This window comes from Streptomyces sp. NPDC012510, assembly GCF_042955065.1.
Lineage (GTDB): Bacteria > Actinomycetota > Actinomycetes > Streptomycetales > Streptomycetaceae > Streptomyces.
Genome location: NZ_JBIBEN010000015.1, coordinates 1 through 115,343, shown reverse-complemented (window position 1 = coordinate 115,343; position 115,343 = coordinate 1). Strand labels below are relative to the sequence as shown.

Below are 115,343 nucleotides of genomic sequence, written 5' to 3'. Positions count from 1 at the left end.
TGTAGAACAGGGTCTGCCACTGGCGGACCATGCCGAGGGCGCCGTTGTTGATGACCGCGACCTTGATCGGGATGCCGTTCAGGGCGCAGGTGGTGAGCTCCTGGTTGGTCATCTGGAAGCAGCCGTCGCCGTCGATCGCCCAGACGGTCCGGTCCGGGGCTCCGGCCTTGGCGCCCATGGCGGCGGGGACCGCGTAGCCCATGGTTCCGGCGCCGCCGGAGTTCAGCCAGGTGGCGGGCTTGTCGTACTGGATGAAGTGGGCGGCCCACATCTGATGCTGGCCGACGCCCGCCGTGAAGATCGTGCCCTCGGGGGCGAGCTGTCCGACGCGCTCGATGACCTGCTGCGGGGAGAGCGAGCCGTCGGCGGGCTGGTCGTAGCCGAGCGGGTAGGTCTCGCGCCAGCGGTTGAGGTCCTTCCACCAGGCGCTGTAGTCGCCCGGACCGCCCTCGCCGTGCTCCTTCTGCACAGCCTGGATCAGGTCGGCGATGACCTCACGGGCGTCACCGACGATCGGCACGTCGGCGGCGCGGTTCTTGCCGATCTCCGCCGGGTCGATGTCCGCGTGCACGATCTTGGCGTACGGGGCGAAGCTGTCCAGCTTGCCGGTGACGCGGTCGTCGAAGCGGGCTCCGAGGGCGACGATCAGGTCGGCCTTCTGCAGTCCGGTGACGGCGGCCACGGAGCCGTGCATGCCGGGCATGCCCAGGTGCTGGGGGTGGCTGTCGGGGAACGCGCCGAGCGCCATCAGGGTGGTGGTGACGGGCGCCCCGGTCAGCTCGGCCAGCACCTTCAGCTCGGCGGTCGCCTGCGCCTTGAGGACACCGCCACCGACGTACAGGACGGGTCGCTTGGCGGCGGTGATCAGCTTGGCGGCCTCACGGATCTGCTTGGCGTGCGGCTTGGTGACGGGCCGGTAGCCGGGCAGGTCCATGGTCGGCGGCCAGCTGAAGGTGGTCTTCGCCTGGAGGATGTCCTTGGGGATGTCGACCAGGACCGGTCCCGGGCGACCGGTGGAGGCGATGTGGAACGCCTGCGCGATCGCCCGGGGGATGTCCTCCGCCTTGGTGACGAGGAAGCTGTGCTTGGTGATCGGCATGGTGATGCCGACGATGTCCGCCTCCTGGAAGGCGTCCGTACCGATCGCCTTGGACACGACCTGTCCGGTGATCGCGACCAGCGGCACGGAGTCCATGTGGGCGTCCGCGATGGGGGTGACCAGGTTGGTGGCGCCCGGCCCGGACGTCGCCATGCACACCCCGACCTTGCCGGTGGCCTGCGCGTAACCGGTGGCCGCGTGGCCGGCGCCCTGCTCGTGGCGGACCAGCACATGCCGCACCCGCTTGGAGTCCATCATCGGGTCGTACGCCGGCAGGATGGTGCCGCCCGGAATGCCGAATACCGTCTCTGCCCCGACCTCCTCGAGAGAGCGGATGAGGGACTGCGCACCCGTGACGTGCTCGACGGGGGTGGACTGTCCTCCGGATCGGGGCCGCGGCTGCGGATGGTGGGCCCCGGTGGCCTGCTCGGTCATCGGCATTCTCTTCTCGATGCTGAGGGTGTTTTGCGAGGTTCGTGCGGTGTATGGCTGGCGCCTGACTGGTGCCCGTGCAACAAAAAACCCCTCCTTGCCACAAGGCAAGCGAGGGGAGCGCGCCGGGTACGGTCGCTGGGGATTCCGGAACGGTGTCCGGTGGGTCCCAGCTTCAGCCGACGCGCTTTCCAAGTACGAGAATTCGGGTGCGCATGGCACAGACCCTCTCCCCGGCGCGCACCGCATGTCAAGTAGGTGGGACGGGAGTCTCATTATGTGAGCGAAGGGCACTGCCGCCTCCGTAGACAGCGGGTACACCACTTGTGTACACCCCTGCCCCACCGCCCGCGAACGCGGGTTCCGCCGGTCCCGAGGGCACCGGATAGCGCCCCAGAGACAGGGCCCGGCGAAGGCGGTATTCCTCCAGCGGCCCGGAGAAGGCGGCGCCCTGGCCATGGGTGCAGCCCATCGCCCTCAGGGCGACGACCTGCTCGGGCAGGTCCACCCCGTCGGCCACGGACTGCAGGCCCAGATCACCCGCGATACGAAGCAAGCCACTGGTGATCTTGTAGAGCCGTGTGGACTCCACGACCCCCTCCACGAGGCTCCGGTCCAGCTTCAGGATGTCGACGGGGAGCCGCCGCAGTGCCGTGATGGCGCCGTGGCCGCTGCCGAAGCCGTCCAGTGCGATCCGGACGCCGAGGCGCTGGAGGTGGTTCAGCCGACGCTCCAGGTCGTCCGGCGGGCCCTTCAGGTGGGTGTCGGACAGCTCGACGATCAGGGAGCCGGAGGGCAGACCGTGGCGGGTCAGGAGCGTCTCCAGGGATCCGGGAGGCAGTGAGCGGTCCAGCAGGCGCCGGGCGCTCATCCGGACGGACACCGGCACGTTCAGGCCGTTCGTCATCCGGTCGGCGGCCTGCTCGACGGCCTGTTCCAGCATCCACCGGCCCAGCTCGGCGGTCTTCTCGCTGTCCTCGGAGACCCTCAGGAACTCGGCGGGTGTGAACAGCACCCCCTGCGACGAACGCCACCGCGCCGCCGTCGCCACCGACGAGATCCGGCCGGTCTCCAGCTCCACCACGGGCTGGTTCAGCAGCATGAACTCGCCGTCGTGCAGCGCGGCCCGCAGCCGGGTGGCCAGCTCGGCCTTGCGGACGACGTCCTGCTGCATCTGTGGCTTGTACAGCTCGACGCGGCCCTTGCCGGAGGCCTTGGCGCGGTACATGGCGAGGTCGGCGTTGCGCAGCAGCTCGCCCGCGCCGAGGCCCGGCTCGGCGAAGGAGACGCCGATGGAGGCGGCCACCCGGACGTCGTTGCCGTCGATGGTGTAGGGCTGCGAGAGGGTGATCCGGAGCCGGTCGGCGAGCTCGAAGATGTGCCGCTCGCGGGCGGCGCGGTCGCGGGAGCCGTCACCCACGATGAGCGCCGCGAACTCGTCGCCGCCGAGGCGGGAGGCGGTGTCCCCCTGCCGGACGGCGTCCTGGAGTCTGCGGGCGGCCTGGACGAGCAGTTCGTCCCCGGCCTGGTGTCCGATGGTGTCGTTGACGGCCTTGAAGCCGTCCAGGTCGATGAAGAGGACCGCCGTGTTGCGCAGGGCGACACCGCGGTCGGAGGAGCGGCGGCCGGAGAGCGCCTGTTGGACGCGCTTGGTGAACAGGGCGCGGTTGGGCAGGTCGGTGAGCGGGTCGTGCTCGGCGTTGTGCTGCAGCTGGGCCTGCAGGCGCACTCTCTCGGTGACGTCCCTGCTGTTGAAGATGAGGCCACCGTGGTGGCGGTTGACCGTGGACTCCACGTTCAGCCAGCCTCCCCCACCGCCGGACTTGAAGCGGCACTCGATGCGGGTGGTGGGTTCCTCGGCGGGGTCGGCGGCGAGGAAGCGGCGCACCTCGTGGACGACGCAGCCGAGGTCCTCGGGATGGATGATCGAGGCAAGCTCCTTGCCGACGAGGTCCTCCGCGGGGCGTCCGTAGACCCCGGCGGCGGCCGGGCTGACGTAGCGGAGGATGCCGTTCGGCGCGGCGATCATGATGACGTCGCTGGAGCCCTGGACCAGGGAGCGGAAGTGGTTCTCCTTGTGGGCCAGTTCCTGGGTGAGCGTGATGTTGTCCAGGAGCATGATGCCCTGGCGCACGACGAGGGCGAGCACGACGGTGCAGGCGGTGATCAGCACCACGCGGTCGACGCTGCGGCCGTTGAGGACGTTGTAGAGGATGCCCAGGGTGCAGACGGCGGCGGCCAGGTACGGAGTGAGTGCGGCCAGGGATCCGGCGATGGGGCGGTTGGCCGGATAACGACCGTGGTCTCCCCCCTGGAGGAGCACATGAACGTCTCCTCCCGGTGGGCCGTCGTGCCGGTGGTCCGGCTGGACGTCGTGGCGCGGCCGGACGTCGTGGCGGTGTCCGGGGTGTGCTTCGTGCAGGTGCCCGGGGTGTGCCTCGTGGCGCTGGCCCGGGATGTGTTCGTGCACCACGCGCGCGTGCCCGCCGTCGTCCGCGTGTCCTTGCCGCTGGCCGGCCCAGGGGGCGTAGGCGAGGAGCAGGGAGCCCGCGAACCAGCCGGCGTCAAGGAGCTGGCCGGACTGGTAGCTGGTGTGCAGCAGGGGTGAGGTGAACAGGGCGTCGCACATCACGGTGAGCGCGAGGGCGCCGATCGCGGTGTTGACCGCTGAGCGGTGCATCGAGGAGCGTCGGAAGTGCAGCGCGAGCACCATGCTGACCAGGGCGATGTCCAGCAGAGGGTAGGCCAGCGAGAGCGCGGTGTGCGCGGTGTTGGAGTGTTCGAGCTGGGCGGTCTGGGCGAGCGCGAGACTCCAGGAGAGGGTGGCCAGGGAGCCGCCGATGAGCCAGGCGTCCAGCGCCAGGCAGACCCAGCCGGCCTTGGTCACGGGCCTCTTGGCCAGTACCAGCAGGCCGACGATGGCGGGGGGCGCGAAGCAGAGGAAGAACAGGTCCGCGTAGCTCGGCTCGGGCACGGGCCGCTCCAGGACGACCTCGTACCACCCCCAGACGCCGTTGCCCAGCGCCGCCATGGCGGATGACAGGGCGAACAGCAGCCAGGCGGGTCGAAAGCGGCTGCGGCGGCCGCGCGCGTAGCGGAAGCAGGAGACGGCCGCCGCAGCCGCGGCGGCGCTGAGGCCGAAGTCGCCCATGACGAGGGCGACTCGCTCATTGCCCCAGCCGAACGCGGCACCGACGGCGTAGGCCGCGCAGAGCAGGGCGAGGACGAGCTGGGCCCGGAGGCTCGCGCCGGTGCGGGGGGACGTCGAACCGCCGGGCGGCGGCTCGGAAAGCGGCTTGGCCGACCGGGGCGCGGGGCTCAGAGTCGAGGCGGACGACTGGCGGGGGCTCACCGGGGCTCCCGGGTGAGCGCCGCTCCCGTGTCCCACTGGTCCCGGGGCATCGGAGGGATGTGCTGTCTGCGGCTGCCGTGCCTGCGGTGCCGACCGTGACAGCTGCGGTCGCCGTGGCTCCCGTGCGGGTGCCTCCGCGTCGCAGCTCGCCAGGGCCGCCGTCGGCGACTCCGCCGCGTCGGATCGTTCGTCCATAGGCCGTGCATCGCCCGTCGCCCCCCTCGCTGTCTCAAGTCCGTCCCCGGCGCCGAACGGTGCGCGGCGCAGCCCCTGTCGGGACGATACACCAGTCTCGTCACTCAGGGACATAGCTTCTCTACGCTCCGTGACCATGTGCGGCAACACGAGCACGTTCCGCTTCCGAAGGAATGCGGAGGGTGCCCGAAGTGGATTAAGCGTCGTCCGTCTCGCCTGTCGTAAGGACCACGTTGCGCAGTGGCTCCCGGTTCACGAAACGCTCCAACTGGTCCACCAACAGCCTTTTGGCACGCGGCAGGAAGGCCGTTGTGGGCCCTCCGACATGGGGGCTGATGAGCACCCCGGGCGCGTGCCACAGGGGGTGCCCCGGCGGCAGCGGCTCGGGGTCGGTGACGTCGAGTGCCGCCGTGATGCGCCCGTCGTCCAGTTCCGCGAGCAGCGCCTTGGTGTCGACGACGCTTCCGCGGGCAACATTCACCAGGAGGGCCCCGTTCTTCATCCGGGCCAGGAAGTCGGCGTTGACCAGGCCTTTCGTCTGTTCCGTGAGCGGAGTGGACAGGATCACGACATCCGCGTGAGGGAGAAGTGAGGGCAGTTCGGTGAACGAATGCACCGGTCCGCGCGCCGTGGTGCGCTCAGAGCGCGCGACGCGCGCCACCCGCGCCACCTCGAAGGGCACGAGCCGGTCCTCGATCGCGGCGCCGATCGCGCCGTAACCGACGATCAGGACGGACCTGTCGGCGAGCGCCGGCCTGAAGTCGCCCTGCCAGCTCTCCTGTTGCTGGGCCCGTACGAAGTCGGGGACGCCGCGCAGCGAGGCCAGGGTCAGGGTCAGCGCGAGCTCCGCCGTGCTGGCCTCGTGCACTCCGCGCGCGTTGCAGAGCTGGACGCCGGGCGAGACGACCGAGAGCCGGGCGAGGACGTCGTCGACGCCCGCCGTGAGCGTCTGGATGACCCTGAGGTTCCGCATCCGCTCCAGCGGACTCATCCGCACCGGCCAGCGCTTCATGTACGGCACCACGTAGAGCACGCAGTCGGCGGGGTCGCCCGGAAAGGGCTGTGTGCCGTCGTCACCTCCGTCCCAGAAGAGATAGGTGGGGCCGTGAGGGAGGCCCTCGATCTCGTCCGGCCGGATGGGGAGCCAGATGTCGGCGGTCACGTCGGGAGTCGCGTCAGCGGTCATGCCCCGGAGGCTATGTCAGGTGCCTGGTACGGCAGAGGTTAGGTTGGGCACCGGGAGAGGGAGGGTCACGATCAGGTGGAGCGCAGGACGATCGGCGCGGCGACGCTCGAGGTGGGAGCCGTCGGCCTGGGGTGCATGCCGATGAACTGGGCGTACACCGGGTCGAGGCAACGGGGCGACGAGTCGGTGCGGACAGTGCACCGGGCGCTCGACTGCGGCGTCACGCTGCTGGACACGGCCGACATGTACGGCCCCTTCACCAACGAGCTGCTGGTGGGCCGGGCGTTGCGGCAGCGCCGCGCGGAGGCCTTCGTCTCCACCAAGGTGGGCCTGCTGGTGGGCGAGCAGCACATCGTGGCCAACGGCCGCCCCGGCTATGTGAAACGTGCCTGCGACGCCTCGCTGCGCCGGCTCCAGACCGATGTCATCGACCTCTACCAGCTTCACCGGGCGGACCCCGAGGTTCCCGTGGAGGAGACGTGGGGCGCGATGGCGGAACTCGTACAGGCCGGGAAGGTGAGGGCGTTGGGCCTGTGCGCGGTCGGCGCTCGGGCGGCCCGCCGGCCGGGGGCGGGCATGTACGACACCACGCTCCGCCAGCTCCAGCGGGTCCAGCAGATCTTCCCGGTGAGCGCGGTGCAGGCGGAGCTGTCGGTCTGGTCGCGGGAGGCCCTGGACTCCCTCCTGCCCTGGTGTTCGGCCCGAGGCATCGGCTTCCTCGCCGCCATGCCCCTCGGCAACGGCTTCCTCACCGGCACCCTGACCCCCGGCGGCGGCTTCGAACCCGACGACATCCGCGCCCGCCACCCCCGCTTCACCGCCGAGATGATGGCCGCGAACCAGCCCCTCGTGGTCGGTCTGCGCCGCGTCGCGGCCCGCCACGGTGCCGACGTGACCCCGGCCCAGGTCGCCCTGGCCTGGGTACTCTCCCTGGGCCCCCACGTCGTGCCGGTACCCGGCACCAAGCAGGCCCGGTGGGTGACGGAGAACGCGGCGGCGCACACGCTGCGCCTCACTGTCGAAGAGCTGTCAGAGGTGGCACGCCTTCCTCCGGCGCGGGGATCATGGGACTGAGGGACGCCGCTCGCGGGAGGCGGCCCGGGAGAATCCTCTTGATCGGGCAGAGGTGGAACCTGTGGGGCACACGCGGTGTACGACAGGTAGAAGCTCCACGCCGAAGGGATCGTGATGGTGCAACGTCGAGTGGTGACGGCCGCGTTGGCCGCAGCCGTGCTCCTGGTGACGACCGGCTGCTCCTCGGACGACGGTGAGCGGCCGGAGGCGGCCGGCAGTTCGCCCCCGAGCAGCAGCAGCGCCGAGGCGCCGCCGTCCGAGGAGGCGGCCGGGGCGCCCCCGGACAAGGGCTCGGTGAAGGTAGTCCGTACCGTCACCGAAGACCTCGACAGCCCCTGGGGCCTTGCCGCACTTCCCGAGGGCGGCCTCCTGGTGTCCTCCCGCGACGAGGCCACGATCAGCAGAATCGACGAGAAGACCGGGAAGAAGACCCGGCTCGGCGAGGTCCCCGGCGTCGCCCCGGCGGGCGAGGGCGGCCTCATGGGCATCACCGTCTCCCCGGAGTACGCCTCCGACCACATGATCTACGCGTACTTCACCTCGGAGTCCGACAACAGGATCGTGCGGATGCTGTACGACCCCGAGAAGCCGGCCGGGGAACAGCTCGGCGCCCCCGACACCATCCTCAGGGGCATCCCCAAGGGCACGAACCACAACGGCGGCCGGATCGCCTTCGGCCCCGACCAGATGCTGTACGCGAGCACCGGCGAGCGGTACGAGGGCCCCCTCGCCCAGGACAAGGACTCCCTCGGCGGCAAGATCCTGCGCATGACGCCGGACGGCGAGCCCGCCCCGGGCAACCCCTTCGACAACTCCGTCGTCTACTCGTACGGCCACCGCAACGTGCAGGGCCTCGCCTGGGACGGCAAGCAGCGGTTGTGGGCCTCGGAGTTCGGCCAGAACACCTGGGACGAGCTGAACCAGATCCGGCCGGGCGGGAACTACGGCTGGCCGGAGGTCGAGGGCAAGGGCGACAAACCCGGCTTCGTCGAGCCGGTGGCCGTCTGGAGCACGGAGGAGGCCTCCCCGAGCGGTATCGCCATAGCGGAGGGCTCTGTCTGGATGGCGGGCCTGCGTGGCCAGCGCCTGTGGCGCGTCCCCCTCGACGGCACCGAGGCCTCCGCCGACCCCCAGGCCTTCCTGGAGGGCGACTACGGCCGGCTTCGCACGGTCGTCTCCGCCGGCGGAGACAAACTCTGGCTGGTCACCAGCGAGACGGACGGCCGCGGCTCCCCCGAGGGCGGCGACGACAAGATCCTGGAGCTGCAGGTGACCTAGGGCTACTCGTCGTCGATGAGCGACTGGTCGAGGATCGCCACGGACACCAGGATCAGGAACGCTCGGTGGATCATGTAGTCGACGGTCAGTCCCGGTGCTACGGACACCACACGAATGTCCTCACCGCTCACGGCCTGGGACACCGGCGTGAACGGATCCTCGGCCAGCTTGTGGAGCCCCCGCTCCAGGAGCTTGCGCCTGTCCTCGGCAAGCGCGTCCCTCTGTGCCGCAGCACGCTCTGTGAACTCGATCTGGTACAACACAGCTCCTCCGCGGTTCGTGACCTGACCTCATTATCCCGCGACCAGCGGCTTCCCCTCCTCCACCGGGCGCAACCCCACCCGGTGGGCCACCGCCGCCGCCTCGCCCCGGCCGGAGACACCGAGCTTGGCGAGGATGTTGGAGACGTGGACGCTGGCGGTCTTGGGGGAGATGAAGAGTTCCTCGGCGATCTGACGGTTGGTGCGGCCGGCGGCCACCAGGCGGAGGACGTCGTGTTCACGGTCGGTGAGGCCGAGCGCGGCGACGGGGTCGGCGGGGCTGAGGGCCGGCTCGGCGGGGCGGCCGAGGGTGAGGGTGAGGCGGGCGCGTCGGGCCAGGAGGGCGACCTCGTCGGCGAGCGGACGGGCGTCGAGATGGTCGGCGACGGCGGCGGCCAGCCGCAGCAGCTCCGTCGCCCGGTCGCGGGCCTCGTCGTCGCCACCGTCGGTCAGCAGCGCCTCGGCGAGCCGGTGCCGGACGCGTGCGAGATCGTAGGGCCGTTCCAGGGGTTCGAAGGCGGTGACGACGTCGGACCACTCGTCCAGGGCCGTCCGGCCCTCGGCCCGACGGAGTTCGGCGCGCACCCAGCGTTCGTGGGCGAGCCAGAGCGGGGAACCGGTGGTGAGCTTCTTGACCACGGTGAGGATCCGGTCGAGCACCTCGGCGCGCCCCCGCTCCAGAGCCGGGACACCTCGCGCGTCTGCCTCGGCGGTGGCGGCGGTGAGCAGCAGGGGCCAGGCGTAGCGCTGGGTGCCGACGGGGAAGCCGGTGTCGAGGACACGGGCCAGTTCGGCGCGGGCGTCCAGGAGGCGGTTCTGGGCGACGGCGATGCCGATGGTGAGGGCGGACAGCGGCAGGATGTTCTGGGGCATGGTGTTGTGGGTGCCGTAGTAGCTCTGCGCGGCGGCGAGTCGACGGCCGGCCTCGGCGAGGTCGCCGCGGGCCAGCGCGATGGCGGCCAGGCACATGGCGCTGAGACCGCCCGGTCTGGGGTTGCCGCTGCCGACAGTGACCTGACCGGCTGCTTCCAGCGCCTCGTTCCAGCGGCCGAGGGAGATGAGTGACTCGGAGAGGTTGCCCCGGATCCAGGCCTCGGAGACCGACAGGCCCATGCGCCGGGTGACGTCGAGGCCTTCGTGCAGGACGTGGACCGCCTCCTGGGAGCGGCCGACGCCCTCCAGGTAGGACGGAAGGTTGACATAGGCGCGGCCCACGACGGCGGCGGGCCCGCGGTCGAGGGCCCGGCGGAGGACCTGCTCCATCTCCGCGACACCGGCCTCGACGTCGCCGGCGTCGACCACCAGGCCTCCGACGGTGAGGCGGGCGTTCAGTTCGATGTCCTCGGCGCCCACCATGCGCGCGTAGTCGACGGCACGCTGGGCGTCGGAGAGTGCGTCGGGGCCCGGGGAGTGGAGCATGGACCAGCAGGACACGCGGGAGAGCACCTCGGCGTGCACCTCGGAGGGCGGCAGGCCGCGTACGAGTTCCTGGGCGGTGGCGATCTCCTTCCAGCCGTCGCCCCGGCCGAGGTTCTCAATCAGCATGGAGCGCTGGATCCAGAACCAGGCCGCACGCAGTGGATCGTCGCCGTCCGCGAGCAGGTCGAGGGCGCGGCGGGTGATCCGCATGGCCCGCTCGCGCTCCCCGCACAGTCGTCCGGCGACGGCGGCCTCGGCCATGAGGTCGAGGTAACGCAGCGGGCTCGTGGCGGGGTCGCAGCCGCAGGGCGGGTAGACCTCGGTGTAGTCGATGGGGCGCAGGGCGGCGCGCACGGGGTCGGGGGCGGCGTCCCACAGCTCCATCGCCCGCTCCAGGAGCCGTAGTTGCTCTGCGTGAGCGTGCCGGGAGCGGGCCTCGGCGGCGGCGTCGAGGACGGCGGGCAGGGCCTTGGCGGCGTCATGGGCGTGGTACCAGTAGCTGGCCAGGCGGGTGGCGCGGCCGTCGGCCGGGACGAGCGTCGGGTCGGCCTCCAGGACTTCGGCGTAGCGGCGGTTGAGGCGGGAGCGTTCGCCGGGCAGCAGGTCGTCGCTGACCGCCTCGCGGACCAGGGAGTGCCGGAAGCGGTAGCCGTCGCCGCCGGGTGCGGCGTGCAGGATGTTGGCGCCGACGGCGGCGCGCAGGGCTTCGATGAGGTCGTCCTCGGGGAGCCGGGCCACGGCCGCAAGCAGGGCGTACTCCACCGTGGAGCCGCCTTCGGCGACGATGCGGGCGACCCGCTGGGCGTCCTCGGGAAGCCGTTCGACGCGGACGAGCAGCAGGTCGCGCAGGGAGTCGGTGAGCCCGGGGCAGCCCTCGTCGTGGGCGGCCACCGCGAGCTCCTCGACGAAGAAGGCGTTGCCGTCGGAGCGTTCGAAGATCTCGTCGGCGCGCTCCGGTGCCGGTTCGGCGGCGAGGATGCCGGCGAGCTGGTGGCCGACCTCGGCGCGGTTGAAGCGGGGCAGTTCGATGCGACGGACGGTGCGGAGGCGGTCGAGTTCGGCGAGGAGGGGGCGCAGGGGGTGGCGGCGGTGGATGTCGTCGGAGCGATAGGTGGCCAGGACGACGAGGCGGCCGGTGCGCAGGGTGCGCAGGAGGTAGGCGAGGAGGTGGCGGGTGGATGCGTCGGCCCAGTGCAGGTCCTCCAGGACGAGGACGATCGTGCGGTCGGTGGCGAGGCGTTCCAGGAGGCGGGCGGTGAGTTCGAAGAGGCGGGCCGTGCCCTCCTCGTCGTGCCGGGCGCGGGGGGCCTCGCCCAACTCGGGCAGCAGTCGGGCCAGTTCCCGTTCCTGGCCGGCGGCAGCGGCGGCCAGTTCGTCGGGCAGTCGGCGGCGCAATGCGCGCAGCGCGGTGGAGAAGGGCGCGAAGGGCAGTCCGTCGGCGCCGATCTCGACGCAGCCGCCGAGGGCGACGACCGCGCCCGCACGGACGGCTTCGGCGGCGAACTCCTCGACCAGCCGGGTCTTGCCCACCCCGGCCTCACCGGCGAGCAGCAGTGCCTGCGGCCCGCCCTCGTCCGCCGCGCTCGCCGCCGGCCGCTCGACGCCCCCATCGGTCGCGCGGGCCAACGCCTGCCGCATCACCTGCAGTTCGTCGGCACGACCCACGAACACCGGACTGACGGACCTGGTCTCCACATCTCCGAGCATCGCACGGGGCGCGGACACTCCGGCACCGATTATCCGCAGACGCCGACGGGTGGCCGGACCGCCCGCCCGGCCCTCGGCTCCGGCTCCGGCTCCGGCTCCGGTCTCCTCGGATCCCGGCCCGGCTTCCGCTCCGACGCCGCCCCAGCGCACCACTGTGCCTCCTCGTCCGGTCTCCACGCCCGGCGACCCTCTGGACCACACCTCGTGCTTCCCCCGCGCTCCGGCGACACCGGCGGCCCCGGCCGCCCCTTTTTGCATTCGGCCGCGTCATGCGCCCCGCCGACGCGCCCCTCCCCCGCTCGCGCTCAAGCTCGCGCTCACACGGCCCGCGGGAAGCGGGGCCTGCGTATGCGTTCACGAGGCGGCCGTTCCTCCGCGTCCCGTTCGCTCTCTCCCGATGCCGCCGGCACCCCCGACGCGGACCTCGCGGTCACCGTGGAGGCGTGCGCGGCCTCGCGGCGGGCGCGGCGGACCTCCCGTGTCCGGCGGTACTGCTCCGCCTCGAGGATCAGCTCGGCGGAACGAATCTGATGAAGCTCGTACTCGAACATCTCTGCCCCTGGTGAAGAGTCGGTCTCCGGTTCGCTTGCTGCGATGCCTCAACCTTCGTCCCCGAGGCGGGTCCGCCACATCGGGAGAGTTCCGCATCTTGAACGCGGGAGGGGCCTTAGGCCCGCCGTAGGTGTCCCCACGGCGGGCCTAAGGCCCCTCAGAAATCGCCCTGTCAGCCGTTGTCAGCCCTATGACCCCTGTGAGCTCTGTGAGCTCTGTGAGCCCTGTGAGCTCTGTGAGCCCTGTGAGCCGCCTTCCGGGCGTACGTCAGGTGCTCGGCAGTGCCAGCAGGATGTCGGAGTACTTCAGGGCGGCCAGCACCAGCCCGATGAAACCGACCGAGACACCGGCCCAGGCGACGGACTTGATCCACGGCGCCTGCACCTGGTCGGGGTCGCCGAACGCGGGCCGCACCAGCACGGCGACACCGACGATCAGTCCGACCAGTGCGAAGATGCCGCCCCACAGGGCGGACGCCTGCCAGGCGTCGCCGTAGACCGTCTGGAGCTGCGTGGCGACGGACGCGTTGGTCGCGGCCTGCATCTCCAGCTGGCCGGTGAGCTCCTCACGCGCGGAGGCGACGGTGCCCACCCAGCCGCCGGTCAGCGAGACGAGGCCCAGCACCACGGACACGATGCCGGCGGCACCCTGCCCGACGCCGGGCGCCTTCGCGGTGGCCGGCGGGAACTGGTCGAACTCTGCGGCCTCGTCGGAGGCGTCGGCCTCACCGGAGCCGTCGGCGGCGCTCCGCCCTTCGGCCTCCGTGGTGGCGTCCCCCTTGGTGATGACATCGGCGCCCCGCACCGACCCGTCGTCGTTCTTGGCCTCGGCGCCCGTCTCGGCCCCGGTCTCGTCCACTGTCTTGGTTCCCATACCTCGCACCGTACGAATGTTGTCTGAGAGGTCTCTTAATGATCGCTGTGAGCGCTGCGGGCGCGTGCCGCTCGCCATTCGGGCGCCAGAACGGACCATATCTCCAGGTCGTGCCGGACACCTCGGTGGGGATGTCTCTCCCGCTGCACACCGTCCTTGACCATGCCGAGCCGCCGCGCCACGTTCAGGCTGGGCGTGTTGCCGGAGGCCGCGATCCACTCGACCCGGTGGATGCCCCGGACGTCGACGGCCCAGTCGATGAGGATCCGCGTCGCGCGCGTGACCAGTCCCCGGCCCGTGCCGGCGGGCTCCAGCCAGCAGCCGACCTCGCAGTTGGCGTTCTCCGCGTCGAAGTTGAGGAAGAGGACACCGCCGACGAGCTCGCCGTCGAGCCAGATGCCGTGCAGGGAGCCGGTGTCGGCGGCGCGCATGTCGGCGTACCGCTGGAGGACGGCGCGCGCGCCGTCGATGTCGGTGGCGGTCTGACCGAAGGGGACGTACTGGTTGATGAAGTCCCGCCCCCGCTCCAGGTGCGTGAGGAACTCCTCGGCGTACCAGGGTTCCAAGGGGCGCAGTTCGGCGCCGTCGTCACCCAGGGATATCGCGTACATCCTTCGGCCGCTCCTTATCCAGCTCTTCCAGCGAGACCTCCATGAGCCTCTCATGGGCGGCGCGGGTGCCGGGCGGTTCGATGCTGATGCGGGGCATCCGGCGGTCGAGCCAACGGGGCAGCCACCAGTTGGCGCCGCCGAGCAGGTGCATCAGGGCGGGGACGAGGAGCGTGCGCAGGACGAAGGCGTCGAGGGCGACGGCTGCGGCGAGCGCGATGCCGAACATGGCGATCACGCGGTCGCCGCTGAGGACGAAGGCGAGGAAGACGGAGATCATGATGACCGCGGCGGAGTTGATCACCCGGCTGGTCTCGGCGAGGCCGACCCGGACCGCGCGCCGGTTGTCGCCGGTCTCCAGCCACTCCTCGTACATCCGGCTGACCAGGAAGACCTGGTAGTCCATGGAGAGTCCGAAGAGGACCGACACCATGATCACGGGGAGGAAGGGTTCTATCGGGCCCGCCCGGCCGAGGCCCAGCAGCTCGCTCCCCCAGCCCCACTGGAAGATCGCGACGACCACGCCGAACGCGGCGGCGACGGCGGCCACGTTCATCACGGCGGCCTTGAGCGGGATCCCGATCGACCGGAAGGCGAGCAGGAGCAGCAGACAGCCCAGAGCGATGACGACGCCGACGAAGAGCGGCAGCTTGCCGACGATCACCTCCGCGAAGTCGTCGTAACCGGCGGTCACCCCGCCGACGTGCAGATCGAGTGTGGTGCCGGTCTCCGCACGCGGCAGCACCTTTTCACGCAGACGTTCGACAAGCGCGCTGGTCCTGGCGGACTGCGGGGAGGAGTCGGGTACGACGATGAGGTAGGCGGTGTCGCCACCGGCGTCGAACGTCACGGGGGTCACGGTGGAGACGCCCTCGGTGGCCCTGAGCGTCGTGTCCAGGTTGTCGAGGGCGAGCCGGTCGGCGGCTCCGTCCACCTCGGTGACCAGGGTGAGCGGGCCGTTCGTCCCGGGCCCGAACCCGTCGGCGAGGAGGTCGTACGCCTGGCGTGTGGTGGTCGTCCTCGGATCGTTGCCCTGGTCGGAGGTGCCCAGGCGCAGCCCCAGGGTGGGCAGGGCGAGCAGGGCGATGACGACGAGGGCGATCGCGCCGAGTTTCCTGGGGTGCCGCTCGACGAAGGCGGACCAGCGGGCGGCGAAGCCGGTGGGCAGCTCCGGCTCGGGACCGTGCTCGGCGAGGCGGCGGCGCTCACGGCGGCTGAGCGCCCGCATGCCGATGAACGACAGCAGGGCGGGCAGCAGCGTGACGGAGGCGGCGACGGTGAGGACCACGGTGAGGGAGGCGGCGATCGCTACGCCGTTGAGGAAACCGAGCCGCAGGATCAGCATGCCGAGCAGGGCTATGCAGACCGTGGCGCCCGCGAAGACGACGGCCCGCCCGGTGGTCGCGACCGCGGTGCGCGCGGCCTCCTCCACGGACAGCCCCCGCTTCAGCCCTCGGCGATGGCGGGTCACGATGAACAGCGCGTAGTCGATGCCCACGCCGAGGCCGATCAGAGTGCCCAGCATGGGCGCGAAGTCGGCGACCGTCATGGCGTGCCCGAGCAGGGTGATCCCGGCGTAGGCGGTGCCCACACTGACCAGGGCGGTCGCGATCGGCAGCAGACTGGCCACGAGGGAACCGAAGGCCAGGAAGAGGACCACGGCGGCGACGAGCACGCCGACGATCTCGGCGAGATGCCCGCCGGAGGTCTCGGTGAGCCCGATCGCGCTGCCGCCCAGTTCGATTTCGAGTCCGTCTCGCTCGGCGGCCTCGGCGGTGTCGACGACGGCCTGGGCCTCTGCCTTCTCCACGTCCTCGGCCGGCTTGTCGAAGGTGACGGTGGCGTACGCCGTACGGCCGTCCGCGCTGATCCGGCCGCTCTCGGCGGTGCCGTACGGGGCGGTCGCCGCGGTGACGCCCGGCAGGTCGGCGATCCGGTCGAGGGTCCGGGTCATCGTCTGCTCGACGGCGGCGGCTCGTACGGAGCCGTCCCGGGTGTGCCAGACGACGGTGGCGCTGTCACCGCCGACGCCGGGGAAGCCCTCGTTCAGGAGATCGGTGGCGCGGCTGGACTCGGTTCCGGGGGTCTTGTAGTCGTTCGAGTACGCGGCTCCCGCGACGGCGGCGCCCGCGGCCGTGCCGGCGAAGGCGAGAAGCCACAGAAGTACGGCGACGAGACGGTGCCGGACGCACCAGCGCGCAAGGGCTGCCACGGATCGCGCTCCTGGGGAGGGGAGGCAGGAACAATTCCTGGCAACTGTCGCATCACAATGTGATCATTTGACCCCTTTGAGGGTCTCCTCACAAGGGACGGGAGCCATCTCACAGGACAGATCTCGCCACTCTGTCACCCCGCGTCAGTGCCGTGCGCATGCCTGAGGGCGGCTCATCGCAGTGATGTTCCGCCCTCAGGGATACGCGGTGGACCGACCGTGCGTTCAGCCCTCGACTCAGCCCTCGGTGACGCCCAGCTTCTCCAGGATCAGCTCCTTGACGCGGGCCGCGTCCGCCTGGCCCCGGGTGGCCTTCATGACCGCGCCGACCAGGGCGCCGGCCGCGGCCACCTTGCCGCCGCGGATCTTGTCCGCGATGGCCGGGTTTCCGGCGATGGCCTCCTCGACCGCCGTCGTCAGGGCCCCCTCGTCGGAGACGACCTTCAGACCGCGCTTGTCGACGACCTCATCCGGGGTGCCCTCGCCCGCGAGGACGCCCTCGATGACCTGGCGTGCCAGCTTGTCGTTCAGGTCGCCCTTGGAGACCAGCTCGGTGACCCGGGCGACCTGCGCCGGGGTGATCGCCAGCTCGTCCAGCGCCCTGCCGGACTCGTTGGCGCTGCGGGCCAGTTCGCCCATCCACCACTTGCGGGCGGAGGCGGCGTCCGCACCGGCGTCGATGGTGGTGACGATGAGGTCCAGCGCGCCCGCGTTGAGGATCGCCTGCATTTCGGTACCCGAGATGCCCCACTCCGCGAGGAGCCGGTTGCGGCGGACCAGCGGCAACTCGGGCAGCGCGGCCCGGATCTCCTCGACCCACTCTCGCGAGGGGGCCACCGGAACGAGGTCCGGCTCGGGGAAGTAGCGGTAGTCCTCGGCCTCCTCCTTCACACGGCCCGAGGTCGTGGACCCCGTGTCCTCGTGGAAGTGCCGGGTCTCCTGGACGATCGTCCCGCCGCCGTCCAGGACGGCGGCGTGCCGCTGGATCTCGAAGCGGGCGGCGCGCTCGACGCTGCGCAGCGAGTTCACGTTCTTCGTCTCGGAGCGCGTGCCGAACTTCTCGCGGCCGTGCGGGCGCAGCGACAGGTTCACGTCGCAGCGCATCTGGCCCATCTCCATCCGGGCCTCCGAGACGCCGAGCGCCTTGATGACCTCGCGCAGCTCACGGACGTACGCCTTGGCGACCTCGGGAGCCCGCTCGCCCGCGCCCTCGATCGGCTTGGTGACGATCTCGATGAGCGGGATGCCCGCGCGGTTGTAGTCGAGCAGCGAGTGCGAGGCGCCGTGGATGCGGCCGGTGGCACCGCCGACGTGCGTCGACTTGCCGGTGTCCTCCTCCATGTGGGCGCGCTCGATCTCCACGCGGAAGGTCTCCCCGTCCTCCAGCTGCACGTCGAGGTAGCCGTTGAAGGCGATCGGCTCGTCGTACTGGGAGGTCTGGAAGTTCTTCGGCATGTCCGGATAGAAGTAGTTCTTCCGGGCGAAGCGGCACCACTCGGCGATCTCGCAGTTCAGCGCGAGACCGATCTTGATGGCGGACTCGACGCCGATCGCGTTGACGACCGGAAGCGCGCCGGGCAGGCCGAGGCAGGTGGGGCAGGTCTGCGTGTTGGCGTCCTGACCGAGTTCGGTCGAACAGCCGCAGAACATCTTGGTCTTGGTGCCGAGTTCGACATGGACCTCGAGGCCCATGACGGGGTCGTACGACGCCAGCGCGTCCTCGTACGACACCAGGTCGGTCGTGGTGGTCACGGTCTTACTTCCCTCTCAGCCCAGCAGGACGTCGTCGTCGCCCAGCCGCTTCAGTTCGCGGTACAGGATGGCAAGACCGGTGACGATGCCGACGGCGGCCACGGACGCGTCGATCAGCCGGAGCGTGTCCTGCTCGACGCGGGCCTTCTTGATCCGCTTGGCGATGCCCCACGCGCCGAAGGCGGTGGTGGCGATGGACACGTACGTACCGGACTTGGACTTCTGGAAGTCCTTGGCCTTGGACAGTGCGTTGCTCACAGCGACGGAGCCTCCTCGAGAAGCGGGTGCCCCCACTTTTCCACGAAGGCGGCCTCTACGGCGGCGCCGACCTTGTAAAGGCGGTCGTCCTTGAGCGCCGGGGCGATGATCTGCAGCCCGACGGGCAGCCCGTCCTCCGGCGCGAGGCCGCAGGGAAGGGACATCGCGGCGTTGCCCGCGAGGTTGGTCGGGATGGTGCAGAGATCCGCCAGGTACATCGCCATCGGGTCGTCGGCGCGCTCGCCGATCGGGAAGGCGGTGGTCGGCGTGGTCGGCGACACGATCACGTCGACCTTCTCGAACGACTTCTCGAAGTCCCGGGTGATGAGCGTACGGACCTTCTGGGCGCTGCCGTAGTACGCGTCGTAGTAGCCGGAGCTGAGCGCGTACGTGCCGAGCATGATGCGGCGCTTCACCTCGGGGCCGAAGCCCGCCTCACGGGTGAGGGAGGTGACCGTCTCGGCGGAGTTGGTGCCGTCGTCGCCGGTCCGCAGGCCGTAGCGCAGTCCGTCGAAGCGGGCGAGGTTGCTCGAACACTCGCTCGGCGCGATCAGGTAGTACGCGGCCAGCGCCAGGTCGAAGGACGGGCAGTCCAGCTCGACGATCTCGGCGCCCAGCTCCTTCAGCAGCGCGACGGACTCGTCGAAGCGCTGCACGACGCCGGCCTGGTAGCCCTCGCCGCGGAACTGCTTGACGACACCCACGCGCATCCCGGCGACGCTGCCGTTGCGGGCGGCCTCGACGACCGGCGGGACCGGGGCGTCGATGGAGGTGGAGTCGAGCGGATCGTGGCCGGCGATCACCTCGTGCAGCAGCGCCGCGTCCAGGACCGTACGGGCGCAGGGGCCGCCCTGGTCGAGGGAGGAGGAGAAGGCGACCATGCCGTAGCGGGAGACCGCGCCGTACGTCGGCTTCACCCCGACCGTGCCGGTGACGGCGGCCGGCTGGCGGATGGAACCGCCGGTGTCGGTGCCGATGGCGAGGGGTGCCTGGTAGGAGGCGAGCGAGGCGGAGGAACCGCCGCCGGAGCCGCCGGGGATGCGGGTGAGGTCCCACGGGTTGCCGGTCGGACCGTACGCGCTGTTCTCGGTGGAGGACCCCATGGCGAACTCGTCCATGTTGGTCTTGCCGAGGATGACGACGTCGGCGTCCTTGAGGCGCTTGGTGAGCGTCGCGTCGTAGGGCGGGATCCACCCTTCGAGAATCTTCGAGCCCACGGTGGTCGGGATGCCGACCGTGGTGAAGATGTCCTTGAGCGCGAGCGGCACACCGGCGAGCGGGCCGAGCTTCTCGCCCCTGGCCTTCTTCTCGTCGACGGCACGGGCCTGGGCGAGAGCGCCCTCGCGGTCGACGTGCAGGAAGGCGTGCACCTTCTCGTCGACGGCCTCGATCCGGGCCAGGTGGGCCTCGGTGACCTGCACGGCGGTGAGTGCGCCGGAGGCGATCTTCGCGGCGATCTCCGCCGCGGTGAGCTTGATGATGGCGTCGGTCATGACGTGATCAGTCCTCCCCCAGGATCTGCGGCACCTTGAAACGCTGCTGCTCCTGGGCCGGGGCGGCGGAAAGCGCCTGCTCGGGGGTGAGCGACGGACGGACCTCGTCCGCGCGCATGACGTTCGTCAGCGGCAGCGGGTGCGAGGTCGGCGGTACATCTTGGTCGGCGACCTCGCTGACGCGGGCGACCGCGCCGATGATGTCGTCCAGCTGGCCCGCGAAGTGCTCTAGCTCTTCGGGCTTCAGCTCCAGACGCGCCAGCCGGGCGAGGTGGGCGACCTCCTCGCGCGTAATGCCAGGCATGCAGCGATCCTCTGGGGTGAGTGTGTGTGGTTTGGCCCAATCCTAGGGTGCGCGCGATGCTGCCCGCGCACGGGTTTCGCCCCCGCCGCCCCTACCCGTCCCATCACCAGGGGCTGCCGCCCCTTCGGCCCCGCTCGGGTGCGTCCTTGTCCGCGGGCCGGTGGAGCTTCTCGCGCAGTTCCCCGCGCCCCTGAAAGACCAGGCCCTGCGGGCCTGGAGGATCGTCCGGGGCGCGGGGAACGGCGCGACCAGCCACCGCTCACCCGCGGACGCCAACCGACCGAACACCCCGAACACCCCGAGTTGTCACTCGCTACTCGTCGGCCGCCGCCGCGGGCAGCGCCGCGGCCGGCCGCTGCCACCCCCGTGACCCCCGCGCCCGCAACCACGCGGTCGTCTCCTCCGGCGGCATCGCGGCGGCGACGAGCCACCCCTGCACCGCGTCGCACCCCAGATCCCGCAACCGCTCCCACGTCTCGTCGTCCTCGACGCCCTCGGCGACGACGAGCAGCCCCAGCGAATGCGCGAGATCGACCGTGCAGCGCACGATCTCCGCGTCCTCGTTGTCGACCGCCAGCCGCGCCACGAACGATCGGTCGATCTTCAGCTCGCTGACCGGCAGCCGCCGCAGATGGACCAGCGACGAATACCCCGTCCCGAAGTCGTCGAGCGACATCTTCACCCCGTGCCCGGTGAGCCCGGCCAGGGTGTCCGCGGCCCGCTGCGGGTCCTCCAGCAGCACGTGTTCCGTTATCTCCAACTGCAACGCCCCGGCCGGCACCCCGTGCCGGGCCAGCCGTGCGGCCACCGCGCCCGCGAACCCGGGCGTGTGGACGTCGCGCGGGGACACGTTCACCGCGACCGGTACGTGCAGCCCCTGCGCCCGCCACCGCGCCACCTGGCCGAGCGCCGTCTCCAGCACGTACTCCGTGAGATGCGGCATCAGTCCTGACGACTCGGCGATCGCTATGAACTCGTCCGGCGGCACCTTCCCCCGCTCGGGATGCACCCACCGCACCAACGCCTCCAGACCGGCGACCTGCCCGTCGAAGCGCACCTTCGGCTGGTAGTGCAGCTCGACCTCCTGCGCGTCCAGCGCGCGCCGCAGGTCGCCCAGGAGACCGAGCCGGTCGGGGGTGTTCGAGTCCCGCTTGGACTCGTAGACCTCGACGCCCGTACGGTCCCGCTTCGCCTGGTACATCGCCACGTCCGCCCGCCGCAGCAGCCCCTCCGCGTCCAGCGCGTGGTCGGGGAAGACGGCGAGCCCGGCGCTGGCCTCCAGGACGAGGGTGAGCCCGTCGAGGTCGAGCGGTGAGCCGAGCGCGGCGACGAGGTTGCGGGCCACGCGGGACGCGGAGGTCGTTGAGTCGGCGACCGGCAGCAGTACGGCGAACTCGTCGCCGCCGAGCCGCGCGACCTCCGCTCCACGCGGCAGGGCCACCCGCAGTCGATCGGCTATCTGCAACAGCAGCCGGTCGCCCGCGAGATGCCCGAGCGTGTCATTGACGGACCGGAAACGGTCGAGGTCGATCAGCATCAGTGCCGACCGGGCGCCGATGCGTTCGGCGTCGTCCAAGGCGGTCCAGGTGCGTTCGAGCAGCCACTGGCGGTTCGGCAGTCCGGTGAGCGGGTCGCGCAGTTGCTCCTCGGCGCGGGCTCGGGCTATCCACAGGGTGGAGTCGAGCGCGATGAGAGGGATGGCGAAGAGCGGCAGCAGCAGGGGTTGCGCGGTGGCGACCACGCAGACGAGCGGGGCGATGCCGAGCAGCGCCACGGCGACGAGCCCCTGTCTGACCAGGGCCGTCCGCGCGACGGTGGGCAGGCCGCCGCGCGGTGCGGCCAGATACCAGAGCAGGGCGCGGGTGACCGCGAGATAGGCGACGGCGACCAGCGCGACCTGGGGCGCCGAGTAGAGGTTCCAGCTCTCGGGGTCCCAGGGCCGCTCCACCGAGGGGACGCGGCCGAAGACCCTGAGGACGAGCGCGCCGGCTCCGATGCCGAGGATGTCGACCGCGCCGTGCAGCAGGCCCTGCCGCCAGCGGCCTCGGCGGGCGACACCCACGAGGACGACGACGGTGAGGCTGATCATCCCGGCGGCCACCCAGCCGTACAGCAGCAGGACGGCGAGGGTGAGGGCGGCGCCGGAGCCGGTGCCGCCCCACCAGCGGGCGCGCCCCATGGCGACGAGATGGCCGACGATGATGCCGGTCAGCAGGGCGAGGGACCAGCCGACCGTGCTGGACGGGAAGAGCGCGTGCATGCCGATGAACGCCCGGTAGAAGCCGGCGCCCAGGATGGCGCCGGCGAGGCCCACGATCACGGCGGGCAGCGCGGGCCAGGACTGGTGCCGCTCGGCGTCGTGGCCCGGCAGTTCGTGTCCGCGGTCCTCGCTGAGCGCGCCCGTGAGGGAGGGGGCCGCGCCCGTGCCGACCGCGGTGCCGACGGTGAGCTGTGCCGGGCCCGGTACGAAGGGGCTGTGTGCGCTCGCGCCCGCACGGCCGGGCGGCCGTCCCGCCCCGACCCCGGCGTCGGCCGCCGCCGGCGGCCCGAGGCTGCGTTCGCGGCTTCCCTGCTCCTGACTTCCCTCGAACGGGCGTACCCCCATGAGCAGGGAGCGTCCCCATCGCCAGGCCCCGGACACCCGGCGCAGGCGCAGCCGTGAGTCCGGGGCGACGCTCTCGGTCGGTTCCATTCCCGTCCCTCTCACAGCCGGCGGTGCCCGCGCCACGCGGCCCGTTGCTCCCGACAACCCTCAACGGCACCGCGTCCGAAAACCCACCACGCGTCCGGGCACGGCAGGCGCACACCTCAACAGTAGGCCGCACAAGGCTTCCACGGGCAGCGGTCGACGCCGGTTACCCGAATGCGACCGGCCACCCGTATGCATCTGGTATGCGCCGAACGGGTGGCCTTCAACCCCTACTCCTCGGTCGGAAGCGCGACTTCCGCCGCCGCGTCGGGTCCTTGTTCGAGCAGCACGGCGAAGCCGTCCTCGTTCAGGACGGGCACCTTGAGCTGCATCGCCTTGTCGTACTTGGAGCCCGGGTTCTCACCCACCACGACGAACGAGGTCTTCTTCGACACCGACCCGGTCACCTTGGCGCCCCGGCTCTGCAGCGCTTCCTTGGCCCCGTCGCGCGTGTGGTGTTCGAGTGTGCCGGTCACCACGACCGTCAGCCCTTCGAGGGGCCTGGGCCCTTCGTCCTCTCCGGAGCCCTTGTCCTCCAGAGGAACACCGGCCGCCTTCCACTTACGGATGATCTCCCGGTGCCATTCCTCGGCGAACCATTCCTTGAGCGCCGTCGCGACGATGCCGCCCACGCCGTCAACCGCGGTCAGCTCCGCCTCCGTGGCCTGCTCGATCCGTTCGATGGAGCGGAACTCGCGGGCCAGTGCCTGGGCGGCGACCGGTCCGACGTGACGGATGGACAGTCCGTTGAGAAAGCGGGCGAGCGGACGGGTCTTGGCCTCCTCGATCTTCTGGAGCAGGGCGAGGGTGTTCTTCTTCGGCTCGCCCTTCTGGTTGGCGAAGACGGTGACGATCTTCGGCTCGCCCGTCCTGGGATCGTGCTTGGGCAGACCGCTGTCGGCGTCCAGGACGTGGGCCTTGATGGGGAGCAGCTTTTCCACCGTGAGGTCGAAGAGGTCGCCCTCGTCGACCAGGGGCGGGTCGGCCGGCTCCAGAGGCCGGGTGAGGGCGGCGGCGGCGACCCCGCCGAAGTGTTCGATGTCCAGGCACTCCCGCCCCGCCAGATAGGCGACGCGCTCTCGCAACTGGGCCGGGCAACTGCGGGCGTTGGGGCACCGCAGGTCGATGTCGCCCTCCTTCATCGGACGCAGCGGCGTCCCGCACTCCGGGCACTCGGTCGGCATCACGAACGGGCGCGTCTCGTTCTCCTCGCGCAGGTCCACGACCGGGCCCAGGATCTCGGGGATGACGTCGCCGGCCTTGCGGATGACGACCGTGTCCCCGATGAGGACGTTCTTGGCCTTGACGACCTCCTGGTTGTGCAGCGTGGCGAACTCGACCTCAGAGCCGGCCACGGTGACCGGCTCGACCTGGGCGTACGGCGTGACCCGGCCGGTGCGGCCGACACCCACCTTGATGTCGATGAGCTTGGTGTTGACCTCTTCCGGCGGGTACTTGTACGCGATCGCCCAGCGGGGTGCCCGCGCGGTCGATCCGAGGCGGCCCTGCAGCCGGATCTCGTCGAGCTTGACGACCACGCCGTCGATCTCGTGCGCCACGGAGTGGCGGTGCTCGCCGTAGTGGGCGATGAACTCCCGTACGCCGTCGAGGTCGTCGACCACCCTGTTGTGCCCGGCGGTGGGCAGGCCCCAGGACCTGAGCAGGTCGTAGGCCTGGGAGAGGCGGGTGAAACCGCCCTCGAAGCCCTCCAGGGCGCCGATGCCGTGGACGACCATGTGCAGCGGCAGGGTGGCCGTGACCTTGGGGTCCTTCTGGCGCAGCGAACCCGAGGCGGAGTTGCGGGGGTTGGCGTACGGCTTCTCGCCCGCAGCCACCCGGCGTTCGTTGAGGCCCTGGAACGCCTCCATCGGGAAGTAGACCTCGCCGCGGATCTCGACGAGCCGTGGGACGCGCTCGCCCTTCAGCCGGTGCGGGATCTCCGCGATCGTCATCACGTTCGGCGTGATGTCCTCGCCGGTCCGGCCGGTGCCCCGGGTGGCGGCGCGGGTGAGCTTGCCGTCCTCGTACGTCAGGTTCACCGCGAGACCGTCGATCTTGAGCTCGCACAGCAGGTGGTAGTCGGACGTGCCGACGTCCTTGGCCACGCGCTCGGCCCAGGCGGTCAGCCCCTCGTCGTCGAAGACGTTGTCGAGGGAGAGCATGCGCTCGCGGTGCTCCACCTCGGCGAGGTCGGTCTCGTACTCGACGGCGACCTTCTGGGTCGGTGAGTCCGGTGTGCGCAGCTCGGGGTACTCGTCCTCCAACCCCTCCAGGGTGCGCAGGAGTTCGTCGAACTCCGCGTCGCTGATGACGGGAGCGTCCTTCACGTAGTACCGGAAGCGGTGCTCCTCGATCTGTTCGGCGAGCCGCGCGTGCTTCTCGCGGGCCTCGGCGGGCACCGCTGTCTCGGCGGGTACCGCTGTGGGCTGTGCGTCCTTGTCGCCGGCCACCGTGTTGTCCTCCCGTTACTCTGGGTTGTCTGCGAGAGATCTCGCCGCCCTGACGCAGTGGGCCAGGGCCCGACGCGCGTACGCCGGGGAGACCCCCGCGAGTCCGCACGTCGGGGTGAGCGTGACCGCGTCCGCGAGCAGCCCCGGATGCAGCCCCAGCCTGCGCCACAGCGTCCTGACCCTCATGACGCTACCGGCAGGGTCTGACAATGCCCCCTCGGTGGTCGGCACGACACCTGCGAGCAGCTTCGTGCCTCCCTCCACCGCTTCCCCGATCATGTCGTCGTCACGCTCAGTGAGCAAGGTGAAGTCGAAGGAGATACCGGTTGCACCGGCGCGGCGCAGGAGCGCGAAAGGTACGTCGGGGGCGCAGGAGTGCACGACGACCGCCCCGTGCGGAGTGTCCTCCGCCGGGGTGTGGACGCCGATGACGTCCCGGAGCGTGGCCTCGACGAGTTGGCGGTCGACGGCGCGGTGGGTGCGGTAGCCGCTGGCGCTCTTCACCTGTCCGCGCAGGACGGCGACGAGGGACGGCTCGTCGAGCTGGAGCACGATCCGGGCCCCGGGGACGCGCCGCCGGATCTCTGCGAGGTGCTGGCGCAGGCCCTCGGCGAGTGAGCCGGCGAGGTCGCGGCAGGCGCCCGGATCGGAGAGGGCCGCTTCGCCGTTCTTCAGCTCCAGCGCGGTGGCGAGGGTCCACGGGCCGACGGCCTGCACCTTCAGCGGACCCTCGTGACCCTGGGTGAACTCCTCCAGCGCGTCCAGGTCCTCGCCCAGCCATGACCGGGCCCGCTTGGTGTCCCGACCGGGTCGGTCGCCGATCCGCCAACCGCTGGGCTCCACGCGGGCGTACAGCTCGACCAGCAGTCCGGCGGTTCTGCCGATCATGTCGGCGCCGGGGCCTCTGGCGGGGAGTTCGGGCAAGTACGGCATGCCCGTGCCCGGCCACTCGAACGTCCCGGTGACGGTTTTCGCGGCCTCTCGGGCGTCGCCGCCGGGCATGGAGCCGACACCGGTGGCAGGGCCGAAGCTCAGGTGTTCGTTCACATCCCGAAGCCTACGTTTTCCGCCCCCGCCGCCCCTACCCGTCCCTCCCCCCGGGGGCTGCGCCCCTTCGACCCCGGGATGTCCGCTTTTCGGGTGCGGGTGGGTGGGGGCTGGTCGCGCAGTTCCCCGCGCCCCGGGAAAGCACGGGCTGCGCCCCGTGCTTTCCCGGGGCGCGGGGAACTGATCTTTAGGGGCGGACCTGCGCCGCCCGAGCTGTCAGGCGCCCGGGCGGACCGTCAGGTCGTTCACTTCCGCGTCCCTCGGCAGATCCAGCGCCATGAGGATCGTCGTGGCGACCGACTCGGGGGCGATCCACTGCGACGGGTCGTACTCCTTGCCCTCCTGCTGGTGGACCTTGGCCTGCATGGGGCTGGCGGTCCGGCCGGGGTAGACCGTGGTGACCCGCACCCCGTTCCCGTGCTCCTCCCACCGCAGGGAGTCCGCCAGCGCTTTGAGGCCGTGCTTGGACGCGGCGTACGCCGACCAGTCGGCGTGGGCATTGAGGCCCGCACCGGAGTTGACGAACACCACATGTCCCCGGGCGGCACGGAGTTGGGGCAGGAAGTGCCGGGTCAGCTCGGCGGGCGCGATGAGGTTGACGTTGAGCTGGTGGCGCCAGGACTTGGGGGTCAGCTCGCCGACCGGCCCGAGGTCGACGACGCCCGCGATGTGCAGCAGGGAGTCGACGCGGTCGGGCAGCGTCTGGTGGGAGAAGGCCCAGGAGAGCTTGTCCGGGTCCGCGAGGTCGCCGACCAGCGTCTTCGCCCCCGGGAACTCCGCCGCCAGTTCCTTTGCCCGGCCCGCGTCGCGCGCGTGCAGCACGAGGTCGTCCCCGCGCGCGTGCAGCCGTCGGGCGACGGCCGCGCCGATACCCGAACCCGCCCCGGTGATCACATGAGTAGCCATGCCGTCATGCTCGCATCACCAAGGGTCCGCCTTCGCCCACCAGGGCCCCGGACGCGAAACCGCCGGGGCTCAGGCCACGCCCCGGCTCTCCTCCAGGTACGCCATCGCCCCCACCGGCTCCTCCGCGAAGAAGACCAGGTCGGTGAGGGGACGGGGCAGGAAACCCTCGTCCTCCATCCGCCGGAACTGCTCCTTCAGGCCGTCGTAGAAGCCCGCCGTGTTGAGGAGGACCACCGGCTTGTCGGTGTGGCCGTGCTTCTTCAGCTCCAAGATCTCGGTCGCCTCGTCGAGTGTGCCGGTGCCGCCGACCATGATGACGACGGCGTCGGCCTTCTCCAGGAGCAGCCGCTTTCGCTCGGCCAGGTCGCGCGCGATCACCATCTCGTCGGTGCCGGGCCGCGCCTTGGCCGACAGGAACTCGACCGAGACGCCCAGCAGTCTGCCGCCCGCCTCCTGTACCCCGTCGGCGACCACCTTCATCAGGCCCACGTCCGAACCACCCCACACCAGCGTGTGCCCGCCCTTTCCGAGCAGCTTGGCGAACTCCCGCGCGGGGAGCGTGTAACGGTCGGCGAGTTCGGCGGCGGAGAGGAAGACGCAGATGTTCATGCGCCCACGCTAGCCGTCCTCAAGAGGCCCCACGCCGGTCCGTCCTACGCTGCCCCCGACCCCGGCCCTCGTCGCACGCTCACCCGGATCTTCGACTGCCGGTGCGGCAGTGCCTCCCAGTCGTCCATGAAGCGGGCCGACAGGCCGTGTTTGCGGGCGAGTTCGATCAGGGTGTCGGTCCGGTAGTAGAAGTCCTCGTGGAGCACCTGGTGTTCCTCGCCCTCCGTGCGGCCGAAGGTGAAGTCGAAGAAGCCGCCGGGGGCGAGGACACGGCCGACGTGCGCGAGGCACTGCTCGATGACGTGCGGCGGGGAGTGGGAGAAGACACTGTGCGCGTGGACGACGTCGAAGTGGCCGGCGGGCAGGAAGGAGAAGGTCAGGTCGGCGACGAGCGTCAGATGAGGGAGTTTGGCCTGCAGACCCTCGCGTGTCAGAGTGCGCTGGGCCTCCATGAGGATGGCCGGCGAGATGTCGATCCCGTAGTAGTTCCCGGCGTCCAGATGGTCGATGAACAGCCGCCCGGCCCTCAGGTTCCCGCAGCCGATGTCCAGCATGCGGTGCCGGGGCCGCAGACCGTGCCGTACCAGGTAGTCGAACTGCATCCGGCCGACGCGTTCCCACTTCTCGACCGACGGGTTGTGCCCGACGGCCGCCTCCGGGCTGCGTGCCGTGTCGGCGGCCATGACGGCCCGGTAGTACGCGATGTGGTCGCGGTGCTTCAACTGCAGCCAGGTGTCACGCGCCACCCGCCGGGCGTGGGCGGGCACCCGCTTGGGATGGCGCAACGCGTAACGGACCCGGTGGGTGAGGCTCCGACGGTTCCTGCGCACGCTCCCGGACGGATCCCCCGACGCGTCCCTGGACATGTCCCCCGACGCGTCCCTGGACATGTTCGCGGACGTGTCCCTCGACGCGTCCCTGGAGCGGTTTCCCGCCTGCCCGGCCGGATCTGCGGCTGTCATCACGACCTCCTACGCCCCCTGCGGCCTCCTGGAAGAGCTACCAGCAGCCTGCGCCGCAGACGGGAGGACGGCTACCCGGGGAGGGGCGATCGTGGCCGGAGGGCTCGCCTACGCGACGCCCGCCCTCGCGCGCCTGGTGGAGGCGATCGTCGCCGAGCCCACGACCCGGGTGTCGTCGTACAGGACGATCGCCTGGCCGGGGGCGACGCCTCGGACCGGCTCGGTGAAGGTGACGTGGAGGTCGCCGTCGACCAGCTCGGCGCGCACCTCGGTCTCGCCGCCGTGGGCACGGAGCTGGGCGGTGTAGATGCCGGGTCCGGCCGGGGCGACGCCGCACCAGCGGGGCTTGATCGCCGTCAGGGCGTCGACGTCGAGGGCGGCGGCGGGGCCGACCGTGACCGTGTTGTTCACCGGGGAGATGTCGAGGACGTAGCGCGGCTTGCCGTCGGGGGCGGGCGTGCCGATGCGCAGGCCCTTGCGCTGGCCGATGGTGTAGCCGTAGGCGCCCTCGTGGGTGCCCAGGACGGTGCCGGACTCGTCGACGATGTCGCCCTCGGACCTGCCCAGCCGGCCCGCGAGGAAGCCCTGGGTGTCGCCGTCGGCGATGAAGCAGATGTCGTGGGAGTCGGGCTTCTTGGCGACCGCCAGGCCCCGGCGCTCGGCCTCGGCGCGGATCTCGTCCTTGGTGGTGACCGTGTCGCCGAGGGGGAACATGGCGTGGGCGAGCTGCTTCTCGTCGAGCACGCCGAGGACGTACGACTGGTCCTTGGCCATGTCGGAGGCGCGGTGCAGCTCGCGCGTGCCGTCGTCCTTGACGATCACCTGGGCGTAGTGGCCCGTGCAGACGGCGTCGAAGCCCAGGGCGAGGGCCTTGTCGAGCAGGGCCGCGAACTTGATCTTCTCGTTGCAGCGCAGGCAGGGGTTAGGGGTGCGCCCGGCCTCGTACTCGGCGATGAAGTCCTCGACGACGTCCTCGCGGAAGCGCTCGGCGAGGTCCCAGACGTAGAAGGGGATGCCGATGACGTCGGCGGCGCGGCGGGCGTCGCGTGAGTCCTCGATGGTGCAGCAGCCGCGCGCGCCGGTCCGGAACGACTGCGGGTTCGCGGACAGCGCCAGGTGGACGCCCGTCACGTCGTGCCCGGCTTCCGCCGCGCGGGCGGCGGCCACGGCTGAGTCGACCCCGCCGGACATGGCGGCGAGGACACGGAGGGGGCGGGGGCGCTGCGAGATCTCAGTCATAACCCCTCAAGGGTACGGGGCGCCGGGAACCGGAGCCCGCGAGTATCCGTTGACGCTCTCGTGGGAACGAGAAGGGCTTCGAGGAACGGTTCCGGGGGCGCGGGCGCTTCCGGCGGCGGGGACGCGGGCCGGCGCGTCGGTCGCCGCGCCCTGTTGATCGGCACGGCCGTGGCCGCCGTCGGTACGGCCGTGGTGGCGCGTGACGAGCTGACGCGCGCGTGGTGGCGCGTGCCCGGCGTCAAGAAGCCGCGCAAGGAGGGCGAGGTCGACTACACGGGCGCGAAGTGGACGGCGGCGTCCGACGCGAACTGGCGGCTGGCGGACCGGCCGGACGACTTCGGCATAGACATGGTGATCGTCCATGTCACCCAGGGCAGCTTCGACAGCGCCGTGAAGGTTTTCCAGGACCCTGCCCACGGAGCCGCCGCGCACTACATCGTCCGCAAGGACGGCCACGTCACCCAGATGATCCGCGAACTGGACGTGGCGTACCACGCGGGCAACCGCGACTACAACGAGCGCAGCGTCGGCATCGAGCACGAGGGCTTCGTCGAGAAGCCCGAGGACTTCACCGACGAGATGTACGAGGCCTCGGCACGGCTCACGGCCCGGATCTGCGCCCGCTACGACATCCCCCTCGACCGGGAGCACATCCTCGGCCACGTCGAGGTGCCGGGGACGGACCACACGGACCCGGGCGAGGGCTGGGACTGGGACCGGTACATGAAACTGGTGCGCGCTGCGGCCGCCGAGCGGGCGTCGGCGCCTGCCTGACCCGGGACGGCGGCGGGGGCGCACACCCGCGGGGCGGACGCCGCGCGGGTGTGCTCCCGGCGGACGCCGCGCGGCCCGTCCCGTCCGCTCAGGTCAGCCCGGCGTTGCGGGCGCGTTCCACTGCCGGGCCGATCGCCTTCGCCACCGCCTCGACGTCCGCCTCCGTGGAGGTGTGGCCGAGGGAGAAGCGGAGGGTGCCGCGCGCGAGGTCCGGGTCGGTGCCGGTGGCGAGGAGGACATGGCTGGGCTGGGCGATGCCGGCGGTGCAGGCTGAGCCCGTGGAGCACTCGATGCCCTGGGCGTCGAGGAGGAGGAGCAGGGAGTCGCCCTCGCATCCGGGGAACGTGAAGTGCGCGTTGGCCGGAAGCCTGCCCGCCGAGGACGGGTCGCCGCCCAGGATCGCGTCCGGGACCGCCGTGCGGACCGCCTCGACCAGGTCGTCGCGCAGGGCGCCGATCTCCCGGGCGAACCACTCGCGCTGCTCGGCGGCGAGCCGGCCGGCCACCGCGAAGGAGGCGACGGCGGGGACGTCGAGGGTGCCGGAGCGCACATGACGCTCCTGGCCGCCACCGTGCAGCACGGGCACGGGACTGTACTCACGGCCCAGCAGCAGAGCGCCGATGCCGTACGGGCCCCCGATCTTGTGGCCGGAGACGGTCATGGCGGCGAGGCCGGAGGCGTCGAAGTCGACCGGAACCTGACCGAAGGCCTGGACCGCGTCGGCATGCAGCGGGACGCCGAACTCCCGTGCGGTGTCCGCCAGTTCGCTGACCGGCATGATCGTGCCGATCTCGTTGTTGGCCCACATCACGGTGGCCAGGGCGACGTCGTCGGGGTCGCGGGCGATGGCCTCGCGCAGGGCCTCCGGGTGGACGCGGCCGTACGCGTCGACCGGAAGGTACTCGACGGTGGCGCCCTCGTGTTCGCCGAGCCAGTGGACGGCGTCGAGGACCGCGTGGTGCTCGACGGGGCTCGCGAGGATCCGGGTGCGGGCGGGGTCGGCGTCGCGGCGGGACCAGTACAGACCCTTCACGGCGAGGTTGTCGGCCTCGGTGCCGCCGGAGGTGAGGACCACCTCGCTGGGGCGGGCCCCGAGGGCCTCGGCGAGGGATTCACGGGCCTCCTCGACGGTGCGCCGCGCTCGGCGGCCGGAGGCGTGCAGCGAGGAGGCGTTGCCGGTGACGCTCAGGTGGGCGGTCAGGGCCTCTGCCGCCTCGGGGAGCATCGGGGTGGTCGCCGCGTGGTCGAGGTAAGCCATGGTGAGCCCGATTCTACGGGGGCGCCGGGCGCCGGCCTCGGCCGATGCCGGTAAGGCCATCGCCGGCGGGTGGCACTTGGCCGCTCCCCTCTCGCAAAGCTCCAGGACACCATCCTCGGAGCTCCGGGACACCGTGTTCCTCAGAAGCTCCAGGACACCGTGTTCGTCGTCTGCATCAGGGCCGCCAGGACCACGAGGTCGGCGATGCCCAGGCCCAGGCCCAGGAAGGCGCGGCCCCGCCTCGTCGTGCCGCGCTTGAGGGCGACGGCGGCCAGGACGATGGCGACGGGGCCGAGGAAGAGGTTGAGGACGAGGAGGCCCAGGAGACCGAGGACGAAGGAGGCGACGGCCATGCCGTCGGCGTCGCGGCCTCGGGGGCGGGTCGTGGTGGTTCCGGTCGGGCGGGCGGCGGTGAGCTGCATGGTCGGTCTGCTCCCAACGGGCTCTCGGGGACGGTCAGTCGGAGGTGCGGGTGCTGCGGGCGTGGCGCTCGCGGTACGCGAAGACCGCCAGCCAGAGCGCGATACCGGCGGCGAGGACGGACGAGACGGCCACCGGTACGTGGGCCACGGTGCCCAGGACGACTCCCAGCAGCAGGAGCGCGGCGACGAGGAACAGCATGGCGCGTTCGCCTCCCATGTTCGGTTACAACTGTTCACTGACTCCTCAGTCTAGCGCGCCGCCCCGCTTTGCAATTACGGAGAACAGTTGTTAACTGCATGGCATGAGTCACACTCTCGGCATCCGGCAGGCCCAGAAGCAGAGGACCCGGCAGTCGCTCATGGACGCAGCGCTCGGTCTGCTGGAGGAACAGAGCCTCGGCAGCCTGGGACTTCGGGAGGTCACCCGGGCCGTCGGCGTCGCCCCGACCGCGTTCTACCGGCACTTCCGGTCGACCGCGGACCTCGGTGTGGCGCTGGTCGAGGAGGCGCTGGGCAGTCTGCACCCCGTCCTCGGGGATCTGATGTCGGCGGTGGGCGACAGCGGCGAACTCATCGAGCAATCCGTGGATCTGATCGCCCGCCACGTGGACGCGTACCCCGCACACGTCCGCTTCATCGCTCGCGAGCGGCACGGCGGGGTCCAGCCGGTGCGGGACGCCATCCAGGGGCAGCTGGCCCGGTTCACCGAGGAGGTGCGCGGCGAACTGGCCAGGCGGCCCGAGACCGAGGGGTGGACCGACGACGACCGGCTGATGCTCGCGGGCCTGTACGTCGATCAGATGCTGGTGACGGCCTCGCTGTTCCTGGAGGCACCGGCCGAGCAGGAGGAGGAGCGCGCCCGGGTGACCCGGTTGGCCGGGCGCCGCATGCGGCTGATCAGCATCGGCTGTCGCCACTGGCTCGACTGACGCCACTGGCGCGACTGACGCCGGCCGCGGCCGGCGAAGGGCGAGGGCGCGCCCGTTGACCGGGTGCGCCCTCCGCATGGGTACGTGCGGACCTGATCAGCTGTCCTGCGACGCCGAGGCCGAGGCCGACGCCGAGACCTCCTGACTCGGAGCCCAGCTCGGGGCCTGGCCGCCCTGACCGCCGTTCACCGGGGCCTCCGCAGTCGCCCCCGCCCCCGCCTGGACCACCCTGACCGCCGGCGCCGGGGGCACCGCTCGGCGCGCCGGACGGCTGCCCGGAGGGCACGCCCGAGGGAGCCCCGGAAGGCGCCTGACGGTTCGCGGAGGGTGCGCCGGACGGAGCCTGGCAGGTCTGCTGCCCACCGGAGTCGCCGTTGTCAGAGGTGATCGACGACGAGTCGCCGGAGCCGCACGCCACGAGGAAGAGGGGTGCGGCCGCCAGCAGGGCGACGGCGGGAACGGGACGCGCACGCTTCATGGGAACCAGCTCCAGGGGCGATGAGGGAGTTCAATGAGCGGCATCGAACCAACGCCGCTTGGGACTCCCTTGGGTTCACGCTGTGGCGCCCCTGTGCGAAGAGCAAAGCGATCACCGACATCTCCGCCCGGGGCTCAGTCAGACAGCCTGACCCGCGCCAGTTGACGCGACTGGGCGACCAGTCGGTCGGAGCCGTCCCAGACCTCGGCGTCCTCCTCCAGGAAGCCGCCGGCGAGGTTACGGGTGGTGATGGAGACCCGGAGCGGTCCCGGCGCCGGGCGACACCGCACGTGGACGGTCAGCTCGACCGTCGGCACCCAGCCCATGACGTCCATCTCGAAGGCGGTCGGCGGAAGCGCGTCCACCGCGAGGAGCAGCGAGAGCGGGTCGGCGTCGCGGCCGTCGGCGAGGCCGAACCAGGCGCGCATCTCACCCTTGCCGGAGGGCGCGCCCAGCGCCCAGCCGAGGGTGGCGGGGTCGAGCTTCAGCAACAGCCGGTCGGCGATGGCGGAGCTGCCGGGGACCGGGAGGAGAGCGTCCTGCGGGCCGAAGCACTGCTCGATCGGCGGGATCTCGGGCGGCTTCGCCGTCGTACGGACGTCGCCGGGGAGGGTGTCCAGGTCGCCGTAGGAGGCGAGGACGCGTATCCGCTCGACTTCGCGGCCCTCGTCGTCGTACTGGAAGAGGGAGGCCTGGCCGGTCGACAGGGTCCGGCCGGCGCGGACGACGTCCGTGCGGACGACCGCAGGGCCGGGCTGGGAGGCGGTCAGGTAGTGTGCGGAGATCGTGAACGGGTCGTCGTGCGGGAGCGCGTCGGCGAGGGCGCGTCCCAGGACGGACAGCAGGTAGCCGCCGTTGACGGCGCTGATGATCGTCCAGCCGGCGGAGAGGTCGACGTCGTAGACGCCGGGTTCCCGCAGGGTGACCGCGGTGTCCCGGTCGAACTCGCTGTCACCGACGGTGGCCTGTACGGAAGCTGCTTCGGGCATGGGTGAACGGTACAACAAGCGACTTACTAGGTAGCTTTATCGCCTCACCCCTCCTCGACCGCCGCCGAGCGCCGGTTCCATGCCCTCGGGGCCCGCCAGTGGTACCGCATGGCCAGCAGCCGCAGCACGAAGGCCGTGACCGCCGCGAGGGCCGAGGTGAGGGGGGTCAGTGCGTCCTGACTGACGCACAGCACCACCATTGCGGCCCCGACCATCGCGGGCACGGCGTACAGGTCGCGGTCCCAGCGCAGCAGCGAGGGCACCTCGTTGGCGAGGACGTCCCGCAGCACACCGCCGCCGACCGCCGTGGCGAGACCGAGGGTGGCCGACGCGGTCAGCCCGAGGCCGTGCTCGTACGCCTTGGTCGTACCGGCGACACAGAAGAGGCCGAGGCCGGCCGCGTCGAAGACGTTCACGCCGATCTGGATGCGCTCCACGTGCGGGTGGAGGAAGAAGACCAGGAGGGTGGCCAGCAGCGGCGTGAGGAAGTAGCCGAGGTCGGTGAAGGCGGCGGGCGGTACGGCGCCGATGACCAGGTCCCGGAAGAGACCGCCGCCGAGCGCGGTCACCTCGGCGAGGACGGCGATGCCGAAGACGTCGAAGTTCTTGCGGACGGCCAGCAGCGCGCCGGAGATGGCGAAGACGAAGATGCCGATCAAGTCGAGCGGGTAGGGAGACACTCACACATTCTCACCCGGAAACACATGTGCGCCTTGCAATGCAAGGCGCACACGGGGCTTACCTCAGTCATTGCCGGGATCTTCAGGCTCTTCCACCTTCACCGCCTTCTGAACCGCGTCAGGCTCCACAGCCTTGGCGACCGCGGCCGACGTCTCCGCCGACTCGGCCAGCACCGCGTCCGGCACCAGCTCGCCCGCCTCCTTCGCGGCCGTCAGCAGGACGACGTCCTGCGGCTGCTGGTCCTCGAAGTTCTCCGGGTGGTGGCAGGCCACCCGCTGTCCGGGCTTCAACTCGGCGAGGGGTGGCTCGGTGGTCGTGCAGACCTGTGTGGCCTTCCAGCACCGGGTGTGGAAGCGGCAGCCGCTCGGCGGCGCGATCGGCGAGGGGACGTCACCCTTGAGCAGGATGCGCTCGCTCTTGGCACCCCGGCGCTTGGGGTCCGGGATCGGCACGGCCGAGAGCAGCGCCTTGGTGTACGGGTGCATGGGCGCCGTGTACAGGGAGTCCCGGTCGGCCAGCTCCACGATCTTGCCGAGGTACATCACCGCGATGCGGTCGGAGACGTGGCGGACCACCGACAGGTCGTGCGCGATGATCACGTACGTCAGGCCGAGCTCGTCCTGGAGGTCGTCCATCAGGTTGACGACCTGGGCCTGGATGGACACGTCGAGCGCGGAGACCGGCTCGTCCGCGACGACCATCCGGGGCTTGAGGGCGAGGGCGCGGGCGATGCCGATGCGCTGGCGCTGACCGCCGGAGAACTCGTGGGGGTAGCGGTTGTAGTGCTCGGGGTTGAGGCCGACCACTGACAGCAGCCGCTGGACCTCCTTCTTGACGCCCCCCTCGGGCGTCACGTTCTGCAGCCGGAAGGGGGCGCCGATGATCGTGCCGATGGTGTGGCGCGGGTTCAGCGACGAGTATGGATCCTGGAAGATCATCTGGATGTCCCGGCGCAGCGGCCTCATGCCGCCGACCCCGAGGTGGGTGATGTCCCGGCCCTCGAACTCGACGGTGCCGGCGGTCGGTTCGAGCAGGCGCGTGATCAGCCGGCCCATGGTCGACTTGCCGCAGCCCGACTCGCCCACGACGCCCAGGGTCTCACCGGCCCGCACCTCGAAGTCGATGCCGTCGACGGCACGCACGGCGCTGACCTGGCGCTTGAACAGGCCCTTGCGGATGGGGAAGTGCTTCTGGAGCCCGGTCACCTTGAGCAGGATCTCGCCGGGGGCGGCGTCCTTGGCGAGGATCGCGGCGTGGGCCGCCTCCCCGGTCTGTGCGGGAATGGTCACTTCCGCGTCCTCGGGTTTCTCGCTCACAGCTTGGGCGCAATCTCTTCGGTCCAGATTCGCTCCCGCTGCTCCCTGGTCATGTGGCAGGCGGCCCAGTGCCGGCCACCGACCTCGGTCAGCTCGGGGCGGACGGTGCGGGTGACGTCACCCTTGGGTACGTCGGCGTACTGGCAGCGCGGGTTGAAGGCGCAGCCGGACGGGATGTTGATCAGGGAGGGCGGAGAGCCCTTGACCGGGATGAGCCGGTCCTGCTGGTCGCGGTCCAGGCGCGGCATCGAGCCGAGCAGGCCCCAGGTGTAGGGGTGGCGGGGCTCGTAGAACACCTTGTCGCTGGGGCCCCGCTCGACACAGCGGCCGCCGTACATCACCAGCAGGTCGTCCGCGAGTTCGGCGACGACCCCGAGGTCGTGGGTGATGATGATGACCGCGGAGCCGAACTCCTTCTGCAGGTCCCGGATGAGGTCGAGGATCTGCGCCTGGACCGTCACGTCGAGGGCGGTCGTCGGCTCGTCCGCGATGAGCAGTTCGGGGTTGTTGACCAGCGACATCGCGATCATCGCGCGCTGGCGCATACCACCGGAGAACTCGTGCGGGTAGCTGTCGACCCGTTTGTCCGGCTGCGGGATGCCGACCCGGTCGAGCATCTCCACGGCACGACGTCTTGCGGTCTTCTTGTTCACGTCGTGGTGGACGCGGTACGCCTCCACGATCTGCTTGCCGATCGTGTAGTACGGATGCAGCGCCGACAGCGGGTCCTGGAAGATCATCGCCATCTCGCGGCCACGCAGCTTGCGGACGTGGTCGGGGTCGGCGGAGAGCAGTTCGGTGCCGTTCAGCCAGATCTCGCCGGAGATCTGCGCCTTGCGCTTGCCGTACTGGCCCGCGGTGTGCAGGCCCATGATGCCGAGCGAGGTCACCGACTTGCCGGAGCCGGACTCCCCCACGATGCCGAGGGTCTTGCCCTTCTCCAGCTGGAAGCTGAGTCCGTCCACGGACTTGACCAGTCCGTCGTCGGTCGGGAAGTGCACCTTCAGATCGCGTACTTCGAGGAAGGCGGTGGGTGCGGACGAGACGGCCACGGGCTCTCCGACAGCGGCCCCCGTCTTGTTCAGGTCGGTCATCCCAGCCTCACTCGCGGGTCGATGACGGCGTACAGAAGGTCCACGAGCAGGTTGGCCACGGCGATCGCGAGCGCCGCGAACAGGGTCACGCCCAGAATGACCGGCAGGTCCTTGGTGTTGATGGCCTGGACCGCGGCGAGCCCGAGGCCGGGCAGGTTGAACGTCGACTCGGTCAGGACCGCGCCTCCGAGCAGCACACCGATGTCGAGGCCGAAGACCGTCAGGATAGGTGTCATCGCGGAGCGCAGCGCGTGCCGGGTGATGACGACGCGTTCCCCGAGGCCCTTGGCCCTGGCGGTGCGGATGTAGTCCTCACCGAGGATGTCCAGCATGGTGGCGCGGGTGAGCCGGGCGTACATCGCGGCGTTGAGGAGGGCGAGCACGATCCACGGCAGGATCAGGGTCTCGAACCAGACCCCGATCGAGTCGTCCGTGCTCAGGTTGTCCTCGATGTGCACCCATCCCAGGCTGTGCACGAAGATGCCCATCGCGACCATGCCGGTGAAGAAGACCGGCAGCGAGACGCCACCGAGCGCACCGATCATCGCACCGCGGTCCCAGACGGTGCCCCGCTTGAGCGCGGAGACCACTCCGGTGGCGACGCCTCCGGCCAGCCAGAGGACGCAGGCGCCGGCGGCGAGCGCGGCGGTGACGGGCAGGGCGTCCTTGAGGGTGTTCCACACCGGCTCCTCCGTGACGAAGGAGTAGCCGAAGCAGGGGGCCGGGCAGTGTGTGACGTCGGTGCCGTTGGCGTAGTCACGGCCCATCGGGATGCCCTTGACGAAGTCCCAGAACTGCGCGAGCAGCGGGTCGTCGAGGCCCAGCTTGGTGCGGATGCCCTCGACCTGCTCGGCACCTGTCGCCTTGCCGGCGAAGAGGACGGCGATGTCCTGTCCCGCCCACCTGGGCAGCATGTAGAACACGGTGAAGGTCGCGAGCAGTACGACCAGCACCAGAACGACGACGGCGATCAGACGCCGGAAGAGATAAACAAGCACTGTGTGCGGCCCGACGGCGGCCCGGACCTCCTCTTGAGAGGTCCGGGCCGCCGTCCGGGGCCATCACCTGCCCTTCGGACTGGCGGGATGCGACGGCAAGGAGACGGGCAACTACGTTCGCTCGACGATGATCACTTGGTGACGCCGAGGCTGACGTAGTCGTAGCGGCCGTTGTACGCGGCGGACGAGTAGACGTTGGTCAGCCGCGGGCTGCGCCACGAGATGTTCTTCTCGTAGATGAAGGGCATCCAGTCGGCGTTGTCGAGCAGGCGCTTGTTCATCTGCTCGTACAGCGCGGTGGACTTGGCCGGGTCGGTCGAGGCGATCGCGTCGTCGAAGAGCTTGTCGATCTCCGGGTCCTTGATCTGGGACTCGTTGTAGTTGCCGTTCGGGAAGATGAAGCGGCTGTCGAACAGCGGCTGCCCGTAGCCCTGGCCGGTCGGGAAGTCCGGACCCCAGCCCGCCATCGTCATGCCGTAGCCGCGCTCCTTCACGACCTTCGGCGACCCGGTGATGCTGGAGGACTGGGCACCGTCGATCGGGTCGACCTCGATCTTGATGCCGGCCTTGGCGAGCTGCTCCTGCAGCGCCTCGGCCGCGTCGACCTCGGCCGGCTGGTTGGTCCGGGCGGAGAGCTTGGTGGAGAAGCCGTTGGGCTGGCCGCACTCCTTCAGCTCCGCCTTGGCCTTCGCGAGGTCCGGCTTGCCCTTGCGGGCGAGGACGCCGTACGGGTCGTAGTCGGTGTAGCCGGGGATCGCCTTCGGGAAGACCGAGTTGGCTATCTCACCACCGGCCACCGCGCCGCCGCGGGTCTGCTGGATGCCCGCGAAGTCCGTGGCGTAGAAGACCGCCTTGCGGCAGTGCACGTTGTCCAGCGGCTTGGCGGTGTGCACCAGGGCCACGTAACGGACGAAGGACGTCTGGATGTTGTCGATGTCCGCCTTGTGGTCCTGGACGGCGGTGACGCGGCCGGACTGGGTCATGCCCGTGCCGTTGACGTCCAGGTCGTAGTCGCCTTCCATCAGGCGCTTGTCGTTCTCCTCCAGGTTGGCGGAGATCGTCACGGTGATCTTGTCCGGGAGGGCCGGACGGATCGGGTCCGACTCCTTCTTCCAGGCGGTGTTGCGGACGAGCGTGAGCTCCTTGCCCGCCTTGTACGACTGGACCTTGTAAGGGCCGGAGGAGAAGGGCTTGTTGGTGTACTTGGCGCCGGTGTCCTCGCTCTGCTTGACCGGGGCGCCGGTGGGCATCGCCAGGAACTGCTCGAAGTCACCGTTGGGCTTGGGCAGCTTGAAGACGATCGTCTTGTCGTCGGGCGTCTCGATCGCCTTCAGACCGAGCTTGTCCGCGGACTTGTCCTTGTAGGGGCCCGGGTACTCGCCCTTGGGGTCCAGCGTCTGCTTGATGTAGGCCGGGCCGCCGGTGATGACATCGGTGGCCCAGATGCGCTCGATGCCGTACTTGATGTCCTTGGAGGTCAGCGGGGAGCCGTCCTCCCAGGTCAGACCGTCACGCAGCTTGTACGTGTAGGTCTTGCCGTCAGCGGAGACCTCACCGGGGCCGGTGGCGAGGTCGCCGACCAGCTTGTTGGACGCGTCCCCCGGCTTGGTGTCATAGGTGACCAGGGTGCGGGTGAAGAACCGCATGAAGTCCCAGGTCATGCCGTAGTACGTGCGCTGCGGGTCCAGGGAGTCGAAGTCCTGCTTGCCGACGAACTTCAGCGTCCCGCCCTTCTTGGTGGAGGCGTTGACGACCTTGTCGAGCGCGGCGTTGTAACCGGCGCCCTTGCCTTCGCCGTCACCGTCGCCGTCGCCGCCGCCGCAGGCCGTGGTGGTCACCAGCGCCGCGACCACGAGGGCAGCGCCAGCGGCGAGCCGTCGCTTCGAGGAAACTGTGGACATTTCTCGCAACCTCCGAGATTCGCGGTCCCGGACCAGTGCCGGAGAACCATGGAATGAGCCACCTGACACTGCGGCAGGGGCAAGTTGTGCGAACGGGTGGACTAGCGCGTGCCCTTGGGGTCGAGCGCGTCGCGCAGTCCGTCACCGAAGAGATTGAAGGCGAGCACGGCGACGAAGATCGTGACACCGGGGAAGACCATGAACATCGGGTCGTGCTCATAGGTGCCGAGCGCGTCGCGCAGCATGCCGCCCCAGGACGCCGTGGGCGGTCGCACACCCGCGCCGAGGAAGCTGAGCGCCGCCTCGGTGAGGATGTTGGTGGGGATCATCAGCGTCGCGTAGACGAGGATCGGCGCGACCAGGTTGGGCAGCAGCTCCTTGAAGAGGATGTGGCGCCGGCCGCCGCCGAGGCTGCGGGCGGCCTCGACATACTCGCGTTCTCGCAGGCTCAGTGTCTGGCCGCGCACGATGCGGCCCACGTACGGCCAGCCGAAGAAACCGATGACCAGGACGAGTACGGCGATCCGCACACCCGAACCGGTCAGCCCCAGCAGGTCGTCCGGGAGCACCGAGACCAGGGAGATGATGAAGAGCAGCTGCGGGAAGGCGAGGAGTACGTCCATGGTGCGGCTGATGCACGCGTCGACCCAGCCGCCGAAGTACCCCGCCATGATGCCGAACAACGTACCGAGCACCACCGCGACCACGGCGGCCAGGAACGCCACGAGCAGCGAGATCCGGGCGCCGTAGACGATCCGGCTGAAGACGTCGCGTCCCTTGTTCGGCTCGACACCGAAGAGGAAGTCGCTGCTCACCCCGCCCCAGGCGCCCTGCGGCAGGTTGGTGAGCGGGTCCAGCTCCTCCTGGTGGAACTCGTTCGGCGGGTGGCCGAGCACGGAGACGATCAACGGGGCGAAGATGGCCACCAGGGCCAGGACGACCACGGTGACGCCGCCGGCCAGGGCGACCTTGTCCTGCTTCAGACGGTTCCAGGCGATCCGCTTCAGGGACCGGCCCTCGACCTTCCTGCCCACCGGCCCGGCCGGGTCGGTGGGCGCGGTCGGGACCGCTTCCGCGGTCGTGTCATGCAATGGCGCCGTCATCTGGCAGGGACCCCTCTCAACCGGCGGTGACCGGCCCGCACTTGCCGCTGTGGCGGCGTCAACTCCCTCACACGCGGGGCGAAGCCCCTGGTGGGCGAGTCTTCAACGGTTCGTCGAGCGCTGACCAGACTTGGCGGTGAATGGATGCCTAAACGTGATGCTGCCGCCGGGCTCCGCTATGCGGACACCGGTCAACCGCTGGCGAACGGTGCGTGCTTGGCGCGAAAAGAGCACATCCCCCCATACCAGGGCCGAACTTCAGGCCCTCGAGACCTCAGGTGTGACGGGGATCACATGAAGCTCGGGGACCCCATGCGTCGCCCTCTTTTTCCCATTTACCCCGAGGCGACATCACGACAGAGGGAGCAAATCGCCCGGACCGTCAGGCAGTCGCAATTCTCCCGTTGAGCCTTTCTTGAGGTTCTCCGGATACGGCGGAGTACGGTCCGTTGACAGCCCGGAAACCCCTCCATAGGTTTTTTCCAACGAACGGGGCCACCGAGCGAGAAAAAGCAACAGGGGCCCCACGTACGGGGAAACGGGGAAAAAATGAAGAGCACCATGCGCCGTGGCGTCGGTTCGGCATTTGCCGCGACCGCGCTCCTCGCGGGCACGATGATGGCCACCCAGGGCACCGCTTTCGCGGGGACCGCGGGCGCGCAGAACTGTGGGACGGGTTCCTTCTACACCGTGGAGAAGTTCGGCTCGCCCACGTACAAGCCCATCGCGCCCACGGCCGGCCGGTACAACTCCAGCAAGTCCAAGGCGAAGCTCAACTACACGATGACCACGACCACATCCCGTGCGACCACCTGGAGTGCGGGCGCCACCGTGTCCGTGTCGTGGGGAATCGCCAAGGTCGAGGGTCGCACGGACTACTCGGTCACCAAGAAGACCTCCAAGGGAATCAAGGTCACCAACCAGATGGTGGTCAAGGGCAAGCACTACGGCTTCGTCACGCCGAAGGTGAAGTTCCAGCGATTCAACATCCGCAAGGAGCGCTACGGGCCCGGCTGCAAGACGGTGGTCATCAAGAACTACGGATACATGAACGCCATCGTCGCCTACCCCTTCTTCTCCGAATGTCAGACCAAGAAGTCGAGCGGGTGCACGCCGAAGCCGTAAACTCTCGGCGATAAACTTCGGGCGTAAAAGTCCAGTGCGCTGAACAACGGGGGAAAGCGCACGGAAAACATGCCCGTACATCGTTCTCGTGCACGGGGGCACGAGAACGATGCGAGGAGCCCCTGGCTCCGGAAGGCTCTCTGACGAGTCCTTCCGGAGCCAGGGGCTCCGTCGTCGCGTAACGGGGGCGGCGAGGGCTCAGTAGCCGCCCGGGTATCCGTACCCGCCCGCCGCCGGAGCCTGGGCAGGGGCGGCGGCGTGGGCCTCGCGGTCGTAGAACGGGCGGGCGCCCGCGCGGAGCCACATGGCGACCGGGTCGTACTCGTCGGACATGGCGACGGTGGAGACGGGCAGGCCGTCCGGGACCGCGCCGATGGACTGCTGCATCATCGCGCGCACCGAGTCCACCGCCTGCGGTGAGGTGTCGTACACGTCGAGGCCGATCGCCAGGTACGGCGCGCCGAGCGCGGGCTGCACCCAGGCGCGGCGCAGCGAGCGCACGGCCGGCGTGCGGTGGGCGTTCTGCGTCAGCAGGGCGTAGAACTGCGGGATCTCGATGGCCGGCTCGGACAGCCGGAGCGGGCCCGCGGGCTGTCTCTCCAGGCCCGTGGCGATCCGGCGCAGATCGAGCCAGGGGATGCCGACGCCGCCGCCCGGCGCGTGCGGGTTGAGCCAGAGGCCGTAGTGGTCGGGGTAGAGGGTGCGGGCGACGTCGAGGCCGTCGACCACCTCGTAACTGCGGTTCCAGCCACTGGCGGACAGCTCCTGGGCGGAGGTCACGCACGGGGCGTAGTTGAACCCGTCGACCTCCATGTTCCCGTACTGAGCGTCCGGGGAGCCGGCCTGGCCGTGCCAGAGCAGCATCCAGATCTGGCCGGAGGACGGGGTGGCGAGGGCACGCAGCAGCGCCTCGTAGGCGTCGTATCGCCCGGGCGTCACCTGGCGCAGCATGTGCTCGACCTGCCCGGTGGCGATGCCGCTGCCGCTGCCGCTCACGTTGGCCGCCCTTCGGTGTTGGACCCTGGTTATAGGACACAGCTTAGGTGGTGCGCTGGTCGAGCCGGTCAGGGCTCGGGGCTTGCGGTGATCTGCGGACCACCGCTTCTTCGTGGTCGATCGCGCCCACGCGGCGGAGCCGCATATCGACAGTGCCCCGCGCCCCCGCGGGGCGCCGGTCAGTAACCCTGTTGGTAGAAGGGCCGGACCTTCTCGCGGAGCCAGTCGGCCACCGGATCCTGGGTCACGTCGAGGAAGACCATGTTGACGGGCCAGGGGACGGGGGTCCTGGTGAGGGCTCGGCCGAGGGCGGCGAGCGGGAGGGTGCGGTCGGCTTCCCAGGAGGCGAGTTCGACGCCGATGAACATCACGGGAGCGGCGGTCTCGATGGCGGCGAGGCAGCGGCGGGCGGAGAGGACCGCTCCGGTGCCGGCGAACTCGGCCGAGGCGGCGGCCAGAAAGTCGACGGGGTCGTCCTGCCAGTCCGGCTCGAACAGCCGTACTCGGGCGCCGCTCGCCGATCCGTCCAACGGCGTCCGCCCGGCCCGGCACAACTCGGCCACGGCGGGCGGCGGCAGCGGGATGCCGACGACACCGTCCGGGTTCAGCGCGAGGCCGATCTGCGGGGGCAGGCCCCGGGCGAACTCGACCGCCGGGGCGATCGTGTACGACATGTGGTCGCCGACGACCTGGCGGAACTGTTCCTCGGAGCTGAAGACCGGCACGTACGCCTGCCCGTCGACCTCCATCGTGGGCAGATCGAGCTGACCGCTCCGCGGACCGCCCCCTTCGGGCAGCGGCACCCACACGAAGCTGCGGGCCAGCACCTCCACGATCCGGGCCCCCGCCGTGGGCACCCCGAGAGACGCGGACAGCACCTCCTCCAGCTCGTTGCCGGGCCACCCGCCGTGCCCATGGGGGTGCGCCTGTGCCGGAAAGTCCGCCGGGAAGTCCATCTGCTGCCTACCGCTTTGCTCCGTGATGCTGTCGTCCCTGCACCTTAGTGCCACCGCTCGACCACGGCTTCACCCCACGAAGTCGATCCGCTTCAACACCTCCGCCGCGGCCCGGTCGATCAACACCGCCGCCCCGCAGCCCTGCGGAAGCCTCCCTTTCTCCACCGCCCGCAGCAGCCCCGCCATAGCCCCACGGTGCCGGGCGAAGGCGTACCGCGACACCCCCCGTCCCCGCTCCCGCTGCCCGTCCCGGGCCTCATCGGGCGTGACGTCGAGCAACAGCAGACGCAGCGTGCCGCCGCGGCGGCGCGCCTCGCGCGCGAGCCACGCCCGCACCCATGCCTGCGTCCCGCAGTCATGCACGACGACGCCCTGCCCCGAGCGCAGGGCGCGCCGCAGCCCGGCGTAGTGGGCGATGCGCACTGCGGGGCGGTAGACCGCGTACGGCAGGACGCGGGCGAAGCGCGCGTCGAAGCGGTCCCGGGTGTCCTGGGAGTCGATGCGGAGGCCCGGAACGGCGCGCCGCATCAGCGTGGACTTCCCGCTTCCCGGGAGCCCGGTGACCACCACCAGGTCGGCCGGTCCGAACGACAGCTCGCGAGGGCTCCGTCCGGCACGCCCCCTGAGGTCGCGGACGACCGCCCTCGGGAACGGCCCGCACGCCTCACCGGCCGGTGCGACGGGCTGCTTGGGCACCGCGATGCCCGACGTCGTCGCGTACGCCGTGGTCCTGTTCACCGTGATCGTCCTCCCCGAGGGTATGGAGGTCCCATCCCCACCCACTGTAAAGAGAAGGTAATGCCCGATCCCTCCTGGTTCAGTCCTCGTCCTGCCACAAGAGTGCTACGGACCGCTGTGCCGCCCTTGCCTTCGCTCATCCGCACCCCACGCCATCCCACCTGTGAATGGTCCCCCTGCCGAGCCGCGTCGATGCGTGCGATGATGTGCGCGCCAACTGCATACCGGCCGCTTGAATCCGCGCGGGAGAGCTCCCAGCAGTCGTTCGCTGGGGCGCCGAAGGAGCAAGTCCCTCCCTTGAATCTCTCAGGCCCAGATACCGCGCGGGCGAGGCACATCTGAAAAGCGGGCCGTACTCCCTTTCGCGGGGGCGGCTCCACCCACGGTGCAAGTCACGACCACCGGTACGTACGGTCGTGGTGAACCTCTCAGGTTCCGATGACAGATGGGGAGGACTTTCCTCGCCCTTCGCCTGTCTTGCACTGGGAGCAGAATCCGATGAGCAGCAGCCCCACCACTGGACCGCGCCGTACCGCGCTCGATGCCCTGCACCGCTCGCTCGGCGCGACGATGACCGACTTCGCGGGCTGGGACATGCCCCTGCGCTACGGCTCCGAGCGGGACGAGCACACCGCCGTCCGTACGAAGGCCGGTCTCTTCGACCTCTCGCACATGGGCGAGATCACGGTGACCGGACCGCAGGCCGCGGCCCTGTTGAACTACGCCCTCGTGGGCAACATCGGGAGCGTCGGCGTCGGCCGCGCCCGCTACACCATGATCTGCCGCGAGGACGGCGGCATCCTCGACGACCTGATCGTCTACCGGCTGGGGGAGACCGAGTACCTGGTCGTGGCGAACGCCTCCAACGCCCAGGTGGTGCTGGACGCGCTCGTGGAGCGCTCCGCCGGATTCGACGCCGCGGTGCGGGACGACCGGGACGCCTACGCGCTGATCGCCGTCCAGGGTCCGGAGTCCCCCGGGATCCTCAAGTCGCTCACCGACGCCGATCTCGACGGACTGAGGTACTACGCGGGGCTGCCGGGCACGGTCGCCGGGGTTCCCGCGCTGATCGCCCGCACGGGGTACACCGGCGAGGACGGCTTCGAGCTGTTCGTGAAGCCGGAACACGCGGTCGAGCTGTGGCAGGCGCTGACCAAGGCCGGCGAGGGCGTCGGCCTGGTGCCCTGCGGCCTGTCCTGCCGGGACACGCTGCGTCTGGAGGCGGGCATGCCGCTGTACGGGCATGAGCTGTCGACCTCCCTCACCCCGTACGACGCGGGCCTCGGGCGCGTGGTGAAGTTCGACAAGGAGGGTGACTTCGTGGGCCGCGCGGCCCTGCGCGAGGCCGCCGAGAACGCCAACCACGAGCCGCCCCGCGTCCTCGTCGGCCTGATCGCCGAGGGCCGCCGGGTACCGCGCGCCGGATACCCGGTCGTCGCCGACGGCCAGGTGATCGGCGAGGTCACCTCCGGCGCCCCCTCCCCCACGCTGGGCAGGCCGATCGCGATGGCGTACGTCGACACCATGCACGCCGCGCCGGGCACCCCCAGGGTCGGCGTGGACATCCGGGGCAGCCACGAGCCGTACGAGGTCGTGGCGCTGCCGTTCTACAAGCGGCGGAAGTAGACACTGGGCGCGAGGTCGCCCGGCCCGAGCGTCACACCGGGCACTCCGCGCTGGTCAACAGCGGTTCCAGCAGTCCCCCCCTTCCTCACCACTCCCTCGCGTACAGGAGAATTCAGGCCATGAGCAACCCCCAGCAGCTGCGCTACAGCAAGGAGCACGAGTGGCTGTCGGGCGCCGAGGACGGCGTCTCGACGGTCGGCATCACGGAGTTCGCGGCGAACGCGCTCGGCGATGTCGTCTACGCCCAGCTCCCCGAGGTGGGCTCCACGGTGACCGCGGGCGAGACCTGCGGCGAACTGGAGTCCACCAAGTCGGTCAGCGACCTGTACTCGCCGGTCTCCGGTGAGGTCACCGAGATCAACGAGGACGTCGTCAACGACCCGTCGCTGGTGAACACCGCCCCCTTCGAGGGCGGCTGGCTGTTCAAGGTACGTGTCGCGGAGGAGCCGGACGATCTGCTCTCCGCCGACGAGTACGTCGCCCACACCGCCGGCTGAGAACACGAGGTCGTACGCATGTCGCTTCTGAACACGCCCCTGCACGAGCTGGATCCGGACGTCGCCGCCGCCGTCGACGCCGAGCTGGCACGTCAGCAGTCCACCCTGGAGATGATCGCCTCGGAGAACTTCGCTCCGGTCGCGGTCATGGAGGCCCAGGGCTCGGTGCTGACCAACAAGTACGCCGAGGGCTATCCGGGCCGCCGCTACTACGGCGGCTGCGAGCACGTCGACGTGGCCGAGCAGATCGCGATCGACCGGGTCAAGGAGTTGTTCGGCGCCGAGTACGCCAACGTCCAGCCGCACTCGGGCGCTTCCGCCAACCAGGCGGCGCTGTTCGCGCTGGCCCAGCCCGGCGACACCATCCTCGGCCTGGACCTGGCGCACGGCGGCCACCTCACCCACGGGATGCGTCTGAACTTCTCCGGCAAGCAGTTCGACGTGGTGCCCTACCACGTGGACGACGCGGGCCTGGTCGACATGGCCGAGGTCGAGCGGCTGGCCAAGGAGCGCCGCCCGAAGGTGATCATCGCGGGCTGGTCGGCGTACCCGCGTCAGCTCGACTTCGCCGCCTTCCGCCGGATCGCGGACGAGGTCGGGGCGTATCTCTGGGTCGACATGGCGCACTTCGCGGGCCTGGTCGCGGCGGGGCTGCACCCGAACCCGGTCGAGTACGCGGACGTGGTCACCTCCACCACCCACAAGACGCTCGGCGGTCCGCGCGGCGGCATCATCCTGGCGAAGAAGGACTTCGCGAAGAAGCTCAACTCGTCCGTCTTCCCGGGCTTCCAGGGCGGTCCGCTGGAGCATGTCATCGCGGCCAAGGCGGTCTCCTTCAAGGTGGCGGCCTCGGAGGAGTTCAGGGAGCGCCAGCGCCGCACGGTGGAGGGTGCCCGCATCCTGGCGGAGCGGCTCACGGCGCCGGACGCCCGCGAGGCCGGAGTCAACGTGCTGTCCGGCGGCACGGACGTGCACCTGATCCTGGTCGACCTGCGGGAGTCCGAGCTGGACGGGCAGCAGGCCGAGGACCGCCTCCACGAGGTCGGCATCACGGTCAACCGCAACGCCGTCCCCAACGACCCGCGTCCGCCGATGGTCACCTCCGGCCTGCGGATCGGCACGCCCGCCTTGGCCACCCGCGGCTTCACGGCCGAGGACTTCACCGAGGTCGCGGACGTCATCGCCGAGACGCTGAAGCCGTCGTACGACGTGGCGGCCCTGAGGACCCGGGTCAAGGCCCTCGCCGACAAGCACCCGTTGTACCCGGGGCTGGGCAAGTAGGGCCCTCGCCCCTGGGCACTCGGCCGGGGTCGTGACCCGACCCCGGCCCGGGCCCCCACCCGTAGCCGTCACCCCGGATGTACGGGCCTGTGGGTCCCGCACCTCGGGGGCACCGCGCACACTGGACCTGAGCGCGGTGCCCCACCCCCGCACCAACCTCCCCCGTTCTGAGGAGTCACCGTGGCCATCTCGGTCTTCGACCTGTTCTCGATCGGCATCGGCCCGTCCAGCTCCCACACGGTCGGCCCGATGCGTGCCGCCCGGATGTTCGCCCGCCGGCTGCGCAACGAGGAACTGCTCACGGGCGTCGCGTCGGTACGCGCCGAGCTGTACGGCTCCCTGGGCGCCACCGGCCACGGCCACGGCACCCCCAAGGCCGTGCTCCTGGGCCTGGAGGGCGCCTCACCGCGCACGGTGGACGTCGAGTCGGCCGACGACCGGGTGGAGGCGATCAGGCGATCGCGCCGCATCCGTCTCCTCGACGACCACGAGATCCCCTTCGACTTCGACAAGGACCTGGTCCTGCACCGGCGCAAGACGCTGCCCTACCACGCCAACGGCATGACGCTCCGGGCGTACGACGCCTCGGGTGCCGAGACGCTGTCGAAGACGTACTACTCCGTCGGCGGCGGCTTCGTCGTCGACGAGGAGGCGGTCGGCGCGGACCGCATCAAACTCGACGACACCCCCCTCAAGTACCCCTTCAGGACAGGTGACGAGCTGCTCCGACTGACGCGGGAGACGGGTCTGTCGATCTCCGCCCTGATGCTGGAGAACGAACGCGCCTGGCGCACCGAGGACGAGATCCGCTCCGGGCTCCTCGACATCTGGCGCGTCATGCAGGCGTGCGTCTCGCGTGGCATGACGCGTGAGGGCATTCTGCCGGGCGGCCTGCGCGTGCGCCGCCGCGCCGCCGTCTCGGCCCGGCAACTCCGGGCGGAGGGCGAGCCGTTGGCCCGGTCCATGGAGTGGATCACGCTCTACGCGATGGCCGTGAACGAGGAGAACGCGGCGGGCGGCCGGGTGGTGACCGCCCCCACGAACGGCGCGGCCGGCATCATCCCGGCGGTCCTGCACTACTACATCAACTTCGTGCCGGGCGCGGACGAGGACGGGGTGGTCCGCTTCCTGCTGGCCGCCGGCGCCATCGGCATGCTCTTCAAGGAGAACGCCTCCATCTCCGGCGCCGAGGTCGGCTGCCAGGGCGAGGTCGGCTCCGCCTGCTCCATGGCGGCGGGAGCGCTGGCCGAGGTCCTGGGCGGCAGCCCCGAACAGGTCGAGAACGCGGCCGAGATCGGCATGGAGCACAATCTGGGCCTGACCTGCGACCCGGTCGGCGGTCTCGTCCAGATCCCCTGCATCGAACGCAACGGCATGGCGGCGGTCAAGGCCGTCACCGCCGCCCGCATGGCCATGCGGGGTGACGGCTCCCACAAGGTGTCCCTGGACAAGGTCATCAAGACGATGAAGGACACCGGCGCCGACATGAGCGTCAAGTACAAGGAGACGGCCCGGGGCGGGCTGGCGGTGAACATCATCGAGTGCTGATCGGTGGGCCGATGAACTGCTCCTCGTACTGCGAGCTGCTGCGCCACTCCGGCGTCTCCACGCGAGCGCGCCAACCACCCGGCCAGGTTCCGCAAGAACATGCCGGAGGAGGCACTCGTCCCGCCGGGCCTGGACTGGCCGAGCCTCACCAGCCGGTCGGCCGAGGATCTCGTGGACCAGTACGAGCACGTCCTGCGGGAACTGGGCCGCAACGGCGGCACGATGCTCGGCGAGGTGTTCACGAAGGCGCAGAACAAGATCCACGAGCCCGCCGTCCTGGAACACCTCATCAAGGACCTGATCGCCCCCTGCACCTGAACCCGCGAGAACCATCGTTGGCGAAGTCGCCGCAACGCGACCGGTGGCGCCTGACTGTGCGGATGCGGACCGCCCCTCACACGGTCATGACCCGGACGTCGTACTGCGGGATCCACTTGTCCCGCGTTACCAGGGTCATTCCTTCGATCTGAGCCTGGGCGACCAGTATCCGGTCAAAGGGATCCCGGTGCAGCGCCGGAAGCCGGCCCGCCCGTACCCCGTGCCCGGCGGTGATGGGCAGGCCGGTGAACTGGCTGTCGCGCACCCGCTCGGCCAGATCTTCCAAACCTTCCAGTTTCCCGAGAGACTGCTTGATGGCGATCTCCCACGGTGATACCGCGCTCACGTACACGGCGGGTTCGGTGTCGAGGAGATCCTTGATCTCACCGGACAGCTCAGCGGAGTCGTCCAGCCACCACAGGACCACGTGGGTGTCGAGCAGCAGCCGCATCAGCGCATCCCGAATGTGGCGGCGATATCGTCGGGCAGTTCATCGAAATCGTCGGGGATATGGATCTGCCCCCGGAGCGAGCCCCGACCGGTCCGCTTCACCTTGGGACGCAGAGGCACGACCTTGGCCACCGGCTCCCCCGCCTTGCTGATCACGACCTCCTGACCCGTCGCGACCTGCTCCAAGATCCGCGAAAAGTGCGTCTTGGCCTCATGAACGTTGTATTGACGGGCTGCTTCCATGGCTGCCTCACGATGTGACCAGCGAGTGGACCAAGCGCTGGACTGGTGGACTAAGTACTGGACTAAAGGATAGCTCTCCGGGAGGCACAGAGCACTCGTCGCGCTTCCCACCCGCTGATCACAGCAATGCTCAGGCTCTCTCCTGGTTGCCCTTCTTGATCTTGACGATAAGGTCGAGCCCCTCCCGGAGCGCATGGTCGACGTCGGGGTCACTGAAGGCACGGATGCTGCCGGCGTACGTCTTGATGACGTCCGCGACCTGACTAAGGCTGGTGGCCGTGGCCGCATCCAGGGCGCGAGCGAGGTCAGCCTCAAAGCTCTCGGCGTCACCCGGGCATCGGCCACAGTCATGAGGGGCGGCGGCCCTGGGTGCGGGGCTCGGCGTGCCGCGAACCCATATGTCTTCCTCGGGTCAGGGATCCGCTGACGAACACCACGCTCCCGACGGGCCCGGCCACGATGTCCGGCTCCTTCAGCTCGACCCACACCGTCTTCCCGATCCCACCCGCGCGCTCCTCGACTCCCCAGCGGTGAGCCAGCGCCTCCACGAGCAGCAGCCCGCGCCCGCCGGTCTCCTCGTCACCGGGGACCCGAACTTCGGGTTTGCCCACGCCCGCGTCGCTGACCTCCAGCCGCAACAGCCCGCACCACGGCGCTGCCGCCGACGGAATCACTCACGCTGATCCGCCGTACTGCCAAGGAGTACAGAGCATGAGTCAGGACCACGACATACATCCGGCGCTCGTGGGAGCAACGTGGCGGGCGAGCAGCTACAGCGGCGGGCAAGGCAATTGCGTCGAGGTCGCCGACAACCTCCCCGCCCTCGTTCCCGTCCGCGACAGCAAGCGCCCCGGCGGCCCCGTACTCGGCTTCTCCCCGCGCGCCTGGGGTGCCTTCGTCGATCACCTCCGCTGAGAACGGCCCGCCAACGCGCCAAGGTGGACCTCGTCAGCCGTACATCTGCCCGTCACACTTCCGCACCGGGCGGGTGCCACCGCCCCGACGCGAACGCGCTCAGCAGCTCACGGCCGGCAACCGTGAACGGATGGTCGGGCCCCAGGCTGTGTTCCCGCCGGGCCACGACATCCGTCATCAGCTCTGCCCCCGCCTCCACATGGCCGAGCGCGGCCCGGGTTCGGGAGAGGAGTTGCTGGGCCGAGAGCGCGGTCGGGTAGTCGGGGCCGAAGTGCGGATGTCGGCACGAACGGCGGACGAACCGTTTCGGGGCGGGTCAGGGGGTCTCGCCGGCGTTCGCGAGGGCCGCGCCGAGTTCTGATCTGCGGCGGATGCCCAGCTTGCGGTAGGTGCTGGTCAGGTGGGTCTCGACGGTGCGGCGGGCGAGGTGGAGGAGCTGGGCTATCTCCGTGTTCGTGCGGCTCTGGGCGGCGAGTTCGGCGATGCGGCGTTCGCCGGCGGTGAGCGCGGAGGGGCCCGTCAGGGCCGTCCCCGTGCGGCGGGCTCCGCCCTCGCGCAGGGCCGCCTCCGCGAGGCCGCGCAGGCGCGACGCGTCCAGCCGTTCGGCTCGTTCGGCGGCCTCCCGGAAGGCGTCCCGGGCCCGGGCCCGCTCCCCGGCGGCGGCGAGCCCCCGCCCCTGGGCGACGAGCGCCCTGATCAACTCCGTCTCGACCGGCTCCCCGCCCGGGGCCACGTCCCGTCCCTCGCCCGGCACTTCGGAGGCCGTCCGCCCACCGGCAGCCGTCTCACCGGAGGCTCCGTCGTCCGGCGCCCGGTCGATCCCCTGCCTCAGCGTCCGTACCGCCCGCTCCCCCAGCTCCAGGCCCCGGCGGCCCCCCGTCGCGGTGCCCAGGGTGCTCAGGGTCCGGCCCAGTACGCGGGGGGTGTTCCAGACCGTGGCGAGGCGTAGTTCCTGGTCGGCCAGGGCGAGGGCCTCGTGGGGGCGGCCGAGGGCGAGGTGGCATTCGGCGGCGGCGGTGCGCCAGGGGGTGACGACGGGGCTGGTGACGTCCCGGGCGGACTGGCGGCGGCCGCATTCGAGGAAGTCGTCGAGGGCGGCGGCCGGGTCGCCGGTGGCTGTGCGCAGGAGGCCTCGGGCATAGAGGAAGCGGTTCAACTCCCAGGAGTCGTGGGTGTGTCGGACGTCGAAGGCGTCGGCCAGCCGGGCGGCTTCGGCCGTGCGGCTGGTCTCCACGAGGGCGATGACGGCGTGGGCCAGCGCGTTCGCGGACTCGGCCCCTCCGCCGGCCGCGCGGGACACCTCGGGGTCGGCGAGGACGAGTGAGTGGGCGCCCCGGGCGGCGGCGATGTCGATGCGCACGTTGAGCAGGGCCAGGTGCATGGGGTGGAGGAGGGAGGTGCGCTGGCCGGTGAGGCCCCGCCGGACCAGGCGGTCGGCCTCGTCGAGCTGGTCGGCCCACTGGGCGACGGCGGCGGCGGTGCCCAGCAGGAAGACCTCGGCGAGCGGGTCGGACGGCTGGGCGAGGAGCGCTCGGACGCGCTGCATCGCCGAGGCCGCCGAGGTCAGGCCGGCGGTCGCCTCGTAGCGCACGAGGAGTGCCTGTCCGGCGGTGCCGACCAGGTGGGGTGAGCGCTCGGCGGTCTCGCGGAGCCATCGGTAGACCTCCTGCCGTACGCCCTGGTCGTGGTCGGAGAGCAGGGCGGAGGCCGTCTGGACCGTGCGGATCAGGTCGGGGTGGCCGGTCAGGTGCTCGTCGCGCAGTCCGCGCAGCACGTCGACGGCGGCACGGGCCTCGCCCCGGCGGGCCAGGGCGGTGCCCAGCGCCACCGCCGCGTGCACGCGTTCCCGGGGCGGGCCGGGCAGGCGCATCGCCTCGGCGAGGCGGGGTATGCCGGCCGTGGACCGTACGGTGGCGTACTCCAGGGAGCCCAGTTCGGTGAGGACCACGGTGCGGCGGGCGGCCGGCATCGGTTCGTCGAGCGCGCGGCGGAGGTAGGAGAGGGCGTCGTCGCTGCGGTCGGCGCGGACGGCGAGGTCGGCGGCGTCGAGGAGGGCGCCGGTCGCCCAGGCCTCGCCGACGGGGCCGCAGCGCAGGAGTTGTCCGGCGACGGTCTCGGCGCGCTCGCCCCGGTGCAGCATCGTCTCGGCGGCCCGGCGGTGGGCGGCCTGCCGGTCGGCGCTCGCCCAGCCGCCGAGCACGGCGTCGCGCAGCAGGGGGTGGGCGTAGCGGAGCCGCCCTGCGGGATCGGGGCGGAGCACGCCCAGGCAGGTCATCGCGGTGAGCCAGCCGGGGACGCGGGCGGGGTCGGCGTCGGCCGTGCGGGCGAGCAGGTCGGCGTCGGCCGGCCCGGGGGCGTCCTCGTCGTCCAGTGCGGCGAGGGCGCGGGCCACCCGGGTGGTCGTCGGCCCGGCGCTGTCCAGCCACCAGGAGACGGCGGCGGCGTAGTTGCCGGGGTAGAGCGCGGCGCAGGTGTCCGGAAGGGCAGCCGGGTGGGCGTCGGGTGAGATGTTCTTCAGGTCGGCCAGCAGGGCGCGGAGCAACAGGGGGTTGCCCGCGCCCGCCCGTAAGCAGGCGTCGACCCGTTCCGGAGGGGCACCGCCGTGGGCGCGGCGGACCAGTCGCGCAGCGGAGTCGGGGGTGAGCGGGGCCAGGGTGCGGGTGTGCACCAGGGCGGGGGACAGGGCGTGTGCGAGGCCGTCCGCCGGGGGGTCGATGTCGTACTGGCCGCGCTCGGTGACCACGATCAGCACCGGGAGGCGGTCGATGCGTCGGACGGCCTCGGTCAGCCAGCGGCGTGAGGAGTCGTCGGCGTAGTGCGCGTCGTCCACCGCGAGGATCAGCGGGGACTCGGCCGCGTAGGTGCTCAGCAGACGCCACAGGCGGGCGGGCCTGCCCCGGTGCGGCGGGGTGTCCGGCGGGTCCGGGGCCTCGCCCGCAGCCTGGTCGAACTCGGGGCCGTGGGCGAGGAGTTGCGTGACGGTGTCGAAGGGGACGGCCGTGTGCTCGGGCGAGCAGCGAGCCCTCAGGACACGCATGCCGTTCGCCGCCGCGTGGTCGGCGGCGGCCTCCAGGAGCGCGGTGCGGCCGGTGCCGGTGGCGCCCCGGAGCAGCACCAGACGGCCGGAGCCGGTTCGGGCGCGCGCGGTCTCGGCGGCCAGCAGTTCCAAGGGCTCATCGCGTTCGAGAAGCGGTTCCGGCCCGCACATCGGCTGTCTCCTGTCGTGGACTGTCGTTTTCCGCTTCCGTAGACGGGGCACCGCCCGTCGGGGTGCACCGGTCGCGGGTGGTCGGCGGGAAAGTGCGGTGGCCGTCTCGTGAAGAGTCCCGCGGGCAATCTCGTGGTGTATCTCGTGGACCTCCACGATTGCCTGATGCACACGGCGCACAGAAGGGTGAATCGAGTCCATCGGCCACTCCTCGCACGGGAGTGGCGTTTTCGTGCCTACGGGAGAAACGGTTGCGCAGTACATTCCGGACCACGGACACGGCGACGGTCACGGCCACCGGCGCGGCGGAGTCCCAGCAGTCCCAGCGCCGTATCCCGGTCGTGGTCCACACGCCCGACCCCCTCTCCCGCGCGGGGGTCGTCAGCCAGTTGCGCGGGCACCCGGTGATCGACCTCAGGGACGATCCCGAGGTACGGCAGGGCACCGTGGCGGTGCTGGTCGGGGAGACGCCGGACGAGTCGCTGCTCGCCACGGTGCGCCGGCTGGTGCGCAGCGAGGGCGCGCGGGCCGTGCTCGTGGTGAGCCTGATCCGTGAGACGGAGCTGCTCGATGTCATCGAGTGCGGGGTGGGGGCCATCGTGTGGCGCCACGAGGCCACCGCGCTCCGGCTGTCGCAGGCCGTGCTCGCGGCCTCCCGGGGCGACGGGGACCTGCCCGCCGATCTGCTGGGCCGGCTGATCAACCAGGTGGGGACGCTGCAGCGGTCCGCGGCCGGCCGGGGCGGGGCGCCGCTGTCAGGCCTGGTGCCGCGTGAGATCGACGTCCTGCGGCTCGTCGCCGAGGGGATGGACACCGGTGAGATCGCGGGCAAGCTCTCCTACTCCGAACGCACCGTCAAGAACGTGATGCACGGCCTCACCACCCGGCTCCATCTCCGCAACCGGGCGCACGCGGTGGCCTATGCCCTTCGGGAAGGCTACATCTGATCGTTCGGGCATATGCACCGGGCCCGGGGGACAGCGGACCGTGCCCCCTGGACGTCCCCGGCGGGTCTGCAAGGCCGGCGCCGCGGCGGGCACGATCGGGGGAACAGGCACACGACACAGCAGGAGCACGACCGTGATCCACGAGGTGGACGAGGTCCTCAAGGGACTGATCGGCGGTGGTGCCCTGGCCGGCTCCGGCATCGACGTCTCCTTCGAGGCCCCGACCCGTGACTGGGCGGCCCGGCGCAACGCGCCCACCGTCAACACCTATCTGTACGACATCCGTGAGGACGTCTCGCGCCGCCAGCGCGGCCAGACGCCGGTCCGCGACGAGCGGGACATCGTCGTACGCCGCCGTCAGCCGCCCCGCTGGTTCCGGCTGTCGTACCTGGTCACCGCCTGGACCAAACAGCCGCAGGACGAACACCGCCTGCTCTCCGCCGTACTGGCCACCCTGCTGCCGCGCGAGCTGCTGCCCCCGACCGAACTCCCGGGCGCGCTCGGCGCGCTGGGGTTGTCGGTGCCGGTCTCGGTGGCGGGGCTGCACTCGGAGTCCCGGTCGCTCGCCGAGATCTGGTCGGCGCTGGGCGGCGAGCTGAAGCCGTCCCTGGACCTCGTGGTCACCGCGCCCTTCCCGGCCTTCCCCGAGTACGACGCCGGTCCCCCGGTCACCGAGGGTGCCGCCGTCCGCGTACGCGGCACGGACGGTTCCCTGGAGGGGTCGCGCGAGCGGGCCCACCGGCCTCGGCACCTGGCCTCCTCCCCGAACCCCGGGAAACGGCAGCCGTGACCACATACGCCTCCCCCGCCACCGACCCCCTTCTCGTCCGGCTCGCCGGACTGCGCGAGCGGATCGCCGCGTTGGTGGCCCGGCGCAGCGCCGGTGATCCGACGGCGGGTGATCCGCTGCGGGGGCTGTATCTGTCCGAGGAGGGTGTACGGCATCTGCTGGGGCCCTCGGCGGGGTCGTACCCGTCCGTGTTCGAGAGCGGGGAGCCCTACGTCGAGGACGTCGAGGACGTCGAGGACATGGGGGCGGTCCCGGACGGCCCGTTGGAGCGACTGGCGGGGCGGCTCGGGCTCACCGAACTGGACGCGCGGATCCTGCTGATCGCTCTCGCCCCCGATCTGGACCGCTCCTACGAGCAGTTGTACGGGTACCTGAACGACGATGTGAGCAGACGGCGGGCCACCGTAGGGCTGGCGCTGGATCTGTGCGGGCTGCCGGTGCATCTCGCCGAGGCGCGGACCCGGTTCCGTCCCTCGGCGCCGCTGAGCGCGCTCGGGCTGCTGACCGTGGAGGATCCGGAGCGTCCCTTCCTCAGCCGGGCCTTGCGGGTGCCGGACCGGCTGCTCGCGCATCTGCTGGGCGACGACGCGTTGGACGCGGAGCTGGTCGGACATGTCCGTCCGCTCACGTCACCGTCGGCTTCCGACTCGCCGGCTTCCGACTCGCCCTCGTCCGTGGCGGACGGCGGGTTCACGGCCCGGCTGGCCGCCCGGCTGACCGCCGGCCCGACGACCGTCCATCTGCGGGAGCACCGCGAGGGCGACGGGCTGACGCTCGCCACGGCCGCCCTGCGCGCGGCGGGGGCGGAGGCCCTGCACCTCACGCCCCCGGCGGACGGGGAGGTGTCCGCCGGGCTCTTCCCCCGGCTGCTGCGGGAGGCCCGGCTGCGGGCGTGCGCGATCGTGGTGTCGCCGTTGCCGGAGAAGCCGGGCCCGCTGGTCCGGGCCCTGTCGGTGGCCGATGTGTCCGTGCTGTTCGTGGGGGCGCGGCCGTACGACCCGCAGTGGTGCGACCGTGATCCGCTGGTCCTCGACGTGCCCCGGCCGCCGTCCGGTGCCGTGGACGCGTGGGCGGCGGCGCTCGGCGCGGGCGCGGACGGGCCGGGCTTCGACCTGGCGGGGACAGTCGCCCCGTACCGGCTCGGGGGTGAGCGGATCGCGCGGGCGGCGCGGGCGGCCGTGGACCTCGCGGCGTTCGACGGCACCCCGGTGACGGCCGCACATCTGCGGCGGGCAGCGCGGCTGCAGTCCGCCTCCGGTCTGGAGCGGCACGCCCGCCGGATCCGCCCCGACGTCGACTGGAACGACCTCGTCCTGCCCGACAAGCCCCTCGCACAGTTGCGGGAACTCGCCCTGCGGGCCCGTCATCGCGACCGGGTGCTCGGTGACTGGCGCTTGAGCGCCGGGGGCGGCCGGGGCCGTGGGGTCCTGGGGTTGTTCGCGGGTGAGTCGGGCACCGGCAAGACGCTGTCGGCGGAGGTGGTGGCCGCCGAACTGGGGCTGGACCTGTATGTGGTGCAGTTGTCCTCGGTGGTCGACAAGTACGTGGGCGAGACCGAGAAGAACCTCGAACGGATTTTCACGGAGGCCGACCGCACGGACGCGGTGCTGCTCTTCGACGAGGCGGACGCGGTGTTCGGCAAGCGCTCGGAGGTCAGCAGCTCCAACGACAAGTACGCCAACATGGAGAGCGCCTATCTGCTCCAGCGGCTGGAGTCCTTCGACGGGATCGCCCTGCTGACCACCAATCTGCGGGCCAACATCGACGAGGCGTTCACCCGGCGGCTGGATCTCGTGGTCGACTTCCCGTTCCCGGACGTGGCCCAGCGCCTCGCCCTGTGGCGGCACAGTCTCGCGGCGGTGCCCCGAGCGGACGACACCGACCCGGCGGTGGTGGCCCGGGACTTCGAGCTGGCCGGCGGTTCCATCCGCAGCGCCGTCGTCACCGCCGCCTACGCGGCGGCGGGCCGTGCGGGTCCGGTCACCACGGCCGACCTGCGGGAGGGCGCGGAGCGCGAGTACCGCAAGGCCGGCCGGCTGGTGCCGGGCGAGGCCACCTGGTAGCGGGCACGGCGTCCGGCAGGCGGGCGCTCCTGGTGGCGCGCCCGCCGGACCGGGTCACTCCAACCGCCACTTCTGGTTCGGGGTGCCCGCACACGTCCACAGCTGGAGCCTGGTGCCGTCGCGGGTGCCGTTGTCCTTGGCGTCGACGCACTTGTCGGCCTGCGGGTTCACGAGGTCGCCCTCGCCGCTGAGGATGAACCGCTGGGCGGGGTTGCCGCTGCACCTGGCCAGCTGGATCACGGCGCCGTCCTCCCGCGAGCCCCACGCGACGTCCATGCACAGCCCCAGGGAACGCACGGTGCCGTCGCCCCGGAAGTCCCACTTCTGGTTGGCGGAGCCGGCACAGTCCCAGATCTGCAGCGGGGTGCCGTCCTTGCCCTCGCCGTCCTGGGCGTCCGTGACGTCGACACAGCGGTTCGATCCCCGACCGATGATGAGGGACCCCTTGACGGTGGCCGGCTTCTTCGCGTCGGGCTTCGTCTCCGGTTTCTTGTCCGAGCCGGAGCCCGAACCCGAACCCGAGCCTGAACCCGAGTCCGAACCCGAGCCAGAGCCCGAGCCCGAACCCGCCTCCGAGCCGGGGCCCGCCCCTGATCCGGAGTCCTCGGGCCGCTGCTCCTCCTCTTTCTCGGGCGCCTCGGGCGACCCGGAGGGCGGCGGCGCGGCCGAGCTGCTCGGCGTCGGGGCCAGGGCGGACGGTCCGGAGCCGGGCAGCACCTTCGTACCGGCCTCCCGCAGCTCGGTCACGGCGCTGACGACCTTGGGCTGGTAGGCGAGCCACAGCGTCACACCGGTGATCGCGATCGCCAGGAACACCCCCAGGCAGGTGGCGAGCCGGCCGGGCAGGAACCCCCGCTGGACATAGGTGCCGTCCACGGACTTCGGTGCCGCGCCCGCCCGTTGGACGGCGAGCGCGTAGGGTCTCTCCTCCCTGGACCCGAACCAGATGATCTGCCGGGGCTTCAGCGTGGCCTTCACGAACGCGGCACGGCCCGGCTCGATCCGCACATTGCCCGGGTGGATGTCGTACGACAACTGGTCGCCGTTGTCACTGCCGGTGACGGCGGCGTTGAGCCCGGTGTTGCCGAGGTTGTCGATGGCCAGCACGGGCCGCCCCCGGAAACGTCCCTTCACGGTCGGCGGGACGAGTTCCGCCCGTACCTCGGTGAAGGGCGTGATCGTCAGGTTCCCCTCGGGAACGGTCGTGGCCTCGGGATGCTCGGTCGGGGTGATCCGCACGGCGTACGGGTGAGGGCCGGCCGTCGCGTCCGGGGTGCGGGGCGGCGCGAAGGTCAGCTCCACCGTCCCCGTCGTACCCGGGTAGAGCCGCAGCGTCCGCGGCTCCACGGTCGTCCAGGGCGCGATATCACCGACCGGCTCGAAGCGGTACTCGTCGACCACGTCACCGGTGTTGCGCAACCGCAGCCGCACGGTCGTACTGCCACCGGGGTCCACCGTGGTCGACGCGGGTTCCAGGGAAGTCCATAGGCTCACGGAGGGACGCTACGGGGCGGACCACCTCCGGTCAGGAGCCGTCGGGGCAGGCCGGGCTGCCCCGACGGCCATGGTGGCCGCCCCGAACGGGCGTGTCACACGGTGAACTTGACGGCTTCCAGCCACACGCCGTTGTCGAGGGTGCCGCCGAAGATGAAGTGCTCTCCCTCACCGGGCTTGTCGCAGGCCAGGTTCTGCCAGCCCCGGTCCTTCTGGTGGACCGACTGGCAGACGCCTCGGCCCCCCTCGTCGACGTTGATGGTGAAGCCCAGCATGGCCTGGGCGTCCTTCTTGGAGTCGCCGATGTAGTTGTCGAGGCCGTCGGGCGCTCCCGACCAGGGCTCCGGGTAGTGGCCCTGGCCGTTGGTCGAGTCGGGGTTGTGGACGAAGGCGGCGCTGGCCGTTCCGCCGACTCCGGAGACCGCGATGTTGAGGGCCGTGAGCGGCCTGCCCTGGCCCACCGTGCCGGCCGTGTCGCCGTCGCACTCCGGTGCCGTCCAGCCCTTGCCCGCCACGAACGCGCGGTAGCAGATGTGCCGGCCGTCCGGGTCCGCCGCGGCAAGCCGCCGTACCGCGGTCGCGGCCGTGGGCGCCTTCTTCTTCGGCTGCTCCTCGGAGCCACCGCCGTCACCGCCGCCACCGCCGGCGCCGCTCCCGCCGTCGCTCTGCGGCTCCTGCGTCCGCGGGGGCGCCGAGGTGACCGCAGGCGCTGAGGGCGTGGGCGGCGGAGGGGCCGACAGGGACGGGGAGGGGCTGGGCGGCAGCGTGCTGACGGCCGCCTCCCGCAGCTCCGTGGCCGCGCTGACCACCTTGGGCTGGTACGCCAGCCACAGCGTCAGGAAGGTGATCGCCAGCGCGAGGAGGACCCCGAGGCAGGTGGCGAGCCAGCCGGGCAGGAAGCCGCGCTGCACATAGGTGCCCTCGACGTCGAGCGGCGTCACCCCCGACCGCTTCACCGCGAAGGTGTACGGCCGTTCCTCCTTGGACCCGAACCAGATGATCTGCCGCGGCTTCAGGGTGGCCTTCACGAACGCGGCACGGCCCGGCTCGATCTGCACATTGCTCGGGTGGATGTCGTACGACAACTGGTCGCCGTTGTCGCTGCCGCTGACCGACGCGGTCACCTTCGTGTTGCCCAGGTTGTCCACGGCGAGCTTGGGCCGCCCCCGGAACCGCCCCTTGACGGTCGGGGGCACCAGCTCCGCCCGTACCTCGGTGAAGGGCGTGATCGTCAGGTTCCCCTCCGGAACCGTGGTCGCCTCCGGATGCTCCGTCGGCAGGATCCGCACGGCGTACGCGTTGGGCCCCGCCGTCGCGTCCGGGGTGCGGGGCGGCGCGAACGTCAGCTCCACCGCACCGGTGGTCCCCGGGTACAGCCGCAGCGACTGCGGCTCCACGATCGTCCAGGGCGCGATGTCACCGACCGGCTCGAAGCGGTACTCGTCGACCACGTCACCGGTGTTGCGCAACCGCAGCCGCACGGTCGTACTGCTCCCCGGGTCGACGGTCGCGGAGGCGGGTTCGAGGGAAGTCCAAAGGCTCACGTCGGGACGCTAGCGGGAGCGCGGGAGCCGGGTCAGGAGGAGAAGGTGCAGGGTCGCGGTGCCCGAAAGGACACCGGCTTTCGCGATCGCACCCGGGCATCGGCCGCGATTCCCGGGGGAGCGTCGTTCGCGATCGGGCGGACTGCCCCTGCGGGCAACGCGGATGCCCCCGATCAGGTACCGGAGGACGTTTCCGGGGACGCGCTTCGCGCGTGAGGGTGAGAGGCGACCTGTCTCGTACCCCAAGGAGAGCAGAGCATGCCGTCCTACCTGTCGCCGGGTGTCTACGTCGAGGAGGTGGCCAGCGGCTCGCGTCCCATCGAGGGTGTGGGCACGTCGGTGGCCGCCTTCGTCGGCCTGGCCCCGACCGGTCCGCTGAACGAGCCGACGCTGGTGACCAACTGGTCCCAGTACGTCGCCGCTTTCGGCGAGTTCACCGACGGCTACTACCTCGCGCACTCGGTGTACGGGTTCTTCAACAACGGCGGTAGCGCCGCGTACGTCGTCCGCGTGGGCGGCACGGCCCGGGGCGGCGCGTCCGCGGGTTCTCCGGCCGCCGTGACGGGGTCCGCCGCGCCGGCCGCGCTCCCGCCGGGCGAGCCGAAGCAGCTGGGCACGTTCAGTGTGACCGCCATCGCGGGCGGTTCGCTGAGCGTCGAGGTCGCCGACCCCGAGGGCGAGGGCCCCGCCGAACGCTTCAGGCTGATCGTCAAGGACGGCGACAAGCCGGTCGAGACCTTCGACGTGACCGCCAAGAAGGGCGGCCGGAACTACGTCGTCACCCAGGTCAAGGAGCGCTCCAAGCTCATCACGGTCACGGAGACCGCGCCGGCCGCGCAGCTCGCGCGCCCCGACAACCAGACCGTGGCCCTCGCGGCCCCCGCCGCTCCGACCGCCGTCGCGCCCGCCGAGACCGACGACGCCCACCCCGGCCCGGCCGAGTACCTCGGCGACTCCGCCGACCGCACCGGCTTCGGCGGCCTGGAGGCCGTGGACGAGGTCTCGATGGTCGCCGTACCCGACCTGATGGCCGCCTACCAGCGTGGCGCGATCGACCTGGAGGCCGTCAAGGCGGTCCAGCTCGGTCTGATCGCGCACTGCGAGCTGATGGGCGACCGGGTCGCCGTCATCGACCCGCCGCCCGGCCTCAACGCACGGCAGATCCGTGTCTGGCGCCAGGAGACCGCCGGCTACGACTCCAAGTACGCGGCCCTCTACTACCCCTGGATCAAGGTCTTCGACCCGGCCACCGGCCAGTCGAGGGTGGTCCCGCCGAGCGGCCACGTCGCCGGTGTCTGGGCCCGCAACGACTTCGAGCGCGGAGTGCACAAGGCGCCCGCCAACGAGGTCGTACGCGGCGCGGTGGACCTCGAACTGCAGATCACCCGGGGCGAGCAGGACCTGCTCAACCCCATCGGGGTCAACTGCATCCGCGCCTTCCCCGGCAGGGGCATCCGCGTCTGGGGCGCCCGCACCATGTCCTCCGACCCGGCCTGGCGCTACCTCAACATCCGCCGGTACTTCAACTACCTGGAGGAGTCGATCCTGATCGGCACCCAGTGGGTGGTGTTCGAGCCGAACGACCACGCCCTGTGGGCCCGGATCCGGCGCAACGTCTCCGCGTTCCTGGTCAACGAGTGGCGCGGCGGCGCGCTCTTCGGCCAGCGGCCCGAGGACGCCTACTACGTCAAGTGCGACGAGGAGACCAACCCACCGGAGTCGGTCGACCTCGGCCGGGTCATCTGTGAGATCGGCATCGCCCCGGTCAAGCCCGCCGAGTTCGTGATCTTCCGGCTGGCCCAGTTCTCCAGCGGCAGCGGGGAGCTGGAGGAGTAGCCGCTTGGCGCCCCTCAGCCCTCGTACGCCATCGCCACAACCCCTAGAAGGACAGAGAACAGATGAGTCTCGCGCCGGGTGACGCCCTTACCTCGCACAATTTCGGCCTGCAGATCGACGGGGTGATGGTCGAGTACCTCGCGGAGGTCAGCGGCCTCACCCTCGAACAGGACGTCATCACGTACCAGCAGAACTCCGCCCAGGGCCGGCCCGAGGTCAACCTGTTGCCCGGCGTGCAGAAGAACGGGCAGTGCACGGTGGTCCGCGGTATGACCCAGTCCCCCGCGTTCACGACCTGGATCAACGACTCGATCAACGGTCAGATGAGCTCGGCCCGCAAGAACGCGTCCATCATCATGATGGATTATCAGAACAATCCGGTGAAGCGGTACAACATGCGCAACGCCTGGTGCAGCAAGATCGACGCGAGCACCCTCAAGGCCGGCGAGGCCTCCGCGCTCACCGAGACCGTGACCATCGTCTTCGAAGAACTGGTCATCGAGTAATGCGGCGTACGGCTGGCAGGGCGGGCTCGATGACGGTCGCGGAGCAGGAGGCAGCGGCTTCTGCCGCGTCCCCCTTCCCCACCACCGCCGCTCCCGTCGCCGCGCCGGAACCGGCGTCGGCTCCGGCGTCGGCTCCGGCGTCGGCTCCGGCTCCGGCTGTCGCGCCGGTGGCGCAGCGGCTGCGGACGGAGTTCCCGTTCGAGCTTCCGCGCGGCTACGTCGACGAGGCGGGGACCGTCCACCGGGAGGGCGTGATGCGTCTGGCCACCGCCCGGGACGAGTTGATCCCGCTGCGGGACGTCCGTGTCCAGGAGAACCCGGCGTATCTGTCCGTCGTGCTGCTCGGCCGGGTCATCACCCGTCTCGGCAACCTGCCGATGGTCCACGACGGGATCGTGGAGAACATGTTCGCGTCCGACCTGGCGTTCCTCCAGGACTTCTACCGGCAGGTCAACGCGGAGGGCCACACCCGTGCCGCCGTGGAGTGCCCCCACTGCTCCGAGCCCTTCGAGGTCGAACTCGGCGGGAGCCGCCTGGGGGAATCGTGACGTACGCGACCGACCGGCTGCACGAGGAGATCGCGTACGTCGCCTTCCACTTCCACTGGAGCTTCGAGGAGATCCTCGACCTCGAACACCACGACCGCCGCCGCTACACCGAACAGATCGCGTCCCTCGTGACACGGGGCGGGGCGGAGGGCTGACGTGGGGTTCTTGGATCGCCTACGGGGCGTCGGTGCGTCGGCGGGGCGCCGGGGCGGGGATGGCTCCGGTGCGGGTGGTGACTCGGGTGCGGGTGGTGACTCGGGTGCCGGGGCGGGCTCCGGCACCGGGGGCGGGGTCGGGGGCGGGTCGGACGGTGGAGCGGGGGCTGCTGCCGGGGCTTCGGGTTCTGGCGGGAATGCGGGTGGGGCGCGTGGTGGTTCGGTCGCGGCGGGCGTGGGCGTGGGTGCGGGGGCGGTCTCGGCGGTTGGTGAGCCTGCGGTTGGTGAGCCTGCGATCGACGGGGCCGGTTCGGGCGGCGGGATTGTTCCGGTCGGTGGTACCGCGCCGGTCGGTGGTACCGCGCCGGTCGGTGGGGCCGCGGTCGGCGGCTGGCAGGGGCTCGCGCCTCTTCAGCGGGTGACCGTCGGGCGGGCCGTTGTGGCCGACGCGCGGTTCAGTGGGCAGCTGAGCACCTGGCAGAACCCGTCGTTCACCGGGACCCTGTCCCACGCCGTCCTGCCCGGAGCACCGGGCGGGCTGGTCAGGGACGTCCTCACCACATCGGCGAAGCCCGTCTCCGGCCTCGAACTGCCCTCACGCACGCTGCCGGTGGCGCACGACGGCCCCGAGGCCCCCGTCGGCACGCCGGGCGACGAACTGTCGGTACGGCACGCCCCGTACCGGGTCACCCCGTCGCGGCCGACCGGCCCCCGAGTGACTTCGGTACCGCCCCGCGCCCCCCGTCCGACCCCGCTGACCAAGGTGCCCACCGCGCCCGCCGTGCAGCGACGGACACTGCCGGCGGCACGTCCACAGGCCGCTGGGAACACCCGGGTGCCGCAGGTTGCTGCGGCCTCGGGGGCGGGAGCCGACGCGGCACCGGGCGGAGCCTCGTCGGAAGGGACGTCCTCGGCGCCGACGGCGTCAGGTGGAAACCCGTCGGAAGGTACGGCAGATACGGCGCAGGCGCGCACGGCATCGAGCGGAGCCTCGCCGAGAGCAAGTGCCTCGGACGGAGGCTCGTCGGCAGGAAGTCCGTCGGCACACACGGCATCGAGTGGAGTCCCGGCAGCGCGTGCGGCATCGGGTGGCATCGCGCCGGACTCCTCCACGTCCAGGCTCACCGCATCAGGCGGGGTCGTGTCGGGCGGCACGCCGTCCAGGCTCACCACATCGGGCGACATCACGCCGGACTCCCCCACGTCCGGGCTCACCGCATCAGGCGACATCACGCCGGGCGGCACGCCGTCCGGACGTGGGACGTCTGGCATGCCCGCATCGGGCGCTCCGATATCCAGGCGTACCGCTCCGGATACGCCGACCTCCGCGCGCGCCGTGTCGGGTGTTCCCATAGCAGGCGGCGCCACGTCCGGCGCCGCCCCCACAGCAGGGGAGACCAAACCAGGCGCCCCGACAATGGGGGACGCCACACCCGGTGCCGGAACAGCAGGGGGTACCCCGTCAAGTGCCCCAGCGGCCGGGCGCACCACGCCGGGTGCTCCGGCGTCGGGGCGCATCGCCTCCGTCAGTACCGCGTCGGGGCGTACTGCGTCCGTATCCACGGCATCGGGTTCGACCGAGTCGGATGCGGATCCGACCGGCGGGTCCGTCGGCCCGCGCGGGGCAACGGCGCCTACGCAACCGGCTGTCGGCGCCGACGCCTCGGGGCGTGGACTCGCCGGCACCCAGACCGTCCGCGCCCACACGGGAACTGCTCCGCGTGGCGCCGGAACCGCCATCCAACGGGCTACGGCCGACTCCGCCCGCACGGCGCCCGACTCCGGCCACACGCAAGCCGATTCCGCTGGGACGACAACCCGGCCGGCCGGAGTAGGCACCGGCCCGTTCGGCGCGGGCACCGGCTCCGCGAGCGGTACCGCCACCGGGTCTGGCAGTACGGACAACAGCTCTGCGGGCACGACCGCCGACATCGGTGAAGCCACGACCGCCGGCAGTCCCGGAGGCACGGCCAAAGCCTCTGGCCGCACCGCACCGACGGTCTCCGGCCACGCGGAGGTCAGCGTCCAAAGAGCGGAGGCCGGACCCAACCGTACGGCAGCCACCCCCGGCGCTACCGCCCTCGACTCCGCCGGCACGTCCGTCGGCCCTGGCGGAACCATCGGCGACCCCGGCGGCACCCAGACCAGTCCGAGCAACCCGTCGGCCGGCGCCCAACGGTCCGGGACCGGACTGGGCAACAGGGGTGGTGAGACGGCCGCCGGCACGGCGATCACCGGCGGCATGACACCGGACGGCTCCGGCACGCGGGCGACCGGCCCTGCCACGCCGACGGCCGGTATCCACCGTGCGACAACCGCCTCCGGCCCCAGCGGGACGGCGGCCGGTATGGGCAGTACAGCCACCGGCTCCTCGGGCGAAGGTGCCGACGTCCAGCGGACGGCGACCGATCACGGCCGTACGGCAACCGGTCCCGGCCGTACGGCGGCCACGCCCCCCGGCACGTCGACCGGCCCGTCCGCAACACCGCCCGCGCCCAGCACGGCAGCGGTCGGTCGCGATGCGACGACAAGCGATCGCGGCCGGCCCACGACTGCCCCCGATGCGGTCCTCAGCCCCAGCCCCAGCCCCGGTGCCGGCACCGGCACCGGCACCGGCAGCTGGCCTTCCATCCGCCCCTCAGGCGCCGCCCCGCTCGGCTCGACGCCCACCATCCAGAGGTCGTCAGTGCACGCCGGCGGACCGAGGCGCCTGGGCCTCGGCGCCCCGACCGCCGGAAGCACGGCGGCCGTACCGACCACACCCGCGTCCCCCAGCCCGTCGATCCCTTCCCCTCAGCCGACGGCCCCGACCGCGCCCTCATCCCCCAGCACGACCCACACGGCCGCCCCGGTCCAGCGCCCCCTCCTCGGCGCCCCGCTCACCACCCCGCCCCGGGACGCGAGGCCCATCGCACGTCCCGCCGGCCCCCCTCCCGTACAGCGGGCGGCAACAACACCGCGGGCAAAGCCGAATCCCGGGCACGAACAGCGGCCTGAAGGGGCGCCGGGAACTGCGCGACCAGCCCCACACAAGCCGCAGTCGCCCTCAATCCCGACCCGGCACACTCCCGCACCGGCACCCGCCCGCACCACATCCCCGACGGCAGCACCCGGAGAGCCGAGGGCACCCTTCCCCGCCCCTGCCCCCGCCCCCGTGCGCCCTCTCACCCCCACCCGCGCCCTCACCTCAGCGTTCCCCTCCACCACCACACCCCCCGCCGTCCAACGTCAGCCCTCCCGAACCGCCGTCCCCCTGCGCCGCCCCTCATCCGCCGCCACCGGCCCCGCCGTACAACACCTCACGGCCAACAACCCCACGCCCCGCACCACCCCGGCCACCACGGCCACCCCCCTCACCGTCGCCCCCACGGCAACCTCCCAGCCACCGCAGCGACCGACCACCCGCCCCGCCCGAACAGCCGTCCAGCGCCAAGTAACCGGCCGCCCAACCGCCCCCACCGCCCCACAAACACCGGCCCCGGCCCCCGCCCCCGACCCAACCTCGATCCAGCGGGCCCCGGAGACCCCGCTGAAAAGCGCTCCCACATCCGCCACCCCCCTCCCCCTCTCGCGCCCCCTCCCCCTTCCCACCACCAAGGCCACAGCCGTCTCACCCGTCACCGAGCCCCCCGAGCCGCCCAAGGCCCCCCATTTCGACCCCCGTTCCCTCACCGACTTCCAGCTCGACGAACTCACGCACAAGCTCATCGGCCGGATCACCCGCCTCGTCCGCACCGAACTACGCCTCGACCGCGAACGCGTCGGCAAGCTCCGCGACCCCCGTCACTGACCGCCGTCCAAGGCACCCCGCACGCCGCACCCCGGGCACCGCGCGCCCGGGACACCCCGCACCACCCGACCCCCCGTCCGCAGAAAGGCCCTCCCCGATGCCCCGCGATCTCGACCCGGGCTCCACCATCTTCTTCACGCTGACGATCGACGGCGAGAGCCTCGGGTACTTCAACGGGTGTGAAGGCCTGTCGTCGACGGTGGAGATCGAGCACCGCCAGGAGGGCGGGAACAACGGGTTCGTCTGGCAACTGCCGTCCCGCGTGACGTTCTCGAACATCCGCCTGACGAGGCCGCTGACGCCGGACACGGCGAAGGTCGCGGCCTGGATCTCGTCCGTGTCGACGGGCGTGAAGCGCCCGACGGCCCAGATCGCGGCGCTCCGCGCGGACGGCTCGGAGGTGGCGCACTGGGGGCTGATCGACGTCCTGCCGGTGAGCTGGCAGGGACCGTCCCTGGACCCGGCGAACCCGGGTGTCGCGACGGAGGTCCTGGAGATCACGCACCACGGGTTCACGGACTGAGGGGCGGGGACAGGACATGGCGAAGGGCAGCAAGGGCGGCGCGGGCAAGAGCCTCGTGCGGGCCACACTGGCCATCCACGAGCCGCCGGTCGGGACGAGCACGACACCGGGCGGACTGTTGAAGACGTTCAACTTCGAGTTCAATCCGGCGGAGTTGACGCTGCGCCGGGGCGCCCAGTGGAAGACGACGACGAGCGCGGCCGTACGCGACGGCGCGCTGCCGGAGTTCATGGGGCCCCAGCCCCGGGAGATGAACGTCGAGATCTTCCTCGACTCCTCCGACAAGCCGAGCGGCACCACCGTGCTGAAGAAGGTGGAGTCGCTGCTGTCGTGCTGCGAGGTGACATCGAAGAGCCTCGCCGCGAAGCAGCCGTCGCCGCCGTGGGTGGTGTTCCAGTGGGGGTCGTTCTCGACGGCCCGCTTCACGGCGTACGTCAGTTCCGTGGACGTCACGTACTCCCTGTTCGGGACGACCGGTGTGCCGATCCGGGCCACCTGCCGGATGTCGCTGCACGAGATCCCCAGTACGACCAAGGGGCAGAACCCGACCTCGGGCGCGCTCACCGCGCGAAGCGTGCACCGCGTGGTCGCGGGCGACTCGCTGCAGTCGCTGGCGTGGCGGGAGTACGGGAACGCGGCCGCGTGGCGGGCGATCGCGGAGGCCAACGGCATCGACGACCCGGGGCGCCTGCCCACCGGCATCGAACTCGTCCTGCCCGCCGCCGAGGAGGTGGGATTCTGATGGTGAAGCCGTCCTTCTCCAACGTCATCCATGTCACCCTCGACGGCGCCAAGCTGCCCACCGAGTACGCCGATCTGCTGGTCGGCGGCTGGGTCGATCTGGGGGCAGGGGTGCCCGGAGCGTTCCGGCTGACGTTCCGGGACCCGCACGGGCTGCTGCTGGGCAAGCTCGACGTCCGGTTCGGCACCAAGGTGGTCATCGCGCCGGTCGCCGACGGGCAGGGCGCGGCGTCCCCGCTGCTCACCGGTGAGGTCACCGGCATGGAGACCGACTACGACGGCACGGGGACGTTCACCGTCGTGCGTGGCTACGACCCGGGGCACCGGCTGATGCGGGTGCGCAGGGTGGCGGCGTACCGCAACCAGACGGCCGCCGACATCGCCCGCAAGCTGGCTGCGATGAACGGCATCCCCGTCGGTCAGGTGCAGGGCACGAGGACGGTCTACGACTTCATCTCCCAGTCGAACGTGACGGACTGGGACTTCCTCGCGCGGCTCGCCGACGAGAACGAGATGGTGATGTCGCTGGACGCCAAGGGCAAGTTCCAGTTCGTCAGGCCGAAGCCGGCGTCGGGTGCGCCCCCGACGAGCACCCCCGGCGAGAAGAGCCCCTTCGTGCTGCAGGCCGGCGTGGACATTCTGCGCTGTCGCGCCGCCGTCACCGCCGCCGACCAGGTCGGCAAGGTCGAGGCACGCGGCTGGAACGTCACGACGAAGAAGAAGCTCACCGCGGTCACCCCGGCGACCACCAACCCCGGTATCGCCATCGGCACCAGCCCGCAGAAGGCGGCGGGCGCGTTCAAGGCCGCCAAGCTGGTCGAGACGGACACCCCGTACGACCTCCAGACCGAGGTCACGCACGCCGCCGGTTCCCTCGCCGACGACATCACCTCCTCCTTCGCGGAACTGGAGGTCACGGTGCGCGGCAACCCGCGGCTGCGGCCCGGTGTGCCGGTCACGCTCACCGAGGTGGGCGCCCCGTTCGAAGGCAAGTACACCTGCACGTCCGTGCGGCACTCCTTCGGCGACGGTAGCCACTACGAGACCTGGGTGACCGTCAGCGGACGGCAGTGGCGCTCGCTGTTCGGCCTGACCTCGGGCGGCACCACCGCCGCGCCCCGGCTGCCCAGTGTGGCCAACGCCCTCGTCACCGACGTCCAGGATCCGCTGAAGCAGGGCCGGGTGAAGCTGCAGTTCCCGTGGCTGGACGACACCTACGTCAGCGACTGGACGCGGACGGTGCAGATGGGCGGCAAGGGCGGCGGCGGGATCTTCCCTCTGGACGTCGGCGACGAGGTGCTGGTCGCCTTCGACCGGGGCGCGTTGGACCACCCGTTCGTGATCGGCGGCCTCTACAACGGTGTGGACAAGCCGACCCCGGTGAAGGACATGTGGCTGCACGACCCGGTCAAGAAGAAGGCGATCCTGCACACCCTGTCGGACCGCGAGGGCAACCGGGTCGACCTGCTCAGTCAGCAGACCGGCCTGCGCAAGCAGGGCGTTCGGATCGCCAGCGGCAACGACAAGCTGATCATCAATCTGGACCGGACGAAGACCGAGATCACAGTGGACAGCAAGGGCGCGGTCAGCATCACGGGCGGCACCTCGGTGTCCGTGAAGGCCGGGACCGATCTGACGCTGAGCGCGCTGCGGTCCGTGACCATCCGCAGCGGTGGACCGCTCAACCTCCAGGGCCAGGGCATGGTCGGGCTCAGGTCGCTCGGCGGCGCGGTCAACGTGCACGCGGTGGGCGCCCTGACGATGAGCGCGGCCGGTGCCGCGACGATCAGCGCGGCCGGGACCGTCCAGATCAACGCGGTCGGGCAGGCGGCGCTCCGGGCGGCCAACGTCGACATCGCGGGCATCGTCACCGTCAACAAGAAGCCGTACCCGATCCCGTGACGGCCCGGCGATCGCTCATCAGAACACGTACGTCGGCGACACGTACGTCAGAAGCACGTACGTCAGAAAGGAGCGTGGCCCGCTGATGGCCGAGCAGTTCGTCGGATCCGGCTGGGCGTTCCCGCTGCGCATCGGGCCCACCGGGGGTATCGCCCTGGTCAGCGGGGAACGCGAGATCGAGGAGGCCATCCGGCTCGTGCTGGCCACCGCGCCGGGTGAGCGGCCGATGCGCCCCGAGTTCGGCTGCGCCATCCACGACCTGGTGTTCGCGCCGGTCAACGAGGCCACCGCAGGCCGTATCCAGCACGAGGTGTACGCGAGCCTCGACCGCTGGGAGCCCCGTATCGAGGTGACCGACGTGGAGGTGACGGCGGGCTCCGACCAGGGCGTGCTCTTCATCGACGTGCGCTACGCGATCCGCGGCACCAACAACCCGCGCAGCCTGGTCTTCCCGTTCTACGTCATCCCCTCCCACGACGAGCCGGGCCTCGCCTCCGAAGGCTCCGACCGTCCCGAAGGCTCCGACCGTCCTGAAAGCGACCACTGATGGCACTGCCCTCCCCGAACCTCGACGACCGCCGCTTCCAGCAGTTCGTCGACGACGCCAAGCGTTACATCCAGCAGCGGGCCCCGGAGTGGACCGACCACAACGTCTCCGACCCCGGCGTCACCCTGGTGGAGACGGTCGCCCACATGGCCGACCAGATCGTCTACCGGCTCAACCGGGTGCCGGACAAGAACCACCTGGCGTTCCTGGACCTGGTGGGCATCACCCTGTTCCCGCCGTCGGCCGCGCGCACGGAGGTGACCTTCTGGCTGTCGGCGCCGCAGGAGGAACCGGTCCTCCTGCCCGTGGGCACGGAGGTCGCCACCGTGCGCACCGAGAGCGAGGAGGCGGTCGTCTTCGCCACCGAACGCGAACTGACCGTCGTGCCCTGCGCGTTGCGGAACCTCGTGGTGCAGTTGAGCGGTGAGCCGGTCGCCGACCGGACGACCGACCTCGCCGAGGGCAAGGACCTGATGTGCTTCGCCGAGTCCCCTCGCCCCGGCGACTGCATGCTGTTCGGGCTCACCGCCGCCGTGCCGAACTGTGCCGTCGTGCTGGAGCTGGACAGCCGCGTCGACGGCGTCGGCGTGGACCCCCGGCAGCCGCCGCTGGTCTGGGAGGCGTGGACCGAGGACGGCTGGACGGCCTGCGAGGTCGACCGGGACGGCACCGGCGGTCTCAACCGCCCGGGCGAGGTGGTCCTGCACGTCCCCGGCGGGCACACCCTGTCCCGCACCGGCGGGCAGGAGGCCGGCTGGCTGCGCTGCCGGGTCACCGAGCCCCTCCCCGGCCAGCCCTTCTACACCACCTCGCCGACCGTCCGCGCCGCCGAGGCCTTCACCATCGGCGGCACCACCGTCTCCGTCCACGCCGAGACCGTGTACGACGAGGCGCTCGGCGAGTCCACCGGCCTGCCCGGCCAGCGGCTGCGGCTCGCCCACTTCCCCGTCGTGGGCGACACCCCGCCCGTCCTGCTCCAGACCGCCGAGCACGACGGCTGGACCGACTGGGAGGTCGTCCCCTCCTTCGCCGGGTCGGCCCCGTACGACCGGCACATCACCCTCGACGCCGCCACCGGCGAGATCGCCTTCGGCCCGGCGGTACGGGAACCCGACGGAACCCTGCGCCAGTACGGGGCCGTCGCCCCCAAGGGCGCCGTGATCCGCGCCCTGCGCTACCGCACCGGCGGCGGCCGCGCCGGCAACGTCGCCCGGGGCGCCGTCCGGGTGCTGCGCACCTCCGTCCCGTACGTCTCCGAGGTCGTCAACCGGGAGGCGGCGCGCGGCGGTGTGGACGCCGAGACCGTGGAGGAGGCGAAGGTCCGGGCGCCGATCACCCTGCGCGCCCAGGAACGCGCGGTGACGCTGCGCGACTACGAGGAACTCGCCCGCCGCGCCGCCCCCGAGACCGCCCGCATCACCTGTCTGGAGGGCGAGGAGGGCGAGCACGGGGCGTACGCGGTACGGGTCCTGGTGGTGCCCCAGGCGGTCCCGGACCCCGGCGGCCGGCTGCGCTTCGAACAACTCGTCCCCGGTGACGCCCTGTTGCGCCGCATCACCCGCCACCTGGACGAACGCCGCCTCATCGGCACCCGGTTGGCGGTGGGCCCGCCCTTCTACCAGGGCATCACCGTCGTCGCCACGCTGCACGCGTTCCGAGGCACCGACACCGACCGGGTGCGCCGCCGGGCCCACGACGCCCTCTACCGTCATCTCGACCCGCTGACCGGCGGCGCCGACGGCCGGGGCTGGCCCTTCGGCCGCCCCGTCCAGTCCGGCGAGGTCTTCGCCGTCCTCCAGCGCGTCCCCGGTGTCGAACTCGTCGACGACGTCCAGCTCCACCCCGCCGACCCCCTCACCGGCAAACGCGGCGAGGCCACCGACCGTATCGACCTCTCTCCCCCGTCCCTGGTCTTCTCCTACGACCACCGGGTCCGAGTGATCGGGGACAAGCAGTGAGGGGTACCGACGCCCTTTCCACTGTGGGCAAACGTTCCGCGGGTCGGAACGGGTGGGCACAGCCTGCGGCGCCGGGCGCCGATCGAACCCCGCCCGCCCAAGGCCACCGGACGGAGGGTGCCCCATGAGGGGCTCCATCGACGGCCTCGGCTCCTCCACTCCCATCGGCACGATGCTCCCGGCCGTGTTCGCCGACGACGACCTCGCCCAACGCTTCGTCGGCGGCCTGGACGACGTCCTCGCCCCGATCCTCTCCGTCCTCGACTGCCTGGACTCCTACTTCACACCGTCCCTGGCCCCCGTGGACTTCACCCGGTGGCTGGCAAGCTGGGTCGGCGCCGAAACGGACGGCACGGAACCGGAGGCCCGGCTACGCGCCGCCGTCGCCGCCGCCGCGTACCTGCACCGCGTACGGGGCACCCGGCGCGGCCTGTCCGAGGCGGTACGCCTGGTCTTCGGCGTGACCCCTGAGATCACCGAGAGCGGCGCCGCCTCCTGGGACGCCCGCCCGCTCGGCCCGGTCCCCGGTGAACACCGCCCCCGCCTGCACGTGACCCTGCGCCTGCCCGACCCCGCTCCCGCGGACGAACACCGACTGGACAGCCTGGTGGCCGCCGCCCGCCCCGCCCACATGCCCTACACGGTCCAGGTGACCGCCGCCGAAAGGATCCCCGAGAGATGACCAGCCAGACCCCCGACACCGGCCGGGCCCAGAGCTGCGCCGAGTGCGGAACCCGCGGGGAGCCCGGCCAGTCCTTCTGCGACGCGTGCGGCGCGGTACTCGGCTGGTCCGAAACCCCCGGCCGCGCGACCGCACCCCGCCGGACACCGCACACCTCCGGAGCGCCGGCGCCCGGTCCGACGCCCGGTGCCTCCGCCCGTGCGGAACCCGAGAGCCTCGCTCGCGGCGAGGCGCCGGCCTCGACCTCGGCGAACACCGGCCACACGGCGAACACCGGCCACACGGCGGACGCGACCCCCGACGCCGCGAGCACCGGACACCCGACCTCGACAGCCTCCACCCCGGCACAGGACCCGGCACAGGCACAAGCCCCGGCCCCGGCCCCGGCGAACGTCGCCGGAGTCGCGCCGGCCGAGGACACTCCCGGCTGGGACGCCCTCGCGCACCCGGGCGCCGGAACGGGCACCGCCCGCACCGGCCACGACACGGCCCAGGCCCTGTCCGCCGCACCGGCCGCCCCCACCGGCCTCCGCACCCCGCAGACCGCCCCGGCCCCCCGAACGGACACACCCGCCACCACCCCGCCCACGACCGCCGGCTCGGGCACCGCAACCCCGACGCCCCCGGCGACGGCAGCCGAGCCCTCACCCGCTGCCTCCCCGGGACCAACCCCGTCGGCCCTCCACCCCCACCACGACGACCAGGCCACCACCACCCCCGTCCCCTCAGCCTCCTCCCCCTCCGCCGCAGACCGGGCCAGGTCCCTCCTCGTCCCCGTCGCGGACCCCGAGCCCCGTGCTCCGGCGGAGCCGGCCGTCGCACCCGTGCTGCCGGGCCGACCGGAAGTGCAACGCCCCCAAGTACGCGCGCCCGGAGCGGAGTTCGGCGCGGAGGGCGGCGTGCCCTGCCCGTGGTGCGGGACTCCCACCCGGCCGGACCGGCACTTCTGCGCGCGCTGTGCGATGCCGATGGCGGGCCGTCCACAGCCCCCGGGGCGGCTGCCGTGGTGGCGCCGGGTGCTGAACGGCCGCGCCACGGAGACCCCGTGGGCGGGTGACCGCCCCCGCCTGCGCCGCGGCTTCGGCCGGATACTGAACTGGGTGGTCGGCGCCCTCGTCCTCACCCTGCTGGTGACCCTCGCCTTCCAGATCGACGACGGCTATCAGACGGCCCGCGACCACTTCGCCAAGCGCGCCGCGGTGACCCCGGACACCTTCACGGCCTCCCGCTCGTTCCCCGGCCACAAGCCGGGGTTGGCCTTCGACATGCGCAGCAACACCTGGTGGGGGCCGGGTGTCACGCAGTCGGGTGAGGGCGAGTGGCTGGAGGCCAAGTTCGAGCAGCCGACACGTCTGCTCGACGTGATCATCACCCCCGGCGTGTCGAAGAAGGTGGACACGCTCTCGGAGTCGGCCCTCCCGCACCGTATCGAGGCGACGATCACCGCCGCCGACGGCTCCACCTCCACCAAGAACCTCGTCCTCGACCAGGGCGCGGGCGGCCAACGCCGCAAGTTCCGCGTCGGCGAGGCCGTGGCCGTCCGCTTCACCATCCGCTCCGCCTACGGCGCCGATGCCAAGAAGCAGGTCGCCATAGCCGAGATCGAATTCTTCGGCCGTTCCACCAGCGACGTCTGAGAGGCCTGCTCTCCTCCGTACGCGGGGGTGAGCAGGCACCCGACCACAGGCACGAGGCAGGGATCGGAAGAGACCACGCCGCGCTGCGGGGACAGGGCCGGAGGGACACGAACTGGCCCTGAGCCGCGCAGCGTTGACCTCGCTCGGAGGGGTCCCGCTCGGCAGGGCACACGCGTAGCATTGGCTGACCGACGTACAGGCCCGGCACTGTGACCGTCTCCCGTCGTGTCACACATGCCCTGCTTCCAGGGGGAAAGCTCCAGTTGGCGAATGTCTTCATCAGCCATCGCAAAGACGACACGGCCCTGGCAGAGCGACTGGCCGGGAATCTCTCCTCCGCCGGACACACCGTGTGGTTCGACGAATGGGAGATCCATCTGGGCGATTCCATCACCGAAAGAATCAACGCCGGACTGGAAGGAAGCTCCTATCTCGTCCTGTGCTATTCGGCGTCGGGTGTGACGAGTCCATGGATCTCGCGTGAGTGGATGTCCACCCTCTACCGCCAACTCGAAGGTCACGGTGTGCGCATTCTCCCGGTGAACTTCGGCGGCTCGGCTCCGGCGATCCTCGCCGACCTGAAGTACGCCGATATGTCGGCGGACTGGGACGCCGGTCTCGGCCAGTTGCTCAAAGCGATCCGCTGACCAGTCGGACCGCTCATCAGGGAGGGCAACGCATGGTGCAGGTCCTGATCGCGCACGCGGAAGGTGAAGAGCGGCTCGCCGAGCGCATCGCCGAACCCCTGCAGCAGGCCGGATACGAGGTCATCCACCACGGCACGCTCTTTCTGGGTGAATCACTTGCCGAAAAGGCATCGCAGGCGATATCCCAGGGATGTCCGATCGTCCTGTGCGGAACCGTCGCGGCCCTCGGCACCGGTTGGGCCCACCGGCTCGTCCATGCCGCGAAGATCCAGTCCGGGGCCAGGGTCTTCGCTCTGCAGATGGACGAGAAGGCCTACCTGGACATGCTCACCCTCGACAGCAAGATCGCACGCTTCTGGCTGGATCCGAACCAGGCGATCTCCGAGCTGATCGAGGCCCTGGCCGAGTACTACCCGGCCGGTCAGAGGGGAAAGCAGCGGACAGGGCACGACCTGGAGCGCAGATACCGGGAAGTCGCCCTCAAGACATGTGACATCGTGGATCTCGCCAATCTCCCCATCAGTGATCGTGATCTGGCCACCAAGGAGCTGCTGCTCCGCAGTCTGTACGTATCGCTGCGTGTCGGGGTCGACATCCCTCCGGGCACCGAATCGCAGGAACTCGACACCAAGCTTCAGGACATCGAAGGGCGCCGGAAGGCTCCCGACGGGGCACGAGGCACGGCCAAGCGCTTCTCGGTGGGCGAGCGGCTTCAGGCCTCGAAACGCCTCGTCGTACTCGGGGATCCCGGCGCCGGTAAGAGCACCATGCTGCGGTGGATCGCGACCGCCTATCTGCTGCGGATGAAGGCGGACCCCGACTGGAACCAGTTGCCGGACGCCGGCACGCTCCCCGACACCGACTGGCTGCCGCTGCTCATCCGCTGCCGGGAGATCGACGAGAGCAAGGACCTGGGCTCACTCGAAGAGATCATCCGGCAACATCTGCGCAACTACCAGTTCTCGGACCGAGATGCGGAAAGCCTCGCGGCGACCCTGCTCGACGCTATTCGGGACGGACGGGTTCTCCTCCTGTTCGACGGCTTGGACGAGATCTCCCATCCGGCTCTGCGTGCCAAGTTCTGCCGACACATCGAGCAGGTCCACATCGCCTATCCGGAATCCTCGATCATCGTCACGTCCCGGATCGTCGGTTACCGCGAGATGGGAGTGCGTATCACGCGGGGCTTCGAGCATGTGACGGTGCTGGATCTCACGCCCGAGGACAAGAACGACTTCGCTCATCGTTGGTGCACCGTGACCGAGCCGATGATGCGCAGGGAGAGTGCGGCGCGGGAACTCATCACCGATATCCACAGCACGGACCGCATCGAACGTCTCACGGGCAATCCGATGCTGCTGACCACGATGGCGCTCGTCAAGAAGAAAGTGGGCAAGCTGCCCAGCCACCGGGCCGACCTCTACCGCGAGGCCGTGGACGTCCTCCTGAACTGGCGTATCGACGTGGACGAGAGGCTGGACCGGCACGAGGCGCTCCCCCAACTCCAGTATCCCGCCTACGTGATGTGCGACGCCGGTGTCCAGCAGTTGCGGGAGGACGAGGTCGTCGAGACTCTGGAACGGATGCGGGAGGAGTTCCCCACCGTCCGGGCAGCCCTTCGGCACTCGACGTTGATGTTCCTGCGCCTCCTGGAACGACGCACGGGCATCCTCGTCGAGTCCGGCCACACGCGTCACAACGGCCGTCTTGTGCCTGTGTTCGAGTTCCGCCACCTGACCTTCCAGGAGTACCTCGCGGGGCTGGCGCTGGTGGAACGCCGGTTTCCCGGACGGGACCGCCGAAAGCCCCTGGCGGACCAAGTGGCCGTTCTCGCCGGGCAGACGGCGCCGATGTCGTACGAAGGCCATGTCGACGCTGTGGTGACCGAGAACTGGCGCGAAGCGATCCGGCTGTGCGTGATGTCCTGCAACGACGACGAGGTGGACGACATCCTGCGCGCCATCGTCCTGCCGCCGGAAGGGGAGCAGACGGACACGACCGCACGCGCGCGGGCCGTGCTGGCCTGCTCATGCCTCTCGGACGAACCCAACGTCGGTGAGGAGACGGCGCTGGAGGTCATCGAACGGTTCATCGATGAAGTAACAGAGACCGACGCCAACAGCTTTGTCGGACGATCCGCCGCCGACGCGGCCATCAAGGAGGTGGCCGACTCCCTGTGGGGGGCTGTCCTCAGCCGCCGGGTCGTGGCCCGCTGTCTGAGCGCCCCTGAGGAGTTCGAGAGGATCTCGGGTGTCGCGGCCACCGTACTGGGTGCGTCCGTGCCCTCGGACCGGGCAGAGCTGGAGAACTGGGTGCGGAACCAGACGGCGCTGCTCGTCGAGCCGCAGGCCGAGGTCGCGATCGAAGCGGCCCTCGCACTGATGGAAGCCGCGTACAGAGACACCATCGTCGTGGTCCCCGACCTGGTGCCCCGGCTGACGGCACTGCTCACTCGCGGACCGTGTGAGGCCAATGCCGCCGCGTGGGCCCTGCGCTGGGCCCGCACGACCAATGCGGAGTCGGGGGCGTGGACGCCCACGGAGCACGAGCTGGACGCACTGGCGGAGGCCATCGCCACCATCGATCTTCCCCCGTCCGCCATGAGTCGCCTGCTGACCTGCTTCGACGCGGCAGCGGGGCAACGCCACCCCGATGTGGCTCCTCGGATGATCGAGCACTTCGCCTCGGCCACACCGTCGTTGCGCGGCTTGCTCGTGGAGCACTACGCGACGGTCTTCCCCGAGGCGATCGACCCGGTGCTCTCGATGCTGCACCACCCCGACGACGCTGTGCACCGCAGTGCGGTGCTCCTTCTGGCCCAGATGCACCACTGGCGGGCCGTGGAACCACTGCTGGAGCAGTTGGCTGCCGGCAAGGATGATTACGAGGTCCACGCGGCAGTCGTCCTGGGCCTCGGCCGACTGGGTGACAGACGGGCGGTGAAACCACTGCTGGAGCAGCTGGCCGGGGCACCGGACCTTCTGCAGGTGGACATCGCCGAGGCCTTGGGCGCGCTGGGCGACGAACGGGCGGTGGAACCCCTTCTGTCCATCCTCACCGACCCCGACGGCATCCCGCGCACCCACGTCGTCCAGGCCCTCGCCAGGATCGGTGATCCGCAAGCAGTGGAGCCTCTCCGAGCGCACACCCGGTCCGGGCCGTCCGACCTCTTGACGGTCGCACTGGCGCTGCTGGGCGACGCGGACGCCCAGCATGCCGTTCAGCAGGCCATGACGGACGAGTCCGCCGTGGTGAGACGGGACGTCCTGTGGTCTCTGGCCTCCCTCGAAACCGACCGCACGCTACGGGTACTTCTGTCGCGGGATCACGACGCCATCTTTCCCGGCATCGATCCCGCGGAAGAAGTGAGCGAGTCGGTCCTGGAGGACTACGCCAAGGCCACCCGGCTCTCCGTCGACGAAGTCCGCGCACGGTACGAAGAACTGTCGGAGCGCTACGGCCTGCGACTGTCCTGGTCGCGCCGGCCCAGCGTGGCCTGACGGCTCGGTTCACCGGCGCCGGCCGGTGGTGGCACAGCTCAGCGGCCGAGTACGGCAAAGGGGCGCTCCCTCCGCATCACACGGTGGCGGCGCCCCTCTCACCTGCGGCTCACTTGTCCAGGTGGGCCCAGAACTCGTCGAACGACAGGAGCTTGTCGCCGTTGATGTCGCGGGTGCGGATGATGACCTCCGCCACGGACTCGGTGACGTTCCAGTCGCCCGCCTGGGCGAGGGCGGTCTTGAACTCGGCGGCGGTGATGAACCCGTCACCGTCCGCGTCGATCCGCTGGAACTCCTTGCGTGCTGCCTCGATGTCCGCCACCGATCCGCCCCTTCTTGGTGCCCTGCCTCTTCCAGGCAGTCCTGCCGACAGTCCTACTGACGCAGGTCAGGTTAACCGGCCGCACGAGCGCGCAGTGCGGCGACCACCCATGCGAACTCCGCCTCGTGCGACGACAGGGGCTCCACGCCCCGCACGCGCGCGGCCAGCTCACGGAACCGGGCCATCTCCGTGTGCGCCGCCGAGGTGACGCGGTCCAGCACGGCGGCCCGGTCGGCGTCGCCGAGCAGGCCGGTCAGGGTCTCCTCCGCGGCGGGCGACGCGGGGTCCACGCCCGCGCGCAGCGCCTCCCCCGCGAGCTGCACCAGGCGGCTCATGAACCACAGGGAGGTGCCCGCCGGCACCTCGGGCCCCCGGTCCGCCGCGTTGAACTCGACCACCTGCCGCATCCGCGCCCGGAACCCGGGGTCCTGGAGCATCTCCGCCAGCTCCACCCAGGCGTCCACCTGCTCGGGCGTGGGGTCCTCCGGCAGATCCGCGAGGCCGAACCGCAGCCGCGTACGGATGTCGGGGTCCGCGGTGTCGAGTCCTCCGAAGGTCTCCTCCATGAAGTCGTCGATGATCCGCCCCCGTTCGGCGGCGGACAGTCTGGCCAGTCTGTTCATCAGGGTCATCTCCTCCGCGGTCGAGCCGCGTCGCGCCACGGTCGACAGCACCGCCCGGGTCACCCTCAGGGCACGGATCTGCGCGTCCAGCGCGGCCACGTGCGTGGCCGCCACCTCCGCGACGGTCGTCTCGCCCGCGAGCACCCGCCGTACGTGGTCCAGGCCGAGGCCCAGCTCGCGCAGGGTGCGGACGAGCTCCAGCCGGGCCACGGACTCGGCGTCGTACAGCCGGTAGCCTCCCGCGCTGCGGGTGACGGGGTGCAGGACGCCCTCGTCGGACCAGTAGCGGATCGTGCGGACGGACAGGCCGCAGGCGCGGGCGAGCTGCCCGATGGTGAAAAGGCCGGTGCCGTTCTCGATCATGTCTGGGAGTCTGGGCCTTCCAGTGGGTGGAGACTCAAGGGGAAGCGCGAGGAGCACGGTGGTCAGGACTCTGCGGGACATTCTCGACGCGGCGGCCGAGGGGGTCTTTCCACCGCCGGACGGTGGTACGACCGTCGTCCCCCAGCCCTCCGGCCGCGACGCGGGCGTCCTGGCCTTCACCGCGCACTCGGTCGTCTTCACCGACGAGGACCCGGCCTGGGTGTACGAGGCCCTGCGCGCCGTCGACTGCGACGCTCTCGCGGCGACCATGAACGCCCGGTTCCTCGCCGCCCTGATGGACCGCACCGGGCGCCGGGGCGACACGGTCGACGTGCTGACGGTGGGTTCCCCGCTGCCGGGTGAGCCGGCACTCGCCCTGACGGAGATCGACGATCCCCGGCATCCCCGGGTCGTGAGTTCCCGCAGGCGGCGCGACGACGTGCGGGTGTGGGTGACGCAGGACGGCGGCGGTCTGCTGGTCCTCGGGCGCGGGGTCGCGGGGCGGCTGGAGGTGGCGATCGAGGTGGCTGAGGACGTACGGCACCGGGGGCTCGGCCGGGCGCTGGTGCGTGCGGCACGGCAGTTGGGCGGGGGCGAGCCGGTGTGGGCGCAGGTGTCGGCGGGGAACGCCCGCAGTATGCGGGCGTTCCAGGCGGCGGGTTACCGTCCGGTGGGCTCAGAGATGCTGCTCAGCGCGCCCTGAGCTCAGGTGTCACCGGAAGATGCCCGTGTGCCCGAGCGAGTAGCGTCCCGGCTGCGGATACACGGCGAGACCGTGCGGGCCGCTGCCGACGGGGATACGGGCGAGCTGCTCCCCGCTGCGGGTGTCGATGGCGTACACCTCGGAGTCGTATCGGCCGGAGAGCCACAGGACCTTGCCGTCGGCGGAGACACCGCCCATGTCGGGGCTGCCGCCGTCGGGCAGGTTCCACTTCTTGGTCAGCTTGTTCTTGGTGAAGTCGAAGACGGACACGGAGCCCTCGCCCCGGTTGGACACGTACATCTCGTGGGAGTCGCGGCCGACGTACAGCCCGTGGCAGCCCTTGCCGGTGGGCAGCAGTGCCGGCTCGTCGAACGTGTCCCCGTCCAGGACCCACATGCCGTCGGCCATCATGTCGGCGATGTAGAAGCGCTTGCCGTCGGGCGAGATCTTCACGTCCTGCGGCATGGCCCCCTCGAACGGCAGTTTCTGCTGCCCGATCACCTTCATCTTCTCCGTGTCGACCTTCAGCAGTTCGCCGCTGAACTCGCACGACACGATGAAGTACCTGCCGTCCATGGAGAAGTCGGCGTGGTTGACGCCGTAGCAGGTGACCGGCTCGGTCTTGACCCGCTTCATGGTGTGCGGGTCGCGGAAGACGAGTTCGCGGTCGAGGGAGGCCATCACGACGGCGTACTTGCCGTTCGGGGTGAAGTACAGGTTGTAGGGGTCGTGCACCTCGACCGGGTCGCCGGCCTTCCCCGTCCTCGGGTCGATGGGGGTGAGGGTGTGGCCTCGGTTGTTGTTGACCCACAGGGTCTTCAGGTCCCAGGAGGGCACGACGTGCTGGGGCTGGCGGCCCACCGGGATGGTGTCGACGATCTGATACGTCTCGGGGTCGATGACGGAGACGGTGTCCGACTCGCTGTTGGGGACGTACACCCGGGACGGGAAGTCCTTGACCACCGGGGAGAGCCGGTTCGGGCGGTCGGCGGCGTAGACGTCCTTCGGGTCGAGCACGGGTGGCATGCCGTGCAGGCCCCGCGTCGCCGTCCGCTGTTTCTTCTTCCGCTCGGCGGCTTGGGCGGCCTCGGCCGCGGCCTGCGAGGCACGGGTCCGCTCGGCCTGTGCCTCGGTACCCGAGCCGCACGCGGCCACAGCCGCGAGGACGGTGGCCGCGAGAAGGGCGCGCTGCACGAGGTGGCGCTGCTTGAGGGGGGTGCGGGGCGTGGTCACGCGCACCATTTATAGGGAGCCGTGACGGGAAACCCGGCGATTGGCCCGATCGGCGGAGATGCGCGTTGCGGGGAGGCGCCGCGGACTCAACGGTCCGCGACCCTCATCTCGAACCACGTCGTCTTCCCCCGGGGCAGCAGATCGACCCCCCAGCGGTCGGACAGCTTGTCCACCAGGAACAGCCCCCGCCCGCTGATGTCCATCTCCTGCACCGGCATCAGACAGGGCAGCCCTCGTGAGGGATCACGGACCTCGACCCGGATCCACCCCGGCCTCCGGCGCATACGGAGCCCGAAGACACGGGCGCCGGTGTGCCGTACGGCGTTGCCGACGAGCTCGGAGACGAGGAGGACCGCGTCCTCGGTCATCTTCGGTGAGAGCCGCCAGTGGCGCAGGACGACGACCTGGGCGAGCCGCCGGGCCGTGGCCGCGGACTCGGGACGGGACGGCAGCGGGACCTCCGCTTCGGTCGGGTCGCCGAACAACTCCAGTGCCTTCTGCGCCCGTTCGTCCTCGATCGCAGGTGACCAGCGCGCCGCGGTCGCACTCCCGTGCCGCCGCGGCTGTTCGATACCCTCCAGCCCCGCCATGCCCCCATCATGGCCGCCCCCAGGCCCGTTCGGGGACGTTCCATTGGAATACAACCCCCGGAACCAACCATTCCGGCTCTTTCGGACGGCATATGCCATAGGCATTGATTTCCCCGCGAAAGCCGCCTGACCTGTGCGAATCATCTGAACTTCGGATGTCGCCAGAAGCCTTGGGCAAGGATCCCTTAGGGCTGCGTCAAAGCTTGGATAAACCGCCCCTTCGAGGGACACGGTCATACACCGCGTCAACTGCGAGTCATCCAGCGGGACTTGATCAGCCGAACCGGCGAGCCGGATTCCGGCCCCCGCGATCCGCGTCCCGGAGCCGTCAGACGAACTTCGCCTTGCCCGGCCCCTCCTCCACGAAACTCCGCATCCCCCGCTCACGGTCCTCCGTGGCGAACAGCCCCGCGAACCAGTTCCGCTCGATCGCGAGCCCGGTCTCCAGGTCGGTCTCCAGGCCCGCGTCGACGGACTCCTTGGCGGCCCGCAGCGCGATGGCCGGCCCCTGCGCCAGCTTCGCGGCCCACGCGTGCGCGGCGGTGTACACCTCGCCGGCCGGGACGACCCGGTCCACCAAGCCGAGCGTGAGGGCCTCGTCCGCCTTGACCATACGCCCGGTGAAGATGAGGTCCTTGGCCTTGGAGGGGCCGATGAGGCGGGCCAGCCGCTGGGTGCCGCCCGCACCCGGGATCACCCCGAGCAGGATCTCCGGCTGTCCGAGCTTGGCGTTCTCCCCGGCGATCCGGTAGTCGGCGCACAGCGCGAGCTCGCAACCACCGCCCAGGGCATAGCCCGTGACGGCCGCCACGACCGGCTTGGGGATACGGGCCACGGCGCTGAAGGAGTCCTGCAGCGCCCGGGACCGCGCGACCATCGCCGCGTGGTCCATGGCCCGCATCTCCTTGATGTCCGCGCCGGCCGCGAAGACCTTCTCGCCGCCGTAGATCACCACGGCGCGTACGTCGTCGCGGCGGGTGGCCTCCTCGGCGAGTTCCTTCAGGCGGTCCTGGGTGGCGATGTCCAGGGCGTTCATCGGCGGCCGGTCGAGACGGATCGTGCCTACGCCTTCGGCGACTTCGAGATGCACAGTCATGCAGGCAGGTTAACCGGGACTAACGCCAACGGGTCGGGTGCGGTCGATCACATACCGCGAGGACACGCCACCGGGACGGGGACGGAACCGGGAGGGAGACGGAACCGGGACGAGGACCGGGACCGGGGCGGGGCGGGGAGGGGCGAGGACCGGGGCGGGCAGCAACGGCGACGGCCCCGGTGCGGTATCTCGCACCGGGGCCGTGCATCGCGGTCTCGAGCCTTACGTCAGGGGCTCAGGCCGCGGCGCTCACGCCTTCCACTTGTCCCACGCCATGTTCCAGCCGTTGTAGCCGTTGTCGGGGTCGACGACGCGGTCGTTGGAGTTCTTGACGACCACCACGTCGCCGATCATCGAGTTGTCGAAGAACCAGGCGCCGGGCGCCTTCCGGTCCCAGCCGCCGCGGGTGTCGCGCAGGCCGATGCAGCCGTGGCTGGCGTTGTAGTTGCCGAAGGCGTCGCCGCCCCAGTAGTTGCCGTGGATGAACGTGCCGGAGTTGGTCAGACGCATCGCGTCCGGGACGTCCTTGATGTCGTACTCGCCGCCGTAGCCGACCGTCTCGCCGTTCATCCGGGTCACGCTGAGGCGCTCGCTGATGACCATCTGGCCGTTCCAAGTCTCCATGCCGGGCTTGCCGGTGGTGACCGGGATGGTCTTGATGACCTTGCCGTCCCGCTCGACCTTCATGGTGAGCTTCTTGACGTCGACCGTGGAGACCTGGCTGCGGCCGATGGTGAAGGAGACCTTCTTGCTCTGCTCGCCGTAGACGCCCTTACGGCCCTCGACGCCGTCGAGGTTGAGGTCGACGGTGACCTTCGTGCCGGCCTTCCAGTACTTCTCCGGGCGGAAGTCGATGCGGTCGTTGCCGAACCAGTGGCCCTCGACCTCGACGGCCGGCTCGGTCTTGACGGTGATGGCTTTCTCGACGTCCTCGGGGGCGGTGATGCCCCGGGTGAAGCGGATCGAGAACGGCATGCCGACGCCGACCTTGGAGCCGTCCTCGGGGGTGAAGATGCCGACGAAGGTGTTCTTCGGGGTCAGCGTGGTGAAGGACGAGTCCTCGGCCGCCTCACGCCCCTCGGAGTCCTTCGCGACGGCGTGCACCTTGTACTCGGTGGCCGAGTTGAGGTGGATGGACGGCGTCCAGGTGGCGCCGTCCCCGGATATCTCCCCGGCTATCTTCTCGCCCTTGTCGTTCTCGACCGTGACCTCGGACAGCTTGCCCTTGGCGGCCGTCACCTTGAGGGCGCCGCTGGTGGCCACGTCGGCGGCGCCGTTCTTCGGGGCGATGGACACCACCGCTTCCGAGGCCTTGGTGGCCGCCTTGTCGGAAGCGCTCCTGTCGGAGCCCTTGCCCTTGTCGCCGTCGGAGCCGGAGTCCGAACCCCCGCCTCCGCCGCACGCGGTGACGGCGAGCAGCAGCAGACCCAGCAGCAGGGCCAGAACCCCGCCGCTCCCCCGGCTCCCCCGCGTCCGCGCGCCAACCGACGCCCCCGATATCGGTCGCCCGTTCAACTCTCTGTTCTCCCCTCGCACGGCCTGATCAGGCCCGCACCCCTACGCGCAGCACGCGCGTACGCACGTACATTAACCGGATGATCTGAATGATTTGGCCTCGATGAATGTCACCGTTCAGTCCCAACTTGCATGATCGCCGGCCGTGCGTGCGCCCCCCTTTGTCGGTCTACTTCACCGCAGCACCCGCTTTCCATTCCTTCCACCCCATGTTCCACCCGCCGAGTCCGTTGTCGGGAGCGACCTTCTTGTCGTCGCTGTTGACGACCTCGACGACGTCCCCGACGAGGCTGCGGTCGAAGAACCAGCCCGCGGGGGTGCTCGAACTGCCGCCCTTCACATCGCGCAGGCCCACACAGCCATGGCTGACATTGGACCTGCCGAAGGCGTCCGGGGCCCAGTAGTTGCCGTGCAGGAAGGTGCCGGACGTGGTGAGGCGCAGGGCGTGCGGGACGTCCGGGATGTCGTACTCGCCCTTGCCGTCGGCCTTTTTGAAGCCGACGGTGGCCCCGTTCATCCGGGTCACCTCCAGCATCTCGGTGACCACCATCTTCCCGTTGTAGGTGGTGGTTCCGGGCGCCCCGGCCGTGATGGGGAGCGTGGCGAGCACGTCACCGCCGCGCTCCACGCGCATGGTGTGCCGGGCCGCGTCGACGAGACTGACCTGGTGGCGGCCGACGGCGAAGGAGAACGTCCTGCGCTGCTGGCCGTAGACACCGGGCGCGCCCTCGACGTCCCCCAGCCGCAGGCCGACGGTGACCTTGGTGCCGGGCCTCCAGTAGTGCTCGGGCCGGAAGTCCAGGCGCCCCTTTCCGAACCAGTGCGGGCGGACCTCTACGGCCGGCTCGGCGGTGATGTCGACGGCGCGTTCGACGGCCGCCCGGTCCTCGATCTCCCGGCTGAACTCCAGGGAGACGATCATCCCGGTGCCGACGGTGGTCCGGTTCTCCGGCGTGACGTAGGCGACGAAGCGCTCGTCGGGGACGGTCGTCGTGAAGGTGACATGGCGGGCCGAGCGGCGGCCGTGGCCGTCGAGGGCGACCGCGTCGACGGTGTACCTGGCGGCCAGCGCGAGCTTCTGTGAGCCGGTGGGGCGCCAGGTCAGCCCATCGGCGGACATCCGGCCCGCCACAGGTGACTCCTGCGCGTCCTGGGACTTCACCACCTTGACGGACTCCAGGCGCCCACTGGGCACCCTTACTTCGAAGCGCTGCTCCGGGCGCACGCCCTTGCTGCCGTCCTCCGGGGAGACCCGGATCATGTCATCGGGCGCTTTTCCGCTGGTGAGCGGCGGTCCGGCGGTGCATCCGGCGGCCCCGGCCAGCAGCCCGGCCCAGGTGAGTGCGGCGAACAGGGCGGCCCCGGCGCGGCGCGCGTGCGTCTGTGCGTGGTTCACGTGCGGCCCAACGACGGCGCACGCCCCCGGGAAACGTGAGTGCGAGGCGTGCTCTGGGCAGAACCCTTGGGAGGACGACTCGGTGGGGAACGGTGGACAGGACACCTGACTCCCCCTTTCCCGTCGCCCCACCGAGCCGCGGGAGGCCTGAGGTGTCGAGCGCAGCCGAGCAGGAGGCAGTACAGGGGACGCGCGGGGTGCCGGCCGCGCGGCCCGCCACCGTGCTGAACGGCAGCCGGCGCGAGGACGCCGAGCCGGAGCCGAGGCCCGTGTGGCCGGGGGCGCCGACGCCGCTCGGCGCCCGGTACCGGGTGGGCCCCGACGGGGTCGCGGGCACCAACTTCGCGCTGTGGGCGGGCGGGGCGGAGGCCGTCGAGCTGTGCCTCTTCTCCGAGGCGGGCGAGGAGACACGGCTCCGGCTGACCGAGCTGACCCACGAGATCTGGCACGGTTTCGTGCCCGGTGTGCTCCCCGGCCGGCGGTACGGCTACCGCGTCCACGGCCGCTGGGACCCGTGGACCGGCGCCCGCTGGAACCCGGCGAAGCTCCTCCTCGACCCGTACGCGCGGGCCGTGGACGCGGGCCGGGGCAACGACTACGGCAGCCTGCCGCCCGAGGTGTACGCGCACGTCCGGGACTGGCCCGAGCAGCACGTCGCCGACACGGTGCGCGACGAGCGGGACTCGGCGCCGTACGTCCCGAAGGGCGTCGTCGTCCACGATGACGACGACTGGGCCGACGACCGCCGCCCCAAGACCCCGTGGGCGGACTCGGTCATCTACGAGCTGCACGTACGCGGCTTCACCATGAGGCACCCGGGCATCCCCGAGGAGCTGCGCGGCACCTACGCCGGTCTCGCGCACCCGGCGGCGATCGAGCACCTGGTGAAGCTGGGCGTGACGGCGGTGGAGCTGCTGCCGGTGCACCAGTTCGCCCACGAGGACCATCTGCTGCGCCGGGACATGCGCAACTACTGGGGCTACAACTCGATCGGCTACTTCGCCCCGCACGCGGCGTACGCGTCGTCGGGCACGGCGGGGCAGCAGGTCGGGGAGTTCAAGCGGATGGTGCGGGCCCTGCACGCGGCCGGCATCGAGGTCGTCCTCGACGTGGTCTACAACCACACGGCCGAGGCTGACGAACGCGGCCCCAGCCTGTCGCTGCGCGGCATCGACAACCGGGGCTACTACCGCCTGCAGAACGACGCCCGCCGCTACGCCGACTACACGGGCTGCGGCAACACCCTGCACGTGGTCCAGCCGCACGTCCTGCGGCTGATCACCGACTCGCTGCGCTACTGGGTGACGGAGATGGGCGTGGACGGCTTCCGCTTCGACCTGGCGGCGGCTCTCGCCCGCTCGATGCACGACGTGGACATGCTGTCCCCGTTCCTCGCCGTCATCGCCCAGGACCCGGTCCTGCGGCGGGTGAAGCTGATCGCCGAGCCCTGGGACGTGGGCTCGGGCGGCTACCAGGTGGGCGCCTTCCCACCGCTGTGGACGGAGTGGAACGACCGCTACCGGGGGGCCGTCCGGGACTTCTGGCGGGGCGCGCTGCCGGACGTACGGGATCTCGGCTACCGCCTGTCGGGGTCGAGCGACCTGTATGCCTGGGGCGGCCGCAGGCCCTACGCGTCGGTCAACTTCATCACCGCGCACGACGGTTTCACCCTGCGGGACCTGGTGTCGTACGAGCGCAAGCACAACGAGGCGAACGGAGAGGGGAACCGGGACGGCTCGGACGACAACCGGTCGTGGAACTGCGGCGCCGAGGGCGAGACGGACGACGAGCGCGTACGGGCGCTGCGGCGGCGCCAGTTGCGGAACCTGCTGACGACACTGCTGCTGTCGACCGGGGTGCCGATGCTGGTCGCCGGCGACGAACTGGGCCGCACGCAGGGGGGCAACAACAACGCGTACTGCCAGGACAACGAGATCAGCTGGGTCGACTGGAGGCTGCTGGAGGACCCCGGCTGGAAGGCGCTCTTCGACCTCACGGCCCGTCTGATCGCCCTGCGCCACGCGCACCCGGTGTTGCGCCGCCGCGCCTTCTTCTCCGGCCGGGCCCACTCGGCGGACGGGCTCCGTGACCTGGCCTGGTTCTCGGCACACGGCACCGAGATGACCGAACGGGACTGGTACGCGCCGACCGCGACCCTGGGCATGTATCTGTCGGGGCGGGACATCCCCGGGCGCGACTCCCGGGGCGCCCCCGTCCTCGACGACAGCTTCCTCGCGGTGCTGCACGCGGGGGACCGGCCGGTGAGCTTCGTCCTGCCGGGCACGCCGTGGGCGGAGCGGTACGAGATGGTCGTCGACACCTCGGTGGAGGAGCAGGTGGAGGGGCCGGGGGTGGTGCACCCGGCGGGGGCGGCGGTGACGGTGCCGGCGCGCACCGTACTGCTGCTCCGGGTGATCGGCTGAGAGTTCGGGGCTCCGCCCCGGACCCCGTTCGCGCGGTTCCCCGCGCTGCGCGAAGGGGCGCGGGCTATCCGAGAATTCCGCGCTCGTACGCCGTCGCCACCGCCGCCGCGCGGTCCTTCACGCCCAACTTGGCGTAGAGGTGGGTGAGGTGGGTCTTCACGGTCGCCTCGCTGATGAAGAGTTCGCGGGCGATCTCGCGGTTGGACGTGCCCTTGGCGACGTGGGTCAGCACTTCGCGCTCACGGGTGGAGAGGGGTTCGTTGCCGGGGGCGCGGACCGCCGAGACCAGGCGTGAGGCGACGGCGGGGGACAGCACGGTCCGGCCCTCGGCCGCCGCGCGGACCGCCGTGAACAGCTCGTCGCGCGGGGCGTCCTTGAGGAGGTAGCCCGTCGCGCCCGCCTCGATGGCGGGGAGGGTGTCCGAGTCGGTGTCGTACGTGGTGAGGACGAGGACCTTCGCGCGGGCGGACGTGCGCGTCAGCTCCCGGATGGCGTCGACTCCGCCGCCGCCGGGCATGCGCAGGTCCATGAGGATCACGTCGGGGTCGAAGGAGGCGGCCAGCGCCACGGCCTCCACCCCGTTCGCGGCCTCACCGAGGACGCGGAAACCGGGCGCGGATTCGAACATGCCGCGCAGGCCGTCCCGTACGACGGGATGGTCGTCGACGATCAGCAGGGATATGGGCTTCTTCGGATACGCCTCGTCAGTCATGGCGGACCAACGGTACGCGAGCCGACAGGGCCGTGCCGTGGCCCGGCTCGGACTCGACGGTGAGGGTGCCGGCGATGCGCTCGGCGCGGACGCGCATGCCGTCGAGGCCGAAGCCGCCGGTGCTGGTGCGTTCGGGGCGGGCGAGCGGGTCGAAGCCGTGGCCGTCGTCGCGGATGTCGAGGATGACGTCGTCGCCGAGGAAGGTGAGGGTGACGCCGACGCGGGTGGCGTGGGCGTGCCGGGCGGTGTTCGACAGGGCCTCCTGGGCGATGCGCAGGAGGGTCGCCGAGACCTCGTCGTGGAGCTGCTCGGCGGGGCCGGTGACCGTGAACTCGGCACGCGTGCCCGTGCGTTCGGTCCACTCGGTGACCGTCTTCTTCAGGGCCTCGGGCAGTCCGTCGTGCTCCAGCGCGACGGGGGCGAGGTTGTGCACGGAGCGGCGGGCCTCGCCGAGGCTGTGGCGGGCGAGGTCGCTGGCGCGGGTGAGGTGGGTGCGGGCGATGTCCAGGTCGGGGGCGTTCGCGACGACCTGGAGCTGGGCGATGATGCCGGTCAGGCCCTGGGCGATGGTGTCGTGGATCTCGGCGGCCAGCCGCCGGCGTTCGTCGGCGACGCCGGCCTCCCGCGCTTGGACGAGGAGTTGGGCGTGGAGGGCGGCGTTCTCGTCGAGGGCCTGTTGCAGGGCGGTGTTGGTGCGTTCCAGTTCGGCGATGGTGGCGGCCCGGTCGCTGGAGCGCTTCTCCTCCTGCTGGGTGAGATGACCGATCACCAGCAGCATGGCGTTGTTGGCGGTCAGCATCACGCCGAACAGCACCCACTGGACCGGGCGGTGGAACGGCAGCCCGCCGGCCTGCGCGCCCGCGATCACGACGGCAGTGGCGAAGAGACCGAGCCGTTGCCGGCGCGTTCCGGCGATCAGTTCGTCGCAGTCGAAGTAGCCGGTGGACGCGTGGAACGCGAAGAACGGGTTGATCCAGGTCAGGGAGAAGGTGACCGCCCAGCGCAGGACGTAGAAGACGGTCCCGCGGCGGGACGGTGTCCGGCGGCCGTGCCGGGGTCCGTGCCAGAGCTGGAGCGCCAACGCGGCGACGACCAGGGCCCCGCACGCGTACCACTCGGCGGGGCTCGTGATCAGTTCGCCGGCGAGGAGGGCCAGGGCGGTGGAGACGAGGAGAAGCACGTAGGGGCCCCAGGTGTGGACCTGGTCCCATCGCCGCTCGATCTGTTGGTCCGCCGCGGTCATCTCCCCAGTGTGCATGGCGTCTTGCCTACTCCCAGCGGAACCAGCGCGAGGCGGCGGCCGTGAGCAGCACCGTCCAGGCCACGAGGACGGTCAGGTGGTCCCAGCCTGGCCAGGCCCCGGCCGCCGCCTCGTTGAGGGCCTGCGCGGCCGCGCCGAACGGGGTGAAGCCGACGGACCGGGCCAGGGCGTCGGGCATGGCCTGCACCGGCAGATACACGCCCGCGCAGAACATCGCCGGGAAGAACACGGCGGAGCCGATCGCCGCCGAGATCTTCGCGGTGCGGGACAGGGCGGAGATCACCGCGCCCAGGGCGAGGGCCACCAGGACGGCCAGGAGCAGGGCCACGCCGTAGCCGAAGGGCTGCTCGGGCAGTCGTACGTCGAAGGCGAGCCGACCGACCGCGAGGGCGAGCAGCGCCGACACCAGGGCGGCCCCGCCGTACAGGATCGTCTGTGCGGAGAGCAGGGCGGCGGGCCGGACCGGGGTCGTGGACATCCGGCGCAGGACACCGCGTTCGCGGTAGCCGGTGAGGGTCTGCGGCATCGCCTGCACACCGCCGACGATCAGGCCGAGCAGCACGCTCACCGGGACGTAGCCGTCGATGAGGCGCAGCCCGCCGAAGGCCGGGTCGGCCTCACGGAAGGACGGGATCGAGCCGAGGATCGCGAGCAGGATGGTCGGGAACGCCAACATCCAGAAGAGACTGCCGGGTTCCCGGCGGAAGAGGCGGGCCTCGCTCTTCAGTACGGCGGAGTTGACGAGTGCGCTGCTCATGCCGCTGCCTCCTTGGTCTCGGTGAGGTCGAGGAACGCGTCGTCCAACGTGGCATCGGTGACGCGGAGTTGGTGGGCGGTGATGTGGGTGCGGGCGAGGAGGGTGAGGACGGCGTTCACGGTCTCGTCGGTGCCGGAGAGGGTGACACGGCCGTCCTTGTGCTCGATCGCCGCGAGCGCGGGCAGCGCGTTGAGGTCAGTTTCGTCCAGCGGGGCGGAGGGCGTGAAGCTGATGACGGTGGCGCCCGCCGAGCGGCGGATGAGGCCGGCCGGGGTGTCCAGGGCGGCGATCCGCCCCTGGTCGATCACGGCGATCCGGTCGCAGAGCCGCTGCGCCTCCTCCATGAAGTGCGTGACGAGGAGGACGGTCACACCGCCCGCGCGGATGTCCTCGATCAGCTCCCAGGTGTCCCGGCGGGCACGCGGGTCCAGGCCGGTGGTCAGCTCGTCCAGGACGACGATCCGGGGGTTTCCGATGAGCGCGAGCGCGATGAACAACCGCTGCTTCTGGCCGCCGGAGAGTTCGGCGAAGCGGGTGGTGAGCTTGGCGGTCAGACCGAGGCGTTCGGCGAGGGGCCGCCAGTCGAGGGGGTTCGGGTAGAAGGCGGCGTACAGCTCCAGCGCCTCGTGCACGGTGAGCTTGGGCTGGAGTTCGCTCTCCTGGAGCTGCGCGCCGAGTACCTGTCGGGTGGCCTCGTGCTCGGCGACCGGGTCGAGCCCGGCGACACGGACCCGGCCGGCGTCGGGCACCCGCAGCCCTTCGACGCATTCGACGGTGGTGGTCTTGCCCGCGCCGTTCGGGCCGAGGATCCCGAAGATCTCGCCCTCCTCGACGGTGAAGGAGACGCCGTCGACGACGTTCCGGCCACCGTAGGCCTTGCGCAGGTCGGTGACCTCGATGACGGATGTGGACGATGTGTGTGGCATGTGTCGAGGATCCCGGCGGAGCGCGTGCGACCGCATCGGCCATCGCGCTCGAACGGACATCAGCCGATCGGTTGATGTCTCGCTACGACCCCACGACCGGCCAGGTAGAAGCCCCCACGCCCGCGCAGGTCGTAGGACCGACGGCCGAGCGCGGTCCGGCCAAAACTCGGTGGGCGTTGTCAGTGGCGATCCGTAGGCTCGCTGCTGATGGCCACGACACGTGCAACCGCCGAGGAACCCGAACAGCCCCAGGAACCCGAGCAGGCCGCGGAGCGGGAGCCGGCCCCGGCGCCGGAGCAGCCCCAGGGGCGGTCCGCCGTACGCTCGCTGCTGCGGCTGTGGCCGTATGTGCGGCCCGTGCGGGCGCGGCTGTCCGTCGCCGCGTTCATCGCGATCATCGCCTCGTGCGTGGGGCTGGTCATCCCGCTCGTCCTGAAGTGGATGGTGGACGGGCCGGTCGCCGACCGTGACCCGGCGGGCGTATGGCTCGGGGCGCTCTACCTGTTGCTGCTCGGCCTCGCCGAGGCACTGCTGTTCGGGTTGCGGCGGTGGCTGGTGGCCCGGCCCCTCGCCGGGGTCGAGGCGTCGATGCGCGCGGATCTCTACCGGCATCTGCAACGCCTGCCGGTCTCCTTCCACGACCGCTGGGCCTCCGGCCAGCTGCTCTCGCGAGCCACGACCGACCTGATGCTGCTGCGGATGTTCCTGGCCTTCCCGCTGACGTTCTTGCTGGTCAACGCGGTGACCATCGTGGTCGGCGTCATCATCATGCTGGTGCAGGACTGGACGCTCGGGCTGGTCATTCTCGGGCCGGCCGTCCCCGTGATGGTCACCTGTGTGGTCTTCGAGAAGAAGTACGCGAAGGTCGCGCGCCTCGCCCAGGACCAGGTCGGCGATCTGACCACGGTCGTCGAGGAGAGCGTCCTCGGGATCCGCATCATCAAGGGGTTCGGCCGCCACCGCAGCCAGGCGCGGGCCTTCCGTGAGCTGTCCCGGACCCTGCGCGGCACCGAGCTGCGCAAGGCCCGTCTGCTGTCCGTGATCTGGGGCGTCATCGTGACCCTCCCGGAGCTGGCGATCGGCGCTGCCCTGATCCTCGGCGTGGTCCAGGTGGCGGACGGCGCACTGTCCGCCGGCACGCTGGTCGCCTTTCTCTCCATCGCCCTCGCGCTCCGCTGGCCCGTCGACTCGATCGGCTTCCTGCTGGCGATGAGCCAGGAGGCGGCGACGGCGACGGAGCGGTATTTCGAGGTGATGGACGAGCAGCCGGAGTCCCACAGGACCGAGCCTCGCTCGAACGGCGGCACCCCCATCGCCCCGGCGGCACGACCGGCCGCAGCTGAGCCGAGTGACGCGGGCGGCGGCCTCCGGTTCCACGACGTCACCTTCCGCTACCCCGACGCGGCCCCCGGCACCACACCCACCCTCGACCACATCGACCTGCACATCCGCCCCGGCGAGTCGATGGCCCTGGTCGGCGCCACCGGTTCCGGCAAGACGACGCTCACCGCCCTCGTCCCCCGCCTCCACGAGGTCACCTCCGGCCGCATCACGCTGGACGGTCACGACATCACCGAGATGCCCCGGGAATCGCTGCGTGCCCTGGTCGCCGTCGCCTTCGAGGAACCCACCCTCTTCTCGGCGACCGTGGGAGAGAACGTCCTCATGGGCGCGCACCCGGACGCGGGCGAGGCCGAGCTGAACCGCGCCCTCGCCATCGCGCAGGCGGAGTTCACGCACGCGCTCCCCCAGGGCACCGCCACCGAGGTCGGCGAGCAGGGCCTCAGCCTCTCCGGCGGCCAGCGGCAGCGCCTGGCGCTCGCGCGGGCGGTGGTCGGCCGCCCCCGCTTCCTCGTGCTGGACGACCCGCTGTCGGCCCTGGACGTGCACACGGAGGCCGCGGTGGAGGCAGCGCTGCGTCGCGTGCTCGCGGAGACGACCGCGCTGATCGTGGCGCACCGCCCGTCGACGGTGCTGCTCGCCGACCGTGTGGCCCTGCTCTCCGGCGGCCGGATCGCCGCGGTCGGCACCCACCACGAACTGCTGCGCACGCACGCGGAGTACGCCCATCTGATGTCCGGGACCGAGGAGGACGAGCGATGACGGCGCCCATGACCGCCGCGCCGAACAAGGAGCCGGACAAGGAGCCGGACAAGGAACCCGACAAGGGGCCGAACGAGCAGCCGAACGAGCAGCCGAACGAGCAGCCGGACGACCGGCCGGGCAAGGAGTCCGGCAAGGCCGTGTCGTTGGAGAAGCCACCCGGCGGCGACCGGCCCGCCCCCGCGCACGAAGCGTCCGACGACCCGTTCGACCACGACGACCTCCCCTCTCTCCCGGCGCCACCCTCGCGCTGCTGCGCTCCCTGCTCGCGCCGATGAGGGCCCGGGTGATCGTGGCGAGTGTGCTGCTCCTGCTCCAGCAGGCGGCGGTGCAGGCGGGCCCGCTGCTGGTGGCGTACGCCATCGACAGGGCCGTACCCGCGCTGCGGGACGGCCGGCACGGGCCGCTGGTCGCGGTGGCGGTCGGCTATCTGCTGTGCGCGCTGCTGGCCGGCGGGCTGCAGTGCGCGTTCATCGGGGCGTCCGCGCGCGTGAACCAGGACGTGCTGCTGGACCTTCGCGGACGGATCTTCCGGCACGCGCAGGCGCTGAGCCTCGACTTCCACGAGCGGTACACCTCGGGTCGCCTCATCTCCCGTTCCACCACGGACGTGGAGTCGCTGCGCGAACTGCTCGACGAGGGGCTGCAGGAACTCATCGGCGTGATCCTCGCCTTCGTCTACATCTCGGCGATGCTGCTCTGGCTGGACCTCGGGCTGGGCGCGGCGGCGCTGGCGTCGTTCGTGCCGCTGTACGGGTTCGTGCGGACGTACCAGCGGCGCGCGGCGAGCGTGTACACGGCCCGGTCCACCGCGATCGCCGCGGTGATCGTGAAGTTCGCGGAGACGATGAACGGCATCCGGCCGGTGCGCGCGTTCCGCCGGGAGGCCGCGAACGACGCGCGGTTCCAGGCGCTCAACCGGCACCACGAGCGCAAGAACGGTGACGCCATCCTGGAGATGGCCCGCTATGTGGTCTGCTCCCGGGTGGTCGCCAACGTCACGGTGGCGGCGATCGTGCTGTGGGGCGCCTACCGGGTGGCGTCGGAGTCGCTGGCGCTGGGTGTGCTGGCGGCGGCGGTGCTGTATCTGCGGCGGCTGTACGACCCGATCGACCGGCTCGGCATGTTCCTCAACTCGTACCAGTCGGCGGCGGCCTCGCTGGAGAAGATCGCGGGCCTGCTGGCCCAGGCCCCGTCCGTCCCGGAGCCCACCGAGCCGAAGGAGCTGCCTGCCGCGACCTCCGAATTCCCGGGCCGCGAGGTCGTGTTCGAGGACGTACGGTTCGCGTACCGCACGGGCGGCGAGGTCCTGCCCCGCTTCGACCTCACCCTCGCGGCGGGCAGCACGGTGGCGGTGGTCGGTTCCACCGGCGCCGGCAAGTCGACCCTCGCCAAGCTGGTGGCCCGCTTCTACGACCCCTCGTCCGGGCGGGTCCTCCTCGACGGCGTCGACCTGCGAGACCTCGCGGTGCCCGAGCTGCGGCGCGGGGTGATCATGGTGACGCAGGAGTCGTTCCTGTTCTCCGGCACGGTCGCCGAGAACATCGCCATCGGCCGGCCCGACGCGACCCGCGAGGAGATCGAGCACGCCGCCAAGGCCATCGGCGCCCACGACTTCATCAGCGCCCTGCCCGACGGCTACGACACCGACGTACGCAAGCGCGGTGGCCGTATCTCCGCCGGCCAGCGCCAACTCGTGGCGTTCGCACGGGCGTTGCTGGCCGACCCGGCGGTCCTCATCCTGGACGAGGCGACCAGCTCCCTCGACATCCCCGGGGAACGGGCGGTCCAGCGTGCCATGTCGACGGTCCTGCGCGGGCGCACGGCCGTGGTGATCGCCCACCGCCTGTCGACGGTCGAGATCGCCGACCGGGTCCTGGTGATGGAACACGGCCGCATCGTGGAGGACGGCAGACCGGCCGACCTGATCGAGGGCAAGGGCCGCTTCTCGGACCTGCACCGGGCGTGGCGGGACAGCCTGGCCTAGGGGCAACCCGTGCGACCGGACCCCACCCACCCACCCACTCACTCGCCCACGCACCCACTCACTCGCCCACCCGCATCCACGACACCACCCGTCCCACACGAGAATCAGGGGCCGATGATCAACGCGTACGAGGACCCCGGCACGCCGGACTGTCGTGGCGGCGGGCGTTACCTGTGGTGGCTGGTCAGACAACAGGCGGGCCGCTCCGCGATGGGCTCCCTGATCTCCTGCGTCTGGATGGTGCTGCTCGCGGCGACCCCGTACCTCCTCTCCCGCGCCATCGACGAAGGCCTCGAACCCGGCGACTACCAGGCCCTGGCCGGCTGGACGGCGGCGCTCTTCGGCGTGGGCGCGTTCAACGCGTGGCTGAGCATCATGCGCCATCGCACGATGACCCGCGTAAGGATGGACGCCAACTTCCGCACGGTGAAGGTCGTGATGGCGCACGCGGTCCGGCTGGGGGCGGCGCTGCGGCGCCGCGTCGGAGCGGGGGAGGTCGTCACGATCGGTGTGGGCGACGTCAACACGATCTCCTCGTCCCTGACGGTCCTCGGGCCCGGGGTCGGCGCGGTCGCCGCGTATCTGGTGGTCGCCGGACTGCTCATGTCGGTCTCGCTGCCCATCGCGGCGGTCGTGCTGCTGGGGATGCCGCTGATGGCCGTCGTCGTGGGCCCGTTGCTGCGGCGGCTGCAGGGCACGGAGACGGAGTACCGGGAGCGGCAGGGTGTGCTCACCGCGCGGATCGCGGACCTCGCGGGCGGACTGCGCGTCCTCAACGGGCTGGGCGGCAAGGGACTGGTCGCCGACGCGTTCCACCGGGACTCCCAGCGGCTGCGGCGGCAGGGGTACCGGGTCGGGGCGGTGACGAGTTGGATGCAGGCGCTCGGCGTGGGGCTGCCGACGCTGTTCCTCGCCGTGGTGACCTGGCTGGCGGCCCGGCTCGCCGCCCAAGGGGCGATCACGGCAGGGGAGTTGGTGTCGGTGTACGGGTACGTCACCGTGCTGGTGCGGCCGGTGTCGTACCTCGTCGACTGGGGGTACGAACTCAGTCGCGGAGTGGTGGCCGCGCGGCGCGTCATCCGGTTCCTGACCCTGGAGCCGCTGCCGGACAACGGCACGACGGACGCGCCCGCCGAACCGTCCGCACTGCACGACCCGGAGTCCGGCGTGCGGATTCCGCCCGGCCGGCTGGTGGCACTGGCCGCCGAGCGGCCGGCCGAGGCCACGGCCGTGGTGGACCGGCTCGGCCGGTACGCTCCGACGGCGGTGACCTGGGGCGGCACCCCGCTCGACGAGATCCCGCTCGCGCAGGTCCGGGCGCGGATCCTGGTCGCCGATCACGAGGCCGACCTGTTCGCGGGACGGCTGCGGGACCTGCTCGGCGGTCACGGTGACGTCGACGACACGGTGGCCGCGCGGGCGTTGCGCGCGGCCGTGGCCGAGGACATCGTGCAGGGTCTGACGGACGGCCTCGACTCGGCGATCGACGCGCAGGGCCGCAACCTCTCCGGCGGTCAGCGGCAACGCGTTCGGCTGGCGCGGGCGCTGGTGGCCGACCCCGAGGTCCTGCTCGCCGTCGAGCCCACCTCGGCGCTCGACGCCCACACCGAGGCGCGGGTCGCCCAGCGGCTACGGGCCGCCCGCGAGGGCCGTACGACCGTCGTGACCACCACCTCCCCCCTCGTCCTGGACCACGCGGACACCGTCCTCCACCTGGTCGACGGCAAGGTCGTCGCCGGCGGCACCCACCGCCGCCTGCTCGCGACGGAGCCGGGGTACCGGACGCTGGTGGCACGGGACGCGGGAGAGGCCGAGGACGACATCGACGGCAGGGACGACATCGCCACCGAGGAGGTCGTACGGTGACCACGGGACCCACCGCCCCCGCTCCCCTCCCCTCCGGCCGGCTGCCCGTCGCCGAGGCGGCCGCCGTGCGGCGGGCCACGGTGCGGCTGGTGCGGGCCGACGGGCGGGCCTTCCTCGCGGTGCTGGGCCTGAACGCGGCGGCGGCCGCGATGGGGCTGACCGGACCGTGGCTGCTGGGGCGGATCATCGACGAGGTGCGCGGCGGGTCGGGCGTCGGCACGGTGGACCGGCTGGCGGCGACGCTCCTGGCGTGCGCGGTGGCGCAGTTGCTTCTGGCGCGCTGGGCCCGTTATGTCGGGCACCGGTTCGGGGAGCGGACGCTGGCGCGGGTGCGCGAGGAGTTCGTGGACCGGACGCTGGCGCTGCCCGCGTCGGTCGTGGAGCGGGCCGGCACCGGTGATCTGACGGCGCGCGGCACGGCCGACGTGGACGCCGTCGGCAGGACGCTGCGCGATTCCGGCCCGGAACTGCTCATCAGCTCGGTGCAGGCCCTGTTCCTGATCGGCGCGGTGTTCGCGCTGGACCCGCTGCTCGGCGTGTGCGCGCTCTCCGGTCTGACCGGCATCCTGGTCGTCCTGCGCTGGTATCTGCGCCGGGCGCGCACGGGGTATCTCGCGGAGGGCGCGGCCAACTCCGAGGTCGCCGAGATCGTCGCGGCGACCGCGTCCGGTGCCCGTACGGTCGAGGCGCTACGGCTGGAGCGGCGGCGGATCACCGCGAGCCGGGACGGGCTGGAGGTGTCCCGGCGGCGACGGTTCCACACCCTGTTCCTGCGCACGGTGTTCTTCCCGGGCGTGGAGGTCTCGTACTTCGTGCCCCAGGTGCTGGTCCTGCTGGTCGGCGGAGTGCTGCTCGCGCGCGGCTCGGTCAGCCTGGGAGCGGTCGTGTCGGCGGCTCTCTACCTCCAGCAACTGAGCGGCCCGTTGGACGAGATCCTGATGCGGGTCGAGCTGCTGCAGAGCAGCGGCGCGTCGTTCGCCCGTGTCGAGGGCCTGGCCGGGGCCCCGCGCGCGGATTCCGCGGACTCCCCGGAACCGGCGGACGACCGTATCGACGTGACCGGTGTCCGTTACGCCTACGACCGGGGCGGCGAGGTGCTGCGCGGCGTGGACCTGACGGTCCGCCCCGGCGAACGGCTGGCGGTGGTCGGCCCGTCGGGCGCCGGCAAGACGACGCTGAGCAGACTCCTGGCCGGCATCGACGCGCCGACCTCGGGCACGGTGACGGTCGGCGGGGTCCCCGTCGTCGGTCTCGGCCCCGAACGCCTGCGCCGCCAGGTCGTCCTGGTCACCCAGGAGCACCATGTCTTCCTGGGCACGGTCCGCGACAACCTCCTCATCGCCGAACCCGCCGCCACGGACGGCGACCTGTGGGCCGCGCTGAGCGCCGTCGGCGCCGACACCTGGGTGCGCGACCTGCCCGACGGCCTCGACACCCGCCTCGGCGAGGGCGGTCGCCGCACGGACGGCCCCCAGGCCCAGCAGCTCGCCCTCGCCCGCGTCGTCCTGGCCGACCCCCACACCCTCATCCTCGACGAGGCCACGGCCCTCCTCGACCCCACCACCGCCCGCCACACCGAACGCGCCCTCGCCGCCGTGCTCGAAGGCCGCACCGTCATCGCCATCGCCCACCGTCTGCACACCGCCCACGACGCGGACCGTGTGGCGGTGATGGAGGACGGCCTGTTGACCGAACTCGGCACGCACGAGGAGCTGGTGACGGCGGGCGGCGCCTACGCGGCGCTGTGGCAGCGGTGGCACGGGGAAGGGAAGACGCCCACCTGAGTGGTCCGACATGATGACCCGACAACCGTCTGAGAGAACGAGGAACCCCGTCGCGTGAAGCCCCCGATGTGCCTCTTCTGCCTGTATCCCCCGCGTGGTGACAGGAAGAGCGAGAGGTTCACCTTGGTGTATTTCCGGCAGACCGTCGAGCCGGACGACTGGGAGGGGCATCCTGAGAACGCCGTGTGGTTCTGCGACGACCACGCGCCCCTCGCCGAAGGGCTGACCGGCCTGACAGCCGACGAGGCGATGCGGCAGATCTGGAACAGGATCCGGAGCGCGTAGTCCGCATACCGAACTTGACCAACCGGCCAACGGACCGTTTCCGGCCAACTTGTTGACGCGGTCCTGACAGACCCTACGGTCTCCTGCCACTCTGCCCACAACCGCGGCACAGCAAGCTCACAAGCTCAAGCTCACAAGCTCCGCCACAGCACCTCGGCTGGGCCGCGAAGCATCCTTCACGCATGTGGTTTTCGCGTTCGTCAGTGCACACCTTGTTCTGCCCGGGCGGCCACCAGCCGTCCGGTCTCCCCTGGCCGGTGAACCCCGGCCACGCAGAAGGAGTCAGTGTTGAGACGCCAGTCCCACAGACGCACCTCCCACACCGGCACCACCCGTTCGCGCTCCGCCCAGCGGCGCGCGGCAGCCGGCGCACTCGTCGCCGTCACCGCCCTGTTGGCCGCGGCCGTCCAGTCGGGCGCCGCCACCGCCGCCCCGGAGAAGGCACCGTCGGCTGCGGGCAAGGCCGACCCGGGCGCGATCTCGGTGAAGCTCAGCCCCGCCCAGCGGGCCGAGCTGATCCGTGAGGCCGACGCCGCGAAGGCGGCGACGGCCGAGGAACTGAACCTCGGCGCCAAGGAGAAGCTCGTCGTCCGTGACGTGGTCAAGGACCGCGACGGCACCGTGCACACCCGGTACGAGCGGACGTACGCGGGCATCCCGGTCCTCGGCGGCGACCTGGTCGTCAAGACGTCGAAGGCGGGCGAGACCGAGGGCATCGTCAAGGCCACCAAGGCGAAGATCCAGGTCCCCTCGCTCACTCCGACCGTCACCAAGGCCAAGGCCGAGAAGCAGGCTCTCGGCGCCGCGAAGGCCGAGGACGCCAAGAGCCCGGACATCAACCGCGCTCCGCGCAAGGTCGTCTGGGTCGCGAGCGGCACGCCCGTCCTCGCCTACGAGACGGTCGTCGGCGGCTTCCAGCACGACGGCACCCCCCAGGAGCTGCACGTCATCACCGACGCCACCACCGGCGAGAAGCTGTACGAGTGGGAGGCGGTCGAGACCGGCACCGGCAACACGGTCTACAGCGGCCAGGTCACCCTCGGCACCACGCAGTCCGGTTCGACGTACAACCTCACCGACGGCGCGCGCGGCAACCACAAGACGTACAACCTCAACCGCGGCACCTCCGGCACCGGGACCCTGTTCTCCGGCCCCGACGACGTGTGGGGCAACGGCACCCCGTCGAACCTGGAGTCGGCCGGCGCCGACGCCCACTACGGCGCGGCGCTGACCTGGGACTACTACAAGAACGTGCACGGCCGCAACGGCATCCGCGGTGACGGCGTCGGCGCCTACTCGCGCGTCCACTACGGCAACAACTACGTCAACGCTTTCTGGCAGGACACCTGCTTCTGCATGACGTACGGCGACGGCTCAGGCAACGCCAACCCGCTCACCTCGATCGACGTGGCCGCCCACGAGATGACCCACGGGCTCACCTCGAACACGGCCGGCCTGCGGTACTCGGGCGAGTCCGGCGGCCTGAACGAGGCCACCTCGGACATCTTCGGCTCGACGGTCGAGTTCTACGCGGCGAACTCCTCCGACGTCGGTGACTACCTCATCGGCGAGGAGATCAACATCAACGGCGACGGCACGCCGCTGCGTTACATGGACAAGCCGAGCAAGGACGGCTCGTCCAAGGACGCGTGGTACTCGGGCATCGGCTCCGTCGACGTGCACTACTCCTCGGGTCCGGCCAACCACTTCTTCTACCTCCTCTCCGAGGGCAGCGGCGCCAAGACCATCAACGGCGTCAGCTACAACTCGCCCACATCGGACGGCCTCCCGGTGACGGGCATCGGCCGGGCCAAGGCGGAGCAGATCTGGTTCAAGGCGCTCACCACGAAGTTCACGTCGACGACCAACTACGCGGGTGCCCGCACCGGCACCCTCGCGGTCGCCGGTGAGCTGTACGGCACGACGTCCGCCGAGTACGCGGCGGTACAGAGCGCGTGGGCGGGCGTGAACGTCGGCTCGCGGCCCGGCGGTGGCGGAGGCGGCGGTACGTCGTTCGAGAGCACGGCCGACGTAGCGATTCCGGACAACGGCGCGGCGGTGACGTCCTCGATCACGGTCTCCGGCCGGACCGGGAACGCCCCCTCGAACCTCGCGGTCGCTGTGGACGTCGTCCACACCTACATCGGTGACCTCCAGGTCCAGTTGGTCGCCCCCGACGGCACGGCGTACACGATGAAGGCGTACGGCACCGGAGGCAGCGCGGACAACATCAACACCACGTACACCGTGAACGCCTCCTCCGAAGTGGCCAACGGGGTATGGCAGTTGAGGGTCCAGGACAACGCGGCACGGGACACGGGGTACATCAACAGCTGGAAGCTGACGTTCCCGTAGGCCACCCTCGCACGGACCTCGTGGGCGCCTCGTCAGCACCTCGTAGGCACCCCACGGGCTCCCTCGCAGGCACCCTCGCGAACATCTCTCCACAGGCGTCGTCCCGGTGGGTCAACTCCCACCGGGGCGGCGCCCGTTCATGTTCCCGGAACAACCACCGGACTGTTGACTTTCGGCCAACATCACGAACCCCTCCTGACATGCACACGACTTAGGTGTCACTCTTCCCCCACCCGCCGCACCAGCACCACAACCAGCACCAGCACCGAAGCACTCCCCCACATAAGGAGCTTGCGTGACTCCCCTCTACGCGCGTCACAAGCGCACCACGCTCGCCATCGCGACCGCCGTCGCCGCCGGCGCGCTGCTCACCACCGGACTGACCTCCGGCGCCACCGCCCAGCCCGCGCCCGTCGCGGACAAGGCCCAGCCGGCCGGCTCCCCGGTCCTGCTGACGCCCGCCGCGCGCACGGCCCTCATCAAGAAGGCGGACGCCGCCACGGCCGACACCGCCGACGAGATAGGCCTGGGCGCCAAGGAGGAACTGGTCGTCCGCGATGTCCTCAAGGACGCGGACGGCACGGTCCACACCCGCTACGAGCGCACCTACGGCGGCCTCCCGGTCCTCGGCGGCGACCTCGTCGTCCACGAGTCCAAGGCCGGCGACATCAGCAGCGTCACCAAGGCCACCAGCGCCTCCGTCAAGGTCTCCGACCTCACGGCGGACGTCACCAAGGCCACCGCCGAGAAGCAGGCCCTGAAGGCCGCCAAGGCCGAGGGCTCCACCAGAACCGAGGCGGACAAGGCCCCCCGCAAGGTCGTCTGGGCGGCCGACGGCAAGCCCGCCCTCGCCTACGAGACGGTCGTCGGCGGCTTCCAGCACGACGGCACCCCGCAGGAGCTGCACGTCGTCACCGACGCGGAGACCGGCGAGAAGCTGTACGAGTGGGAGGCCATCCAGACCGGTTCGGGCAACAGCCAGTACAACGGCTCGGTCACCATCGGCACGACGCTCTCGGGCTCGACGTACCAGCTCAGCGACGCCACCCGCGGCGGCCACAAGACGTACAACAAGGCCCGCGCCACCTCCTCCTCGGCCGGCACCCTCTTCACCGACGCCGACGACAAGTGGGGCACCGGCACCGTCACCAGCTCCTCCACCGACCAGAACGCCGCCGTGGACGCCCACTACGGCGCCCAGGTCACCTGGGACTTCTACAAGAACGTCCTCGGCCGCAACGGCATCAGGAACAACGGCGTCGCGGCGTACTCCCGTGTCCACTACGGCAACGCCTTCGGCAACGCCTTCTGGTCCGACAGCTGCTTCTGCATGACGTACGGCGACGGCGCGGGCAACCTCAAGCCGCTGACGTCCCTGGACGTCGCCGGCCACGAGATGACCCACGGCCTGACCTCCAACACGGCCGGCCTGCGGTACTCCGGCGAGTCCGGCGGCCTCAACGAGGCCACCTCCGACATCATCGCCACGGGCGTCGAGTTCTACGCCGCCAACGCCAAGGACCCGGGCGACTACCTCATCGGTGAGAAGATCGACATCCGCGGCAACGGCACCCCGCTGCGCTACATGGACCAGCCCAGCAAGGACGGCTCGTCGGCCAACTACTGGTCCTCGTCGCTCGGGAGCATGGACGTCCACTACTCCTCGGGCCCGGCCAACCACTTCTTCTTCCTCCTCGCCGAGGGCAGCGGCGCGAAGACGATCAACGGCGTCAGCTACAACTCCCCCACCTCCAACGGCGCCACGATCACGGGCATCGGCCGCGACAAGGCGATCCAGATCTGGTACAAGGCGCTCACGACGTACATGACGTCGACGACCAACTACAAGGGCGCCCGCACGGCGACCCTGAACGCCGCCTCCTCCCTCTACGGCTCCAGCAGCGCGGAGTACGCGGCGGTGAACGCGGCGTGGGCGGCGGTCAACGTCAAGGCGTGACCTCGGCCTAGGCCATGGGCAGCTCGGGCGGTACCCGGAGAGAAGGCGACTCCGGGTGCCGCTCTACGCTGTGCCCCATGCCCCGAACCGACGGCCCCCTCCCCGAGGGCCCCTTCACCTACGACGAGGTGGGCGCGACCCGGGAGGGCCACTGCCCACCCGGCTTCAACCCCCTCCACGTCCGCACCCGGATAGGCGAGGGCGTGGACGTCTTCCACCGCGCCGCCGACGCGGTCCTCACCTGGGAGATGCACCGCGCCATGGGCGTCGGCATCCGGACCGACGCCGCCGCGGCCGCCCCCGGCGTCGACGTGACGGTCACCCTCGGCGGCGTCATCAAGGCCCCCTGCCGCGTCGTCTGGACGGTGGACGAACCCCGTCGCAAGGGCTGGGCCTACGGCACGCTCCCCGGCCACCCGGAATGCGGCGAGGAGGCCTTCATCGTCGACCGCACGGGCGACGGCACGGTCTGGCTGACGGTGACCGCCTTCAGCCGCGGCGCGAAGTGGTACGCACGGGCGGGCGGCGCAGCGACACGGGGGTTGCAGCACGCGTATGCGCGGAGGTGCGGGGTGGTGCTGCGGAGACTGGCGGGGGACCCAAAGAAGTTTTAGTGACCGGCCCGCGCCATGGGGTGGTCCTCGGGCAGGTTCACATCCCTGGCCTTCTCAAGCGCGCGGGCGTGCCTGTCCCGGTCGCTGGACGCCGACATGGCACGGATGACCACGTTGATCGGGCCGAACACCAGCCCGTAGTCCCGCGTTTCCCCGGTCTGCTCAGCGATCTCTCCAGCGGCTTCAAGCCATGCGTCCGCGCCGGACGTGTCTCCGCTCCGGCTGGACAGGATCGCCCCTTTCAGGTGCGGCGCACCGCGCACGGCACGTGTTGCGCGGTCACCGTCGTCGTCGAGGTCCCGCAGTGCCTGCCGCACCAGGGCCACGCCCCGGTCGTGGCGTGCCCCGTCGGCCATCAACCGAGCCCTGTCCCATCGCTCGATCGCGACTTGTCCGGGGTCGCTCGACGGGCCGCCGTCATGGCCATGCGGGACAAGGCGAGTCGGGCCAGGTCGATGAATCCGATCTGCCGACCGACCACGTACACCGTGCGTCACGGCTCTGCCTGCAGCCAGGTGGCACGCAGCCAGGTGGCACGCTCCGGGGCATGCCCTGGAGGCTGGGTGAGGACGCTCAGCAACTGTGGATCAGCAACTGCTCACGCCATGTGCGAAGCCGCCCTCAACGAAGTGAAGGCGCACAGCACCTGCTGGGCCACCGTACTGGACGCGCCCATCTACGACGGGCCCCGCGCACAGACCACCCTCAACCGCCGGCACCACATCCACGACCTCCTCGACCAGGGCGTCGGCCTGCTCGAATGCGCCCGCCGCCTGCAACTCGCCAGTCGATCCACTCGGCGCCACGACCTCCGTCACTCCACCGCCACCCTGCTCCTGGACCAGGGCGCCGAACTCGTCGTCATCAAGGAACTCTCGGCCACGCCCACATCGGCGTCACCGCCACCGTCCACGTAAGGCTCCGCCTCCAGCGCGACGCCATCGACACCCTCAGCACCGCCCTTGACGGCCCCGCCAGCGACGAGTCGACCCGCGACGACGACGGCGACAACCCGCCGCCGTGCGGAGCCACCGTCCACTGACGTTGCCGTCAACTACTGCCGTCACCCATCGCTGAAGCCCCGCCAGGACGCACCTGACGGGGCTTCATCTTTGTGTTCGCGACTTACCCGCTCACGCACTGCAGGGCTACAGACTCACGCTCCGGAGAATCTCATAAAGACATCACGATCGCGCCAGGAATCGGAGAAGGAATCTTCCAGGATTCCCCTGCAGAATCGCGAGAGCACGCTCCAATCCCGACTCGAGCTCTTCGGCGCCCGGCACCCCCGTCGTGCTCAACCTCGCCTACTCCGCCCACGCCCTCATCGCCGGCGCCACCCGCTCCGGGAAATCGATCACCGTCAACACCCTGCTCGCCTACGCCTCACTGATGCGGGACGTGCGCCTGATCGTGATCGACCCCAACCTCGGCGCCGTCGCCCCCTGGTGGCGTACCGCCCACAAGGTCTCCGACGCCATCCACCCCGACGAACCGACCGAGATCCTGCGCTGGGTGCGCGAGGAGATGCAGCGCCGGGAGCAGCTGTTCTGGTCCCGTCGCACCGACCGCATCACGGACTTCAGCCCGGAACTGCCGCTGCTGCTCGTGGTGATCGACGAGGTGGCGAACTACACCCGCCACCCCGACCGCAAGGCCCGCGAACGCTTCGAGACCGAGCTGCTGGCCATCGCCAGCCAGGGCGCCAAGTTCGGCGTACGGCTGTGGCTGCTCACCCAGAAGCCCTCCGCCGACGTGCTCACCACCGCCGTACGCACCAACCTGTCCGCCCGGATCTGCCACCGCGTCGACACCGTCGAGGACTTCCTGCACCTCTTCCCCGACGGCCGGGACCTCGACATCACCGCCGCCGACCGCACCATGCCCCAGGGCGTCTCCATCGCCTCCGTCGGCGACATGCGCACCCCCGTCCGGCTGCGCTCGGTCTACCTGCCTACCGAAGCCTGCTGGCAGATCAACGACCTCATGTGCACCGAAGGGCTGAAGGTCCGCGACCTGCCCGCCCACGTCGACCTGGACAAAGCCGCGTGACCAGCACCGGCCAGCCGCCCGAGCGGGCCCGCCCCGCTCCGGACCGCTTCCGTACCGCAGTGATCCCCGGCAAGGGCGTGTAGTCGCCAAACCCTCGCCCCTGCCGGGGCCTTTCCTCCCCATCCATCCACGGCACACGCATGTGCCGCAGCGCAGAGAGGTCCCGCCAGCATGCCACCGCACAACCCCACCGCCACAATCCCCCGCCCCGAACCGGCCACGGCCATACAGCCGTCATTCACCGGATACCGGAACCTGCCGGGTCTCGTCCGACAACTGTCCTCACTCGGCGGCTGTGCCCAGCCGATCCGGCTCGAAGGCCATCGCACCGAGATCGACGCCTTCACCGGCGAGATCCTGCGCGAACTGAAGTCCAAGGAACTGCCCGCCGGGCACCTCCTGGTGCGTTGCGGCAACCGCCGTACCAGCCGCTGCCCCTCCTGCGCCGAGCTCTACCGCCAGGACACCTACCACCTCATCGCCGCCGGCCTACGCGGCGGCAAGAACACCCCCGACCAGATCGCCACCCACCCCCGCGTCTTCGCCACGCTCACCGCCCCGTCGTACGGACCGGTCCACGGACGACGCACCGGAGGCTCCGCCCGCTGCCGCTGCGGACGCCCCCACACCAAGGGCGACACGCTCCTCGGCACACCGCTCGACCCCGAGCGGTACGACTACACGGGCGCCGTGCTGTGGAACGCCCACGCCCCCGCCCTGTGGGCCCGCTTCATGCTCCACCTGCGCCGCACCATCGCCGCCGCAGCCGGACTCCCGCAGCGCCTGCTCTCCATGTTCGTCCGGGTCTCATACGCCAAGGTCGCCGAGTACCAACAGCGCGGACTGATCCACTTCCACGCCGTGATCCGCCTCGACGGCCCCGCAGGCCCCTACACCCCACCACCCGCATGGGCCACCCCCGAACTCCTCGCCGATGCCATCCGGACCGCGGCCAACCGCGCCCACGTCGACGGGCCGGAGATCAACGGCCGCACCCACTCCTTCGCCTTCGGCGAGCAGACCGACACCAGGATCATCCGATCCACGGCCTTCAAGGGCGGGACCGCGATCACCGAGGGCAAGGTCGCGGGATACGTCGCCAAGTACGCCACCAAGGGCACCGAAGCCGCGACCGGCACCCTCGACCACCGGCTGAAGAAGATCACCGAACTCTGGTTCGAGTCCGTGCCCGAGCACGCCGCCCGCATGATCCGCACCGCCTGGGCCCTCGGCGCCCGCGACGACCTCAAGCACCTGAACCTGCGCAAGTGGGCCCACATGCTCGGCTTCCGCAGCCACTTCTCCACCAAGACCCGCACCTACTCCACCACCCTCGGCACCCTCCGCAACGCCCGCGCCGCATGGCACCGCCGCCACACCCCTCCGCCCTCCCCGACCACCCTCGTCATCGCCCACTGGGCCTACAACGGCACCGGCCTCACCCTCGACCTCGAACGCCTCGCCGCCCTCATCGGCGGCGCCCCAACGCGCGAACCGGCGGTGACCACTCGTGCATGACGACGAACTCCTCACCGTCCCCGAAGCGATGGCCCGCCTCAAGATCGGCCGCTCCGCCCTCTACGACCTGATGCGCACCCGCCGCCTGGCCTCGCTGACCATCGGCCGCGCCCGCCGCATCCCCACCCACGCCCTGGACGACTACGTCCAGCGCCACCTGGAAGAGGCCGCCCGATGACCGCCCCCAAGCGCAAGACAGCCCGCGCCAACGGCGAAGGCACCATCTACCAGCGCAAGGACGGCCGCTGGGAAGCCGCCGGCTACGTCCTCGCCGCCGACGGCACCAGCAAACGCGTCCGCGTCTACAGCACCACCCGCAGAAAGGCGGCCGACAAACTCGCCGAGAAGATCGCCGACAGCAACCGCGGACTCCCCGTCGCCACCGCCGACAGCGCCGTGAGCGACTACCTCACCTACTGGCTCGGCAGCGTCGCCGTCCACCGGCTCCGCGAGAACACCCACACCCGCTACGCCACCTGCGTCCGCCTCCACCTCATCCCCGGCCTCGGCACCAAGAAGGTCGCACGGCTGACAGCCAAGGACGTCCGCACCTTCCTCGACCGCCTCCGCACCACCTGTCAGTGCTGCACCCAGGGACTCGACACCAAACGGAAGAAATGCTGCACAGCTGGCCAGTGCTGCCAGAAGCGGCTGTCCCCCTCGACCGTGACCTACGTGCACTCGGTCCTCAAGTCGGCACTGGAACACGCCGTCCGCGAAGACGAGCTGCCCCGCAACGTCGCCCGCAACGTCAAGACCACCACGCACCAGCCGAGGCGCTTCCGGCCACTCACTGCGGCAGAGGCCCGCAAGTTCCTCGACGTGGCCCGCACTGACCGGATGCATGGGCTGTACGAACTCGCCCTGCGCACCGGACTCCGCAAAGGCGAACTCCTCGGCCTCCACTGGGAAGACCTCGACCTCAACTCCGGAACGGCCAGCATCCGCCGCACGCTCCAGCGCACCCGCACCGGCGGCCTCACTCACCTGCCCACGAAGACCCGAGCGTCCGAGCGCCGCATCGCCCTCCCGACCGAATGCCTCCACTCCCTCAAGGAACACAAGGAGCGGCAGGACAAGGAGCGCGAGACCGCAGGGCCGGACTGGAGAGGCGACAGCCTCGTCTTCACCACACCCACAGGACGGCCTCTCGACCCGGCTAACCTCACCCGCCGCTTCCGCGGCTTCCTCGGCCGGGCCGGACTCCGTCGCATCCGCTTCCACGACCTTCGACACTCGACTGCGACCCTGCTCCTGGAACAGGGGGTCGACCTCGTCGTGATCAAGGAACTCCTCGGCCACGCCCACATCGGCGTCACCGCCGGCGTCTACGCCCACGTCCGACTCCGCCTCCAACGCCAAGCCATCGACACCCTCGGCAACGCCCTCAGCTCGACGGACAACGACCCCGACGACCCGCCCTCCGCAGCCGTCGTCCGCTGACGTTGCCGTCAGCGTTGCCGTCAAACGCCATAGGGGCCCCGCCGAATGATCTATTCGGCGGGGCCCCTATTTCATGCGGGACGCAACTCATAGAGGGAAACCATAAGGTCGCACCTCTTTATGATCGCTCAGATCGGGATGTCGAGTCCTAGCGCGCTCGAATATCGACTCGCCCACCCTTTGGCCGACGCCAGAATGTCCATAGACCTTCCGTTCGACAAGCGAATCGGCCCTTGCTTCAGCTGCCCCTGAATTTTGGACTCCAAGTCGGGGGCGCCAATATCACGTGCCAACACCAGCGCCTGTACGAGACGAGCTGGATAGTTGGCCACGGGAAGCCAGGCATAGAGATTGCCCCGCTTTACATCGTCGGGAGAAGAAAGCAGCACACACAAGTCGGTGCGATCAGCTACGAACTGAGCCGCTCGCCCCAGCCCTTCCCGAAGAAACTCCTCCACCAAGCTGTCTACCGCCTGAGGCCACGGCATCTCGTTACTTGAGCTACGAATCGGTACAGACATACGCCCGTACTTCTCCAGAGCTGAGCCGAACTTGGCGTCCCCCACGTTCATGTGCCAGGCCAGCATGCCCGCAGCGTCCTTGGAGATCCACCCGAGGTACGCCAGATCCTCTGACTCCCACCGCACTTCACCCCGCCGCGACACCTCAGCCTCGGAAGGGACAACGCCGAGCTCCATGGCTGCACGCAACACAGCCGGTGCGGTCAGCGACTTAGCAGCCATCCAACATCACCACTTCGTCCATCTGCGAGACCCGCTGGGCACCCTTACGAGGTCGAACACTATCCCATCGGGCGTGTCACGATACGTCCACAGCTCACCGTAATCGACACCCATTTCATTCATGTAGCGTCGCAACTGTCGAGTACCAGCCTTGATGCCACTCTTGGTATTCGGCTTGAGCTCCACGGGGAATCCATCCGCAGTAAAGCCGTCTGGAATATTGCCCGGCGAGATTTGATGACCGCGCGAATATCCAAGGGAGTCCAAATGCTCTCCCCATTCGGGTCCATTATGGACTCTCGTCCCTCGTGAAGCAGCGGCACTATTCCCGGACTGGAGGTTCGTCGGGCATCCGCCGGAATTGTGAACGAGTACCGGAGTCGCGCCGGGTCTGTACGGTGAGTGGTGTAACTCCCGAGCTGGAAGCGACAGTTGATGACTGACGTGACGAGTGACACCGAGGCCGGGAAGGCCGCTGTGAGTGGGGCGGGCGCCGTGGATGACGGGCTGGTCGCCGAGCTGGTGGCCCGGGCCCAGGCCGGTGGGGTGAAGCTCACCGGGGAGGGCGGCCTGCTGCAGCAGCTGACGAAGCGGGTGTTGGAGTCCGCGCTGGAAGGCGAACTCACCGATCATCTGGGCCACGAGCCCGGTGAGCGGGCCGAGGGCGGCCGGGAGAACTACCGCAACGGACACCGCTCCAAGACGGTGATCACCGAGTCGGGGCCGGTCGAGATCGCGGTGCCGCGGGACCGGGCCGGGTCGTTCGAGCCGCAGCTGGTCAAGAAGCGGCAGCGGCGTCTGGGCGGGGTGGACGAGATGGTCCTGTCGCTGTCGGTGAAAGGGCTCACGCACGGGGAGATCTCCGCGCATCTCGCCGAGGTCTACGGCGCGGAGATCTCCAAGTCCACGATCTCCACGATCACCGACAGCGTGATGGCCGGCATGAGCGAATGGCAGAACCGTCCCCTGGACAGCGTCTACCCGGTCGTCTTCATCGACTGCGTGAACGTGAAGGTCAGGGACGGGCAGGTCGCCAACCGGCCTGTCTGCATGGCGGTGGCCGTCACCGCCGAGGGACACCGGGACATCCTGGGCCTGTGGATCGG

At 70.8% G+C, this 115,343-nt stretch carries 95 protein-coding genes, 2 pseudogenes and 1 riboswitch (1 of these 98 running past the window's edge); of the genes and pseudogenes, 44 read left to right on the top strand and 53 right to left on the bottom strand.

Annotation, left to right across the window (positions count from 1 at the left end):
• The 3 genes from ACFY9I_RS26690 to ACFY9I_RS26680 all read right to left on the bottom strand — a co-directional run.
• Nucleotides 1–1,534 carry the 5' portion of an acetolactate synthase large subunit gene (locus ACFY9I_RS26690; RefSeq protein ID WP_391005828.1) on the bottom strand. 314 nt of this gene lie to the left of the window's left edge, so only the first 1,534 of its 1,848 coding nucleotides appear in the window; it begins with the start codon at nucleotides 1,532–1,534; its stop codon lies off the left edge, out of view.
• Nucleotides 1,535–1,781: 247 nt separating this feature from the next.
• Complete coding sequence (locus tag ACFY9I_RS26685) at nucleotides 1,782–4,883, bottom strand: EAL domain-containing protein (protein WP_391005825.1); 3,102 nt, start codon at nucleotides 4,881–4,883, stop codon at nucleotides 1,782–1,784.
• Nucleotides 4,884–5,274: 391 nt separating this feature from the next.
• Nucleotides 5,275–6,264 carry an NAD(P)-dependent oxidoreductase gene (locus tag ACFY9I_RS26680; protein WP_391005822.1) on the bottom strand — a complete coding sequence of 330 codons (990 nt, stop codon included), beginning with the start codon at nucleotides 6,262–6,264 and terminating at the stop codon, nucleotides 5,275–5,277.
• 75 nt (nucleotides 6,265–6,339) lie between these two features.
• On the opposite strand from ACFY9I_RS26680, the gene ACFY9I_RS26675 reads away from it, so the two are divergent.
• Together ACFY9I_RS26675 and ACFY9I_RS26670 are read left to right on the top strand one after the other, a co-directional pair.
• Complete coding sequence (locus ACFY9I_RS26675) at nucleotides 6,340–7,338, top strand: aldo/keto reductase (RefSeq protein ID WP_391005819.1); 999 nt, start codon at nucleotides 6,340–6,342, stop codon at nucleotides 7,336–7,338.
• A gap of 114 nt (nucleotides 7,339–7,452) precedes the next feature.
• Entirely contained in the window at nucleotides 7,453–8,616 is a 1,164-nt protein-coding gene (locus tag ACFY9I_RS26670; protein ID WP_391005816.1) for a PQQ-dependent sugar dehydrogenase, read from the top strand.
• A 2-nt stretch (nucleotides 8,617–8,618) separates the two neighbouring features.
• On the opposite strand, the gene ACFY9I_RS26665 is transcribed toward ACFY9I_RS26670, so the two are convergent.
• From ACFY9I_RS26665 to mnmA, 17 genes are all read right to left on the bottom strand, one after another.
• Nucleotides 8,619–8,879 carry a type II toxin-antitoxin system RelE/ParE family toxin gene (locus tag ACFY9I_RS26665; protein WP_391005813.1) on the bottom strand — a complete coding sequence of 87 codons (261 nt, stop codon included), beginning with the start codon at nucleotides 8,877–8,879 and terminating at the stop codon, nucleotides 8,619–8,621.
• Between the two features lie 30 nt (nucleotides 8,880–8,909).
• Nucleotides 8,910–12,002: an AAA family ATPase gene (locus tag ACFY9I_RS26660; protein WP_391006103.1), complete on the bottom strand. Its 3,093-nt coding sequence runs from the start codon at nucleotides 12,000–12,002 to the stop codon at nucleotides 8,910–8,912.
• Nucleotides 12,003–12,319: 317 nt separating this feature from the next.
• Nucleotides 12,320–12,553 (bottom strand): hypothetical protein, encoded by a 234-nt coding sequence (locus ACFY9I_RS26655; protein WP_391005810.1) that lies wholly within the window; start codon nucleotides 12,551–12,553, stop codon nucleotides 12,320–12,322.
• A 268-nt stretch (nucleotides 12,554–12,821) separates the two neighbouring features.
• Nucleotides 12,822–13,427, bottom strand: a complete 606-nt coding sequence (locus tag ACFY9I_RS26650) for a hypothetical protein (RefSeq protein ID WP_391005807.1) — start codon at nucleotides 13,425–13,427, stop codon at nucleotides 12,822–12,824.
• Between the two features lie 35 nt (nucleotides 13,428–13,462).
• Complete coding sequence (locus ACFY9I_RS26645) at nucleotides 13,463–14,038, bottom strand: GNAT family N-acetyltransferase (protein WP_391005804.1); 576 nt, start codon at nucleotides 14,036–14,038, stop codon at nucleotides 13,463–13,465.
• Nucleotides 14,016–16,247: an MMPL family transporter gene (locus tag ACFY9I_RS26640; protein WP_391005801.1), complete on the bottom strand. Its 2,232-nt coding sequence runs from the start codon at nucleotides 16,245–16,247 to the stop codon at nucleotides 14,016–14,018. Before ACFY9I_RS26640 ends, ACFY9I_RS26645 begins: the two co-directional genes overlap by 23 nt.
• 237 nt (nucleotides 16,248–16,484) lie before the next feature.
• The gene (gatB, locus tag ACFY9I_RS26635) at nucleotides 16,485–17,999 is read right to left on the bottom strand and encodes an Asp-tRNA(Asn)/Glu-tRNA(Gln) amidotransferase subunit GatB (RefSeq protein WP_391005798.1); all 1,515 of its coding nucleotides are present in this window, start codon (nucleotides 17,997–17,999) and stop codon (nucleotides 16,485–16,487) included.
• 15 nt (nucleotides 18,000–18,014) lie between these two features.
• On the bottom strand, nucleotides 18,015–18,257 hold the full coding sequence (locus ACFY9I_RS26630) for a hypothetical protein (RefSeq protein WP_005479998.1): 243 nt from the start codon (nucleotides 18,255–18,257) through the stop codon (nucleotides 18,015–18,017).
• Complete coding sequence (gene gatA / locus ACFY9I_RS26625; protein WP_391005796.1) at nucleotides 18,254–19,750, bottom strand: Asp-tRNA(Asn)/Glu-tRNA(Gln) amidotransferase subunit GatA; 1,497 nt, start codon at nucleotides 19,748–19,750, stop codon at nucleotides 18,254–18,256. The genes ACFY9I_RS26630 and gatA overlap by 4 nt, the downstream gene beginning before the upstream one ends.
• 7 nt (nucleotides 19,751–19,757) lie before the next feature.
• Entirely contained in the window at nucleotides 19,758–20,054 is a 297-nt protein-coding gene (gene gatC / locus ACFY9I_RS26620; protein WP_005480000.1) for an Asp-tRNA(Asn)/Glu-tRNA(Gln) amidotransferase subunit GatC, read from the bottom strand.
• Between the two features lie 313 nt (nucleotides 20,055–20,367).
• Nucleotides 20,368–22,746, bottom strand: a complete 2,379-nt coding sequence (locus ACFY9I_RS26615) for an EAL domain-containing protein (protein WP_391005793.1) — start codon at nucleotides 22,744–22,746, stop codon at nucleotides 20,368–20,370.
• Between the two features lie 227 nt (nucleotides 22,747–22,973).
• Entirely contained in the window at nucleotides 22,974–25,193 is a 2,220-nt protein-coding gene (gene ligA, locus ACFY9I_RS26610) for an NAD-dependent DNA ligase LigA (RefSeq protein WP_391005790.1), read from the bottom strand.
• 15 nt (nucleotides 25,194–25,208) lie between these two features.
• Nucleotides 25,209–26,240: a methionine synthase gene (locus ACFY9I_RS26605; RefSeq protein ID WP_391005787.1), complete on the bottom strand. Its 1,032-nt coding sequence runs from the start codon at nucleotides 26,238–26,240 to the stop codon at nucleotides 25,209–25,211.
• 216 nt (nucleotides 26,241–26,456) lie between these two features.
• On the bottom strand, nucleotides 26,457–27,146 hold the full coding sequence (locus tag ACFY9I_RS26600; RefSeq protein ID WP_391005784.1) for an SDR family oxidoreductase: 690 nt from the start codon (nucleotides 27,144–27,146) through the stop codon (nucleotides 26,457–26,459).
• A 69-nt stretch (nucleotides 27,147–27,215) separates the two neighbouring features.
• Nucleotides 27,216–27,755, bottom strand: coding sequence for a TIGR00730 family Rossman fold protein (locus tag ACFY9I_RS26595; protein WP_391005781.1), 540 nt, complete (start codon nucleotides 27,753–27,755; stop codon nucleotides 27,216–27,218).
• A 44-nt stretch (nucleotides 27,756–27,799) separates the two neighbouring features.
• Nucleotides 27,800–28,621, bottom strand: coding sequence for a methyltransferase (locus ACFY9I_RS26590; RefSeq protein ID WP_391006102.1), 822 nt, complete (start codon nucleotides 28,619–28,621; stop codon nucleotides 27,800–27,802).
• A gap of 204 nt (nucleotides 28,622–28,825) precedes the next feature.
• Complete coding sequence (mnmA, locus tag ACFY9I_RS26585; RefSeq protein WP_391005778.1) at nucleotides 28,826–29,956, bottom strand: tRNA 2-thiouridine(34) synthase MnmA; 1,131 nt, start codon at nucleotides 29,954–29,956, stop codon at nucleotides 28,826–28,828.
• Between the two features lie 60 nt (nucleotides 29,957–30,016).
• Between mnmA and ACFY9I_RS26580 the strand changes: the two genes are divergently transcribed.
• The gene (locus ACFY9I_RS26580) at nucleotides 30,017–30,730 is read left to right on the top strand and encodes an N-acetylmuramoyl-L-alanine amidase (RefSeq protein ID WP_391005776.1); all 714 of its coding nucleotides are present in this window, start codon (nucleotides 30,017–30,019) and stop codon (nucleotides 30,728–30,730) included.
• Nucleotides 30,731–30,818: 88 nt separating this feature from the next.
• Here the strand turns inward: ACFY9I_RS26580 and ACFY9I_RS26575 are convergent, their stop codons facing one another.
• The 3 genes from ACFY9I_RS26575 to ACFY9I_RS26565 all read right to left on the bottom strand — a co-directional run bounded on the left by ACFY9I_RS26575 (nucleotide 30,819) and on the right by ACFY9I_RS26565 (nucleotide 32,627).
• Nucleotides 30,819–31,988, bottom strand: a complete 1,170-nt coding sequence (locus ACFY9I_RS26575) for an aminotransferase class V-fold PLP-dependent enzyme (RefSeq protein ID WP_391005773.1) — start codon at nucleotides 31,986–31,988, stop codon at nucleotides 30,819–30,821.
• A 140-nt stretch (nucleotides 31,989–32,128) separates the two neighbouring features.
• A complete protein-coding gene (locus ACFY9I_RS26570; RefSeq protein WP_391005772.1) occupies nucleotides 32,129–32,410 on the bottom strand; it encodes a DUF4190 domain-containing protein in 282 nt (93 codons plus the stop codon).
• 34 nt (nucleotides 32,411–32,444) lie between these two features.
• A complete protein-coding gene (locus tag ACFY9I_RS26565) occupies nucleotides 32,445–32,627 on the bottom strand; it encodes a hypothetical protein (protein ID WP_391006115.1) in 183 nt (60 codons plus the stop codon).
• Between the two features lie 85 nt (nucleotides 32,628–32,712).
• On the opposite strand from ACFY9I_RS26565, the gene ACFY9I_RS26560 reads away from it, so the two are divergent.
• Nucleotides 32,713–33,339, top strand: coding sequence for a TetR family transcriptional regulator (locus ACFY9I_RS26560; protein ID WP_391005769.1), 627 nt, complete (start codon nucleotides 32,713–32,715; stop codon nucleotides 33,337–33,339).
• 612 nt (nucleotides 33,340–33,951) lie between these two features.
• Here ACFY9I_RS26560 and ACFY9I_RS26555 read toward each other — a convergent pair.
• From ACFY9I_RS26555 to ACFY9I_RS26525, 7 genes are all read right to left on the bottom strand, one after another.
• On the bottom strand, nucleotides 33,952–34,806 hold the full coding sequence (locus ACFY9I_RS26555) for an acyl-CoA thioesterase domain-containing protein (RefSeq protein WP_391005766.1): 855 nt from the start codon (nucleotides 34,804–34,806) through the stop codon (nucleotides 33,952–33,954).
• 44 nt (nucleotides 34,807–34,850) lie between these two features.
• A complete protein-coding gene (locus tag ACFY9I_RS26550) occupies nucleotides 34,851–35,486 on the bottom strand; it encodes a TRIC cation channel family protein (protein ID WP_391005763.1) in 636 nt (211 codons plus the stop codon).
• A 63-nt stretch (nucleotides 35,487–35,549) separates the two neighbouring features.
• Nucleotides 35,550–36,776 carry a dipeptide ABC transporter ATP-binding protein gene (locus ACFY9I_RS26545; RefSeq protein WP_391005760.1) on the bottom strand — a complete coding sequence of 409 codons (1,227 nt, stop codon included), beginning with the start codon at nucleotides 36,774–36,776 and terminating at the stop codon, nucleotides 35,550–35,552.
• 23 nt (nucleotides 36,777–36,799) lie between these two features.
• The gene (locus ACFY9I_RS26540; protein ID WP_391005757.1) at nucleotides 36,800–37,897 is read right to left on the bottom strand and encodes an oligopeptide/dipeptide ABC transporter ATP-binding protein; all 1,098 of its coding nucleotides are present in this window, start codon (nucleotides 37,895–37,897) and stop codon (nucleotides 36,800–36,802) included.
• Nucleotides 37,894–38,895 carry an ABC transporter permease subunit gene (locus ACFY9I_RS26535; protein ID WP_391005754.1) on the bottom strand — a complete coding sequence of 334 codons (1,002 nt, stop codon included), beginning with the start codon at nucleotides 38,893–38,895 and terminating at the stop codon, nucleotides 37,894–37,896. Before ACFY9I_RS26535 ends, ACFY9I_RS26540 begins: the two co-directional genes overlap by 4 nt.
• Before the next feature lie 131 nt (nucleotides 38,896–39,026).
• Nucleotides 39,027–40,796, bottom strand: a complete 1,770-nt coding sequence (locus ACFY9I_RS26530; RefSeq protein ID WP_391005751.1) for an ABC transporter substrate-binding protein — start codon at nucleotides 40,794–40,796, stop codon at nucleotides 39,027–39,029.
• A gap of 101 nt (nucleotides 40,797–40,897) precedes the next feature.
• The gene (locus ACFY9I_RS26525) at nucleotides 40,898–41,899 is read right to left on the bottom strand and encodes an ABC transporter permease subunit (protein WP_391005748.1); all 1,002 of its coding nucleotides are present in this window, start codon (nucleotides 41,897–41,899) and stop codon (nucleotides 40,898–40,900) included.
• A gap of 549 nt (nucleotides 41,900–42,448) precedes the next feature.
• Here ACFY9I_RS26525 and ACFY9I_RS26520 point away from each other — a divergent pair.
• Nucleotides 42,449–43,024, top strand: a complete 576-nt coding sequence (locus ACFY9I_RS26520; RefSeq protein ID WP_391005746.1) for a hypothetical protein — start codon at nucleotides 42,449–42,451, stop codon at nucleotides 43,022–43,024.
• Between the two features lie 198 nt (nucleotides 43,025–43,222).
• Here ACFY9I_RS26520 and ACFY9I_RS26515 read toward each other — a convergent pair whose 3' ends face one another.
• The 3 genes from ACFY9I_RS26515 to ACFY9I_RS26505 form a co-directional block, all read right to left on the bottom strand.
• Nucleotides 43,223–43,975, bottom strand: a complete 753-nt coding sequence (locus ACFY9I_RS26515; protein ID WP_391006099.1) for an enhanced serine sensitivity protein SseB C-terminal domain-containing protein — start codon at nucleotides 43,973–43,975, stop codon at nucleotides 43,223–43,225.
• Nucleotides 43,976–44,199: 224 nt separating this feature from the next.
• On the bottom strand, nucleotides 44,200–44,976 hold the full coding sequence (locus tag ACFY9I_RS26510; RefSeq protein WP_391005744.1) for an enhanced serine sensitivity protein SseB C-terminal domain-containing protein: 777 nt from the start codon (nucleotides 44,974–44,976) through the stop codon (nucleotides 44,200–44,202).
• Nucleotides 44,977–45,045: 69 nt separating this feature from the next.
• Nucleotides 45,046–45,714, bottom strand: a complete 669-nt coding sequence (locus ACFY9I_RS26505) for an AAA family ATPase (RefSeq protein WP_391005741.1) — start codon at nucleotides 45,712–45,714, stop codon at nucleotides 45,046–45,048.
• 233 nt (nucleotides 45,715–45,947) lie between these two features.
• Nucleotides 45,948–46,046: riboswitch (glycine riboswitch) on the top strand.
• A 166-nt stretch (nucleotides 46,047–46,212) separates the two neighbouring features.
• Between ACFY9I_RS26505 and gcvT the strand changes: the two genes are divergently transcribed.
• From gcvT to ACFY9I_RS26480, 5 genes are all read left to right on the top strand, one after another.
• Entirely contained in the window at nucleotides 46,213–47,340 is a 1,128-nt protein-coding gene (gene gcvT, locus ACFY9I_RS26500) for a glycine cleavage system aminomethyltransferase GcvT (RefSeq protein WP_391005738.1), read from the top strand.
• Between the two features lie 119 nt (nucleotides 47,341–47,459).
• Nucleotides 47,460–47,837: a glycine cleavage system protein GcvH gene (gene gcvH, locus ACFY9I_RS26495; RefSeq protein ID WP_391005735.1), complete on the top strand. Its 378-nt coding sequence runs from the start codon at nucleotides 47,460–47,462 to the stop codon at nucleotides 47,835–47,837.
• 18 nt (nucleotides 47,838–47,855) lie between these two features.
• A complete protein-coding gene (gene glyA / locus ACFY9I_RS26490; RefSeq protein ID WP_391005733.1) occupies nucleotides 47,856–49,118 on the top strand; it encodes a serine hydroxymethyltransferase in 1,263 nt (420 codons plus the stop codon).
• A gap of 180 nt (nucleotides 49,119–49,298) precedes the next feature.
• Nucleotides 49,299–50,666, top strand: a complete 1,368-nt coding sequence (locus tag ACFY9I_RS26485; RefSeq protein WP_391005731.1) for an L-serine ammonia-lyase — start codon at nucleotides 49,299–49,301, stop codon at nucleotides 50,664–50,666.
• Between the two features lie 99 nt (nucleotides 50,667–50,765).
• Nucleotides 50,766–50,984 (top strand): hypothetical protein, encoded by a 219-nt coding sequence (locus ACFY9I_RS26480; protein WP_391005729.1) that lies wholly within the window; start codon nucleotides 50,766–50,768, stop codon nucleotides 50,982–50,984.
• A 76-nt stretch (nucleotides 50,985–51,060) separates the two neighbouring features.
• Here the strand turns inward: ACFY9I_RS26480 and ACFY9I_RS26475 are convergent, their stop codons facing one another.
• The 3 genes from ACFY9I_RS26475 to ACFY9I_RS26465 form a co-directional block, all read right to left on the bottom strand.
• On the bottom strand, nucleotides 51,061–51,435 hold the full coding sequence (locus ACFY9I_RS26475; RefSeq protein ID WP_391005727.1) for a PIN domain-containing protein: 375 nt from the start codon (nucleotides 51,433–51,435) through the stop codon (nucleotides 51,061–51,063).
• Complete coding sequence (locus tag ACFY9I_RS26470) at nucleotides 51,435–51,677, bottom strand: type II toxin-antitoxin system prevent-host-death family antitoxin (RefSeq protein WP_391005725.1); 243 nt, start codon at nucleotides 51,675–51,677, stop codon at nucleotides 51,435–51,437. The genes ACFY9I_RS26475 and ACFY9I_RS26470 overlap by 1 nt, the downstream gene beginning before the upstream one ends.
• 347 nt (nucleotides 51,678–52,024) lie before the next feature.
• Nucleotides 52,025–52,315: an ATP-binding protein gene (locus ACFY9I_RS26465; RefSeq protein ID WP_391005723.1), complete on the bottom strand. Its 291-nt coding sequence runs from the start codon at nucleotides 52,313–52,315 to the stop codon at nucleotides 52,025–52,027.
• 73 nt (nucleotides 52,316–52,388) lie between these two features.
• Between ACFY9I_RS26465 and ACFY9I_RS26460 the strand changes: the two genes are divergently transcribed.
• Complete coding sequence (locus tag ACFY9I_RS26460) at nucleotides 52,389–52,592, top strand: DUF397 domain-containing protein (RefSeq protein ID WP_391005721.1); 204 nt, start codon at nucleotides 52,389–52,391, stop codon at nucleotides 52,590–52,592.
• 316 nt (nucleotides 52,593–52,908) lie between these two features.
• On the opposite strand, the gene ACFY9I_RS26455 is transcribed toward ACFY9I_RS26460, so the two are convergent.
• Nucleotides 52,909–55,800, bottom strand: coding sequence for an AAA family ATPase (locus ACFY9I_RS26455; RefSeq protein ID WP_391005719.1), 2,892 nt, complete (start codon nucleotides 55,798–55,800; stop codon nucleotides 52,909–52,911).
• A gap of 251 nt (nucleotides 55,801–56,051) precedes the next feature.
• Here ACFY9I_RS26455 and ACFY9I_RS26450 point away from each other — a divergent pair, with 251 nt between their 5' ends.
• From ACFY9I_RS26450 to ACFY9I_RS26440, 3 genes are all read left to right on the top strand, one after another.
• Nucleotides 56,052–56,747 (top strand): LuxR C-terminal-related transcriptional regulator, encoded by a 696-nt coding sequence (locus ACFY9I_RS26450; RefSeq protein ID WP_391005717.1) that lies wholly within the window; start codon nucleotides 56,052–56,054, stop codon nucleotides 56,745–56,747.
• A 133-nt stretch (nucleotides 56,748–56,880) separates the two neighbouring features.
• Complete coding sequence (locus ACFY9I_RS26445; RefSeq protein ID WP_391005715.1) at nucleotides 56,881–57,537, top strand: Pvc16 family protein; 657 nt, start codon at nucleotides 56,881–56,883, stop codon at nucleotides 57,535–57,537.
• Nucleotides 57,534–59,600, top strand: coding sequence for an AAA family ATPase (locus ACFY9I_RS26440; RefSeq protein ID WP_391005713.1), 2,067 nt, complete (start codon nucleotides 57,534–57,536; stop codon nucleotides 59,598–59,600). The genes ACFY9I_RS26445 and ACFY9I_RS26440 overlap by 4 nt, the downstream gene beginning before the upstream one ends.
• Nucleotides 59,601–59,654: 54 nt before the next feature.
• On the opposite strand, the gene ACFY9I_RS26435 is transcribed toward ACFY9I_RS26440, so the two are convergent.
• A complete protein-coding gene (locus tag ACFY9I_RS26435) occupies nucleotides 59,655–61,094 on the bottom strand; it encodes a ricin-type beta-trefoil lectin domain protein (protein ID WP_391005711.1) in 1,440 nt (479 codons plus the stop codon).
• 95 nt (nucleotides 61,095–61,189) lie between these two features.
• Nucleotides 61,190–62,638, bottom strand: a complete 1,449-nt coding sequence (locus ACFY9I_RS26430; protein WP_391005709.1) for a hydrolase — start codon at nucleotides 62,636–62,638, stop codon at nucleotides 61,190–61,192.
• 258 nt (nucleotides 62,639–62,896) lie between these two features.
• Between ACFY9I_RS26430 and ACFY9I_RS26425 the strand changes: the two genes are divergently transcribed.
• The 14 genes from ACFY9I_RS26425 to ACFY9I_RS26360 all read left to right on the top strand — a co-directional run bounded on the left by ACFY9I_RS26425 (nucleotide 62,897) and on the right by ACFY9I_RS26360 (nucleotide 81,610).
• Nucleotides 62,897–64,474 (top strand): phage tail sheath subtilisin-like domain-containing protein, encoded by a 1,578-nt coding sequence (locus ACFY9I_RS26425; RefSeq protein ID WP_391005707.1) that lies wholly within the window; start codon nucleotides 62,897–62,899, stop codon nucleotides 64,472–64,474.
• 62 nt (nucleotides 64,475–64,536) lie between these two features.
• Entirely contained in the window at nucleotides 64,537–64,980 is a 444-nt protein-coding gene (locus ACFY9I_RS26420; RefSeq protein ID WP_391005705.1) for a phage tail protein, read from the top strand.
• 29 nt (nucleotides 64,981–65,009) lie between these two features.
• Entirely contained in the window at nucleotides 65,010–65,528 is a 519-nt protein-coding gene (locus ACFY9I_RS26415; protein ID WP_391005703.1) for a hypothetical protein, read from the top strand.
• The gene (locus ACFY9I_RS26410) at nucleotides 65,525–65,683 is read left to right on the top strand and encodes a DUF6760 family protein (RefSeq protein WP_391005701.1); all 159 of its coding nucleotides are present in this window, start codon (nucleotides 65,525–65,527) and stop codon (nucleotides 65,681–65,683) included. The genes ACFY9I_RS26415 and ACFY9I_RS26410 overlap by 4 nt, the downstream gene beginning before the upstream one ends.
• 3,154 nt (nucleotides 65,684–68,837) lie before the next feature.
• Nucleotides 68,838–69,473 carry an extensin gene (locus tag ACFY9I_RS26405; RefSeq protein ID WP_391005699.1) on the top strand — a complete coding sequence of 212 codons (636 nt, stop codon included), beginning with the start codon at nucleotides 68,838–68,840 and terminating at the stop codon, nucleotides 69,471–69,473.
• A 97-nt stretch (nucleotides 69,474–69,570) separates the two neighbouring features.
• The gene (locus ACFY9I_RS26400) at nucleotides 69,571–69,996 is read left to right on the top strand and encodes a phage tail protein (RefSeq protein WP_391005697.1); all 426 of its coding nucleotides are present in this window, start codon (nucleotides 69,571–69,573) and stop codon (nucleotides 69,994–69,996) included.
• Between the two features lie 16 nt (nucleotides 69,997–70,012).
• On the top strand, nucleotides 70,013–70,738 hold the full coding sequence (locus ACFY9I_RS26395) for a peptidase M23 (RefSeq protein WP_391005696.1): 726 nt from the start codon (nucleotides 70,013–70,015) through the stop codon (nucleotides 70,736–70,738).
• The gene (locus tag ACFY9I_RS26390; protein ID WP_391005694.1) at nucleotides 70,738–72,639 is read left to right on the top strand and encodes a VgrG-related protein; all 1,902 of its coding nucleotides are present in this window, start codon (nucleotides 70,738–70,740) and stop codon (nucleotides 72,637–72,639) included. The genes ACFY9I_RS26395 and ACFY9I_RS26390 overlap by 1 nt, the downstream gene beginning before the upstream one ends.
• 85 nt (nucleotides 72,640–72,724) lie before the next feature.
• Nucleotides 72,725–73,186, top strand: coding sequence for a GPW/gp25 family protein (locus tag ACFY9I_RS26385; protein WP_391005692.1), 462 nt, complete (start codon nucleotides 72,725–72,727; stop codon nucleotides 73,184–73,186).
• The gene (locus ACFY9I_RS26380; protein ID WP_391005690.1) at nucleotides 73,186–75,144 is read left to right on the top strand and encodes a putative baseplate assembly protein; all 1,959 of its coding nucleotides are present in this window, start codon (nucleotides 73,186–73,188) and stop codon (nucleotides 75,142–75,144) included. Before ACFY9I_RS26385 ends, ACFY9I_RS26380 begins: the two co-directional genes overlap by 1 nt.
• A gap of 124 nt (nucleotides 75,145–75,268) precedes the next feature.
• Nucleotides 75,269–75,826, top strand: coding sequence for a phage tail protein (locus tag ACFY9I_RS26375; protein WP_391005688.1), 558 nt, complete (start codon nucleotides 75,269–75,271; stop codon nucleotides 75,824–75,826).
• Nucleotides 75,823–77,463 carry an NADase-type glycan-binding domain-containing protein gene (locus tag ACFY9I_RS26370; RefSeq protein WP_391005686.1) on the top strand — a complete coding sequence of 547 codons (1,641 nt, stop codon included), beginning with the start codon at nucleotides 75,823–75,825 and terminating at the stop codon, nucleotides 77,461–77,463. The genes ACFY9I_RS26375 and ACFY9I_RS26370 overlap by 4 nt, the downstream gene beginning before the upstream one ends.
• A 263-nt stretch (nucleotides 77,464–77,726) precedes the next feature.
• Nucleotides 77,727–78,110, top strand: a complete 384-nt coding sequence (locus ACFY9I_RS26365; RefSeq protein ID WP_391005684.1) for a TIR domain-containing protein — start codon at nucleotides 77,727–77,729, stop codon at nucleotides 78,108–78,110.
• A gap of 32 nt (nucleotides 78,111–78,142) precedes the next feature.
• Nucleotides 78,143–81,610, top strand: coding sequence for a HEAT repeat domain-containing protein (locus ACFY9I_RS26360; RefSeq protein WP_391005682.1), 3,468 nt, complete (start codon nucleotides 78,143–78,145; stop codon nucleotides 81,608–81,610).
• 109 nt (nucleotides 81,611–81,719) lie between these two features.
• On the opposite strand, the gene ACFY9I_RS26355 is transcribed toward ACFY9I_RS26360, so the two are convergent.
• Both ACFY9I_RS26355 and ACFY9I_RS26350 read right to left on the bottom strand, forming a co-directional pair.
• Nucleotides 81,720–81,932, bottom strand: a complete 213-nt coding sequence (locus ACFY9I_RS26355; RefSeq protein WP_391005680.1) for an EF-hand domain-containing protein — start codon at nucleotides 81,930–81,932, stop codon at nucleotides 81,720–81,722.
• A 71-nt stretch (nucleotides 81,933–82,003) separates the two neighbouring features.
• Complete coding sequence (locus ACFY9I_RS26350; protein WP_391005678.1) at nucleotides 82,004–82,918, bottom strand: MerR family transcriptional regulator; 915 nt, start codon at nucleotides 82,916–82,918, stop codon at nucleotides 82,004–82,006.
• Nucleotides 82,919–82,976: 58 nt separating this feature from the next.
• Between ACFY9I_RS26350 and ACFY9I_RS26345 the strand changes: the two genes are divergently transcribed.
• The gene (locus tag ACFY9I_RS26345; protein WP_391005676.1) at nucleotides 82,977–83,621 is read left to right on the top strand and encodes a GNAT family N-acetyltransferase; all 645 of its coding nucleotides are present in this window, start codon (nucleotides 82,977–82,979) and stop codon (nucleotides 83,619–83,621) included.
• Between the two features lie 9 nt (nucleotides 83,622–83,630).
• Here the strand turns inward: ACFY9I_RS26345 and ACFY9I_RS26340 are convergent, their stop codons facing one another.
• From ACFY9I_RS26340 to ACFY9I_RS26320, 5 genes are all read right to left on the bottom strand, one after another.
• Nucleotides 83,631–84,863, bottom strand: coding sequence for a YncE family protein (locus tag ACFY9I_RS26340; RefSeq protein WP_391005674.1), 1,233 nt, complete (start codon nucleotides 84,861–84,863; stop codon nucleotides 83,631–83,633).
• 77 nt (nucleotides 84,864–84,940) lie between these two features.
• Complete coding sequence (locus ACFY9I_RS26335; protein ID WP_391005672.1) at nucleotides 84,941–85,444, bottom strand: ATP-binding protein; 504 nt, start codon at nucleotides 85,442–85,444, stop codon at nucleotides 84,941–84,943.
• 328 nt (nucleotides 85,445–85,772) lie between these two features.
• Nucleotides 85,773–86,540 carry an enoyl-CoA hydratase-related protein gene (locus ACFY9I_RS26330; RefSeq protein ID WP_391005670.1) on the bottom strand — a complete coding sequence of 256 codons (768 nt, stop codon included), beginning with the start codon at nucleotides 86,538–86,540 and terminating at the stop codon, nucleotides 85,773–85,775.
• Between the two features lie 249 nt (nucleotides 86,541–86,789).
• On the bottom strand, nucleotides 86,790–88,055 hold the full coding sequence (locus ACFY9I_RS26325) for an Ig-like domain-containing protein (protein ID WP_391005668.1): 1,266 nt from the start codon (nucleotides 88,053–88,055) through the stop codon (nucleotides 86,790–86,792).
• A 169-nt stretch (nucleotides 88,056–88,224) separates the two neighbouring features.
• Nucleotides 88,225–89,451 carry an Ig-like domain-containing protein gene (locus ACFY9I_RS26320; protein ID WP_391005666.1) on the bottom strand — a complete coding sequence of 409 codons (1,227 nt, stop codon included), beginning with the start codon at nucleotides 89,449–89,451 and terminating at the stop codon, nucleotides 88,225–88,227.
• A gap of 152 nt (nucleotides 89,452–89,603) precedes the next feature.
• Here ACFY9I_RS26320 and glgX point away from each other — a divergent pair, with 152 nt between their 5' ends.
• Nucleotides 89,604–91,874, top strand: coding sequence for a glycogen debranching protein GlgX (gene glgX, locus ACFY9I_RS26315; RefSeq protein ID WP_391005664.1), 2,271 nt, complete (start codon nucleotides 89,604–89,606; stop codon nucleotides 91,872–91,874).
• Nucleotides 91,875–91,938: 64 nt separating this feature from the next.
• On the opposite strand, the gene ACFY9I_RS26310 is transcribed toward glgX, so the two are convergent.
• Genes ACFY9I_RS26310 through ACFY9I_RS26295 form a run of 4 tightly spaced genes read right to left on the bottom strand, consistent with a single transcriptional unit; the run spans nucleotide 91,939 to nucleotide 95,530 of the window.
• Nucleotides 91,939–92,586: a response regulator gene (locus ACFY9I_RS26310; RefSeq protein WP_391005662.1), complete on the bottom strand. Its 648-nt coding sequence runs from the start codon at nucleotides 92,584–92,586 to the stop codon at nucleotides 91,939–91,941.
• On the bottom strand, nucleotides 92,579–93,829 hold the full coding sequence (locus ACFY9I_RS26305; protein WP_391005660.1) for an ATP-binding protein: 1,251 nt from the start codon (nucleotides 93,827–93,829) through the stop codon (nucleotides 92,579–92,581). Before ACFY9I_RS26305 ends, ACFY9I_RS26310 begins: the two co-directional genes overlap by 8 nt.
• A gap of 25 nt (nucleotides 93,830–93,854) precedes the next feature.
• Entirely contained in the window at nucleotides 93,855–94,604 is a 750-nt protein-coding gene (locus ACFY9I_RS26300) for an ABC transporter permease (RefSeq protein WP_391005658.1), read from the bottom strand.
• Nucleotides 94,601–95,530, bottom strand: a complete 930-nt coding sequence (locus tag ACFY9I_RS26295) for an ATP-binding cassette domain-containing protein (protein ID WP_391005656.1) — start codon at nucleotides 95,528–95,530, stop codon at nucleotides 94,601–94,603. Before ACFY9I_RS26295 ends, ACFY9I_RS26300 begins: the two co-directional genes overlap by 4 nt.
• A 207-nt stretch (nucleotides 95,531–95,737) precedes the next feature.
• Between ACFY9I_RS26295 and ACFY9I_RS26290 the strand changes: the two genes are divergently transcribed.
• The 8 genes and pseudogenes from ACFY9I_RS26290 to ACFY9I_RS26255 all read left to right on the top strand — a co-directional run bounded on the left by ACFY9I_RS26290 (nucleotide 95,738) and on the right by ACFY9I_RS26255 (nucleotide 108,481).
• Nucleotides 95,738–97,633, top strand: coding sequence for an ABC transporter transmembrane domain-containing protein (locus tag ACFY9I_RS26290; protein ID WP_391005654.1), 1,896 nt, complete (start codon nucleotides 95,738–95,740; stop codon nucleotides 97,631–97,633).
• Nucleotides 97,630–99,620, top strand: a pseudogene (locus ACFY9I_RS26285) (ATP-binding cassette domain-containing protein). The gene ACFY9I_RS26290 and the pseudogene ACFY9I_RS26285 overlap by 4 nt, the downstream one beginning before the upstream one ends.
• Before the next feature lie 114 nt (nucleotides 99,621–99,734).
• Nucleotides 99,735–101,486 carry an ABC transporter transmembrane domain-containing protein gene (locus tag ACFY9I_RS26280; RefSeq protein ID WP_391005652.1) on the top strand — a complete coding sequence of 584 codons (1,752 nt, stop codon included), beginning with the start codon at nucleotides 99,735–99,737 and terminating at the stop codon, nucleotides 101,484–101,486.
• Nucleotides 101,483–103,270 (top strand): ABC transporter transmembrane domain-containing protein, encoded by a 1,788-nt coding sequence (locus tag ACFY9I_RS26275; RefSeq protein WP_391005650.1) that lies wholly within the window; start codon nucleotides 101,483–101,485, stop codon nucleotides 103,268–103,270. Before ACFY9I_RS26280 ends, ACFY9I_RS26275 begins: the two co-directional genes overlap by 4 nt.
• A 54-nt stretch (nucleotides 103,271–103,324) precedes the next feature.
• Nucleotides 103,325–103,555 carry a hypothetical protein gene (locus ACFY9I_RS26270; protein WP_391005648.1) on the top strand — a complete coding sequence of 77 codons (231 nt, stop codon included), beginning with the start codon at nucleotides 103,325–103,327 and terminating at the stop codon, nucleotides 103,553–103,555.
• A gap of 285 nt (nucleotides 103,556–103,840) precedes the next feature.
• Entirely contained in the window at nucleotides 103,841–105,910 is a 2,070-nt protein-coding gene (locus ACFY9I_RS26265; RefSeq protein WP_391005646.1) for a M4 family metallopeptidase, read from the top strand.
• Nucleotides 105,911–106,205: 295 nt separating this feature from the next.
• On the top strand, nucleotides 106,206–107,867 hold the full coding sequence (locus ACFY9I_RS26260) for a M4 family metallopeptidase (protein ID WP_391005645.1): 1,662 nt from the start codon (nucleotides 106,206–106,208) through the stop codon (nucleotides 107,865–107,867).
• A gap of 77 nt (nucleotides 107,868–107,944) precedes the next feature.
• The gene (locus ACFY9I_RS26255) at nucleotides 107,945–108,481 is read left to right on the top strand and encodes a DUF1990 family protein (RefSeq protein WP_391005644.1); all 537 of its coding nucleotides are present in this window, start codon (nucleotides 107,945–107,947) and stop codon (nucleotides 108,479–108,481) included.
• Here the strand turns inward: ACFY9I_RS26255 and ACFY9I_RS26250 are convergent.
• Nucleotides 108,478–108,807 (bottom strand): hypothetical protein, encoded by a 330-nt coding sequence (locus ACFY9I_RS26250; protein WP_391005642.1) that lies wholly within the window; start codon nucleotides 108,805–108,807, stop codon nucleotides 108,478–108,480. The genes ACFY9I_RS26255 and ACFY9I_RS26250 overlap by 4 nt on opposite strands.
• 273 nt (nucleotides 108,808–109,080) lie before the next feature.
• On the opposite strand from ACFY9I_RS26250, the pseudogene ACFY9I_RS26245 reads away from it, so the two are divergent.
• From ACFY9I_RS26245 to ACFY9I_RS26225, 5 genes and pseudogenes are all read left to right on the top strand, one after another.
• Nucleotides 109,081–109,523, top strand: a pseudogene (locus ACFY9I_RS26245) (tyrosine-type recombinase/integrase); the annotation flags it as partial.
• Between the two features lie 251 nt (nucleotides 109,524–109,774).
• The gene (locus ACFY9I_RS26240; RefSeq protein WP_391005640.1) at nucleotides 109,775–110,533 is read left to right on the top strand and encodes an FtsK/SpoIIIE domain-containing protein; all 759 of its coding nucleotides are present in this window, start codon (nucleotides 109,775–109,777) and stop codon (nucleotides 110,531–110,533) included.
• Between the two features lie 171 nt (nucleotides 110,534–110,704).
• Entirely contained in the window at nucleotides 110,705–112,051 is a 1,347-nt protein-coding gene (locus tag ACFY9I_RS26235) for a replication initiator (RefSeq protein ID WP_391005638.1), read from the top strand.
• Nucleotides 112,044–112,229 carry a helix-turn-helix domain-containing protein gene (locus ACFY9I_RS26230; protein WP_391005636.1) on the top strand — a complete coding sequence of 62 codons (186 nt, stop codon included), beginning with the start codon at nucleotides 112,044–112,046 and terminating at the stop codon, nucleotides 112,227–112,229. The genes ACFY9I_RS26235 and ACFY9I_RS26230 overlap by 8 nt, the downstream gene beginning before the upstream one ends.
• The gene (locus tag ACFY9I_RS26225) at nucleotides 112,226–113,494 is read left to right on the top strand and encodes a tyrosine-type recombinase/integrase (RefSeq protein WP_391005634.1); all 1,269 of its coding nucleotides are present in this window, start codon (nucleotides 112,226–112,228) and stop codon (nucleotides 113,492–113,494) included. The genes ACFY9I_RS26230 and ACFY9I_RS26225 overlap by 4 nt, the downstream gene beginning before the upstream one ends.
• A 128-nt stretch (nucleotides 113,495–113,622) precedes the next feature.
• Here the strand turns inward: ACFY9I_RS26225 and ACFY9I_RS26220 are convergent, their stop codons facing one another.
• Both ACFY9I_RS26220 and ACFY9I_RS26215 read right to left on the bottom strand, forming a co-directional pair.
• Nucleotides 113,623–114,237 (bottom strand): hypothetical protein, encoded by a 615-nt coding sequence (locus ACFY9I_RS26220; RefSeq protein WP_391005632.1) that lies wholly within the window; start codon nucleotides 114,235–114,237, stop codon nucleotides 113,623–113,625.
• Nucleotides 114,238–114,243: 6 nt separating this feature from the next.
• The gene (locus ACFY9I_RS26215) at nucleotides 114,244–114,423 is read right to left on the bottom strand and encodes a hypothetical protein (protein ID WP_391006097.1); all 180 of its coding nucleotides are present in this window, start codon (nucleotides 114,421–114,423) and stop codon (nucleotides 114,244–114,246) included.
• Nucleotides 114,424–114,672: 249 nt separating this feature from the next.
• Between ACFY9I_RS26215 and ACFY9I_RS26210 the strand changes: the two genes are divergently transcribed.
• A partial coding sequence (locus ACFY9I_RS26210; protein ID WP_391005630.1) for a transposase occupies nucleotides 114,673–115,343 on the top strand: 671 nt, incomplete at its 3' end.

What these genes read in the sequence shown, in the direction of transcription:
- ACFY9I_RS26680 (WP_391005822.1), bottom strand. Translation starts at nt 6,264, where the DNA reads ATGACCGCTGACGCGACTCCCGACGTGACCGCCGACATCTGGCTCCCC.
- ACFY9I_RS26670 (WP_391005816.1), top strand. Translation starts at nt 7,453, where the DNA reads ATGGTGCAACGTCGAGTGGTGACGGCCGCGTTGGCCGCAGCCGTGCTC.
- ACFY9I_RS26660 (WP_391006103.1), bottom strand. Translation starts at nt 12,002, where the DNA reads ATGCTCGGAGATGTGGAGACCAGGTCCGTCAGTCCGGTGTTCGTGGGT.
- ACFY9I_RS26655 (WP_391005810.1), bottom strand. Translation starts at nt 12,553, where the DNA reads ATGTTCGAGTACGAGCTTCATCAGATTCGTTCCGCCGAGCTGATCCTC.
- ACFY9I_RS26650 (WP_391005807.1), bottom strand. Translation starts at nt 13,427, where the DNA reads ATGGGAACCAAGACAGTGGACGAGACCGGGGCCGAGACGGGCGCCGAG.
- ACFY9I_RS26645 (WP_391005804.1), bottom strand. Translation starts at nt 14,038, where the DNA reads ATGTACGCGATATCCCTGGGTGACGACGGCGCCGAACTGCGCCCCTTG.
- gatA (WP_391005796.1), bottom strand. Translation starts at nt 19,750, where the DNA reads ATGACCGACGCCATCATCAAGCTCACCGCGGCGGAGATCGCCGCGAAG.
- gatC (WP_005480000.1), bottom strand. Translation starts at nt 20,054, where the DNA reads ATGCCTGGCATTACGCGCGAGGAGGTCGCCCACCTCGCCCGGCTGGCG.
- ACFY9I_RS26615 (WP_391005793.1), bottom strand. Translation starts at nt 22,746, where the DNA reads ATGGAACCGACCGAGAGCGTCGCCCCGGACTCACGGCTGCGCCTGCGC.
- ACFY9I_RS26600 (WP_391005784.1), bottom strand. Translation starts at nt 27,146, where the DNA reads ATGGCTACTCATGTGATCACCGGGGCGGGTTCGGGTATCGGCGCGGCC.
- ACFY9I_RS26595 (WP_391005781.1), bottom strand. Translation starts at nt 27,755, where the DNA reads ATGAACATCTGCGTCTTCCTCTCCGCCGCCGAACTCGCCGACCGTTAC.
- ACFY9I_RS26590 (WP_391006102.1), bottom strand. Translation starts at nt 28,621, where the DNA reads ATGTCCAGGGACGCGTCGGGGGATCCGTCCGGGAGCGTGCGCAGGAAC.
- mnmA (WP_391005778.1), bottom strand. Translation starts at nt 29,956, where the DNA reads ATGACTGAGATCTCGCAGCGCCCCCGCCCCCTCCGTGTCCTCGCCGCC.
- ACFY9I_RS26575 (WP_391005773.1), bottom strand. Translation starts at nt 31,988, where the DNA reads ATGGCTTACCTCGACCACGCGGCGACCACCCCGATGCTCCCCGAGGCG.
- ACFY9I_RS26570 (WP_391005772.1), bottom strand. Translation starts at nt 32,410, where the DNA reads ATGCAGCTCACCGCCGCCCGCCCGACCGGAACCACCACGACCCGCCCC.
- ACFY9I_RS26565 (WP_391006115.1), bottom strand. Translation starts at nt 32,627, where the DNA reads ATGGGAGGCGAACGCGCCATGCTGTTCCTCGTCGCCGCGCTCCTGCTG.
- ACFY9I_RS26560 (WP_391005769.1), top strand. Translation starts at nt 32,713, where the DNA reads ATGAGTCACACTCTCGGCATCCGGCAGGCCCAGAAGCAGAGGACCCGG.
- ACFY9I_RS26555 (WP_391005766.1), bottom strand. Translation starts at nt 34,806, where the DNA reads ATGCCCGAAGCAGCTTCCGTACAGGCCACCGTCGGTGACAGCGAGTTC.
- ACFY9I_RS26540 (WP_391005757.1), bottom strand. Translation starts at nt 37,897, where the DNA reads ATGACCGACCTGAACAAGACGGGGGCCGCTGTCGGAGAGCCCGTGGCC.
- ACFY9I_RS26530 (WP_391005751.1), bottom strand. Translation starts at nt 40,796, where the DNA reads ATGTCCACAGTTTCCTCGAAGCGACGGCTCGCCGCTGGCGCTGCCCTC.
- ACFY9I_RS26525 (WP_391005748.1), bottom strand. Translation starts at nt 41,899, where the DNA reads ATGACGGCGCCATTGCATGACACGACCGCGGAAGCGGTCCCGACCGCG.
- ACFY9I_RS26520 (WP_391005746.1), top strand. Translation starts at nt 42,449, where the DNA reads ATGAAGAGCACCATGCGCCGTGGCGTCGGTTCGGCATTTGCCGCGACC.
- ACFY9I_RS26515 (WP_391006099.1), bottom strand. Translation starts at nt 43,975, where the DNA reads ATGCTGCGCCAGGTGACGCCCGGGCGATACGACGCCTACGAGGCGCTG.
- ACFY9I_RS26510 (WP_391005744.1), bottom strand. Translation starts at nt 44,976, where the DNA reads ATGGACTTCCCGGCGGACTTTCCGGCACAGGCGCACCCCCATGGGCAC.
- gcvT (WP_391005738.1), top strand. Translation starts at nt 46,213, where the DNA reads ATGAGCAGCAGCCCCACCACTGGACCGCGCCGTACCGCGCTCGATGCC.
- gcvH (WP_391005735.1), top strand. Translation starts at nt 47,460, where the DNA reads ATGAGCAACCCCCAGCAGCTGCGCTACAGCAAGGAGCACGAGTGGCTG.
- glyA (WP_391005733.1), top strand. Translation starts at nt 47,856, where the DNA reads ATGTCGCTTCTGAACACGCCCCTGCACGAGCTGGATCCGGACGTCGCC.
- ACFY9I_RS26480 (WP_391005729.1), top strand. Translation starts at nt 50,766, where the DNA reads ATGCCGGAGGAGGCACTCGTCCCGCCGGGCCTGGACTGGCCGAGCCTC.
- ACFY9I_RS26475 (WP_391005727.1), bottom strand. Translation starts at nt 51,435, where the DNA reads ATGCGGCTGCTGCTCGACACCCACGTGGTCCTGTGGTGGCTGGACGAC.
- ACFY9I_RS26470 (WP_391005725.1), bottom strand. Translation starts at nt 51,677, where the DNA reads ATGGAAGCAGCCCGTCAATACAACGTTCATGAGGCCAAGACGCACTTT.
- ACFY9I_RS26460 (WP_391005721.1), top strand. Translation starts at nt 52,389, where the DNA reads ATGAGTCAGGACCACGACATACATCCGGCGCTCGTGGGAGCAACGTGG.
- ACFY9I_RS26455 (WP_391005719.1), bottom strand. Translation starts at nt 55,800, where the DNA reads ATGTGCGGGCCGGAACCGCTTCTCGAACGCGATGAGCCCTTGGAACTG.
- ACFY9I_RS26425 (WP_391005707.1), top strand. Translation starts at nt 62,897, where the DNA reads ATGCCGTCCTACCTGTCGCCGGGTGTCTACGTCGAGGAGGTGGCCAGC.
- ACFY9I_RS26420 (WP_391005705.1), top strand. Translation starts at nt 64,537, where the DNA reads ATGAGTCTCGCGCCGGGTGACGCCCTTACCTCGCACAATTTCGGCCTG.
- ACFY9I_RS26415 (WP_391005703.1), top strand. Translation starts at nt 65,010, where the DNA reads ATGACGGTCGCGGAGCAGGAGGCAGCGGCTTCTGCCGCGTCCCCCTTC.
- ACFY9I_RS26400 (WP_391005697.1), top strand. Translation starts at nt 69,571, where the DNA reads ATGCCCCGCGATCTCGACCCGGGCTCCACCATCTTCTTCACGCTGACG.
- ACFY9I_RS26395 (WP_391005696.1), top strand. Translation starts at nt 70,013, where the DNA reads ATGGCGAAGGGCAGCAAGGGCGGCGCGGGCAAGAGCCTCGTGCGGGCC.
- ACFY9I_RS26390 (WP_391005694.1), top strand. Translation starts at nt 70,738, where the DNA reads ATGGTGAAGCCGTCCTTCTCCAACGTCATCCATGTCACCCTCGACGGC.
- ACFY9I_RS26385 (WP_391005692.1), top strand. Translation starts at nt 72,725, where the DNA reads ATGGCCGAGCAGTTCGTCGGATCCGGCTGGGCGTTCCCGCTGCGCATC.
- ACFY9I_RS26380 (WP_391005690.1), top strand. Translation starts at nt 73,186, where the DNA reads ATGGCACTGCCCTCCCCGAACCTCGACGACCGCCGCTTCCAGCAGTTC.
- ACFY9I_RS26375 (WP_391005688.1), top strand. Translation starts at nt 75,269, where the DNA reads ATGAGGGGCTCCATCGACGGCCTCGGCTCCTCCACTCCCATCGGCACG.
- ACFY9I_RS26370 (WP_391005686.1), top strand. Translation starts at nt 75,823, where the DNA reads ATGACCAGCCAGACCCCCGACACCGGCCGGGCCCAGAGCTGCGCCGAG.
- ACFY9I_RS26360 (WP_391005682.1), top strand. Translation starts at nt 78,143, where the DNA reads ATGGTGCAGGTCCTGATCGCGCACGCGGAAGGTGAAGAGCGGCTCGCC.
- ACFY9I_RS26350 (WP_391005678.1), bottom strand. Translation starts at nt 82,918, where the DNA reads ATGATCGAGAACGGCACCGGCCTTTTCACCATCGGGCAGCTCGCCCGC.
- ACFY9I_RS26340 (WP_391005674.1), bottom strand. Translation starts at nt 84,863, where the DNA reads ATGGTGCGCGTGACCACGCCCCGCACCCCCCTCAAGCAGCGCCACCTC.
- ACFY9I_RS26335 (WP_391005672.1), bottom strand. Translation starts at nt 85,444, where the DNA reads ATGGCGGGGCTGGAGGGTATCGAACAGCCGCGGCGGCACGGGAGTGCG.
- ACFY9I_RS26330 (WP_391005670.1), bottom strand. Translation starts at nt 86,540, where the DNA reads ATGACTGTGCATCTCGAAGTCGCCGAAGGCGTAGGCACGATCCGTCTC.
- ACFY9I_RS26310 (WP_391005662.1), bottom strand. Translation starts at nt 92,586, where the DNA reads ATGACTGACGAGGCGTATCCGAAGAAGCCCATATCCCTGCTGATCGTC.
- ACFY9I_RS26305 (WP_391005660.1), bottom strand. Translation starts at nt 93,829, where the DNA reads ATGACCGCGGCGGACCAACAGATCGAGCGGCGATGGGACCAGGTCCAC.
- ACFY9I_RS26300 (WP_391005658.1), bottom strand. Translation starts at nt 94,604, where the DNA reads ATGAGCAGCGCACTCGTCAACTCCGCCGTACTGAAGAGCGAGGCCCGC.
- ACFY9I_RS26295 (WP_391005656.1), bottom strand. Translation starts at nt 95,530, where the DNA reads ATGCCACACACATCGTCCACATCCGTCATCGAGGTCACCGACCTGCGC.
- ACFY9I_RS26290 (WP_391005654.1), top strand. Translation starts at nt 95,738, where the DNA reads ATGGCCACGACACGTGCAACCGCCGAGGAACCCGAACAGCCCCAGGAA.
- ACFY9I_RS26280 (WP_391005652.1), top strand. Translation starts at nt 99,735, where the DNA reads ATGATCAACGCGTACGAGGACCCCGGCACGCCGGACTGTCGTGGCGGC.
- ACFY9I_RS26255 (WP_391005644.1), top strand. Translation starts at nt 107,945, where the DNA reads ATGCCCCGAACCGACGGCCCCCTCCCCGAGGGCCCCTTCACCTACGAC.
- ACFY9I_RS26235 (WP_391005638.1), top strand. Translation starts at nt 110,705, where the DNA reads ATGCCACCGCACAACCCCACCGCCACAATCCCCCGCCCCGAACCGGCC.
- ACFY9I_RS26225 (WP_391005634.1), top strand. Translation starts at nt 112,226, where the DNA reads ATGACCGCCCCCAAGCGCAAGACAGCCCGCGCCAACGGCGAAGGCACC.
- ACFY9I_RS26220 (WP_391005632.1), bottom strand. Translation starts at nt 114,237, where the DNA reads ATGGCTGCTAAGTCGCTGACCGCACCGGCTGTGTTGCGTGCAGCCATG.